This is a genomic window from Streptomyces sp. NPDC043812 (assembly GCF_056436245.1).
Genome location: NZ_JBWKCY010000014.1, coordinates 1 through 115,343, shown reverse-complemented (window position 1 = coordinate 115,343; position 115,343 = coordinate 1). Strand labels below are relative to the sequence as shown.

The following is a 115,343-nucleotide window of genomic DNA, read 5'->3' as shown; positions in this document are numbered from 1 at the left end:
TGTGCACCACGAAGGTCCAGTACGCGCCGCGTTCGCCTTCCACCAACCGCCGGAAGAAGGTCAGGGCGGCGGTCGGCGACCAGCCGGTGATGTCCGCGGTGAAGGACCGGCGGATGACGAAGTTGGCGCCCTCGCCGGTGCCGATCTCCTCGGTGAGGACCTCCCGCACGGTCTGCGCGTACGCGGAGTCCTCCACGTCGAACCGGCCGCCGGACACCTCGATCGGCCGGTCCGGCAGCCGGTCGAGGACCTCCCGCAGCGGCACCGACGCCTGGTCGCGCACGGCCAGGGTGATCAGCGGGGCGTCGTCGTCGGCCACCGCGTAACCGCGCTCGGCGATCTGCCGGTACGGCACGACCACCAGCACCTCGTGCTCGGCCCGGCCGGTGGCGGCCATCCTGGCACCACCGCTGGACGGCACGTCCGCGAGCACCCGGGGCGCCGACAGCTCTCCGACGAGCACGTCGACGCGGTCGGCCCCGCCCGCCTCGGGGCGGTGCAGCAGCGCGAACGGCGGCGGGTCGGCGGCGAGGATCAGGTCCAGGGTTCCGTCGTCGGTCATGAGGACCCTCCGGTCTCCGGATCACCGAGCTGGTCCAGCACGGTTTTGGTGGTCACGGTCATGGCGCAGCGCTGCGCCGCGTACTCCAGGGCCATCCGGTGGTACTCGTGCGAGAAGTCCGCGATGGCGTCCCCGACCAGGAACGGCTGGATGTCGTGGGTGAAGGCGTCCGTGGTCGTCATGAGGACGCCGACGTGCGCGTAGACACCGCAGACGATGAGCTGGTCCCGGCCGGAGCTGCGGAGCAGGTCGAGCAGTTCGGTGCGGAAGAAGGCGCTGTAGCGCCACTTGGTGAAGACGGTGTCGCCGTCGGCCGGCACGAGTCCGTCGACGACCTTCCTGTGCTCGGGGTCCACCGTCATGCCCGGGCCCCAGAAGTCCTTGAGCAGGCCGCGCTGTTCGTCGGTCATGCCGCCCGGCTGGGCGGTGTACGTCACCGGGATGCCGAGGGCCGCGCAGCGCTCACGCAGGGCGGTCGCGTTGCGGACCAGGTCGGTCACCGGTGACTCCCCGGCCGGGAACGGCCGCAGGAAGTACTTCTGCATGTCGTGGATCAGCAGGACCGCACGACGGGGGTCCACGGTCCACTGCGCGATGTTCTCCGGCATGTCCCCCTGACCGGGCATCGGATAGGGGCTGATCGTGGGCAGAGCCATCCGGGATCTTCCTCTCGGCTGTTGGACGGCGGGCGCTCAGTGGCCGAGCGCCGCACCGCCGTCCACGGTGAGGTCGTGCATGGTGATGTGTGCGGCGCGGTCGGACAGGAGGAACAGGACCGCGTCGGCGATGTGCGAGGGCTGCGCGAGCCGGCCCATCGGGATGCCGACGCGGAAGGCGCCGGGCACACCGTCGATCGAGGAGCGCGCCGAGCTGCCGTCGTCCCACAGGGACGTCAGCATCGGGGTGTCGGTGGAGCCGGGGGCCACCACGTTGCAGCGGATCCCGTACCGCGCGACCTCGAGGCCGAGCACCTTGGTGAACATGGTCGATGCGGCCTTCGAGGCGGAGTACGCGGACATGTCCACGCGCGCCGTGCCCGCCGCGTTGGAGGCGATGGTGACGATGGAGCCGGTGCCGCGCTCGACCATGCGGTTGACCACGGCGCGGGACATGAAGAAGACCCCGCTCGTGTTCACCGCGAACGTCGTAGCCCAGTCCTGGTCGCTGAGCTGCTTCGCCTTGCCGAGGCGGAGCACGCCGGCGCCGTTCACCAGGTACTGGATGCCGCCGAGCTGCTGCTCGACCGCGTCCACCACGGCGTCGACCTCCGCGCTGTCCGTGACATCCGCGGGGTACGCCTCGGCGACCTGCCCCACCGCGCGCAGTTCCTTGGCCAGTTCCTCCAGTGGCTCCAGATTCCGGTCGACCATGGCGACCGCGGCACCATCGGCCGCCAGAGCGCGCACCACCGCTTCGCCGATGCCACCGGCGGCACCGGTGACGAGGGCTACCTTCTTTTCCGTCTTGTCGACATTCATCGTGGTCCCAAAGCTCGGGGATGTCGGCGGCCGGGCCGGCCGGGATTTCAGGGCCGTATTACGGTCCTGAAATCCCGGTGGCCCGCCGCCATTTCCTGCTGCGGATGTACGGGTGTGCTCGCCGCACGACGTTTCTGCCGTGCGGTTTCCTTGCTGTGCGGGTCGCGCTGTGCCGTCGATGCGGATGTGGCTTCTTACGGCCGCGCCGTTCTTCGGTGCCGAGTGGTCAGCTGTGCCAGGCCGAGGCGACTTCCAGGGCCTGCCCGGGGTTGAGCCTCGGGTCGCACAGACTCGTGTACTTGTCGCCGACCCGGTCCAGCAGTTCGGCGTCGTGGACGCATTCGGAGACCGCGTCGGGCGTGGTCTCCAGATGCAGCCCGCCCGGTGTCCCGCCGGCCTCGGTGACGGCCTTCTGGAATTCCTCGACCTCACGGATCACCGTGGTGACGAGCCGGGTCTTGAATCCGCTGGGCGCCCCGAAGGTGTTGCCGTGCATCGGGTCGCACAGCCAGATGGCCGGGTGACCGGCCTCCCGCACCGCTCGGACGAACCCGGGCAGGCGTTCCGCGACCCGGTCCGCACCCATCCGTGAGATCAGCGTGAGCCGGCCGGGCGTCCGGTCCGGGTCGAGCCGCTCGCACAGGGCGAGCAGCCCGTCGCGGTCCATGGTCGGACCGACCTTGCAGGCCACCGGGTTGGCGACCGAGGCCAGCAGATCGACATGGGCGCCGTCCAACTGCCTGGTCCGGTCGCCGATCCAGGGCCAGTGGGTCGAGGTGAGGACCAGGCGGCCCTCCTCGTCCCGGCGCAGCTGCGGCAGTTCGTAATCGAGCACCAGCGCTTCATGGCTCGTCCACACCGGTGCGTCGACCGGGGAGAGCGAGCGGAAGGAGCGAGCCCGCAGGGCGTCCATCGCCGTGGCCGCCGCGTCATGTCCGGACAGCAGCCGGCCCGGGTCGGGCCTGCGCAGTTCCGGGTCGGCCTCCGGGCTGTTGACCAGGTGGCCTCGGTAGACGGGCAGTTCGACGCCACCGACGACTTCGGTGGAGCTGGAACGCGGCTTGCCGAACTGGCCCGCCATGCGCCCGACCCGGAGCACCGGCCGCAGCGAGTTCAGTGACATGACTCCGGCGAGCGCGTCGAGCAGGGCGGTCTTGCGTACGACATGTTCGGGCTGGCATTCGAGCGGGTCCTCGGCGCAGTCGCCCGCCTGGACCACGTGGAGCAGACCCTCGGCCACCTCTGCCAGGAGATAGCCGAGGGTGCGTATCTCCTCCATGGCGACGAGAGGTGGTCGCCGCGCGAGCTCGCGCACCGATTCGGCGACGGCACCCGCGTCCTCCCATTCGGGCTGCTGCAGGGCCGGCAGCCGCCGCCAACGTCGCATTTCATTCTCAGGAAGTGTTTCTCCGAATACGGCCGGCCTCGCCGAGATTGTTTGGCTCGTCACCCAGGACCTCCATCGTGAGAATTCCCCATCGGTTCCTTCGGATCCGGTGCATCGATTCCCGTTCCATCCCGTCCTGGATTTCCGGGAATCGAACCCCAAGTCGAGTCTGGGCTCCGGGATTTCATGGGTCAAAACCGACCTCTGAACTTCGTCACGTGACGGAGCCGCCTAATTTTTGCGACAAAGTGGGGCTGTTTTTATGTCACCTCGCGCTGAATCCGGAAAGTATCCCCGCGATATAGTCATGTCGGCCGGACACAAAAAATCCGCCCGTCCGTTTTCCCGAGGGAAAAGGGACGGGCGGTATTTTTCGTGTCCCGCGCGGGGATCAGCCCACCGGCAGGGTGCTCCCGCGTCGGCGCAGCGCGCCCTGGCCGAGGACGACCCGGTCCGCCGGCAGCACCAGCAGCATCTGGTCGGTGATCTGACCTGTGAGCGTCACTCCGGTGCGCTCCAGCTCCAGCACGGGCACGGCGTCTCCGGCACGGATCCCGAACCGCGCCCGCTCCTGGGCGTACGGCATCCGGCACCGCAGATCGTCGACCAGCTGGAGCGGCTGGTCCCAGCGACGCAGCGGCCACAGGGCGGGGTTCTGCGGCACCGACACCGCCTGCGGCAGCCAGATCCTCGCCGCGCACAACAGGGTGCTGCCGAGCCGGTATCCGAGGCCCAGCCGCAGCCCGAGTCTCTGCTCGCGCCCTTCCTCGCCGTCGTCGAGCGCCCAGTCGGGTGCCACGCCGACCTCGCCGTCCAGCGCTTCGACTCTCACGTCGTAGCCGGCCGACTCCAGTGCCTCGGCGACCGGGTCGGTCCGTACGCCGCGGAGCCACGCCGCCTCGTTGAGCGGCAGCCGGACCGTGTTCTCTTCCATCCGCATCATGCTCTTCTTCCCCGTGGGCGTCCGGCGGCCGCCGGACGCACCGGAGCCCGGCCACCCGGGCGGGCGGCCGGACCCCGAGACCACAATCGGTGACGAGTTCTCAACTCATGGTGGACAAAAGCGTATGCGCAAGGGCGGCCCGGCTGCTCGGACACATCGGACCCGCCCCGGGCGGCCCGCCCAGGGAATCGGCGGTACTCCATGCGCACCGACTCTGACGACGCCGACGGGGTCCGGCAACGGCCGCCGGCCGACCTTGTCATTTGCCCCGGGGGCGTGCGGCCTGATCAGCCGGACGCCCCCGTCCGTGCGCCGGGTCACCCCAGGGCGCGCCACTTCTCGTCGAGCGCGATCTCCTTGATCTGCCGCATCGTCAGCGGGGGCAGCGGGCGGCTTGCGTCCTGCCCCTGTCCGGGCGCGTTGAACGCGGTGACCACCACACGGAGACCGTCGGGCCGCAGCGTGTCGACGGTCCAGCCGACGGCTCCCGCACCGCCCTTCTGGTCGGGGTCGGCCTCCTGCTGCTCCATGACCTTCGTACCGTCGGGCAGGGTCGTGGCGCCGTTGAAGTACGAGGCCATGTCCTTGCCCATGTCCTGCTGCACATTGATCTGGACGAAGCTGCGGCCCTTGCCGTCGTCGGCGACGACGAAGCCGTACTCCCCCTCGCCGCCCTTCTCGCTCACCCGCAGAGCCTCGGGCAGCAACTCCGCCAGGGTCCGGGCCACGACGTCCCCGGACGGCGAACCGGGCTGCGGCTGCGCCGGCGGCGCATCGCCTGCCTCCGCACGGAACTCCGCCATGAGCGGCCGCCACGAGGCGTCCGTGACAAGGGACTTCATGCGGTCCGCCGACAGCGGCGGCTCCGGACGGGTGGTCGCGGCGTCCTTCTCCGCAGGGGCGTTGTACTCGCTCGCGTCGACGAGAACGCCGTCGGGCGTGACCAGGCCGGCCCGCCACTGCTTCGCCCCCTTGTCCCTGTCGTACACGAAGCCCTGCAGCAGCATGTACCGCGAGCCGTCGGCGAGCGTCTCGGCCTTGCAGGAGTCGTGGTCGACAAGGGCCTTCGACGGGCAGGTGACGAACCCGTTCCCGCCCTCCCCCTCCGGTTCGACCCTGTTCAGGCTGAGCGAGATCTGCGCCGCGCCCTTCCCGTCGTCGAGGACGACGGAGGCGTACGGCATCGACCCCTTGCCGTCCTTGGTGCTGCCGCGGCCGCCCTCCTTGACGACGTCACCGGCGGGCAGCAGCGCCTTGAGCGTGCTGATCATCCGCTCCGCGGTGACCGCGCCGTCGGTCATCTCGAGGCCTCGATCGGCGGGCTCGTCCACGGAGGCCACGGATCCCTTCCCGCCGTCGTCGCCGGAACGGAACACATCGGTCGCGAACGTGCCGGCAAGGCCCACCGCCGCCAGGGCCAGCACGCTTCCGGCCACGGTGGCCCGGCGCCGGGCCACCGTGCGGCGGCCACGGGTCAGGCCGCCCTCGACCAGCGCGGGGCGGTCCGCCGGGCGGATGGTGTCGCCGGTGCGATGCAGCGCATCGCCGAGCTCGTCCTCGAAAGGCATGGGGAACCACACTCTCTGATCGACTGGTACGAAATAGTCCTCGGGGCGGGCGCGCGCCGGTGCCCGGCGTGCCCCCGTGCGCTCAGCGGGCAGCGAACTCCACCAGGCTGCCGCCCAGTTGCTCACGGAGCCTGGCGAGCGCCCGCACCGCTCTGGTGCGTACGGCTGCCGAGCTCACGTTCATCACGTCCGCCGTCTCCTCGATGCTGCGGTCCTCCCAGTACCGCAGCACCACCACCGCACGGTCCTTCGGCGAGAGCCGTCCGAGCGCGCCGAGCAGGGCGATGCGCAGCTCGGGGTCGTCGCCGGAGAGCAGTGCGGAGTCGGGCAGTTCACCGATGGGACGCTCGGTGGCGGACCGCCGGCGCCTGTGGGTGAGGAAGGAGCGGACGAGCACGGTGTGGGCGTAGCCCGCCGGGTTGTCGATGCGGGAGACGCGCCCCCACAGCACATACATCCGGCCGAGCGTCTCCTGCACCAGATCCTCGGCGAGATGGGTGTCGCCACTGGTGAGCAGGCATGCGGAGCGGTAGAGATGCGCGGCCCGGACGGCCGCGAACTCTCTGTACTCCTCCGCTCTGGAGGCCTTCATTCCGTTCCCACTCCCCCTCGTCGCCTTGCCCTTCACCTCATTGACGCGGCGGCACGGGGGAAATGTTTCAGATGCCGTCCGCGAACCGGTGGTCGTCCTGCGGCTGCCGTTGCCGGGGCATTGCGCCGACCGGCGACGCGGCCGGCGAGGAACAGGCCGCGGGCGGGTCGTCCGCGGACGGCTGCTGCGTGGCGCTCAGCAGTTCGCGCAGTTCGGCGAGCGTCTTCTCATGGGCTCCGCCGAACGCCTCGAGGGTCGCCACCGCCGCCCGCCACTCCTCCCGCGCCCCTTCCGGGCAGCCCGCGGCGTGCAGCAGCAGCCCCCGCTGGTGCCTGGCCAGTCCCACCATCTGCCCGTCGGCGCGCGCCTCCGCCCGCTCCAGCAACCGGGCGCACTCCGCCTCCGCCTCCTGGTTGCGCCCCAGGCTGCGCAGAGCCCTGACGAGGCCAACGCGTCCCTGGGACTCGCCGTGCCAGGGGCCGTCGTCGCCCAGGATGCGCAGGCACTGCTCGAAGTGGTTCATGGCGGCGGCCGGTTCGCCGAGGGTGAGATGGGCGTAGCCGATGTTGCAGTGCGAGGTCTGTACGAGCACCTCGGCGCCGAGCCGGCCACCGATCTCCAGCGCCCGTTCGTGACAGCCGATGGCGGCCCGGGCGTCCGTGTGCTCGTAGAGATTGCCCAGCGCGATGAGGATGACGCCCTCGGAGTAGGCGTCGTCGAAACGGTGGACGAGCGCCAGACTCTCCTCCAGCACCTGTGCCGCCTCCTCGTAGCGGCCCATCGCCTCCAGGAGCAGGCCCTGATTGCCGAGGCTGCGCTGCACGCGGCGGTCCTGTCCGAGCGCGCGCCAGGCCCTGAGGGCCTCCTCGTTGAACGGCAGGGCCTGTTCGGGTCGGCCGCTGAGGAAGTGCAGGCCCGCCAGATCGCCCAGTGCGTTCGCCTCGGACTCGGCGTCGGCGTGGGCACGGGCGGCCTCCAGCGCCAGCTTGCTGACGACGGAGAGCTCCTGGAGCCTGCCCCGGTGGCGCAGCACGGTGGACCAGGCGCGGACGAGCAACGGGACGGTCCGGAAGTGGGACGCGTAGCGCTCGGTCAGCGCGACGACGTTCGCCACTTCCAGATCGCTCCAGGCGAGGGCCTCGTCCCCACTGGAGAAAGGTTCCGCCTTGCCGATGGGCTCCGGCAGCCGCAGCTCCGTGTCCGAGCCGATCGGGGACAGCGCCAGCGCCGCCTGCCGCGCCCGCTCGCCGTACCAGCTCAGTACGCGCTCCACGGCCCTGTCCGTATTACCCTCCCGGTCCGCCAGTTCGCGCGCGAAGTCCCGTACGAGGTCGTGCGGCACGAAGCGGCCGTACGACACCTCCTGGAGCAGCGCCACATCGGCCAGCCGGTCCAGGGCGTCCGCCGCCCTGCCCTCGTCGGCGTCCATCATGCGGGCCACGGCCGGAGCACCGTACTCGGGCAGATCCACCGCGCCGAGACGGCGCAGCGCGAGCGCCGCGTCCGGGTCCAGCCCGTCGTGGGCGACGGCGAGCGAACCACGCACGCTCAGATCGTCGTAGTCGAGATGGTCGAGCCGGCCGGCCTCGGCGTCCAGCAGCCCGGCGAGCACCTCCGGCGTCAGCGCCCTGCGTGCGGCAAGACGAGCACCGACGACGCGCAGGGCGAGCGGCAGCCGTCCGCACAACTCGACGAGCCGGTCCAGCGGTTCGTCCGGCCCCCGGCCCGACACGGCGCGCACGAGCTGCTCGCTGGCCCCCGCACTCAGCGGCTCGAGCGGGAAACGCGCGGCCCCGTCCAGTGCGGTCAGCGGGGAACGGCTCGTGACGATCACCGCACAGCCGCTGCCCGCCGGCAGCAGCGGGCGCACCTGGGCCGCGGAGGCGGCGTCGTCGAGGACCAACAGTGTCCGTGTCGGGGCCAGGACGGAACGCAGCAGCGTGGTCGCGGCATCCGGCGCCTGCGGCACCTGCCGCGGATCGACGCCGAGGTCCCTCAGCAGGGCGGCGAGCGCCTGGGGCGCGTCCAGGGGGGTCATGCCGGGCGTCGCCCCGTGCAGATTGAGGTAGAGCTGCCCGTCGGGGAAGTCGTCACGCAGCGCATGCGCGACATGGGCGGCGAGCGCGGACTTGCCGACCCCCGCCATCCCGGAGACGACGGCCATCGCGCCGCCTTCCGTCTTGATCAACGCCCCGCACAGACCGAGGACCGTGTCGTCGCGGCCCGTGAAGTGCACCGGTGCGGGCGGAAGTTGGGCGGGGAGCGGCTCCCGGGACGCGGACACGCCGGTACCCCCGGCCTGACCACCCCGGACGGGCCGGGCTGCCGCGGCCTCCGTCACCGGCCCGCGCAGCACCTCCTCGTGCGCCTCACGGACGGACGGGCCCGGGTCGACCCCCAGCTCCTCCACCAGGGTGCGGCGCAGCGAGCGGAACACGTCGAGTGCCTCCGCCTGCCGCCCCGTACGGTGCAGCACCAGCATGAGCTGCCGGTGGAACGCCTCGCGCAGCGGGAACTCCGCCACCAGCGCCGCCAGTTCCGGCGCCAGACCGTCATGCCGCCCCAGCCCGAGCTCGGCGTCGTAACGCCACTCCAGGAGCAGCAGCCGTGACTCCCGCAAGCGCCGGACGAGCGCCGGCTCGGCCTCGTCGTGGCCGTACACCCCGGCCAGCGGGCTGCCGCGCCACAGCACCAGCGCCTCCTGCGCGGCGGCCACGACCGCGTGCCAGTCGCCCCGGCCGTACGCGGCACGGGCCGTGCGGACACCTTCGTCGAACACATCGGCGTCCAGCTCGCCGGGCGCCACCCGCAGCACGTACCCGGGCGCCACCGCTCGCAGGCGCCCCTCCTCGGCGAGGATGCGGCGCAGCCGTGTCACGTGATTGTGCAGCGAGGCGTGTGCGGAGGCGGGCGGCTCGTCACCCCACAGTGCGGCCTTCAGCTCGTCGACGGGGACGACCTTGTTCGGCCGCAGCAACAGCGTGGCCAGCAGCGCCCGGAGCTTGGCGCTGCCCAGGTGGTGCGCCTCTCCCGCGGCGTCGTGGACGGTGGGCGCACCGAGGAGGCCGAACCGCATCCTGTGCCTCCCCTGCGTGAGCTTCGGCCTCATGTTAGCGATCTGTTGGAGGCGGCTGTTTGGATGAGGTCATCGGATCCGGCCCGCTGGTGCTCGGCGTGGGGAAGCCACACTCGGGGGAGTGTCGCCGCCGCGGCCGGATTCGCGGACAGAGAGAGCCCCGGTCCCTCGGGTGCCGGGGCTCTCGTCCGTTCGCTTCTCCTCGGCTCCGGACCGGTGCCGTGCGCGGCCGTCCGTCCGTCCGGAGCCGCCGTGCTCAGCCGCCCACGTACTCCCGCAGATGCCGCGCGGTCAGCGTGTCCCCCTTCGCGACCAGTTCCGCCGGGGAGCCTGTGAAGACGACCTGGCCGCCGTCGTGACCGGCGCCCGGACCGAGGTCGATCAGCCAGTCGGCGTGGGCCATCACCGCCTGGTGGTGCTCGATGACGATCACGGTGTTGCCCGCGTCGACGAGCCGGTCGAGCAGCCCGAGCAGCTGGTCCACATCCGCCAGGTGCAGTCCGGTGGTCGGCTCGTCCAGCACATAGGTCGCCGCCTTCTCCGCCATGTGGATCGCCAGCTTGATCCGCTGCCGCTCGCCGCCGGACAGGGTGTTCAGCGGCTGGCCGAGACGCAGATAGCCGAGGCCCACGTCGCGCAGCCGGCCGAGGATGGTCCGCGACTGACCGGTGGTGAAGAAGTCGTACGCCTCCGCCACCGACATGCCCAGCACGTCGCTGATGTTCTTGCCGCGCAGCGTGTATCCCAGCACCTCGGGCGTGAACCGCTTGCCCTCGCACTCCTCGCACACGGAAGCCACCCCCGCCATCATCGCGAGGTCGGTGTAGACGAGGCCGAGCCCGTTGCACTTCGGGCAGGCGCCCTCCGAATTGGCGCTGAACAGCGCCGCCTTGACGCCGTTCTCCTTGGCGAAGGCGGTGCGGATCGGGCTCAGCAGGCCCGTGTACGTCGCCGGGTTGGACCGCCGCGAGCCGCGGATCGGCGACTGGTCGGCGACCACGACACCGTCGCGGCCGGGCAGGCTGCCGTGGATCAGCGAACTCTTGCCGGAACCGGCGACACCTGTGACGACGGTCAGCACCCCGAGCGGGATGTCGACGCTCACATCCCGCAGATTGTGCCGATCCGCGCCCTTGATGGAGAGCTGTCCGCGCGGCTCGCGCACCGTGTCGCGCAGTCGCGCCCGGTGCCCCAGATGCCGGCCGGTCAGCGTCCCCGAGGCCCGCAGCCCCGGCAGGTCGCCGCTGAAGCAGATCCGTCCGCCGTCGGTGCCCGCGCCGGGGCCGAGGTCGACGACATGGTCGGCGATCGCGATCACCTCGGGCTTGTGCTCCACGACGAGCACGGTGTTGCCCTTGTCGCGCAACCGCAGCAGCAGGTCGTTCATCCGCTGGATGTCGTGCGGATGCAGCCCGATGGTCGGCTCGTCGAAGACATAGGTGACATCGGTCAGGCTGGAGCCGAGATGCCGCACCATCTTCACGCGCTGCGCCTCACCCCCGGACAGCGTGCCGGCCGGGCGGTCCAGGCTCAGATAACCGAGACCGATCTCGACGAGCGAGTCCAGCAGATCACGCAGACCGGCCAGCAGCGGCGCGACGCCCGGATCGCCGATCCGCCGCACGAACTCGGCGAGGTCGCTGATCTGCATCGCCGAACACTCGGCGATGTTCACCCCGTCGATCCTCGAGGACAGGGCGGCGGCCGTCAGCCGCGTCCCTTCGCACTCGGGGCACTCGCCGAAGACGACGGCGCGGTCGACGAAGGCCCGGATATGGGACTGCATCGCGTCCCTGTCCTTGGTCAGCATGGTCCGCTGGACCTTCAGGACCAGGCCCTCGTAGGTGAAGTTGTTGCTGCCCACCTTCACCTTGACCTGGGGCTTGTGGAGGAAGTCCGCCCACTCCTGCTCGGTGAAGTCCCTGAGCTTCTTGTCGGGATCGTAGAAGCCGGAGTTGGCCATGATCTGCCAGTACCAGGAGTCCACGGCGAAGTTGGGCACGGTTATCGCGCCCTCGTTCAGCGATTTGTCCCGGTCCACCAGCTGGTCGATGTCGATGTCCGAGAGCTGGCCGACGCCCTCGCAGCGCGGGCACATGCCCTCGGGCAGGTTGAAACTGAAGGCGCCGGACGTGCCGACGTGCGGGACGCCGAGCCGCGAGAAGACGATGCGCAGCATCGTGTACGCATCGGTGGCGGTACCCACGGTGGAACGGGAGTTGGCGCCCATCCGCTCCTGGTCGACCACGATCGCTGCGCTCAGATTGTGCAGGGCGTCGACGTCGGGCCGGCCGAGGCTCGGCATGAACGACTGGATGAAGGCGGTGTACGTTTCGTTGATCAGCCGCTGGGACTCGGCGGCGATCGTCCCGAAGACGAGAGAGGACTTCCCCGAGCCGGACACACCGGTGAAGACGGTGAGCCGCCGCTTGGGGATGTCGAGCGAAACGTCGTCCAGGTTGTTCTCGCGCGCACCGCGCACTTGGATCACATGATGGCTGTCGGCCGGCGTCGTCATGGGCCCGACGGTAACCAATCCCACTGACAGCCGGGCGCTCGATGCGACGCTGCCGCCCTCACCAGGTGCGCGACGAACAGCAGGTCCCGCGAGCGGAAGTACCTGGCCCCGTCGTCCTGCCACGCGGGCGGCCGCATGCGCAGTTCCAACCTTTCGACGCACGAGGCGAGTTCCTCGCCCCCGCCCGCCTCCGGCCCCGATACAGGTCGCGGCCAGCCGGTCCATGACGGCTGCCTCCACGTCGGCCGCCCAGTCCCCATCGAGAGCTTGCGCCGCCAGTACGCCAGGGCGGGCAGCGCGGCCTCCCGCCGGGCGCCGTACCAGTACGCGGGACCCTGCGGATTCGGATCCCCGGGCCGCGGCGTCCGCATGCCCTGCCGCTTGGCGTGCGCCCGTGCCGTCCCGTAGGCCCGCACGTCCGCCTGCCACAGCGCCCGACTGGCCTCGATGACCTCCAGGGCACGCAGCAGCGCCGCCTCTTTCTTGCGGAACGGCCCGGCCTTCGCCTCCAGACAGCCGACAGTCGCCTGGAAGCCGATCGGCCGGTACAGCTGCACGCACGAGCGCAGGGACACGTACCGGTGCCCGTACGGCAGCGAGGTGTCACGCACCTTGCGCGCGAAGTTGTTGAATCCCACCCGGCCCCCTCCTCCCCAGCAGCGGCTCAGGGCAGCAGTTCCAGCGGCTCGTACTGGTGCGGCCTGCCGCCCGACCACTCCACCCACGTCGGGTCCTCCAGCACCACGTCCCCCGCCTCCCCCGCGCGGCGCACCAGCTCCAGGACCTCGCGGTCCGAGTGGGCGAGGCCCATGATCCTTCCGCGCACGGTGACGCGCCGGCCGCCCGAGGGCGAGATCCGGTGGACGACGATCGGCGGGTTCCCGGCCATACCTCCAGCGTGCAGCGCATGCCGCGCCCATGCCAAGCCGTTTCCCACAGCCCATGGAGCGATCCCGGTGCCTCCGCGGGGGCGGCGGTCGGCAGGAGCCCGTTGTCCCGGGCCGGGCCGGACCGGCCTCCGCGTACCGTTGACACACCTGATCCCCGTTGCTTTGATGTGCGGAAAGCGCTTTCCAGCCGTCGGTCGACCTTGGAGCGTCAGGTGCATCTCTCGCGTCGCACCCTGCTGGCCCTGCTCCCCGCGGCGACCGTGCTGCCGCTCGCGGCACCGTCGGCGCAGGCCGCACCACCACCTGGCCCGTCCGCCGCCGATCCCGAGGTGCTGCTCCGCAACACCGTCGCGCTTTTCGCCGGGACCGACGCGTCCAACGCACGGCCGGAGGTCCGGTCCAAACTGGCCTCCATCGAGTCCACCGCCCGCTCCCGGCTGGCGGCGATGGACAGCGCCGGACAGGGCGAACTCTTCGCGGACGTCCCCCTCGGCAGCAGCGATCCCAACCTCAACAGGACCTTCCAGTACCTGTACGAGATCGCCCTCGCCACCCGCACCCCCGGTCCCGCCCCGTCCGACCTCCGCGGCAACCGGGCGGTCCAGCGCCGCGTCATCGACGCCCTGGCCCAACTCCACGACACGTATTACGGCGACCAGTCGAAGGGCTACTACGGCAACTGGTTCACCTGGGAGATCGGCATCTCCTCCCATGTCAGCAGGATCCTCGTCCTCCTCGGCGACGAACTCGCCGCGCACCGCCCGGACCTCGCCGCCACGTACACCGCCTCGATGGACGCCTACCTCCGCAACGGCAAGGACGGCGACGTCGATCTCGACTCCCGCTTCCACACGGGCGCCAACCTCGCCGACATCACGACGAACCGGATCCTCCAGGGCGCCGCCCTCGGCGACGACGCCCGCATCCGCAAGGCGGTCGCGGACCAGCTCACCGTCTTCGCGACGATCGACCCGTACGACCTCCGGCACGGCGTCACCGACGGCTTCTACGCGGACGGTTCCTTCATCCAGCACGCCTCCGTCGCCTACACCGGCTCCTACGGCAAGGGCCTGCTGACCCGCGTGGTCCAGACCGTCAAGATCCTCGACGGCACCGGCTACGCCCCCGGCGGCGACCTCGTCGGCACCGTCCGCCGCTGGGTGACCGAAGGGTTCGCCCCGGTCGTCTTCGAGGGCTGGATGATGGAGATCGTCAAGGGCCGCGGGGTGTCCCGGACCACGAGTGGATACACCGACGTGTCCGCGGTCGTCGAGGCCGTCGTCGACCTCTCCGCCCACACCTCCGGCCCCGACGCCGACGCCCTTGCCGCCTACGTGAAATACGTGCGCGACTCCTCGAAGACCCCCCTGAACCCCTCGGGTTTCGTCTCCCCCGTCAGCATCGCCCGCTACGCGGACATCCTCGCCTCACCCGTCTCCGCGAAGGACCTCGTGCCCGCGGCACACCACGCCTCCTTCAACGCCATGGACAGGACCGTCCACCGGCGCCCGGGTTACGCCTTCGCCCTCTCCCGCAGCTCCGCCCGGATCAGCAAGTACGAGTACATGAGCGGCGAGAACCTGATGCCCTGGTTCCAGGGCGACGGCGCCCACTGTCTCTACCTGTCGGGCGAGGACCAGTCCGAGGCCTTCGGCGTCGACTACTACACCGCCGTCTCCCCCTACCGCCTCGCCGGAGTCACCGCCCCCGCGGAATCCCGCCGTACGGTCCCCGAGCTCTACGGCACGCTCTGGTACGACAACCCCGGGCGCGGCTTCACCGCGTCGTCCGAGTCCCAGAACACGTACGTCTACTTCCCCCGTTCCACCAACACCACGTCCGGCGGCGCCCGCCTCGGCGCCTACGGCGCGGCCGCGATGGTGCTGGCGGACGACGTCCCGTACACGGCGCAGCAGTCCGGCTCCCTCCCCGAGGACTTCGTCGCCTACCGCAGCGCCCGCGCCACGAAGTCGTGGTTCATGCTCGACGACGAGATCGTGGTGCTTGCGGCGGGCGTCGGCGATCCCGCGGGCCGCGGGGTGACGACGACGCTCGACGCCCGGATCGCGGACCCGGCGGACCCCGTCACCCTCACCGGGTCCCTCCGCGACGGCACCCCCGCGCAGGCCACCGGCACCGCCCCGCTGTCCTGGCTGCACTACGCGAACGCCGCCCGGAGCACCGCCGTCGGCTACCTCTTCCTCGCCGGCCCCGCCCCCACCGCCTCCCTCTCCACGGTCACCCGCAGCCTCCGGACCGTCCGCCAGTCCAACCCGGACACCCCGGTGACCAAGCAGGTCTTCACTCTCTGCATCGGCCGGCCGCCGGCCCGCCCGCCGGCCTCGATGGCCTACGCGCTGGTCCCGAACGCCACGACGCGCCGCCTTCGCTCCTACGCTCACGGCCCCCTGGCCGTCCTCACCAATACGACCCGCGTACAAGCCGTGAAACACACCCGTCTCGGCCTCGTCGCGGCGAACACCTTCACCCCGGGCACCCACCACGCCGAACGCCTCTCGATCGAGGGCCCGGCCTCGGTGATCGTGCGCAGGACCCCCGACGACGTCACCTCGATCGCGGTGTCCGACCCCACGATGCTGCGGGACACGATCTCGGTCACCCTCCACGGCCGGCCGCTGCGCGCGGTCTCGACGGACGAAGGCGTCCGTGTGCGCCGGATCCCGGGCGGCACCCGGGTGGAGGTCACGACGCACCAGGCGTACGGACGGAGCCTGGGAGCGCAGCTGCGATAACGCAGTCGGCACCTGGACCACTTGCCTCGCGGCGCGGCAGCACTTAGCCTCACGAGGACGTACCGACCAGTAGGTATGGCTGCGCGCCGCCCCCGGAGCGACGTGCTTCCCGGCTGCCCGCGCCGCGCGCCGGATTCGCCACCCACAGCCAAGGAGCCGCGAGGATGAGCCGCACCAACCATCAGATGCGCCTGGCCGCACGCCCCGTGGGGCAGCCCCGGCCCACCGACTGGGAGCACGTCGAGGAGCCCGTGGCCGAGCCGGCCGACGGCGAGATACTCGTGCAGGTCCGCTACCTGTCGATCGACCCGGCCATGCGCGGCTGGATGAACGCCGCCAAGTCCTACATCCGGCCGGTAGAGATCGGCGAAGTGATGCGCGCCGGCGCGGTGGGCCGGGTCATCGCCTCCCGCCACCCCGACTTCGCGGTCGGGGACCATGTGTCGGGCTCGTTCGGCGTCCAGGAGTACTGCCTGTCGGATGGGCGCGGAGTCACCAAGGTCGACCCGTCCCTGGCGCCGCTGCCCGTGTACCTCGGCACGCTCGGCATGTCGGGCATGACCGCCTACTTCGGCCTCCTCGACATCGGACGTCCGCAGCCGGGTCAGACGGTCGTGGTCTCCGGAGCGGCAGGCGCGGTCGGCAGTGTGGTCGGGCAGATCGCCAAGCTCCAGGGCTGCCGGGTCATCGGCATCGCCGGCGGCGAGAGCAAGTGCCGGACGGTGACGGAGGAGTTCGGGTTCGACGCCGCGATCGACTACCGGACGGAGGACGTGCGCAAGGCCCTTCGCCACCACGCCCCCGACGGCGTGGACGTCTACTTCGACAACGTCGGCGGCGACATCCTGGACGCGGTGCTGACGCGGCTGGCACGCGGCGCACGCATCGTGATCTGCGGCGCGATCTCCCAGTACAACAACACCGAGCCGGTTCAGGGCCCGAGCAACTACCTCTCGCTGCTCGTCAGCCGCGCCACGATGACGGGCATGGTCGTCTTCGACTACGCCGACCGGTATCCCGAGGGCGTCGCGCAGCTCGCCGAGTGGCTCGCCGCGGGCAAGCTGCGGTCGCTCGAGGACGTGGTACCCGGCGGAGTGGCGGCGTTCCCCGAGACTCTGCTGCGGCTGTTCCGCGGCGAGAATCTCGGCAAGCTCGTCCTCGAAATCCCGGACGGGCAGGGCGAGTGACCGCCATGGAGCTCAAGGACGCAGGTGTCGTCGTCACCGGTGCCGGGTCCGGCATCGGCGCGGCACTCGCCCGCCGGTTCGCCGCCGCAGGTGCCCGCGTCGTGGTCAACGACCTGGACGACGCGGCGGCGGCACGAGTGGCCGCCGAAGTCGACGGACTCGCCGTGGCGGGCGACGCCGGCGCGGAGGAGAACGTGGCCGCCCTGGTGACGGCGGCGCGCGCCCACCTCGGCGAGATCGACCTGTTCTGCGCGAACGCGGGCATCGAGCCCGGCGGCGGGGTGCACACCCCGGAGGACGTGTGGGACAACGCCTGGCAGGTGAACGTCATGGGCCATGTGCGGGCGGCCCGCCACCTGATCGGACCGTGGCTGGAACGGGGCCGCGGCCACTTCCTGACGACGGTCTCCGCGGCCGGACTGCTCACCCACCTCGAATCCGCCTCGTACTCGGTCTCCAAGCACGGCGCCCTGGCCTTCGCGGAGTGGCTCTCGGCCACCCACGGCGACAAGGGCATCACCGTGCAGGTCGTGTGCCCGATGGGCGTGCGCACGCAGATGTACGAGAAGACGGGCGCAGCCGCCAAGGAGGTCCTCGCGGGCGCCGTTCTCGAACCCGAGCAGGTCGCCGACGAGGTCATGGCGGGACTCGCGGACGGGCGGTTCCTGATCCTCCCCCACCCGGAAGTACGCGAGCACTACGCGTTCCGCGCGACGGACACCGACCGCTGGCTCCGCGGGATGCGCCACCTGCGCCGCCGCATCGACGAGGCGGCGCACGGCCGGACCTGATCCGCCGGAAGACGACGCCGAAGGGGCCGGGAGGTGTCAACCTCCCGGCCCCTTCCACGCGTGGGCGCCGGTCCGGCGCCCGTGCCGTCTCACGGGCCGTGGTGCCAGGCGTTTTCGCGCCCGCCCTGGGCACGTCATCCGCCCGCGGCGCTCTCGGCCTCCCAGCGCAGCAGGTCGCCCGGCTGGCACTTGAGCACCTCGCAGAGCGCGGCGAGCGTCGCGAAGCGCACCGCCTTGGCGCGGCCGTTCTTGAGTACCGCCAGGTTGGCGGGCGTGATCCCTACGCGGTCCGCGAGCTCGCCCACGGACATCTTCCGCCGGGCCAGCATCACGTCGATGTCGACGGCGATCGGCATCAGATCACCTCGTCCAACTCGGCCTGCATCTGCGCCGCTTCGACGTCGCGCGCGACGGCCTGGGCGAGCAGCATCCGCAGCACGAGCACGATGAGCGCGACCCCCAGGATGGCCAGGCCAACCCCGCCCATGATGACGGTGACGCCCGGGTCGTCCCGCTGGCCCGGCGCATTGATGGCGGTGACCGCGAACCACAACAGGGCAGCCGCCACGATTGCGCCGATCACGAAGTCCACGTACCGGAAGGCGGCGTGGGAGAACACGGTTCCACGTCGCACCATCGTCACCAGCCGCCATACGCAGACCAGGGCGACCTGGGCCGACGCCATACCCAGGATCGTGATCACGCGCAGCGGGGTCAGCGGGAGCGACCCGTCCTCCGGGTCGGTGGCCAACGCCCACACCATCCCTGCCTGTACGAACACGGTGCCGGCGAGCACCACCGCGAGCACGGCGCGCAGCGCCCGCACTGTCAGCTTTCCCACGACCCAACCTTCCATCGAGTTGCGATGGAAATCTATCGAACATCGATAGGTGAAGCAATGGCTGGGGCGGAGGGTGGGCGGCGGTTTCGCACCGTGACGGGACGTCTCCGCCCCCTCCCATGGCATGGCGTTCGCACGAACCGCCTTGATCTTGTCGAAGTCGGCCTCGCTCGAGCATGAATCGGACGCCGCCCGACTACGCCGAAGCCCTGGGCACCGGCTACCGAGAATCACCAACGAAACGCAGGCTTGGGGGTGCTCAGACGACTTCCTGGGTAGCGACCGATCCGGTGCTGAGAAGGCGCCTGGCTGTTGATGGAGTCCGGGCCACCTGACCTGGTTGCCCTGGCTCCATGAGCGTCATGAATCCGGCGCCTCCTCCTCCGCCGCCGCCTGCGGCGATGAGGCGGGGGTCGGTGTCGGTGTCGCCGGTCAGTTCACAATCGGGAGCGGTCGACATGCAGGTGCGGACGTCGCTGGAGCCACCCCCCGCGCCACCTGCCGAGGGAAGCTCTCCGCCGTGTGCTACGCCGCCTGCTCCGCCGCCGGTGTTGACGTTGACGTAAAGGGTGGGGGTGCTTGGCGGGATGGTGACGGTGCCGGTGACGGTGGAACCGATACCGGTCTCACCGCCGTCGGGTCCGTCCTGGCCTGCGGCTCCGGTTGCGGTGACGTCCAGTTGGGTGACGCCGGGCGGGACGTTGAAGGTGTGATCCGCGCCGGGGTCGTCAAAGGTGCACGTGACCGTGGTGCCAACGGTCTCGCAGTCGCCCTGGGCGTGGGCAGTTCCGGGCAGCGCCAACTGGGCGGCACCGGCGGCAATCACCGCGATGGCTGTGGCCAGCGCCCGCCTCCGGCGCCCTGCTGTGTCGGCCGCACGGCAACGATGCAGCAGTGAGCGGGATTGACCGGCTGCGGTAGTCGGCGGCGAGGAACGCACCTCTGCTCCCAAGGGAGTGACGGGGTGGAGAAGGAAGGGGGTGCCTGGTCCGGGCGATGCCCTTGCGGTCTGTCCCGCGCCACCACGGTCGGCACTCCTACCGCGCAGGCAGTCTCACCCGAACAGGCGGCCCGCCTCACCTCGATGGGCCTGGGCGTTACACAGCCGGCCGACGGGGCTCCTGCCTGCGCACTGGTGATGGCGGGCGGGCGCGACCAGTCCGAGGTCGGCGGAACGGCTTTGGCCGGTGTCCTGCCCGGTATGGGGTCGGGCATGATCAGGGGCCGTACGCTGTCCGGCTACTCGGGCAGGCTTGGGACGCGATGCGGCGCATGGGCGAGTTCTTCGTACCCGATCCGCAGCGCCCTACTGAGACCAGAACTGAGACCGCCGACACCCGCGCGGCCCGCTCCGCCGCCGCGTCCGCTGAACGACAAAACCCCAGGTCGGATCAGTATCCGACCTGGGGTTTCAGGTGAGCCGCCTTCGGGATTCGAACCCGAGACCTACGCATTACGAGTGCGTTGCTCTGGCCAACTGAGCTAAGGCGGCAAGCTGCCGAGGAAAGAGTTGTCCTCGCGAGGACACGCTCTCATCAGCAGCGGCGCCAAGTCTACAGGGTTCTTCCGGGTGCCCCGAACCACCTCCCGGGCACCGTCTGAGCAGCGGCCCGGGACCGTCCCCGGGCCGCCCTGCGCCCCTCAGCAGCGCTTGCCGTCCGAGGGGGGCGTGCCCTCCAGGAGGTACGTGTTGATCGCGGTGTCGATGCAGTCGCTGCCCCGGCCGTACGCGGTGTGGCCGTCGCCCTCGTACGTCAGCAGCGTGCCGGAGGACAGCTGCTCCGAGAGGCCCTCGGCCCACTTGTACGGGGTTGCCGGGTCGCGGGTGGTGCCGACCACCACGATCGGGGCCGCGCCCTTCGCCTCGATGCGGTGGGGCTTTCCGGTGGCCTCCTCGGGCCAGAATCCGCAGTTCAGCGAGGCCCAGGCGAAGCCCTTACCGAAGACCGGGGAGGCCTTCTCGAAGGCGGGGACGGCCGGCGCGACGGCCTCGGGCTCGTCGAAGGCAGCCGGCAGGTCGAGGCAGTTCACCGCCGCGTTGGCGAACATCAGATTCGCGTACGAGCCGTCCGACTCACGCTCGTAGTAGGTGTCGGCCATCGCCAGCAGCGGCGCTCCGTCCCCCTCGTCCGCGCTCTTCAGGGCCGAGCGCAGCTGGGGCCAGGCACCCTCGTCGTACATGGCCGCGATCACGCCGGTGGTGGCGAGCGACTCGCCCAGATCACGGCTCTCGCCGGTCGGCACGGGCTTCGCGTCGAGCTTCTTGAAGAAGGCCTTGAGACGGTCGGAGGCGTCATCGACCGAGGTGTTGCCCAAGGGGCAGTCGCTCTGCTTGATGCAGTCCGCCGCGAAGGACTTGAAGGCGGTCTCGAACCCGGCCGTCTGGTCGCGGTTCATGTCCCGGGCAGGCAGGGAGGGGTCCATCGCGCCGTCGAGGACGAGCCGGCCCGTACGGTCGGGGAACAGCTCCGCGTAGGTCGCGCCGAGGAACGTGCCGTACGAGGCGCCGACGTAGTTCAGCTTCTCGTCGCCCAGCACGGCGCGCAGAATGTCCATGTCCCGGGCCGCCTCCACGGTGGAGACATGGGGAAGGATCTCTGCGGAGCGCTTCTCGCAGCCTGCGGCGAAGTCCTTGAAGGCCGCCGTCAGCTTCGACGTCTCGCCGGAGTCGTCGGGGGTCTGGTCGACCTGGGTGTAGGCGTCCATCTCGGGGCCGGTGAGGCATTCGACCGGTTCGCTGCGCGCGACCCCGCGCGGGTCCACGGCGACCATGTCGTACTGCGCGCGGACCGGTGCCGGGTAGCCGATGCCCGCGTATCCCTGGAGATAGCCGATGGCCGAGCCGCCGGGGCCGCCCGGATTGACCAACAGCGAGCCGAGCTTCTTGCCCGGGCCGGTGGCCTTCTTGCGGGCGACGGCGAGCTTGATGGACGCGCCCTTCGGGTCGGCATGGTCCAGCGGAGCCTTCATCGTCGCGCACTGGAACCCCGGGACACCGCACGAGCGCCAGGTCAGCTTCTGCGAGTAGTACGGCTTGAGGTCGGCGGCCGGAGCCGCCCTGCCCGATGTCGACGAACCGGACGTCGAGGAACCGGGCGAACTGCCGCCGCTGCAGCCGGAGACGAGCAGGCCGACCGTGGCCAGCGGGAGGGCAAAGGTGCGGAGCAGGCGCCGGGTGTCCATGCCCGGAGCGTAATGGCAGCAGGCCGGAGATGCCCGTCCGTGCTCGTACGGGTGATCCGGTCAACCCGGATGTGCCCCGTCAACCCGCGCGCAGGGCCACCGCCATGGCCTCCACCGCCAGCAGCGGTGCCACGTTGCTGTCCAGCGCGTCGCGGCATGCCACGACCGCCTCTATGCGGCGCAGCGTGCTCTCGGGCGTCGATCCCTTGACGATGCGGTCGAGCGAGTCCCGTACGTCGTCGTTGGCGAGCGCGATCTGCGAGCCCAGCTGGAGGGCCAGCACATCGCGGTAGAAGGCGGTGAGATCGGAGAGCGCGAGATCGAGGCTGTCACGCTGGGAGCGGGTCTTGCGCCGCTTCTGCTTGTCCTCCAGCTCCTTCATCACACCCGCCGTGCCACGCGGCATACGGCCGCCGGCGGTCGCGCCGAGCGCGGCCTTGAGGGCCTCGGTCTCCTTCACGTCGACCTCCTCCGAGACCTGCTTGGCGTCCTCGGCGGCGGCGTCGACGAGCTCTTGGGCGGCCTTGAGGCAGCCGCCGATGTCACCGACGCGCAGCGGCAACTGGAGGACGGTCGCCCGCCGGGCCCGAGCACGCTCGTCGGTGGCCAGCCGCCTCGCGCGGCCGATGTGTCCCTGTGTGGCGCGCGCGGCTGCCTCGGCGGCGGCGGGCTCGATTCCGTCGCGCCTGATCAGCACGTCGGCGACGGCGGCGACCGGAGGCGTACGAAGGATGAGGTGGCGGCAGCGGGAGCGGATGGTGGGCAGCACGTCCTCGACGGAGGGCGCGCAGAGCAGCCAGACCGTCCGGGGCGCGGGCTCCTCGACCGCCTTGAGAACGGCGTTGGCCGACTTCTCGTTCAGCCGCTCGGCGTCCTCGACGAGGATCACCTGCCAGCGGCCGTTCGCCGGTGACGTGAACGACTTGCGGACGGTGTCCCGCATGTCGTCGACCAGGATCTGCGAGCCCACGGCGGCGATCGAGCTGACGTCCGCGTGTGTGCCGATCAGCGCGGTGTGGCAGCCGTCGCAGAAGCCGCAGCCCGGCGTGCCGCCGAGGGCCCGGTCAGGGCCGGTGCACTGCAGGGCGGCGGCGAAGGCCCGAGCCGCGGTGACCCGCCCCGAGCCGGGCGGCCCGGTGAACAGCCAGGCGTGCGTCATTTTCGACGCGGCGGGCGCGGGGGCACCCTCCGCGTGGGCGGTGACCAGCGCATCGGCGTCCCGTGCGGCGGCGGACAGCTCCGCCTGGACACGCTCCTGGCCGACCATGTCGTCCCAAACGGCCACGCGCCGTCACCGCCTTTCGTCCTGCGGTCTCCCATTGTGGGCCAGCGCACCGACACCGGGGCGCGGCAGGGCGCGGCAAGGGGTCGCGTACGGAGACGCAGCCAGGTGTCGCGTACGGAGGCTCACCGCGACGCGTCTGCGCGTGCGGTCCCCGTCCCCGACGACTAGCGGCGGGGACAGACCGCACGCGCCCGGCGGCTCAGCGGCGGCGTCCGCCGCGCCGGCCCTCGTCGTCGTCCTCGTGCGGCCCGAGCAGTTCGTCCGCCAGCGTCGGCAGGTCGTCCAGCGGGGTCTCCTCCGCCCAGTCCGAGCGACGGCGCGAGCGGCCCGGCGCCGGATCGACCTGGGGGAGCTCCCGGGTGCGCTCGTTCGGGGCCTCGGCAGGCTCCTCCCGTGCATCGCGGAAGAAGTCCGCCGGAACCCGGTCCGCCGGATCGGCGTCCCGTATCCCCTCGCGCACCGGCGGGAGGACCGCCGTCTCGTCGACGGCCGGCAGGACGGAGGTCTCGGCCTCGTCCGGTACCTTCCGCAGCACCGTGGTCTCGTCCTGGGCGGCGTGGGCGGCCTCGGGGGCGCCGGGACGCTGGACCTCCTGGGTGATCTCCTCGGGAGGGGTGTCCGGCTGCACGACCGGCGTCGGCACCGTGACCTCCGTCGCGGACTCCGGAGCGGAAGCACGGGCCGATGCGGCCTGCGCAGCCGCCTGCGCCGCCGCCGCGGCCTCCGCCTCGGCCGCGCGGCGCGCCTCCTCGGCCTTCAGCAGTGCCTCTTCCGCCTTGCGCTGCTTCTCCAGCCGGCGTTCCTCGGCCTCGGCCCGCAGCCGGGCCTCCTCCTCGGCCTGCCGGCGCAGACGCTCCTGCTCCGCCTGACGCGCCTTCTCCTCGGCCTCGCGGCGCCTGCGCTCCTCCTCGGCGCGGACACGCGCCTCCTCGGCACGCTGCCTGGCCTCCTCGGCCTGCCGCTCCGCTTCGACCCGGCGGGCCTCTTCCTCCTCGCGCCGCTTGCGCTCCTCCTCCTCGGCACGGAGCCTGGCGAGCTGTTCCTGGCGCTCACGCTCCAGGCGCTCCTCCTCGGCCCTGCGCGCGGCCTCTTCCTCGGCCTTGCGCCGGGCCTCTTCCTCGGCGGCCTTGCGCGCCTCTTCGCGAGCCTTGATCTCCGCCTCGGAGAGGGGCAGCAGCTGGTCCAGCCGGTGCCGGACAACCGTGGCGACGGCCTCCGGGTCCTGGCCCGCGTCCACGACGAGGTAGCGACCGGGGTCGGCCGCGGCGAGCGTCAGGAACCCGGCACGCACCCGCTGGTGGAACTCCTCCGGCTCCGACTCCAGCCGGTCCGGAGCCTCCGTGAACCGCTCGCGCGCCGCCAGTGGTGAGACGTCGAGCAGCACGGTCAGATGCGGGACGAGCCCGTCCGTCGCCCAGCGCGAGATCCGCGCGATCTCGGTCGGTGACAGGTCCCGGCCCGCTCCCTGGTAGGCGACGGACGAGTCGATGTAACGGTCGGAGATGACGATCGCGCCGCGTTCCAGGGCGGGCCGGACGACCGAATCGACGTGCTCCGCACGGTCGGCGGCGTAGAGCAGGGCCTCGGCACGGTTGGACAGCCCCGCACTGGAGACGTCCAACAGGATGGAGCGCAGCCGCTTGCCGACGGGTGTGGCGCCCGGTTCGCGGGTGACCACCACCTCGTGGCCCTTGGCGCGGATCCACTCCGCGAGCACCTCGACCTGGGTGGACTTCCCGGCGCCGTCACCGCCTTCGACGGCGATGAAGAAACCGGTCGCCGTCGGCGTCTGTGCCGGGTCGGCGCCGCCCCGCAGCGCGTCGCGCAGATCGCGGCGCAGCGGCACACCGGAGCGGTCGTCCGTCTTGGCGAGGACGAGCGCGGCGACGGGCAGCAGCAGCGCACCGACGAGCATGAGCGTGAACGCCGCCCCGCCGTGCGCGAAGACGAAGTCGCCGCTGGCGAGCCGGTGCGGCCCGATCGCGGCGGCGAGCAGCGGGGCGGCGACCGCGGCGAGCCCGATCGCGACGCGGACGACGGCCTGCAGGTGCTCGGTCATCCGGGGCCGGCGGAAGTCCTCGGTCTCCTGGTCGATGAGCGCGTGCCCGGTGCTCGCGGCGATCCCTCCGGCGATGCCCGCGAGCACCGCGATGAACAGCACGGTCGCCGTGTCCGGCACGAGCCCCATGGCGAGCAGCGCGACGCCGGTCAGAGCGAGGGCGAGGGCGAGCAGCCGTCGCCGGGAGAGCGAGGGCAGTACGGCTCCGGCCGCCCGGATGCCGACCCCGGTGCCACCGATCAGCGCGAGGACGAGCAGCGCGAACGCGGCGGGGCCGCCGCCGAGGTCGATCGCGTGCAGGACGGCGACGGCCGCGGCGGAGGCGATGGCTCCGGTGACCGCGGCACAGGCCAGGACGAAGAGCGGGATGCTGCCGGTGCGGCCCTTGTCCACGCCGTTGCCCGTGGACGGACGGCGCAGGCCCTCCAGCGGCGAACGCGGCCGGGGCGTCTGCGCACCGGGCAGTTCCACGAAGAACAGCGTCGAGACGGACGCGGCGAACAGTCCGGCCGCGATGTACGAGCCGAGTGCGGCCTGGTGGAGCGTGAACCACTCGATGCCCGAACCGAGCAGATTCCCGATGAGCGTGGCGACGAGCAGTACGGCGGCTGCAGCGGGGATGACGGCGAAGCTGGTGCGCAGCCACAGCCTGCGCAGCGCGTCCAGATGGTCGGGCAGCGGCCGTACCGCGGCACCTTCCGGCGGCGGGGCGGGCAGCAGCGCGGGCGCCGCGCTCTCACGGGCGACGGTCCAGAAGCGTTCGGCGACACCTGTCACGAAGACGGTGATCAGCAGGATCGCGAGGGCGTTGGACGGCGTCCAGTCGGCCCACAGCGGGGCGATGACCAGCAGCACGACGCGCACGCCGTCCGCGCCGATCATGGTCCAGCGCCGGTCGAGCGGTCCGTTCGGCGCGGTGAGCGAGGTCATCGGGCCGAGCAGGACGGCGCCGAACAGCACCGTGGCCAGCACCCGCGCACCCAGCACGGCGGCGACGGCGAAGGCCGCCCCGCGGTATCCGGTCCCGAAGGAACCCGACTCGACCGCCGCCTGCAACGACAGCAGAAGAAGCACAAGAACGCCGAGTGCGTCCCCGATTCCGCCGACCACCTGCGCGTTCCACAGCCGCCTCAGCGGTGCGTGTCGAAGGAGGGCACGGACGGCGCGCTCCCGCGAGTCCGCGGCAAGTGCGTCGGAATCCGATGCGTCGGAGGCAGTCTCTGCAGCGGTACCCATGACCGCCTGCTGCTCGGGTGGCTGCTCGGCTCGCGTCATCCGTCCAGCCTATCCGGAGCAGGTCACTCCTCGGCGGGGTGTCCGAACACACGGGCGCTTTGTCGCAAGAGTGTGAAGTCCCTCGCGGACAAAGCGCCCGTCCTGCGGCCCTTGCGGGCCGCCTACTCGTCCGTCTTGGCCGACGCCGCCGTCTTCTTGGCGGTGGTCTTCTTGGCGGTGGTCTTCTTGGCCGCCGTCGTCTTCTTCGCGGCGGTCGTCTTCTTCGCCGCCGTCTTCTTGGCGGCGGTCTTCTTCGCGGGCGCCTTCTTCGCCGCCTTCTTGGCGGTCTTCTTGGCCGGACCCTTCGCCCGCTTCTCGGCGAGCAGCTCGTAGCCGCGCTCCGGCGTGATGTCCTCGACGCTGTCGCCGGTGCGCAGCGTCGCATTCGTCTCGCCATCGGTGACGTACGGGCCGAAACGGCCGTCCTTGACGACCACCGGACGCTCGCTGACCGGGTCGGTGCCCAGCTCCTTCAGCGGCGGCTTGGCGGCGGCCCGGCCGCGCTGCTTCGGCTGCGCGTAGATCGCGAGAGCTTCTTCGAGGGTGATGTTGAAGAGCTGCTCCTCGTTCTCCAGCGAGCGCGAGTCGGTGCCCTTCTTCAGATACGGACCGTAGCGGCCGTTCTGCGCGGTGATCTCGACGCCTTCGGCATCGGTGCCGACCACGCGCGGCAGCGACATCAGCTTCAGCGCGTCCTCGAGCGTGACCGTGTCCAGGGACATGTCCTTGAACAGCGATGCCGTGCGCGGCTTGACCGCGTTCTTGCCTGTCTTCGGGGTGCCCTCGGGGAGCACCTCGGTGACGTACGGGCCGTAGCGCCCGTCCTTGGCGACGATCTGGTTCCCACTGACGGGGTCGGCGCCCAGCTCGAAGTCGCCGCTCGGCTTGGCGAGCAGCTCCTCCGCGTACTCGACGGTCAGCTCGTCCGGTGCGAGGTCCTCGGGGACGTCGGCGCGCTGGTGGCCCTCCGCGTCCTTCTCGCCGCGCTCGACGTACGGGCCGTAGCGGCCGACGCGCAGAGTGATGGCGTTGCCGACGGGGAAGCTGGAGATCTCCCGGGCGTCGATCGCGCCCAGGTCGGTCACCAGCTCCTTGAGACCGCCGAGGTGGTCGCCGTCGCCGTTGCCCGCCTCGGAGGCGGCACCGGTGGCCTCGCCCTCACCGAAGTAGAAACGCCTCAGCCACGGCACGGCCTGCGCCTCGCCGCGCGCGATGCGGTCGAGGTCGTCCTCCATCCGCGCGGTGAAGTCGTAGTCGACGAGCCGGCCGAAGTGCTTCTCCAGCAGGTTGACCACGGCGAAGGAGAGGAAGGACGGGACGAGTGCCGTCCCCTTCTTGAAGACGTAGCCGCGGTCGAGGATGGTGCCGATGATCGAGGCGTACGTCGACGGACGGCCGATCTCGCGCTCTTCCAGCTCCTTGACCAGCGAGGCCTCGGTGTAGCGGGCGGGCGGCTTGGTGGCGTGGCCGTCGACCGAGATCTCCTCGGACGACAGTGCGTCGCCCTCGGCGACCTGCGGGAGGCGCCGCTCGCGGTCGTCCAGCTCGGCGTTCGGGTCGTCGGCGCCCTCCACGTAGGCCTTCATGAAGCCGTGGAAGGTGATCGTCTTGCCGGACGCGGTGAACTCGGCGTCCCGGCCGTCGGACGCCCGTCCGCCGATCCGCACGGTGACGCTGTTCCCGACGGCGTCCTTCATCTGGGAGGCGACGGTCCGCTTCCAGATCAGCTCGTAGAGCTTGAACTGGTCGCCGGTGAGCCCCGTCTCCGCGGGGGTGCGGAAACGATCACCCGAAGGCCTGATCGCCTCGTGCGCCTCCTGCGCGTTCTTGACCTTGCCGGCGTAGGTGCGCGGCTTGTCCGGCAGATAGTCGGCGCCGTACAGCTGCGTCACCTGCGCCCGAGCCGCCGAGACGGCGGTGTCGGACAGCGTGGTGGAGTCCGTACGCATATAGGTGATGAAGCCGTTCTCGTACAGCTTCTGCGCGACCTGCATCGTCGCCTTGGCCCCGAAGCCCAGCTTGCGGGAGGCCTCCTGCTGCATCGTCGTCGTACGGAACGGGGCGTACGGCGAGCGGCGGTACGGCTTGGACTCGACCGAGCGGACCGCGAACGACGCGTCGGCGAGCGCGGCGGCCAGGCCACGGGCGTTCGCCTCGTCGAGGTGGAGCACCTGCGCGGACTTGAGCCGGCCGTCGGAACCGAAGTCGCGGCCCTGCGCGACGCGCTGCCCGTCGACGGTGTTCAGACGCGCCGTGAGGGTCGAGGGGTCGGAGGCGTCACCGGCACGGCCGGTGGAGAACGTGCCGGTCAGATCCCAGTACTCGGCGGAGCGGAACGCGATGCGCTCCCGCTCCCGCTCGACGACGAGCCGGGTCGCGACGGACTGCACACGGCCGGCGGACAGCCGCGGCATGACCTTCTTCCACAGGACCGGCGAGACCTCGTAGCCGTAGAGGCGGTCGAGGATGCGGCGGGTCTCCTGGGCGTCGACCATGCGCTTGTTGAGCTCGCGCGGGTTGGCGACGGCGTCGCGGATCGCGTCCTTGGTGATCTCGTGGAAGACCATGCGGTGGACGGGGACCTTCGGCTTGAGCACCTCGAGGAGGTGCCAGGCGATGGCCTCGCCCTCGCGGTCCTCATCGGTGGCGAGGTAGAGCTCGTCGGATTCGGCGAGCTGCTCCTTGAGCTTCCTGACCTGAGCCTTCTTGTCGGCGTTGACGACATAGATCGGCTGGAAGTCGTGCTCGACGTCGACACCGAGGCGGCGCACCTCGCCGGTGTACTTCTCCGGCACCTCGGCGGCGCCGTTCGGCAGGTCGCGGATGTGCCCGACGCTCGCCTCGACGACATAGCCGGGGCCGAGATAGCCCTTGATCGTCTTCGCCTTGGCAGGCGACTCGACGATCACGAGTCGGCGGCCGCCCTGTGCGGTCTCGCTGGTCGGGGACAACTTCGCTCTTCTCTCCGGTCGACATTCGATGGGCGCTCACAGCGGTACGGCACGCGGTACGTGACTGTCGTACCAGCGCTACAACACAGCTGTGACGCTGCCGTCGCTGCGGAGTGTGACGGTACAACCCGCCCCCGTGTCAAACGGCAAAAGCCCGCAACGGCCACTCGAACGGTAACCCGACTCCAGCCGTTTCTGCCGCCCGGACCGGCACGTCGGCGCCCCGGCGCCACCTCACAGACGGCCGAAGCACCACACCCCGAGCGTGAGGAAGACCGCACCGAAGAAGATCCCGAACGCGGTGGCGGTGGCGGGGCTCACGCCGTGCGCCACGGGCGCACGGTGCGCCAGGCGCATCCCCGTCCACAGCAGCAGCCCGGCTCCGAACAGCGCGAACGCCGTCCCGGCGAAGATCGCTGGCCCGCTCTCCATGCCCGCACCCGGCCTTCCCTGGCGTCCTGGTTGTCCCGGAGGCCGAGGCTGGCACCCCCTGGCGTCGTCGGCGCGAATTCCGGGTGAACGGCGCGTGGGTTCACCCGCCCGGTCGCTCCGGCGATTTCCCGGAGCCTTCCTCTCCTTCTTCCCGCCGCAGCCATGGCACGCAGCGGGAACGGCTTCGTCACATCCGCTGCGAGACACCTGGGCAGCCGATCGAATCGGCGCGCCGGGCGACGGCCGGGCCTCGCCCGTGCACCCGGAGCGACTGCCCACCGGGCAGGGGCAACGTGCCAGGCCGTGGCAGAGCGTGGCCGGCCGCGGCGGAATCGGTCGCAAAACCGAACTTTGGCCGGATTGCCCGCATCAGCCGACGCGAAACCGCCCTCGCCGATGGCGGCCGGCCGAGGGCGCCGCGCGGACACGGCCCACCGCCTGTCCTGCGGATCCGGGTCACGGTCTGCGCTGCGGGTCAGGTCGGGTCAGTGTCTGCGCTGCGGGCCAGATCGGGTCAGGGCCGGTCCTGCCGATCAGGAGCGGACGCAGGCCAGGACGCGCCGCCCGATTCGGCCGGTACGAGGAAGCCCTCCTCCACCAGCAGCCGTAGCGCCTGTGGTGTCCGGTCACGCAGAAGCACCGGGTCCTCGTCGATCAGCTGGGCGATGGCATCGAGGATCCGCCCGGCGCTCAGCGTCCCGTCGCACGCCCCCGCAAACCCCGCGCCCACCGTGTCCACCTTCGTCGCCCGGCGCATGCCGCGGTTCTGGCGCAGCACCACATGTTCCGGATCCTCGGCACCCGGCAGGCCGACCTGCTCTTGGACCACCTCGGGCGCGAGCCTGAAGTGGCCCCCGAGCAGCGCCGCATCGTCGTGCCTGCGCAGATACTCCTGCCGGTCGAAGTGCGCGCGCACGGTGTCGCCGAGAGGCTGCTCCACCGGGTGCGGCCACTCCTCGGCCACGATCGACGGGCGGTCCGCACCGGACTTGTGCAGGGTGATCCAGCCGAAGCCGACCGCCTTGGTCTTGCGCGCCTCGAACTCGTCCAGCCAGGCGTCGTACCGAGCCGCGTACTCCGCCGGGTCACTGCGGTGGTCGCCGCTGTCCCGCAGCCACAGCTCGGCGTACTGCGTCACGTCCTGCACCTCGCGCTGCACGATCCAGGCATCGCACCCGCGCGGCACCCAGGAGCGCAGCCGCTCCTGCCAGTCCTCCCCTTCCACGTGCTGCCAGTTGGCGAGGAACTGGGCGAACCCCCCGTCGTTCAGCCTGGCCCCCGCCTGCTGAACGATCGAACGGCACAGGTCGTCCCCGACCATCCCGCCGTCACGGTAGGTCAGCCGGGCACCGGGCGAGATGACGAACGGCGGGTTCGACACGATCAGGTCGTAGGTGTCCGAGCCGACCGGCTCGAACAGCGAGCCCTCCCGCAGGTCGGCCTCCGGCGCCCCGGACAGCGCGAGCGTGAGCCGGGTGAAGTGCAGCGCGCGGGGGTTGAGATCGGTGGCGGTGACCCGCGTCGCGTGCTGCGCGGCATGCAGCGCCTGGATGCCGGAGCCCGTGCCGACGTCGAGCGCGGAGGCGACCGGCGTGCGCACGGTGAGGCCGGCGAGCGTGGTGGAGGCCCCGCCGACACCGAGGACGACCCCTTCGCCCCGACCGCTCGCGCCACCGGCCCCGCCCACGGCGCAGCCCAGGTCGGACACGATGAACCAGTCCTGCCCCTCCTGCCCTCCGTACGGCCGGACGTCCACGGTGGCCCGGACCTCGTCCCCGTCCCGCCGGACCCAGCCGTCGGACAGGCACTCCTCGACGGGGAGCGCGGCGCGCGCCCGCCCGAACGGGACGGGACACTGCAGCAGGAACAGCCGCACCAGCGTCTCCAGCACGCCGTCACCGCGGGTGGCGCGCAGCGCGGGCACGGTCTCGCTGCGGGCGAGCGCCGCGTACGCGGGAGCACCCAGCAGGTCGAGCAGGCCGTCGGCGGTGAAACCGGCGGCGATGAGGGCGTCGCGGAGCGCCGGGGCGTGTTCGGTCGCGGGAAGAGTGGTCGTACTCACGAACCCATTGTGGCCGTCGCCACCGAGAATCGCCGCATGGCACAACGCCCCATGGCCCGGCCCCGTACAGGACCGGGCCATGGGCCGGCGGTGCGTTGCGGCGGGGTGGCGTGCACCCCGCCGGTCAGGCCTTGTCCGGCGAGGTGGACCCGCCCGACGCGGCGCTCGACGCCTTGGCCTTCTGGCAGCCCGGCTGCTCGGCCATCGCCTTGCCCAACTCCCCGGACTGCAGCTTGGCCAGTGCGGCCTGGTCCATGCGCTCGATCTTCTTGAGACCGTCCGCGACTTCCTGCAGACCGTCCGCGAACTTCTGCTGGTCCTTGGGGTCGAGGCCGTCGACCTTCGTCTTCAGCGCCAGGTATTCCTTGGCAGTGGCCTCCAGTTCGGTCACCGCGTCGGTGCGCAGCTTCTCGCCGTTCTCGACCGGCGGCACACCGGCGTTCCTGACGGCCGTGGCAAGTGCCTTGTCCGCCGCGGCGATGTCCGCGAACGCCTTGGAGTCGGCGGCCTGGATGTCGGCCGGCTTGCCGTCGGCGGCAGTGGAGATGATGGTCTGCTGGGCGTCGGCCCTCTTCTGGATCTGCGGCTGCGCCTGGTCACAGACCTTCTTGGCCCAGTCGTTCACCTTCTCCTCGCTGTCGTCGCCGCATCCCGACAGCGTCATCATCAGTACCGCACCGACGGACAGTGCGGCCGCAAGCTTCTTGTTCACCGGATTGGTCCCTTCCAAGGCTCTCGGCCCCGGAACATACACGCCAAGTGGGCGACAACCGCGTGTCGTACGTCCGGTTCATCACCTATTGCAGCCATTTGCACCAAGGGAGACAAGGCTCACCCAGACGCGTCAACGGGCGGCCGCCACATCAATCCGTGGCGCCCGCCCGTCCATTGAGCATGTGTCAGGAAACCGCCGCGGGATCCGGGGACTTCGAGCTGCGCTCAGCAGTGCTTTCGTCGTCGCCCACCGCGATACCGCGCCTCTTGGAGATGTACACGGACCCGACGATGACCAGGATGGCGAAGACGGCCACCAGCGCGCGCACGCCCGCGTTGGAGTCGTCCCCGTAGCTGAACTGGACGACCGCGGGCGCGATCAGCAGCGCCACCAGATTCATCACCTTCAGCAGCGGGTTGATCGCAGGACCGGCCGTGTCCTTGAACGGGTCGCCCACCGTGTCGCCGATCACCGTCGCCGCATGGGCCTCGCTGCCCTTGCCGCCGTGATGCCCGTCCTCGACGAGCTTCTTGGCGTTGTCCCACGCGCCACCGGAGTTGGCGAGGAAGACGGCCATCAGCGTGCCGGTGCCGATGGCGCCCGCCAGGAACGAGCCGAGAGCGCCGACGCCGAGTGAGAACCCGACCGCGATCGGGGTCAGTACCGCGAGCAGACCGGGTGTGGCCAGCTCGCGCAGCGCGTCCTTGGTGCAGATGTCGACGACGCGCCCGTACTCCGGCTTCTCCGTGTAGTCCATGATCCCGGGGTGCTCGCGGAACTGCCGCCGCACCTCGTAGACCACGGCTCCCGCCGACCGCGACACCGCGTTGATCGCCAGCCCCGAGAAGAGGAAGACGACCGCGGCGCCGAGGATCAGGCCCACCAGGTTGTTGGGCTGCGAGATGTCCATCACCAGGTTCATCGGAGCGCCGTCGCCGACCTTCTCCCCGACTTCCCTGGCCGCGGTGGCAATGGCATCGCGGTACGAGCCGAAGAGCGCGGCGGCCGCAAGCACCGCCGTCGCAATGGCGATGCCCTTCGTGATCGCCTTGGTCGTGTTCCCGACCGCGTCCAGGTCGGTCAAGACCTGCGCGCCCGCGCCCGTGACGTCGCCGGACATCTCGGCGATGCCCTGCGCGTTGTCGGAGACCGGACCGAACGTGTCCATCGCGACGATCACGCCGACAGTGGTGAGCAGACCGGTACCGGCCAGCGCCACCGCGAACAGGGCGAGCATGATCGACGTGCCGCCGAGCAGGAACGCGCCGTACACAGCGAGGCCGATCAACAACGCCGTGTAGACCGCGGATTCCAGACCGATCGAGATGCCGGCCAGCACCACCGTGGCAGGTCCGGTCAGCGACGACTTGCCGATGTCCCGGACGGGACGGCGGTTCGTCTCCGTGAAGTAGCCCGTCAACTGCTGGATCAGGGCGGCCAGCACGATGCCGATGGCCACGGCGATGAGAGCGAGCAGGCGCGGGTCCCCCTCGTGCGCCAGGATCGCGGCATCGCTGACTCCGTCCAACTCGGCGTACGAGGAGGGCAGATAGACGAACACCGCCACGGCCACGAGGACGATCGAGATCACCGCGGAGATGAAGAACCCACGGTTGATGGCGGTCATCCCGCTTCGGTCGGCGCGCCGCGGGGCGACCGCGAAGATACCGATCATCGCGGTGACCACGCCGATCGCCGGAACGATCAACGGGAAGGCCAGTCCGGCGTCGCCGAACGCCGCAGAACCGAGAATGAGCGCCGCGACGAGCGTGACGGCGTACGACTCGAAGAGGTCGGCCGCCATGCCGGCACAGTCGCCGACGTTGTCGCCCACGTTGTCGGCGATTGTCGCTGCGTTGCGCGGGTCGTCCTCGGGGATGCCCTGCTCGACCTTGCCGACAAGGTCGGCGCCGACGTCGGCCGCCTTGGTGAAGATTCCGCCGCCGACACGCATGAACATCGCGATCAGCGCGGCTCCCAGGCCGAAGCCCTCAAGGACCTTGGGCGCGTCGGCCGCGTAGACCAGCACCACACACGAGGCGCCGAGCAGTCCGAGGCCCACTGTGAACATGCCGACCACGCCGCCGGTACGAAATGCGATCTTCATGGCCTTGTGCGAGACGGCCGTGAGATCCCTTTCCGGCTCGCCTTCCGCCGGTGTCGCCTCGCGCGCCGCCGCGGCGACGCGCACATTGCTTCGTACGGCAAGACGCATACCGATGTATCCGGTGGCCGCCGAGAAGAGCGCTCCCACCAGGAAGAACACCGAACGCCCTGCCCGCTGCGACCAGTCGTCGGCCGGAAGAAGCAGCAACAGGAAAAACACCACGACGGCGAAGACGCCGAGAGTCCGTAGCTGTCGCGCGAGATAGGCATTTGCGCCTTCCTGCACGGCTGCCGCGATCTTCTTCATGGCATCGGTGCCCTCACCGGCGGCGAGCACCTGACGTACGAGCAGCTGCGCGACGACGAGCGCCGCGATCGCGACGACGGCGATCACCACGACGATCATCCGGTTGTCGTTCGTGAGCACCGCGGCCGCGAGAGAAGTGGGATGATCGGCCAGTTGTGGGTTGAAAAGCCCCGCCATTCGTCCTCCTTGACGTTCAGAGCCCAAGATGTGGACGGATTGTAGGGAGCGGAACCTGATCAAAACAGGGTGCGGCAAATGCAATTGACCTTCGCCTGCTACTCAGCAAAAGATCCCGCTCGAAAATTGACCCCGAAAGCAGTAATGGGGCAAACGCATTGACCGCTTGATCAACGATCTAGAGGCCGGGAAAAGACCCTGCTCAGCGGGCCTTCTTCATATGAGAATCACCGGCGGATCAAAAGATCGATCACCTGGACGGCGGTCAAGGCCGCAGAGCGCCCGGCACGCAGAATCTGTCCGGTCCCTCACCGGCCTGCGGCAGCTCCTGTGGATCCGTCGCCCTCCGTTGCGCCAATCGGGTCACGCACTCAGACGCGGACCCGCCGTCCCGGGCCGCCAGAGGGATCGACCGGCCGGTTCACCTCGACCCTGGACACAGGCAGGCCGCAGGACGCCTGCGGCCCGAGGCCGGACACAGCGGCGAGGGCGACACCGGATCGGGTGGAACGGCTCAGGACACCGGGCGCGGCAGCGGGCGTGGATGACATCTGGCGGCGTGAGCGGGGCCGTACGGGCAGGGCCGGGGCCATGGGCGGGCGCCCGCGGCCGCTGGGCACACGGGAGCTACGGCTGAACGATGTGCCGCGGCCCAGGACAGGGGCTGCGGGAGCGTGGGCATGCCCGGGCAGCGCTCAAGGGCGCCACGGGCCGACGCCCTCAGCGGCACGCAACTGAACGCCGCGGCGAAGCGTGGCCGCCGCTGCACGGCGTGTCGCACCGGATCGTGGCGCACGAATGCGAGGCCGACCGTCCGGTACGGCCAGGCAGGGCCGAACGGGTCAGGCCGTCACCGCGGGCGGCGTCGCGGGCCAGCTCATACGGATCACGCCGCCGTCCTCCGACGAGGAGACCTCCACGTCATCGACGAGACCGCTGATGACTGCGAGGCCCATTTCGTCCTCGCCGTCGGCGTCCCCGTCGTCAGAAGCGCGTCCACCACCAGCCTGCGCTCCGCCGCCCGAGGTCGGGACCTCGTCTCCGACCTCGATGGAGAAGGTCTTCTCCTCCTCGGAGAGCACGACCCGCACGGGCGCCGTGACGCCGTGACTGCGGTGCAGCCCGACGGCTCGGCTGCACGCCTCGCCCACGGCGAGACGTACCTCGTCCAGCACCGCCTCATCGACCCCGGCCCTGCGTGCCACGGCGGCAGCCACCAATCTGGCTGTCCTCACGTGCTCGGGCTGGGCGCTGAAGCGGAGCTCAACGGTGGCCATGCAGATCCCCCTCGGACGTACGAGCGTGCATCTCAGGGGCCCGGGCTGGATGCCCGGTACCCCTCCCTGCTTCCGGCAGTCTCCGGCCGACCGTCAGTCGGTCGCCGCGACGGCTTCGTCGACCGTGGTGTGAATCGGGAACACCTTGGTCAGACCCGTGATCCGGAAGATCTTGAGAATGCGCTCCTGGTTGCAGACCAGGCGCAGCGAGCCCTCGTGTGCGCGCACACGCATGAGGCCGCCGACGAGTACGCCGAGGCCGGTGGAATCGAGGAAATCCACACCTTCCATGTCGACAACCAGGTGGTAGCTGCCGTCGTTCACCAACTCGACCAACTGCTCGCGCAGCTTGGGCGCGGTATACACATCAATCTCGCCACCGACCTCGACGACCGTACGGTCGCCACCAGGGCCGGACACATTGCGAGTCGACAGGGACAGGTCCACGGATCCTCCAGCACCTTGCTATCGAGCGGCCGCCCCTCAGGTCTCCCCGACGGAGCCGGAGGACGGTCGCCAGCCGCGATGGCATTCAATCACTTACCAGCAGCCATGCACGACGCCTTGGGACCATTGTCCGTCACGCCAGTGACACACTCGGTGCCGATGGCCAAGAATTACCGTCCCAGACGACCTCCCGAGGGCGGGGAAACCCGCCCCTCCCCCGGTACGGTCCTCGACCGGCTCACCGCAGGGGCTGACCGGGCTGCGCGCATCACTCATACGGAGCACTTGCCCCCCCGACCGGGCAGGCATGCCGTCTGGCCCGACCGCATCCGCGCGGAAGTGATCAGCGCCGTGCAGGCAGCCGGCATCGACCATCCCTGGGCCCATCAGGCAGCCGCCGCCGAGCACGCTCTGGACGGCGAATCGGTGGTCATCGCTACGGGCACCGCCTCGGGCAAGTCCCTGGCCTATCTCGCCCCTGTCCTCAGTGCCCTCCTCGACGGCTCCGAGGCCGCGAACGGTCGGGGCACCACCGCCCTGTACCTCGCCCCCACCAAGGCCCTCGCCGCCGACCAGCGGCGCGCCGTCAAGGAACTCGCCGCGCCACTCGGCAACCGCATCCGCCCCGCCGTCTACGACGGCGACACGCCCGTCGAGGAGCGGGAGTGGGTGAGGCAGTACGCCAACTACGTCCTCACCAACCCGGACATGCTGCACCGCGGGATACTTCCCTCCCACCCCCGCTGGTCCTCCTTCCTGCGCTCCCTGCGCTACGTCGTGATCGACGAGTGCCACACCTACCGGGGTGTATTCGGCTCCCACGTCGCCCAGGTGCTGCGCCGCCTCCGCCGCCTGTGCGCCCGCTACGGAGCGGATCCCGTCTTCCTTCTCGCCTCTGCCACCGCTGCGGAACCTGCGGTGGCCGCCGGTCGCCTCACCGGACTGTCCGTCACCGAGGTCTCCGATGACGCTTCCCCGCGCGGGGAGCTCGTGTTCGCCCTGTGGGAGCCGCCGCTCACCGAGCTCCTCGGTGAGAAGGGCGCACCGGTCCGCCGCACCGCAACGGCGGAGACCGCCGACCTGCTCACCGATCTGACCGTCCAGGGTGTGCGCAGCGTCGCTTTCGTGCGCTCACGCCGCGGCGCCGAGCTCATCTCGGTGATCGCCAAGGAGCGGCTGGCCGAGGTGGACCGCTCCCTGCCACAGCGGGTGGCCGCCTACCGCGGCGGCTACCTCCCCGAAGAACGCCGCGCCCTGGAGCGGGCCCTGCACTCGGGTGAACTGCTCGGCCTCGCCGCCACCACCGCCCTCGAGCTCGGTGTCGACGTCGCCGGACTGGATGCCGTGGTCATCGCCGGCTACCCGGGGACCCGTGCATCCCTGTGGCAGCAGGCCGGCCGCGCGGGACGGTCGGGCCACGGGGCGCTGGCTGTGCTCGTCGCGCGGGACGACCCGCTGGACACGTTCCTCGTCCACCACCCCGAGGCGCTGTTCCAGCGGCCGGTGGAGTCCACCGTCCTCGATCCCGACAACCCCTACGTCCTCGCTCCTCACATGTGCGCGGCTGCCGCCGAACTCCCGCTCACAGAAGCCGACCTGGATCTCTTCGGACCCGCGTCCGCCGAGCTGATCCCCCAATTGGAGAGCGCCAGGCTGCTGCGGCGGCGAGCCACCGGATGGCACTGGACCCGCCGCGAGCGGGCCGCCGACCTCACCGACATCCGCGGTGGCGGAGGGCGGCCCGTCCAGATCGTCGAGGCCTCCAGCGGCCGGCTGCTCGGCACGGTCGACGAGCCCGCCGCCCACACTGCCGTGCACGACGGTGCCGTCCATCTCCACCAAGGCCGCACCTATCTGGTCAAGCAGTTGGACCTCGAGGACTCGGTTGCCCTCGTCGAGGAAGCCAACCCGCCGTACTCGACCACCGCCCGCGACACCACCTCCATTTCCGTACTCGACACCGACACCGACATCCCCTGGGGCGACGGACGCCTGTGCTACGGCTCCGTCGAGGTCACCAATCAGGTCGTCTCCTTCCTGCGCCGCAGGCTCGTCACCGGCGAAGTGCTCGGCGAGACGAAGCTCGACCTCCCGCCGCGGATCCTGCGCACCCGCGCTGTGTGGTGGACGGTCACGGAGGACCAGCTCGACGCCGCCCGGATCGGCCCGGAGCAACTGGGCGGCGCCCTACACGCCGCCGAGCACGCCTCGATCGGCATGCTGCCGCTGTTCGCCACCTGCGACCGCTGGGACATCGGCGGGGTGTCCGTCCCGCTCCACCCGGACACGCTGCTCCCGACCGTCTTCGTGTACGACGGGCACCCTGGTGGCGCGGGCTTCGCCGAGCGGGCCTTCCACACGGCCCGCGATTGGCTGACCGCCACGCGCGAGGCCATCGCCTCGTGCGAGTGCGAAGCGGGTTGCCCGTCCTGCATCCAGTCGCCCAAATGCGGCAACGGCAATGATCCGTTGCACAAGCGCGGCGCGGTCCGGCTCCTCACGGAACTGCTCCGTGGCGCCCCGGCCGAGGCACCGCCGACGACCTCACCCGAAGCTCCGGCCGATCCGCAGACCCCGGCGATTTCGGACGCCTCGACAGCACCGCCCCCTGCTCGGGAGCCGAGCGGCCCCCCGTCGCAGTCGCGGGGGGAGGATCCCCCGGAGGCGGCCCCGCCCTCGCCCTGACCTCCGGGGCGTACGGTCCGAAGCGGGCTCGGGCGCTCACGTCCGCGATCTCGCCCACCACCGCGCAGCGGGCGATCTCCGCCTCCTGCGCCCGGGCAACGGCGGCAGCCTTCGCACATGCCGGTCCTGTGCCGCTCAGGGCGCTGTCAGCCGCGGCCAGGGCGGCCAGGTCCGCGGCCGCGCCCGCCTTGTGCCGTGCCACGACTGCCTGGCCCATCGCGAGGACGACTGCGAACACCGCACACAACACAGTCGTCGCAGCCGCGACCCAGACGGTGGCCGAGCCCCGGTCCCGCGCGGCCACCGTGCGCCCCGTGCGGGAGCTGCGGATCCGGTTCACCGCCTCACCACCACGCTGTGCCGCACAAGAGCACCGGGGCGGGCCGGAGCGTGCACCACCTGCACCGGGGCGCTGTTCCCGCTCATGGCCGGGCTCGTCGCCGGCTCTCCGGCCGGGTCCTGTCCCACCGTGTCCTCGGCCAGGGCGGCCGCCACCGCGCCCAGGGTGATCCCCAGCCCGCCGGGACCGGGAGCATCGGCCTCGACCCGGACACGCCACAGATCTCCCGCCCTTGCCAGGGTGACCCGCGAGCCGGCCGGTGCCGCGGAGCGTGCGGCGGCCAGCGCCGCCGCACGCGGCTCGGACCTGGACGCCGCCCGTGCCCCGGCACGGGCGGCGTCCACGCACTGGATCTGCGCCGAAGCGGCCGTCAATGCCCAGACGAGCGCCATCGCGAAAACCACCAGCGCCGGTACCGCAACAGCCGCCTCGGCGGTCACCGACCCTCGGTCCCCGCTGCCGGCCCGCGCCCCGCAGCGCGTGTCAGAACTGGGCATCGAGGGCCTTCCCGATGACCGATTCGAGCGCCTTCGAGACGGCACCGCTCGTGACCACCTTGTACAGAACGGCGGCAAAAGCGCAGGCGGCGATCGTCCCCATCGCGTACTCGGAGGTCGTCATCCCCCGGTCCCTGTGCTTCGCCCGCACCGTCCCGCGCAACCGGCGCAGCCGGTTCGTGCCGCACACCCGGCGCCACAATGTCTTCCACATGCTCAACCCCCTGTTGAAGAAGTGTTGTTGCTGAAGTGCTGTTGCTGAGAAGTCGGACCTGTCAGCCTTCGGCGAGCAGCCCGCCGGCCAGCCCGATCACCACGGGCGCCACGCCCACCGCGAGGAACGCGGGAAGGAAGCAGAGCCCCACGGGTGCCGTGATCAGCACCTGCGCCCTTCGCCCGCGTGCCGCCACTTCTCGGGCGCGGTCCGCGCGGAGTCTCGCGGCCAGCCGCGCCACCGGCTCAGCCGCCGGCGCTCCGGTCGAGTCCGCACGTTCGAGACATCGGGCCAGCGGGGCGGCGCCCGGTATCCGCCCGAACCAGCCCCAGGACTGCGTCGGTTCACCTCCGAGCCGGAGCTCCGCAGCTGCCCTCGACAGCCGTTCGCCGATCTGGCCGCCGAGCGACTCCCCCACCGCCTCGGCCGCCTCCCGCGGGCCCGCCCCGGCGGAGATGCATGCAGCCAGAAGGTCCGCGGCAAGCGGTAGTTGGCGAGCTGCCTCCTTGCTGTGGCGGTCGGTGCCCTCGCTCCTCTGGGCTTCCACCGCAGCGGAACGCTCCCGACCGCGGAGGCTGCGCCGCACCCCGTAGGCAGCCGCGGCCCCGACACCGGCGCCCACGACACCGCCGATCAGGCTGTAGCCGACGACGAAAGCGCCGAAGGGCGCCGCCCATCGTTTCGCTCTGCGGGTGAACTGTGCTTTCCTGCGGCGCTGTTCGCGTTCCAGCGAGAGCAGTTCCTCGACCCGCCTGCGCATCGCCCTGCCACGGCGGTGCGCCGCGACCAGGGAGCCGGCCAGTGCGAACGCCGCCAGGCCCGCAAGCACGGCCCCCAGCCTGTGGACGACATCCGGGCTCACGGCTCCTCACCCGCCCGTACGATCCGGGCCGCCCAGAGCAACCCGGCGGTCTCCAGCAGGCCTCCGATCACGAGGCAGGCGATTCCGGCAGGGGTGTGAAACAGCACGCGGAGGGGGTCGGCGCCGAGGGCCCAACCCATCCCCAGCCCCGCAACCGGCAACAGTGCGAGAAGCATGATCGTCGACCAGGCTCCCGCCAACTGCGACTTCAGCTCTTCCCGCTGGTCCTGGTCGGCCCGAAGGGCAGCCTCCAGCCGGTCCAGACCGGCGGCGAGACCCGCGCCGCTGTCCACGGCCACCCGCCAGCAGGCGGCGACCCCGGCAAGCCCTTCCGCCCCTGGCCGGCGCGACGCTTCCTTCAGCGCTCGCGGCACATCACCGCCGAACCGCGCGGCCGCCAGTACGGCAGCCTCCGCCTCACCAAGCGCCTGGGTGGACCTGGCTCCGCACAAGAGCGCCTGCCCCGGCTGCAGACCGGCCCGTAACTCCCCTGCCACCGCGCCGCACAACGCCACGATCTCCTCGGCCGTCCGTCGCTTCGCCGTACTGCGCTCCCGTGCCCGCAATCGCCGCCGCACCAAGGGAACTGCAGCCGCTCCGGCGACGAGCGGCACAACGGAGCTCCCCAACAGCGCCACCACCAGAGCCACCGGCAGGCACAGCCACTCCCTGTGCAGCCGCACCACCGGCAGCACCCGACGCCACGTCCAGCGCGGCGGCACCGGCACGGCGCCCCCGCCGGCGAAGAGCAGCCGCGCCCGCCGCAGCCCCTGTTCCTGGCCGGTGAGCAGCCAGGCAGCCGCCCCGGCACACGCCGCTGCCGCGCACATCGACTCCGTCAGCCTCACAGCGCCTCCCCGAGCAGCATCCGCAGGCGATCCCAGCCCGGCTCCCGCGTGAAGGAGCTTGCGCCCCACCTCAGGGCCGGGACCGTCACCACCAGACCGGCCGAGTCCCGCTCCAGGACATGCACCTCCGCGATCCGCCGTTGCCCCGTCCCGTCGCGCACGACATGGACGACGGCGGACAGAGCCGCGGCCAACTGGCTGTGCAGTGCCGCCCGGTCGAGCCCTGCCGACGTCCCGAGCGCCTCCAGGCGCGCCGGCACGTCGGCGGCCGTATTGGCGTGCACAGTGCCGCAGCCACCTTCGTGACCGGTGTTGAGCGCGGCCAGCAGTTCGGTGACCTCAGCGCCCCGCACCTCGCCGACGACGAGCCGGTCGGGGCGCATCCGCAGCGCCTGACGGACAAGATCGCGGAGCGTGACCCTGCCTGCACCCTCCTGGTTGGCCGTGCGGGACTCGAGCCGCACCACATGGGGATGGTCGGGCCGCAGCTCCGCCGAGTCCTCGGCGAGCACGATCCGCTCGCGCTCCCCCACGAGCCCCAGCAGACTGCTCAGCAGCGTGGTCTTGCCCGAACCGGTTCCTCCGCTGATCAGGAACGACAGCCTGGCTGCGATCAGGGTCCGCAGCAGCCGGTCGCCGCCGGGCGGAACCGTCCCCGCCGCGACGAGCTCCCCCACCGAGAACGCCCGCGGCCTCACCACACGCAGCGACAGGCACGTCGAACCGACCGCCACCGGAGGGATCACCGCGTGCATCCGCGTGCCGTCCGGCAGACGCGCGTCCACCCAGGGCCGCGCGTCGTCCAGTCTCCGCTCGGCGACCGCCGCGAGCCGTTGTGCGAGCCTGCGCACCGATGCCGCGTCCGGGAACGTCACTTCGGTGAGCTCCAGACCTCTGCCCCGGTCGACCCATACCCGGTCGGGCGCGGACACCAATACGTCGGTCACGGACGGGTCGGACAGCAGCGGCTCCAGCGGGCCGGTACCCACCAGCTCGCACCTCAACTTCTCCGTGCCACCGAGCACTTCGGCGTCGCCCAGCAACCGGCCCTGCGCCCGCAGGGCCGCCGCCACCCTGGCCGGCGTGGGATCCGCGCCGCTCTCCGCCAGCCGCTGCCGCACGGCCTCCAGCAGTCCTGTGCTCATGAGACCGGCTCCCCCGTCAGCGCCTTCTCCCAGAAGGCCGTGCAGAACCTGGCCAGTGGCCCGCGTCCGTTCCCGCCCGGTGGCATCCCGGCGTCCTGGGCCGCGAGCAGACCTGCTTCCACAGGCAGCTCTCCCGCGAGCGGGAGTCCGAGGGCGTCCGCCACCCATTGCTCGTCCAGCCCCGAGGCGTACGGGCCGCGCACCACCGCACGCAGGTCCGAGAGGACCATGCCGACCACGGACGCGACCCTGTTGGCCGCGGCGACCGCTCGCAGCTCGCCGGGCACGACCAGCAGTCCCAGGTCCAGTTGGGCCAACGCCTCCGCGACGCCCTCATCGACCCGGCGCGGCAGGTCGACGACGACCACGCCGCCCCGCCTGCGCGCCGCGGCCAGCACCGAGCGCATGGCCTCGGGCGGGATGACGACCGAGTCGCCGCGGTCCCAGCTGAGAACCCTCAGCGCGTGCAGCTCCGGCAGCGATTCCTCCAGCGCTCCGCCGGAAACGCGACCCTTGGAAGCGACGAAATCAGGCCATCTCCTGCCGCCCGTCTGCTCGCCGCCGAGCAGCACGTCCAGCCCGCCGCCGAGGGGGTCGCCATCGACGAGCATGGTCCGGCGGCCGCTTCGCGCAGCGGTTGTCGCGAGCGCGCACGCCAGCGTCGATGCACCCGCACCGCCCCGGCCGCCGATGACCCCGACCGTCAGCGCCTGGCGCCCGGCGCCCTCCGCGACGTCAGCGAGCCGGTCGACGAGCCAGCCCTCCGCGTCCGGCAGACGCAGGACGCTGTCCGCCCCGATCTCCACCGCCCGCCGCCATACGTCCGGGTCGTCCTGGTCGCGGCCCACGAGCAGCACCCCGCGCCTGCGGGTCGCCCCGCGGCAGCGGGCGGCCGCATCGTCGCCGACCAGTACGAGGGGAGCGCCTTCCCAGACACCCCTCCGCTCGGGTACCGAGTGATGGACGCCCGGCTCGGCCCCTGCCGCCGCGCACAGCCGCAGCAGGTCGTCGAGCAGCTCCGCGTCCTCCGTGACGATCAGAGGTCCTGCCCGCTGTTCGTCAGCAGCCTGGGGGCGATCCGATGTGAGGGATCCAGCCACGATCTTCCACCCTTCTCCCCACGATCTCGCATGACGGCGAGATGCGTGATTCCTTCGGCCCGCGAAACTTCGCGGCTGGAATCACGGTGCGGCGCACTGGGAAATCGTGTGGATCTTGCTGAAAAACTGTGGACAACTAGCCACTTGTGAATATCTCCGTAGCCCATACCAGTGAGGAGTGGGCGCCTCCCGGAGCGCAGCTCTTCGGCTACACACGGTGACGAATACGGGGGTACATCTTCCGCCGCGCAGAACGGCGACGAGAGCGGAAGATGGACGGCAGCGGCCGCGGCAGAGGACGGAAAACCCGTCCGGACATGCGACGACCCCCGCCGGGGGGGAGAGCGGGGGTCGTCTCTCCGGCCGACTCGGGGGGGGAGGAGCCGGACCGGGTTAGCACGGTCGCGAACGATCCGTGACTTCCATGGTGTACCCGAGAGCCTTCTCAGGCAAACCCACACGCCCGAGCGTACGCCGAATGGCGGGCACATATGCTCGGCCCCGTGGAAAACCACTCCTTGCCGCGCACAGCCGCCTTCTTTGACCTGGACAAGACGGTCATTGCGAAGTCATCGACGCTGACCTTCAGCAAGTCCTTCTACCAAGGCGGGCTGATCAGTCGGCGCGCCGCACTGCGCACCGCCTATACACAGTTCGTTTTTCTCGCGGGCGGTGCCGACCACGACCAGATGGAGCGGATGCGCGAGTACCTGTCCGCGCTCTGCAAGGGCTGGAACGTGCAACAGGTGAGGGAGATCGTCGCCGAGACGCTCCACGACCTCATCGACCCGATCATCTACGACGAGGCGGCCTCCCTCATCGAGGACCACCACACGGCCGGCCGGGACGTGGTCATCGTGTCCACATCCGGCGCGGAGGTCGTCGAGCCCATCGGCGAGCTGCTGGGTGCCGACCGGGTGGTGGCCACGCGCATGGTCGTCGGTGACGACGGGTGCTTCACGGGCGAGGTGGAGTACTACGCCTACGGCCCCACGAAGGCCGAGGCAGTCCGGGAACTGGCCGCATCGGAGGGGTACGACCTGGACCGCTGCTACGCGTACAGCGACTCGGCCACCGATATCCCGATGCTCTCCGCCGTCGGCAACGCCTACGCCGTCAATCCGGACCGGGCACTGCGCCGCGAGGCTGCTCTGAGGGATTGGCCGATTCTCGTCTTCAACCGACCCGTGAGGCTGAAGCAACGGCTGCCCGCGTTCTCCATGCCGCCACGCCCGGCGCTGGTCGCGGCTGCGGCCGTCGGTGCGGCCGCCGCGACGGCGGGGCTCGTCTGGTACGCCAGCCGCCGACGCGGCGCGGCCGCGCGAGCGGCGAAAGCAGCAGCCATAGCCGCCCCGGCCACGCGATTCGCCCGTATTTGAACCTAAAAGTAAAGAAGTCACGGCAGGGGTTTCGCTTCCCCGCCCGCTGGAGTACAAAGGATTCAACGGCCCGCGAGACCGAGGACATCCGAAAGGATCACCTTTAAACGCATAAAGGCCCCACGGACCGAAGCATGGAAGCCGAGCACCCACGCGACGTCGACCCGTCGATTACGGGCCAGCCGCACCAGGTGACGGGCAAAGCTCCCGACCTGATGGGCAACCATTCGAGGACGCTTGGTACCTGGGTGGACATGCCAGCGGCGGTACCAAAAGGTACCGCCGCAACCCTTTTCCGGACATAGGGACGTTTTGCGGCTCAGGCCGCGCCGCGCTGAAGCGCCTCGCACACGGCGGTCGATTCCCTCACACCGAGCTCGACTGCCCGCCCGCAGTGGGCGATCCACAGCGCCATGCCTTCCGGCGTCCCCGACAGGTATCCCTCGAAGGCCGCGACGTACGCCGCGCGGCCCTGCTCCGCGTGCCCGACCTCCGCGGGGCAGATCGACTTCGGGTCGAGTCCGCTGCCGACGAGCACGATCCTCTCCGCCGTCCGCGCAATGAGACCGTTGCACGAGCCGAAGGGGCGCAGGGCGAGCAGTTCGCCGTGCACCACCGCCGCCGTCACGAGTGCGGAAGCGGAACTGCCCGCGATGATCAGCTCCGCCAGCCCGTCCAGCCTGCCCGCCACCTCCGGCGCGCCGGGCAGCGGCGCCTCGATCAGCGGCTCGTCGACCCGCTCGCCCGCCAGCCGCGGCCGACCCACCGATTCGCCGTCACCCGCGCCACTCGCCGCGACCAGGTGCAGCCGGGCCAGGACCCGCAGCGGCGACTGCCGCCAGATCGAGAGCAGTTGCCCGGCCTCCGCGGTCAGGCGCAGGGCCGCACCGACGGTTCGCGCCTCGGGCTCGCTGCCGAAGTCGGTGCGCCTGCGCACCTCCTCGAGCGCCCAGTCGGCGCCGGACAGCGCGGCGGAGGCGCGCGCTCCGCGGAGGGCCGCCTCCGAGGTGATCTCGTTGCTGCGTCGCCGCATGACCCGGTGGCCGTAGACCCGGTCGACCGCCTTGCGCACGGAGTCCACGGACTCGGCGACGCCCGGCAGGGTGCCGAGGGTGGCCAGGGGGTCGGCCGACGAGGCGTTGGTACTCATAGGTAGCGAGGCTACGCGCCCCGCAGCCGGACCCCACCTTGGAGTGGTCTTCTTCACGCATCTTGACAACCATGTGCATTCACAGGACTACGCTAGGTGAACATGAAGATCGCTTTCGTAGGGAAGGGCGGCAGCGGCAAGACGACGCTGTCCTCGCTCTTCATCCGCCACCTGGCCGCCAATGAAGCCCCTGTCGTCGCGGTGGACGCCGACATCAACCAGCATCTGGGGGCCGCGCTCGGCCTCGACGAGGCGGCGGCTGCCGCGCTGCCCGCGATGGGCGCTCATCTGACACTGATCAAGGACTACCTGCGTGGCACGAATCCGCGGATCCTCTCCACCGACACGATGATCAAGACCACGCCGCCCGGGGAGGGTTCACGGCTGCTGCGTGTGGTCGAGGACAACCCGGTGTACGAGGCATGCGCGCGGACGGTGCGGCTCGACGACGGCGACATCCGGCTGATGGCGACCGGCCCGTTCACGGAGAACGATCTCGGGGTGTCCTGCTACCACTCGAAGGTCGGGGCGGTCGAGCTCTGCCTCAATCACCTGGTGGACGGGCCGCTGGAGTTCGTCGTGGTCGACATGACCGCCGGTTCGGACTCCTTCGCCTCGGGCATGTTCACCCGTTTCGACATGACCTTCCTGGTGGCGGAGCCGACCCGCAAGGGCGTGTCCGTCTATCGCCAGTACAAGGAGTACGCGCGGGACTTCGGGGTGGCCCTGAAGGTCGTGGGCAACAAGGTGCAGGGCCAGGACGATCTGGAATTCCTCCGCGACGAGGTGGGCGACGACCTGCTCGTCACGGTCGGGCACTCGAACTGGGTCCGGGCCATGGAGAAGGGCCGGCCACCGCGTTTCGAACTGCTGGAGGCAGACAACCGCATGGCCCTGCAGGCCCTGCAGGACGCGGCGGAGGACTCGTACGCGCACCGCGACTGGGAGCGCTACACCCGGCAGATGGTCCACTTCCATCTGAGGAACGCCGAGAACTGGGGGAACGCGAAGACGGGCGCGGACCTGGCCGCGCAGGTGGACCCGTCGTTCGTGCTCGGGGAGCACACTCCCGTGCCGCAGCCGGGCTGACGCCCACGCGAGGGCGGCCCGGCCGGAGCCGGACCGCCCTCACCGCTCAGGGCTGCCGGGCTCGGGACCCGGTCGCCCTCACGTCATTGCGCGCCGGGCTCAGGAGCGGCCCTCGCGCTTGGGCGCCGGCGGCGCGGCCGGGGCGACCTGCGCCGCACGGAGGAAGTCCGCCCACCCGCCCTTCGGCTTCTCGCCGACGTCCAACTGCCGCATCCTCTTGAGGACCAGCGGATCCTGGGCGTCCAGCCAGTCGGCCAACTGCCGGAACGACACGCACTTCACGTCGCTCTTCACGCAGACATTCGCGATCGTCTCCTCGACGGCCTTCATGTACGTCCCGCCGTTCCAGGACTCGAAGTGGTTGCCGATCACGAGCGGAGCGCGATTGCCCTTGTAGGCACGGTCGAAGGCCCGCAGCAGGCCGTCGCGCATCTGCATGCCCCAGTACGCGTGCATCGCCTTCGGGCCCCGGGAGGTGACGGACTGGTTGACCATGAAGTTGTAGTCCATGGCCAGCGTCTCGAAGGCGCGGCCCGGAACGGGAACCATCTGCAGGGACAGGTCCCACAGGCCCATCTCCTTCTCGGGCCACACCTGTTCGTTGACCCCGCTCGTGTCGTAGCGGAAGCCGAGTTCGCGCGCGGCGCGCATGAAGTTCTCGCGTCCCTCCAGGCACGGGGTGCGGGCGCCGATGAGTTCTTCGTCGTAGTCGAAGGGCAGCGGCTGCGCCTTGCCGAGGCCGGCGTTCGACTTCCAGTTCTTCACAAAGGACTTGGCCTGGCTGATCTCGCTCTTCCACTCGGCCACGGACCAGGTGCCCACGCCGCCGTCCGCGCCGCAGAAGTGACCGTTGAAGTGGGTGCCCACCTCGTTGCCGTCCTGCCAGGCACCGCGCAGTTCGCGCACGGTGTCCTTGATTCCCTCGATGTCGTTGAAGCCGATGTCCGAACTGCCGACCGCATGCTGGGGCGGGTCGTACAGGTGCCGCTTCTCCTCGGGGAGGAGATAGACGCCGCTGAGGAAGTACGTCATCGTCGCGTCGTACTTCTTGCCGACCTCGCGGAAGTGGGAGAACAGCTTCTGACTGTCCTCGCCCGCGCCGTCCCAGGAGAAGACCACGAACTGCGGTGGTTTCTCACCCGCCTTGAGTTTCCGCGGCGTGAGCAGTCCCGGCTGAGCTCCGGTGAAGGCGGTCGATCCGTCCCCGATGAGGCGCACCGCGCTCTTGGCCGCCGGCCCCTTCCTCACGGCGGGGGCACCGTGCTCGGTGCCGTCCGGCCGGTCCCCTCCCGACCCGGAACAGCCGGCGAGTCCTGCGGTCAGCACGGTGCCGATTGCGCCGATGGCAAGGGTCTTCCTCGTGGCGGCCAGCATGCACCCACCCTCTTTCCTGTGCCGATACGACTGTCGGACTGCAACGTCGCGAGTCGACAAATTCGCATCACACGACGAGAGGGGCGGAGTGGCGGGGCCGCATTGAAATGATTAATCACTCGATCGAGTGATCAAATGCCCTATTTGCCCAGAAAATCATGCCGGAGTCTTTACTCTGCATTACGATCCATTTACTTAACGTTGAGCGCTCGTGCGATTCGAGCATCCCGCCGCTGTACGCCGTGACCCACGGCCGCGTCACCCCATTCGCGACCGCGCTGCCCCGGAGGAGACGGGAATGTCCTGCGCCCCCCACCGCCCCGACGATGTTTCTCACCAGTCCGGCAAGACCGCCACCGACCGCTTCCGGCGACCGCACAGCCCACCGCCGGCCGGCGGTGGCCGCCGTTTCCACATCGCGGGCGCCGACCTGTCCGCGTCCATCTCCGTCTTTCTGATCGCACTCCCTCTCTCGCTCGGCATCGCGCTCGCGACCGGGTCGCCGCTCCAGGCGGGGTTGGTCGCCGCCGCCGTCGGCGGCATCGTGGTGGGCCGGCTCGGCGGAGCGCCATTGCAGGTCAGCGGCCCGGCCGCCGGACTGACTGTCGTCACCGCGGAGTTGATCCAGATCTACGGCTGGCGGACCACCTGCGCCATCACCGTGATGGCCGGCCTGTGCCAGCTCGGCCTGTCCGCCCTGCGTGTGGCCCGCTCCGCCCTCGCCGTGAGTCCGGCGATCGTGCACGGCATGCTGGCCGGCATCGGCGTCACCATCGCGCTCGCGCAACTCCACATCGTTCTCGGCGGCACACCACAGAGCTCCGCGATCTCCAACGTACGGAGCCTGCCCGCCCAGTTGGCCGATCTGCACCCGGCCGCGCTCTCGGTCAGCGTGCTGACCGTGGCCGTCCTGCTGGCATGGCCACGCATCCCGGGCCAGGCCGGGCGGATCGTGCGGGCAGTTCCCGCCGCCCTCGCCGCCGTCGCCGGGGCGACGGTGCTCGCCACACTCGCGCAGCTCCATCAGCCGAGGGTCGACCTGCCGTCCTGGCGTTCGCACGCGCTGCCCGAGCTGCCGGAGGGGCCTGTGCTAGGCCTGCTGGCCGCCGTTCTCACCATCACCCTGGTCGGCAGCGTGGAATCGCTGCTGTCAGCCGTCGCCATCGACAAGCTGACCGCCGCCCGCAAGAAGCCGTACGTCCGCATTCCCCGCGCGGACCTCGACCGCGAGCTGGCCGGTCAGGGCGCGGCCAACGTCCTGTCGGGCGCCCTCGGCGGCCTGCCCGTGACCGGAGTCGCCGTCCGCAGCGCGGCGAACGTCTCCGCAGGAGCGGTCAGCCGCCACTCCACCATGCTCCACGGCTTGTGGATCACGGTCGCCGCACTGCTGCTCGTGCCGGTCCTCGACCTGATTCCGCTGGCCGCGCTCGCCGCGCTGGTCATGGTCGTCGGCGTGCAGATGGTCAACATCACGCATCTGCGCAGTGTGCGGCGCAACCGCGAAATGCTCGTCTACCTCGTGACGTTGGCCGCGGTGGTCGTGACCGGCGTGCTCGAAGGAGTGGTGATCGGGGTCGCCGTGGCGGTCGCGGTCGCATTGCACCGGCTCACCCGGACCCGGATCACCATGGAGGAGTACGACCGCGGCCACCGCGTGCGGGTACGCGGCCAGCTGACGTTCCTGGCCGTCCCCCGGCTGAGCCGGATGCTGGGGCAGGTACCCAACGGGGTGGACTGTGTCGTCGAGTTGGACGGTTCCTTCATGGACCACGCCGCGTTCGAGGCCCTGCACGACTGGCAGACGGCGCATGTCGCCCAGGGCGGCACGGTGGAGTTCACCGGCCGGGCGGGGGCGCGGATCAGCGAGCCCTCGTCCGAGACGCACGGCTGCTGCCGGCCCTGGACCCCCTGGCGCAATCACCATTGCGGTGACCGTCCGCGGCAGACCGAGCCTCATCAACTGGCGAGCGGGCTCAGCTCGTTCCAGCGCAATACGGCTCCGCTGGTGCGGGACGAGCTGGCGAGGCTGGCGCGCGAGGGTCAGCGGCCCTCGCAACTGTTCCTCACCTGCGCCGACTCCCGGCTGGTCACCAGCATGATCACGGCAAGCGGTCCCGGAGACCTGTTCACCGTCCGCAATGTCGGAAACCTCGTGCCACTGCCGGGCGAGGAGAGCGGTGACGACTCGGTCGCCGCCGCCATCGAGTACGCGGTCGACATCCTGGAAGTGGAGTCCATCACGGTCTGCGGCCACTCCGGGTGCGGCGCGATGCAGGCGCTGCTCAGCAGTCCGCCCCGCGGCGCCGCGACCCCGCTGCACCGCTGGCTGCGACACGGCCGCCCCAGCCTGGAGCGGATGCGGAGCCGCCACCGCGCGTGGGCCAGGATCTCGGGGCGGCTGCCCTCCGACGCAGTGGAACAGCTGTGCCTGACGAACATCGTCCAGCAGCTGGAGCATCTGCGGGCCCATGAGTCGGTCGCGCGGCGGCTGTCCGAGGGCACCCTGCAGTTGCACGGCATGTATTTCCACGTCGGCGAGGCCCAGGCGTACCTCCTCACGAGCACCGCCGAGCACGAGATCGACGAGGTCTTCGACCGGGTTGCCCCCGAGCCGTCCGCGCTGCAGAAGGCACGGGTCTGACCACGGCGGGCCCCTCCCGCTCACCGCGTGGCTGAACCGCTGACGCGTGGCGTCCGTGAGAACGTGTGGCCCCTCCTCCCCACCGCCCGGGGGCGAGGGGCCACCCAGAGGTCTAAACCAATACCCGGATGCCCCTTGTCACCTGGGCCTCCGGCTGATGAGCTATGGCCTGGGACACATACGCACAGAAGACGCCCTGGGAAAGGGAGATGTCGTGAGCAACGAAAGCCTGGCCAACCTTCTTAAGGAAGAGCGGCGGTTCGCCCCGCCGGCCGAGCTGGCGGCGAACGCCAACGTGACCGCAGAGGCGTACGAGCAGGCCGCGACGGACAGGCTCGGCTTCTGGGCCGAGCAGGCACGACGGCTGGACTGGGCCACCGAACCGACCGAAACCCTGGACTGGAGCAACCCGCCCTTCGCCAAGTGGTTCGCGGACGGCACGCTCAACGTGGCGTACAACTGCGTCGACCGCCATGTCGAGGCAGGCCACGGCGACCGCGTCGCCATCCACTTCGAGGGCGAGCCCGGCGACAGTCGCGCCATCACCTATGCCGAGCTCAAGGACGAGGTCTCCCGGGCAGCCAATGCGCTGACCGAACTGGGCGTCCGCAAGGGCGACCGGGTCGCCGTCTATCTGCCGATGATCCCCGAGGCCGCGGTCGCCATGCTGGCCTGCGCCCGGATCGGTGCCGCACACTCCGTGGTATTCGGCGGCTTCTCCGCCGACGCCGTCGCCTCCCGTATCCAGGACGCCGACGCCAAGCTCGTCATCACCGCCGACGGCGGCTACCGCCGCGGCAAGCCCAGCGCGCTGAAGCCGGCCATCGACGACGCCGTCTCCCGCTGCCCGCAGGTCGAGCACGTCCTGGTGGTGCGGCGCACCGGCCAGGACACCGCGGTCACCGAGGGCCGCGACGTGTGGTGGCACGACATCGTCGGCCGGCAGTCCGCCGAGCACACTCCCGAGCCGTTCGAGGCGGAGCACCCGCTCTTCATCCTCTACACCTCCGGCACGACGGGTAAGCCGAAGGGCATCCTGCACACCTCCGGCGGCTACCTCACCCAGGCGGCCTACACGCACAACGCCGTCTTCGACCTCAAGCCCGAGTCGGACGTCTACTGGTGCACCGCCGACATCGGGTGGGTCACCGGCCACTCGTACATCGTCTACGGTCCGCTGGCCAACGGCGCGACGCAGGTCATGTACGAGGGCACCCCGGACACGCCGCACCAGGGCCGGTTCTGGGAGATCGTGCAGAAGTACGGCGTCACGATCCTCTACACGGCGCCGACCGCGATCCGCACGTTCATGAAGTGGGGCGACGACATCCCCGCCAAGTTCGACCTGTCGAGCCTGCGCATCCTCGGGTCGGTCGGTGAGCCGATCAACCCCGAGGCCTGGATCTGGTACCGGGAGCACATCGGCGCCGGAAAGACCCCGATCGTCGACACCTGGTGGCAGACCGAGACCGGCGCCATGATGATCTCCCCGCTGCCGGGGGTAACGGAGACCAAGCCCGGCTCCGCCCAGCGCCCGCTGCCCGGCATCTCCGCCACCGTCGTCGACGACGAGGCGAACGAAGTCCCCAACGGAGGCGGCGGATACCTCGTCCTCACCGAGCCGTGGCCGTCGATGCTGCGCACCATCTGGGGCGACGACCAGCGCTTCCTCGACACCTACTGGTCCCGTTTCGAGGGCAAGTACTTCGCGGGTGACGGCGCCAAGAAGGACGACGACGGGGACATCTGGCTGCTCGGCCGGGTGGACGACGTCATGCTCGTCTCCGGCCACAACATCTCGACCACCGAGGTCGAGTCCGCTCTCGTCTCCCACCCGAAGGTCGCCGAGGCGGCGGTCGTCGGCGCAGCGGACGAGACGACCGGCCAGGCCATCGTCGCCTTCGTGATCCTGCGCGGCACCGCCATTGAGGACGACAGCCTCGTAGACGACCTGCGCAACCACGTCAGCGCCACCCTCGGCCCGATCGCCAAGCCCAAGCGGATCCTCCCCGTGGCCGAGCTGCCGAAGACCCGCTCCGGCAAGATCATGCGCCGTCTGCTCCGCGACGTCGCCGAGAACCGCCAGCTGGGCGATGTCACGACGCTCACCGACTCGTCCGTCATGGACCTCATTCAGACCAAGCTGCCCAGCGCGCCCAGCGAGGACTGACCGGCCGCGGACACATGCATGCGGGGGCCTCCGGCACCGTGACGCCGGAGGCCCCCGCATGCATAGGTGCGGCTCCGAACCGGGCGTGGGTAGAGTAAGGAACGCGTCAATGACGCAATGAACATCCAAGGTGCGCCGGGAAGTCTGGTCGGCAAGTGTTTGTCCTGCCCAAGACCGGAGGTTCCAGCCCGTGGCCGCGCCCAAGAACAGCCCCACGTTCCTCGGACGTCTGTCCCTGCCCGAGCGGAATTTCGTCGCGGACGCGCTGCGCACCGAGACGGTCGGCGGTGTGCTGCTCCTCATTGCCGCCGTTGTGGCTTTGATCTGGGCGAACACCCCCATCAGCGACAGTTACACGGCTGTGAGCGACTTCCACATGGGCCCGGCCTCGCTCGGCCTGGACCTGTCGATCCAGCACTGGGCCGCCGACGGCCTGCTGGCGGTGTTCTTCTTCGTCGCAGGTATCGAGCTGAAGCGCGAGCTGGTCGCCGGGGAGCTGCGCGACCCCAAGGCCGCCGCCCTGCCGGTCGTCGCCGCACTCTGCGGCATGATCGCGCCTGCGCTCGTCTACCTGCTGGTCACGACGGTCGGCGGCGGTTCCACCGCCGGCTGGGCCGTGCCCACCGCCACGGACATCGCCTTCGCCCTCGCCGTGCTCGCGGTCATCGGCACCTCGCTGCCGTCCGCGTTGCGCGCATTCCTGCTGACCCTCGCCGTCGTCGACGATCTGTTCGCGATCCTGATCATCGCGATCTTCTTCACCGACCACCTCAATTTCGCCGCGCTCGGCGGCGCCTTCCTGGGCCTCGCGCTCTTCTGGCTGCTGCAGCACAAGGAGGTCCGGGGCTGGTACGTGTACGTGCCGCTCGCCCTGATCATCTGGGGGCTGATGTACAACAGCGGCGTCCACGCCACGATCGCCGGTGTCGCGATGGGGCTGATGCTCCGCTGCTCCCGGCGGGAGGGAGAGGAGCACTCCCCGGGGGAGCACATCGAGCACCTGGTGCGCCCTCTGTCGGCGGGGATCGCCGTGCCGCTGTTCGCACTGTTCTCGGCGGGTGTCTCCGTCACCGGCAAGTCGCTCACGGATGTCTTCACCAAGCCGGAGACGCTCGGCGTGGTCCTGGGCCTGGTGATCGGCAAGGCGTTCGGCATCTTCGGCGGCACCTGGCTGGCGGCCCGTTTCACAAAGGCGGAGCTCAACGAGGATCTGCGCTGGCCGGACGTCTTCGCGCTGGCCTCCCTCGCCGGCATCGGCTTCACCGTCTCCCTGCTCATCGGGGAACTCGCCTTCGCCGGCGACGCCGTGCTCACCGACGAGGTGAAGGCGGCGGTCCTGCTCGGTTCCCTGATCGCCGCGATTCTTGCCGGGATTCTCCTCAAACTGCGGGTGCGCACGTACCAGGCGCTCTGGGCGGAGGAGGAGCGCGATGAGGACATGTCTGGCATCCCGGACATTTATGAACAGGACGATCCCGCCTACCACCTGCGGATGGCCGCGATCTACGAGGAGAAGGCCGCGGAGCACCGTCTCAAGGCGGCACAAGCGGCGGGGGCGTCGCGCGGCGCCGACGACAGTCCGGCATGATCTGACATCGGACCGTAGAACTTGGAGAGGGAGTCAGCGATGAGCGATCCCGGAAACACCGCAGCGAACGCTGTCGGCGCCGACCGCAGTCTCGGTCAACTGGTCGCCTCGGCGACCGCCGAGATGTCCGCACTGGTGCATGACGAGATCGCTCTGGCCAAGGCCCAGTTGCGCCAGGACGTGAAGAAGGCCGGAATCGGAGGCGGCGCGTTCTCCGCGGCCGGGGCGGTGCTGATCTTCTCGCTGCCGATGCTGAGCTTCGCACTCGCCTACGGCATCCGCACGTGGAGCCACTGGAACCTCGCGATCTGCTTCCTGCTCTCGTTCGCCGCGAATGTCCTGCTGGCGCTGCTGCTCGCGCTGATCGGCATGATCTTCGTGAAGAAGGCGAAGAAGGGCAAGGGACCGCAGAAGGCAGTCGCTTCGGCGAAGGAGACCGCGGCCGTGCTGCAGAACGCCAAGCCGCATCCGCGCCCCGAGCCGCTGCCCGAGCTCCTGCCGGGCACCCGTGAGGACAAGGTCGGGGTATGACCGCCCGGCTCGGTTCGGCCGCGCCGGGCCCGGGTGTGGCGAACGAGGTCCTTCGGGTTGTGGCACGCTCAACGGCATGACGGCCCCTGAATCCCTTCCCGGCGGCTTCGGCAACAACGGCAGCCCCGTACGCATCGACGGTCCCTGGACTCACCGCGATGTGGCGGCCAACGGCGCCCGCTTCCACATCGCTGAGATGGGTGACGGCCCGCTGGTGATGCTGCTGCACGGTTTCCCGCAGTTCTGGTGGACCTGGCGGCATCAGCTGCCGGCGCTCGCCGACGCCGGATTCCGGGCGGTGGCGATGGATCTGCGGGGTGTGGGCGGCAGCGACCGGACACCGCGCGGTTACGACCCGGCGAACCTCGCACTCGACATCACCGGGGTCGTGCGGTCCCTGGGCGAACCGGACGCGGCGCTGGTCGGGCACGACCTGGGCGGCTATCTGGCGTGGACGGCCGCCGTGATGCGGCCCAAGCTGGTGCGCCGGCTCGCGGTGTCGTCGATGCCGCATCCGCGACGGTGGCGTTCGGCGATGCTGTCGGACTTCGCACAGACCCGAGCGGGGTCGTACGTGTGGGGCTTCCAGCGCCCGTGGATCCCCGAGCGTCAACTGGTTGCCGACGATGCCGCCTTGGTGGGCAGGCTCGTCGAGGAGTGGTCCGGTCCGCAGCCGCTCGACGAGGAGGCCATCGCGGTCTACCGGCGGGCGATGTGCATCCCTTCCACGGCGCACTGCTCGATCGAGCCGTACCGCTGGATGGTGCGCTCACTGGCCCGCCCCGACGGGATCCAGTTCAACCGCCGGATGAAGCGGCCGGTGCGGGTGCCCACGCTGCATCTGCACGGTTCACTCGATCCGGCGATGCGTACGCGCAGCGCGGCGGGGTCCGGCGAATACGTCGAAGCGCCGTACCGGTGGCGCCTGTTCGACGGTCTCGGCCACTTCCCGCACGAGGAGGACCCGGTGGCCTTCTCGAACGAGTTGATCAACTGGCTGAAGGATCCCGAGCCCGATCGGTGAGCGGTTTGCGGCGTTTTGCGCAACGTCGAGGAACGGTTGTCCTACGAACGGCCAAGTGCCCGGCGCATAGGCCAATTGGCCGCCCCTGACACGGTTACCGACCTTGGGCCACGGGCAGACGTCGGGGTATGGGCTGGACGCACGACTACGGTGACGCAGCACGCAACCGCCGCTCGGCCAATGGGCCGATCACCCACGACAGTGGTGGCTCCCGGGCAGAGGGCCACGAGCATCCCGGGGACGGGATCGGTATTCCGCGCATCCTCCGGCGCCGCGCGCGCTGGGTGTCGGCGCGGCTCCGCCATCCCCGCTCCTGACTCCCACCGCGGCTGCGCGTACGGGCGCCGCTACAGCGCGCATCCCTGGCTGTCGACCTCCTGGTTGGCGGAACGGCCCTGTGCGATGTCCTCGCGGATCTCGTCCACCGTCAGCGCGTAGCCGGTCTCGGCGTCGTCCAGGGACCGGGCGAAGATGACGCCGTAGACCTTGCCGTCGGTGGTGAGGAGCGGTCCGCCGGAGTTGCCCTGGCGGACCGTCGCGAACAGCGAGTAGACATCGCGGCGGACGGTGCCCCGGTGGTAGATGTCGGGTCCGTTGGCGTTGATCCGGCCTCGGACACGTGCGGAGCGGACGTCGTACGAGCCGTTCTCCGGGAAGCCGGCGACGATCGCGCTGTCTCCGCTGCGTGCGTCGTCCTCGGTGAACTGCAGGGGGCGGGCCTTGAGGTCGGGGACGTCGAGCACCGCGATGTCGCGCTGCCAGTCGTAGAGCACGACCTTCGCGTCGTAGAGCTTGCCCTCGCCGCCTATCTGGACGGTGGGCTCGTCCACGCCGCCGACGACATGCGCGTTGGTCATCACCCGGCGCTCGTCGAAGACGAAGCCGGTGCCCTCCAGGACCTTTCCGCAACTGGGTGCCGTGCCGACGACCTTGACGATGGACTGCTTGGCACGGGCGGCGACCGGGCTGCCGACGAGCGCCGGGTCCGGTGCCTGGACCTCGGTGATGGGTTCGTTGGCGAACGGGCTGAAGACCTGCGGGAAGCCGTTCTGCGCGAGCACGGAGGAGAAGTCGGTGAACCAGGTGGATGCCTGATCGGGCATCACCCGGGACACCCCGAGGAGCACCTTGGAGTTGCGGACCTCCTTGCCCAGGGTGGGCAGCGAGGTGCCGGCGAGCGCGGAGCCGATCAGCCACGCCACCAGGAGCATGGCCACGACGTTGACCAGCGCTCCGCCGGTGGCGTCGAGCGCACGGGCGGGCGACCAGACGATGTGCGTGCGCAGCTTGTTGCCCAGGTGGGTGGTGAAGGCCTGGCCCACCGACGCGAAGACGATGACGATGACCACGGCGACGATCGCCGCCGTGGTGGACACCTCGGCGTCATTGGTCAGCGCTGCCCAGACCACGGGGAGGAGATAGATGGCGACGAGTCCTCCACCGAGGAACCCGATCACCGAGAGGATGCCGACGACGAAGCCCTGGCGATAGCCGACGATCGCGAACCAGACGGCGGCGACCAGCAACAGGATGTCCAGCACGTTCACCGTCAGTAGCCTCGCAGTGTCTCGCCGGGTGCTCCTTCCGGCTGGTGGTCCGGGCCCGCGGCGCCGCCGCTTCGTTTCTGCGCCCCGGGTTGCGCTTCTGCCTGTGTCAGCCTGTCATGCGCGCCAGTCCAGTGGGACCTGCTTAGAGCGGTCCCACGGCCGCTCCCAGCCTGCGAAGTGCAGGATCCGGTCGATGACTCCGGCGGTAAAACCCCAGACCAGAGCCCCTTCGACCAGAAATGCGGGTCCGGCGTGACCGCTCGGGTGGACGGCCGTCGCACGGTTGGCCGGGTCCGTGAGATCCACCACGGGCACAGCGAACACCCGCGCGGTCTCGGCGGGATCGACCGCCCCGACCGGGCTGGGGGTGCGCCACCATCCCAGTACGGGCGTCACGACGAAACTGCTCACCGGGATGTAGAGCTTGGGCAGCACGCCGAAGGTCTGGACGCCCGAGGGGTCGAGACCGGTCTCCTCCTGGGCCTCTCGCAGAGCGGCACGCAGCGGACCGGTGGTGGCCGGGTCGCCGTCCTGCGGGTCGAGGGCTCCACCGGGGAAGGAAGGCTGCCCGGCGTGCGAGCGCAAGGTGCCAGCGCGCTCCATCAGCAGCAGCTCGGGCCCCCGGGCGCCCTCGCCGAAGAGGACGAGCACGGCGCTCTGTCGGCCCTTGCCGCTTTCGGGCGGCAGGAAGCGGCTGAGCTGCTGCGGCTGCACGGTGTCCGCGGCCCGCACCACGGGGTCGAGCCATGCGGGCAACCCTTCGGTGCTGACGACCACCTCGCGCTCGCCCTCACCCGGCCGGCCGTACGCCTCGTACGTTTCTTCTCCTGCACGTGTCATGGGCACCCCCTGGTGCACAACGCTCCGGGGCGCCGGGATCGTTCCTCGTGGGGGCGGCGGCTCACCCGATCGCGCCAAGCGCCGGGGCCGGTTTGCCCGGGTAGTCCGCGGGAGGCTTCAGGCGCTGTCCGGGCTGGCCGCCCATCTCGTACTTCAGGAGCTTCCTGGCCTTCTCCGGATCGGTCTCGCCCTCCCCGTACGAAGGGCAGAGGTGCGTGATCGGGCAGGCGCCGCAGGCGGGCTTGCGGGCGTGGCAGATGCGGCGGCCGTGGAAGATCACACGGTGGGAGAGCATCGTCCACTCGGACTTCGGGAAGATCGAGGCGATCTCGGCCTCGATCTTGACCGGGTCGTCCTGGTCGGTCCACTTCCAGCGGCGCACGAGCCTCATGAAGTGCGTGTCGACGGTGATGCCGGGGACACCGAAGGCGTTGCCCAGGACGACGAAGGCCGTCTTGCGGCCCACGCCGGGCAGCGTGACCAGGTCTTTCAGCCGGCCGGGGACCTCACCACCGAAGTCGTCGCGAAGGGCCTTGGACAGGCCCATGATCGATTTCGTCTTGGCCCGGAAGAAGCCGGTCGGCCGGATCAGCTCCTCGACCTCCTCCGGCACCGCGGCGGCCAGATCCTCCGGCGTGGGGTAGCGGGCGAAGAGGGCGGGAGTGGTCTGGTTGACCCGGAGGTCGGTCGTCTGTGCGGAGAGGACGGTCGCGAGCAGGAGCTGGAAGGGATTCTCGAAATCCAGCTCCGGGTGGGCGTAGGGAAAGACCTCGGCGAGCTCGCGGTTGATCCGGCGCGCTCGGCGGACCATGGCCAGCCGCGATTCCGGTTTGACCGATTTTTTCCTTTTGTCCGAACTGGGTGACGACTGTTCGCCCACAGCGGAATTCTGCTTTCCGGACACGCTCCCAGCCCCCTTGGCCTGCGCTCTCACCGGCGAGTTGGACACCCGGCCAGCCTAAGGGCCGCCACCGACATCCGCCCCGGTCCCCGGTAATCACGACCCAATCGGGCCCCTGCCGTACGGCGGGACGCGTCAGTGAGTCAAACTTGTTGTGATTGATCGCACGATTGTTTACTACCGGGGTCCCGATCCCCGACGATGCCAGCCGCGGGGCCCCAGTCCCCGGGACAGCACAGCACGGTCCGGCATCATGGGGACACCGTCCCCTGAGCAGGTCGACAAGGAGAGAACTCGTGGACGACGTTCTGCGGCGCGCCCCGCTCTTCGCGGCGCTCGATGACGAGCAGGCCGCGGAGCTCCGCGCCTCGATGAGTGAAGCGACGCTCGCCCGTGGCGACGCGCTGTTCCACGAGGGCGACCCCGGCGACCGCCTCTACGTGGTCACCGAAGGCAAGGTCAAACTCCACCGCACATCCCCCGACGGCCGCGAGAACATGCTCGCCGTCCTCGGCCCGGGCGAGCTCATCGGCGAGCTGTCCCTCTTCGACCCCGGCCCGCGCACCGCGACTGCCACCGCCCTGACCGAGGTGAAGCTCCTCGGCCTCGGCCACGGCGACCTCCAGCCGTGGCTGAACGTCCGCCCCGAGGTGGCCACCGCGCTGCTGCGCGCGGTCGCCCGCCGGCTGCGCAAGACCAACGACCAGATGTCCGACCTGGTCTTCTCCGACGTCCCGGGCCGTGTCGCCCGAGCGCTCCTCGACCTGTCGCGCCGCTTCGGCGTGCAGTCGGAGGAGGGCATCCACGTCGTCCACGACCTCACCCAGGAAGAGCTGGCCCAGCTGGTCGGTGCCTCCCGCGAGACCGTGAACAAGGCCCTGGCCGACTTCGCGCAGCGCGGCTGGCTGCGACTGGAGGCCCGCGCGGTGATCCTGCTGGACGTGGAGCGTCTGGCCAAGCGCTCGCGCTAGGCCCTGTCCGGACGACAGGACCTGGCCGACCCCAGGCATACGAGGAGGGCCGCCCGCATCGCGCGGGCGGCCCTTTTTCGCGCGCCGGCAGACCGCCGGCGCCCTGCCGTCAGTTCTTGGTGCCGTCGACGATCAGCGGATTGCCGGCGCCCCCGCCGCACGGCACCGCGTACACCGGGTGCTTGGTGGACGCCTCCTTGAAGGCCTCGATGCACTGGTTGGCGAGCACCTTGTCGCTCAGCGACTCGTTGAGGATGCGGTTGGCCTTGGCGATGCCCTCGGCCTCGATACGGCGGCGCTCGGCCTCCGCCTTCGCGGTGCGTGCGGCCTCGGTCGCCCTCTCCGTGGCCTGCTGCTGCTGGATCTTGCGGTCGATCTGGTCCTGCAGCTTCTCGGACGGCCGCACATTGCGCAGATTGACGGTCGTGACGTCGATGCCCCTCGGGGCCAGACGTTCCTTGATGAGATCACCGATCTCGGTGTTGATCTTCTCGCGGGCGGAGGTGTAGCCCTCCTCGCTGGTGTGGCGGGCGAAGACGTTGCGGACGATCTCCCGGCTGTCCGGGAACACCAGCCGCTGCTGGATCGCGTCCTCGCTGCCCGCGAGCCGGTACAGCTCCACGGCCTTCGCGGGGGTGACCGCCCACTTCACGGTCAGCTCCGCGTACATGACACCGCCCTGCGAGGAGCGCACCTCGACCACGTCCTTGTCGGACAGGTTGAGGTCCACCGGGCGGGTGGAGAACGTCGTGACGTTGGTGAACGGTGAGGTGACGTTCATGCCGGACGTCATGGGCGAGCCGACCTTGCCGAACGTGACGGGCACCCCGACCTCGTAGGCACCGACGACGTGCACACAGCTGGCTATGCCGGCGAACAGGCCCGCGAGCAGCGCTCCCACAGCGCCGAACCTGAGGCCCCGGTTGTCGCCGCTGCGGGCGACGAAATACATCACCGCGGCGGCGATGACGAGAATGACGAACAGGACGAACACAGCTGATCCCCCCAGGGACGGATGTCGCAAAGTAAGCGGAGCGTAAAGCACCGTCAGCGACAGGACGTAGGGAGGGGCACCGCCAGTTCCCGCCGGTCAGGCCGACGGGCTCCCGCCGATCAGACCGTGCTCGCGGAGGTACTCCAGCTGCGCCCGCACCGACAGCTCGGCCGCCGGCCACAGGGACCTGTCCACGTCCGCGTACACCTGCGCGACCACCTCGGAGACGGTCGTGAAGCCGCTCTCGACGGCGGTCTCCACCTGCGCCAGCCGGTTCGCACGGTGCGCGAGATAGAACTCGACGGCGCCCTGGGCGTCCTCCAGCACCGGACCGTGTCCGGGCAGCACGGTGTGCACACCGTCGTCGACGGTCAGCGAGCGCAGCCGCCGCAACGAGTCCAGGTAGTCCCCGAGCCGCCCCTCCGGGTGCGCGACGACCGTCGTGCCGCGGCCGAGGATGGTGTCACCGGTCAGCACGGCGCGGTCGGCGGGCAGATGGAAGCTGAGGGAGTCACCGGTGTGGCCGGGTGTGGCGACGACCCGCAGTTCGAGCCCGCCCGTGGTGATCACGTCCCCCGCGGCGAGCCCCTCGTCGCCGAGCCGCAGCGCGGGATCGAGGGCTCGGACGGAGGTACGCGTCAGCTCGGCGAAGCGGGCGGCGCCCTCCGCGTGGTCGGGGTGGCCGTGCGTGAGCAGGGTCAGGCCCACTCGCTTGCCCGCCTGCTCGGCCGTGGCGATCACGGCTTGGAGGTGGGCGTCGTCGAGGGGCCCGGGGTCGATGACGACGGCCAGATCGGAGCCGGGCTCGGAGACGATCCAGGTGTTGGTGCCGTCGAGGGTCATCGCGGACGGGTTCGGCGCGAGCACGTTGACGGCTCGCGCGGTGGCGGGCCCGGAGAGCACACCTCCGCGGGGCTGCCCCGGCAGAACGGCGGCATCGGTCATCGCGGGCCTCCCTGGGGCACGTGCTTGGTGAACTCCTCGTGGCCCGGCCAGCTCAGCACCACGTCGCCGCCCTCCAGCCGCGCCTTCGCGAGCACCGGCGTGAGATCCCGGCCCGTCGCCCCGGCCAGCGCGTCCTCTGCGCTGCCGTACTCCTGCAGGGTGCGCAGCGTCGCGACGGTGGGCGGCATCATCAGCAGCTCGCCCTTGTCGTAGCCGGCGGTCGCTTCCGCGGGGCTGATCCACACCGTGCTCTCCGCCTCGGTGGAGGCGTTGCGGGTGCGCTGGCCCTCGGGCAGGGCGGCGACGAAGAACCAGGTGTCGTAGCGGCGCGGCTCGAACTCGGGAGTGATCCACCGCGCCCAGGCGCCCAGCAGGTCCGAGCGCAGCACAAGTCCGCGGCGGTCTAGGAACTCGGCGAACGACACGTTCCGGTCCACCAGTGCCTGGCGGTCCGCCTCCCAGTCGTCCCCTGTGGTGTCGCCGACGACCGTGCCTGCCGTGGGCCCGGCGAGCAGGACGCCCGCCTCCTCGTACGTCTCCCGGACCGCGGCGCACACGATGGCCTGCGCGGACGCCGTGTCGGTGCCGAGGCGCTCCGCCCAAGTGTCCAGGGAGGGGCCGGCCCAGCCGACGGGCCGGTCGTCGCGGGGATCCACTCCTCCGCCCGGATAGGCGTACGCGCCTCCCGCGAAGGCCATGGAGGTGCGCCTGCGGAGCATGTGGACAGCGGGGCCGGCCGCCGAGTCGCGCAGAAGCATCACCGTCGCGGCCCGCTTGGGGGTCGCGGGGACGAGCTCTCCGGCCGCGAGGGCACGGATGCGGTCGGGCCATTCCGGCGGGTACCACTGACCATTGGACATGGGCGGATGCTATGCGTTCACGCGTAGATGTTCGAGGGGTGGCCGGTGTGCCCGGCCACCCCTCGACCCCGCCCTCCGCGGTCTACGTCCGCGCGTCCGAGGTACCGCGCAGCTTCACGTTCGCCGTGCTCGCGTTCTTGATCGCCGTTTCGATCTGCGCCATCGAGGAGCCCGACGACAGCCCTGGGACGGTCGCCGCGTTCACCGCGTAGAGCGTGAAGGTGTACGGATGGGTGGAGCCGCCGGGGCAGGGGCCGAAGTACTTCTGCGCGTTCGCCCCGCTGCCCATGGCCTTCTGCCGCGCACCGTCCTGGCCCGGGACGGCGAAGCCGGATCCCAGGCCCTCGGGCAGCGCGGTCTTCCCCCCCGGGACGTCCCAGATCGCCCAGTGCAGTTTGTTGCCGCCGTTCGCCGTGTCGGCGAAGACGACCGCATAACTGCGGGCGCTCGTGCTGCCCGCGCCCCAGGCGAGCGGCGGTGACGGGTCCTGGCCCGCCGTGCCGTCGCCGGCGCAGGTGTACTTGGCGGGGATGGTGGTGTTGTCGCCGAAGGCGCTGCTGGTCAGCTTGAAGTCACCCGGCTGGGGATTCCCGCCGCCGGAGTACTGGATGTCGATCAGCAGGACCCGGTCGTTGCCGGATGTGCCGTCCTTGTCGGTGGACGTGGTGAGCCAGATGTCTCCGTCGTGGTCGACCTCCACGGTGCGCAGCCTGTCGTAGGTCCCCTGGAAGTAGGTCTTCTGCTCCACGAGATTGCTGCTGCTGTCGATGCGCAGCCGGTAGACGCGCTCGCCCCTGGTCGTGGCGACGAAGACGTGGTCGTTGATGATCGTCAGTCCGCTGGGCGAGCCGGAGGCGGTGGGCCAGGTCTTCTTCGGCGGGATGTAGCCGGAGCAGCTGCCGCTGGTGCCCTCGCAGTTGGGCCAGCCGTAGTTGCCGCCCTTCTGGACGAGGTTGACCTCGTCCATGACGCTGTTGCCGAACTCGGCCTGCCAGAGCCTGCCCTTGGAGTCGAAGTCGAGCCCCTGGGGGTTGCGGTGGCCGAGTGACCAGACGGCGTTCCCGAACGGGTTGTCCGACGGGATGGAGCCGTCCTGGTTGATGCGCAGGATCTTTCCGTTGAGGGAGTTCTTGTCCTGCGCGCGGCTGGCGCTCTGGGCGTCGCCCATGGAGGCGTACAGCTTGCCGTCGGGGCCGAAGCGCAGTCGGCCGCCGTTGTGGAAGCGGCTCTTCTCCATGCCGTCGAGGAGGACGGTGTAGCCGCTGAGCGCGTTGTTCTCCAGCTTCATGCGCGCGATGCGGTTGCCGTCGCCGGAGGTGTGCAGGAAGTACAGGTAGTGGTCACTGTTGAAGTTCGGGCTGACCTCGACGCCCATCAGGCCGCCTTCGCCGCCCGTGGTCTGGGAGTTGGGCACCTTTCCGAGGAGCGTCCTCTGGCCGGACTTGGTCAGCTTGTGGACGTTGAAGGTGTTCCGTTCGGTGAAGATGCCCGTGCCGTCGGGCAGGAAGCCCAGGCCCCAGGCCACGTCCACACCGCTCGCGAGGGTGGATACGGCGCCGGGGTCCGGGGTGCCGCCGGGCTGGGAGCCCGTTGTGGTGACGGTGAGCTCCGGTCCGAAGCCGGACCTGTTCCCCTTGAGGTCGAAGGCCCTGACCTTGAATTTGTACGCGGTGTTCGCCTTCAGGCCGGCGACGGTGGCCGTGGTGCCGTCGGAGGTCGTGGAGGCGGCGCCGTCGCGGAAGATCTCGTAGCCGGTGACCTTCACGTTGTCCGTGGAGGGGTTCCAGGCGAGGTCGACGCTGGTGGCGGTCCTGCCCGTGGAACGCAGGTTGCCCGGGATGCTGGGTGCCTGGTCGTCGGGCGGAGCGGGCAGGGTGGCGACGGTGACGGCGTTGCTCGCGACGGAGACGTTGGCCGCGGCGTCACGGGCGAAGACGGTCCAGTCGTAGGTGGTCTCCGGGTCGAGGCCGTCCACCGTGGCGGCGAGCGTGGATCCGTCGACCTGCTTCATCAACTGGCCGTGCTGGTAGATGTCGTAGCCGGTGACCGCCGTGTTGTCGGTGGAGGCGTCCCAGGCCAGTGACACCGTGGTCGCCGTGGGCTCCTTGCCCTTGCGCAGATTCCCGGGCGCGGTCGGCTTCTCGGTGTCGGCGGGGCCGGTCGGGGTGACCGTGAGCCGGTCGAGGTTGGGTCCGTCGCTGGCGGCGGTGGTGGCGCGGATGGTGTTGGTGCCCGCCTTGAGCTGGGCGGTCGCGGTGCCGGACTTCCAGGTGCTCCAGGCGCCGGTGCCCGGGAAGGCGAGGTTGTCGGCAACGAGGGTGCCGTTGACGGTGATGTCCAGGGGACGGTTCATGGTGGTGCCGTTGGCGTATCTCAGGTCCAGGTCGGCGGGGCCGGCCTGCGCCGAGTCGACGGTGAACTCGACGTACGCACCGGTGACGGCCTGGAAGTTCACGAAACCGGTGCCGGAGTGGCCCGGGTGGTTGGACTCCACGGCGCCCTGGGAGATCCGGGCGCCTTCGGCTTCGTAGCCGACGGGCTCTGCGGCGGGGACCGCCTGGCTGCTGAGCGGTGGCAGGGCGAGGGATAACGCCGCGGTGGCGGCGGCGACGAGTGCGCCGGCCGCGCTGCGCGGCCGTCGGAGACGGGGTGCCACGGTTTCCTCCCGCTTTCGTGTGGGGGACGAGGAATGGAGGAGGTGCGTGCAGTACGGGTTCCCATGAGGATTCACATGAGGATTCACATGGATAGGAAAGCTTCCTAACCATGAACTGGTGAACAGAGCACACCCATGGACACGTCCACGTCAAGAGCGGTGACGGCGATCGTGCAGGACCGGTCGGGGAACGACGAAGGCCCCGCCCCCTCCGGATCACCGGCGGGCGCGGGGCCTTGAACGTACTGACCAGCGATTCAGTCCTGGACGAGCTCCACCTGGATGTCCACCTCGACCGGGGCGTCCAGCGGCAGCACCGCGACACCCACCGCGCTGCGCGCGTGCACACCCTTGTCGCCGAGCACCTCGCCGAGCAGCTCGCTCGCACCGTTGAGCACGCCCGGCTGGCCGGTGAAGTCCGCGGCCGACGCCACGTAGCCGGTGACCTTCACGACACGCGCGATGCGGTCCAGGTCGCCGACGACCGACTTCACGGCGGCCAGTGCATTCAGCGCACAGGTGCGTGCCAGGTTCTTGGCCTCCTCGGCGGTCACCTCGGCGCCCACCTTGCCGGCGACCGGAAGCTTGCCGTCCACCATCGGGAGCTGCCCCGCGGTGTAGACGTAGGCACCCGAGATCACGGCCGGCTGATAGGCGGCCAGCGGAGGCACCACCGCGGGCAGCGTCAGACCCAGCTCGGCGAGCCTGCGGTCGACGACGCCGCCGCTCACGAGGACTTCTCCCGCTTCAGGTATGCCACCAGCTGCTCGGGGTTGTTCGGCCCGGGCACGACCTGGACGAGCTCCCAGCCGTCCTCGCCCCAGGTGTCCAGAATCTGCTTCGTCGCGTGCACGAGAAGGGGCACGGTCGCGTATTCCCACTTGGTCATGGAGCCGACTGTATCCGCACCTCCGCGGTGACGTGACGCAGCCCGCGGGCAGCCTCGTGCGTAGGCCGCCGTGCGACTGGTTAGGCTCGAATACGTGAGCAGGTTCCAGGTCGTCAGCGGCAAGGGCGGTACCGGTAAGACCACGGTGGCCGCCGCCCTCGCGCTCGCCCTCGCGACGGAGGGGAAACGCACCCTTCTCGTCGAGGTCGAGGGCAGGCAGGGCATCGCCCAGCTCTTCGAGACGGAAGCCCTTCCGTACGAGGAGCGAAAGATCGCGGTCGCGTCGGGCGGCGGCGAGGTGTTCGCGCTGGCCATCGACGCCGAGCGCGCGCTCCTCGACTACCTCCAGATGTTCTACAAGCTCGGCAGCGCGGGCCGCGCTCTCAAGAAGCTCGGCGCGATCGACTTCGCGACGACCGTCGCACCGGGCGTCCGCGACGTGCTGCTGACCGGCAAGGCGTGCGAGGCGGTCCGCCGCCGGGACAAACAGGGGCGGTACGTCTACGACTACATCGTCATGGACGCCCCGCCCACCGGCCGCATCACCCGCTTCCTGAACGTGAACGACGAGGTCGCCGGCCTCGCCAGGATCGGACCGATACACAATCAGGCGCAGGCCGTCATGCGGGTGCTCAAGTCCCCGCAGACCGCTGTTCATCTGGTGACGCTCCTGGAGGAGATGCCCGTCCAGGAGACCGCGGACGGTGTCGCCGAACTGCGTGGCGCCGACCTCCCAGTCGGCAACGTCATCGTGAACATGGTCCGCCCGCACATCCTCGACGAGGACGCCGTGCGCGACGCCTCCGACGGACGCCGCGGCGACATCACCAAGGCGCTCACCGCGGCCGGCATCCCGGGCCCGGCGAAGCTCGTCACGCCCCTGCTGGAGCAGGCGGCCGAGCACGCCCAGCGGGTCGAGCTGGAGCGCGAGCAGCGCAGGGCGTTGCAGGCACTGGACCTCGGTGCGTACGAACTGCCCATGCTCAGCGAGGGAGTCGACCTCGCGGGGCTGTACCAACTGGCGAAGGAACTGCGCAAGCAAGGGACCGGTTCATGACCCTCGACGCTTCGGTCCGCCTGGAGACCGACCCGCTCATCGACGATCCGGCCACGCGCATCATCGTGTGCTGCGGCGCAGGCGGCGTCGGCAAGACCACGACCGCGGCGGCCCTCGGAGTACGGGCGGCGGAGCGGGGCCGCAAGGTCGTCGTGCTGACCATCGACCCGGCGCGGCGGCTCGCGCAGTCCATGGGCATCGACTCGCTCGACAACACCCCGCGCAGGGTCAAGGGCATCGAGGGCGAGGGCGAGTTGCACGCCATGATGCTCGACATGAAGCGCACCTTCGACGAGATCGTCGAGGCGCACGCGGACGCGGACCGTGCCCGCGCAATCCTGGAGAACCCCTTCTACCAGTCCCTGTCCGCCGGTTTCGCCGGCACGCAGGAGTACATGGCGATGGAGAAGCTGGGGCAGCTGCGCGCACGGGAGGAGTGGGACCTGATCGTCGTCGACACCCCACCGTCCCGTTCGGCGCTGGACTTCCTGGACGCGCCCAAGCGTCTCGGCTCGTTCCTCGACGGCAAGTTCATCAAGCTGCTGATGGCTCCGGCGAAGGTGGGCGGCCGGGCAGGGATGAAGTTCCTGAACGTCGGAATGTCGATGATGACCGGGACACTGGGCAAGCTGCTGGGCGGTCAACTGCTGCGCGACGTGCAGACGTTCGTGGCGGCGATGGACACGATGTTCGGCGGTTTCCGGACCCGCGCGGATGCGACGTACCGGCTGCTCCAGGCGCCGGGCACGGCGTTCGTGGTGGTCGCGGCGCCTGAGCGGGACGCGCTGCGGGAGGCCGCGTACTTCGTGGAGCGGCTGGCGGCGGAGGACATGCCGCTGGCGGGACTGGTCCTCAACCGGGTGCACGGGAGCGGGGCGTCGCGGCTGTCCGCGGAGCGTGCGCTTGCCGCTGCCGAAAATCTTGATGAGGGCCGCATTGTGGATCAGGGGCCCGGGAAGACTGGTGTTCGTGACGCCACGGCCGTCTCTCCCGAATCCCCGGCCGTGGATCACACTCCCGACGTGGATGAGGTTCCCCCCGAGCCACTCGGATCGACCGTGACCGAAGTCGAGACACCCGAAGCGCAGACCACGCAGCAGCTGACCGCGGGTCTGTTGCGTCTGCATGCCGAGAGGATGCACGTGCTGTCGCGTGAGCAGCGCACACGCGACCGTTTCACGGCACTGCACCCCGAAGTGGCCGTCGCAGAGGTGGCGGCGCTGCCCGGTGATGTCCACGACCTGGCGGGCCTGCGCACGATCGGTGACCGCCTGGCGGTCGGCGGACCGGCAGGAGCGGCGTAGTCCAGGAGGGCGCGCCGCGATCTGTGCTGCGCTTCCACGTGCCGCCCGCATGCGTCTCGGCGAATTGAGGCTCCCGACGATCTGCGGCAGCGGTTCGTAGCGGCGGGCGCGGTCGCATACGCCTGTCGGACCGCCGCAGCATTCCTGACACAGCCCCGGGCGGCGCACGGCCACGAGTGACCAGGCCGCTCGGCCGGTCACAGCGCCGGTCGGCCGGCACCCCTCCGGCACGTCATGCTGCGGCCCCGCTCTCGCGCCGCTCCACACCAGGGACCGACGGGCCAGGAATCCCCGTGTGTGTCCCCGTGATTTCGCCGTACGGCCGGTCAGCCGGCCGCCGCGTACGCCTCGTAGGTCTCGTCGTCGTCGAGATCCACGGTCAGGATGCCCGCGCTGCGCTCGTATTCCGTGCGCGCGGTCTCGAGCAGTCGGCGCCAGGAGGTGACCGTGGGGCGCCTGCGCAGCAGTGCGCGCCGCTCCCGCTCGGTCATTCCGCCCCACACACCGAACTCGACGCGGTTGTCGAGCGCATCGGCCAGGCACTCGGTCCGCACCGGGCAACCGGTGCACACCGCCTTGGCCCTGTTCTGCGCTGCCCCTTGTACGAACAGTTCATCCGGATCCGTCGTGCGGCAGGCTGCCTGCGCACTCCAGTCGGTTACCCAGCCCATGCCGGTGCCGTCCTCTCCCGAATCGAGGCTCCCCCACGGCGGCAGCGGCATATTCACCGCTGCCAGTTGAGGACGTTACGGAAGGTGGGCACAGCGCAACACCCCCGAGGGGCCCAATCTTGAATGGTCCGAACGGACTATGCGTACGCGGCAGATCACCCAGGGGAGTGACCTGGGGGCATACGTGATGAACCCGGCATAAGCGGGCATTTCCCCTGCACTGCAACGGACTTCAAGGACATATGCGGCGAATTTGGACACAGCTCCGCCGGATTCGGGTACAGCGGAGTCTGTCGGCGACGTGATGCGAAACCGCACTGCTGTGACAGTTGAGAGCAGCTTAGGCCAACGCCTTTGCGCTTGTCCGGCGAATAGAAACGTCGGTGTCCGGCGTTGCCGATCCCTCCAGGTCGGGGCCTTCCCGCCCCGCCGGTCCCATGTCACGGCTTGGTACCCGAGCATCCCGGGAGCACCCGCTCCATCGGAACCGCCTGGATTACGGATTAGGCTGCCCCCATGCCAAACAAGCGCTCGGGCGGAGGTCTGACCGGGACCCAGCAGGCCGCCAAGTTCATCGGTGTCAGCGTGCTCTCCGGAGCGGTGCTGGCGGGCATCGCCCTGCCCGCCGCCGGTGCGCTGGGGCTCGCGGCCAAGGGCACGGTCGAGGGATTCGACGAGATCCCCGCCAACCTCAAGACACCGCCGCTGAGCCAGCGCACCACCATCCTCGACGCCGAGGGCGGGCAGATCGCCACGGTCTACTCCCGCGACCGCACGGTGGTGCCGCTCAAGGACATCTCGCCGCACATGCAGAAGGCGATCGTCGCGATCGAGGACGCCCGCTTCTACGAGCACGGCGCGGTCGACCTGAAGGGCGTGCTGCGCGCACTCAACAAGAACGCGCAGGCGGGCGGCGTCTCCGAAGGCGCCTCCACCCTCACCCAGCAGTACGTGAAGAACGTCTTCGTCGAGGAGGCCGGCGACGACCCGGACAAGGTCGCCCAGGCCACCCAGCAGACCATCGGCCGCAAGATCCGCGAACTGAAGTACGCGATCCAGGTCGAGGAGGAGCTGGGCAAGAAGAAGATCCTCGAGAACTACCTGAACATCACCTTCTTCGGGCAGCAGGCGTACGGCATCGAGGCCGCGTCGCACCGCTACTTCTCCAAGTCCGCCAGGGACCTGAAGCTGGAGGAGGCGGCGCTGCTGGCCGGCATCGTCCAGTCGCCGAGCCGGTACGACCCGGTCAACGACGACGAAGAGGCGACCAAACGCCGCAACATCGTGCTGCAGCGCATGGCCGACGTCCGCGACATCTCCCAGGCGGAGGCGGACGCGGCGATGGCCACGCCCATAAAGCTGAAGGTGAGCAAGCCGAGGAACGGCTGCATCACCGCCGTCGACGGTGCCGGCTTCTTCTGCGACTACGTGCGCAAGACCATCCTCACCGACCCTGCCTTCGGCAAGACGGAGGAGGACCGGTCCAAGCTGTGGAACCTCGGTGGTCTGACCATCAGGACCACACTGAACCCGCGGGCGCAGGCGGCGGCCAACGAGGCAGCCACGGCCAAGGTCAACAAGACCGACAAGGTCGCGGCCTCCGTGGTACAGGTCCAGCCGGGCAGCGGCAAGATCCTCTCGATGGGCCAGTCCCGCCCGTACGGGCTCGACCAGAAGCAGCACGAGACCGTGCTCAACCTCGCCGTAAGCAACAAGATGGGCGGGAGCACGTACGGCTTCCAGGTCGGTTCGACGTTCAAGCCGATCACCGCCGCTGCGGCGCTGGAGAAGGGGATCAGCCCGGCCCAGTCCTTCTCCACCGGCTGGAAGCTCTCGCTGCCGCAGAGCTCGTTCACCGGCTGCTCGGGCACCCCGGTCGGTGGCGGCCAGTGGAACCTGCAGAACGAGATCGAGTCCGAGAAGGGCTCCTGGGACATGACGAGCGCGCTCGGCAAGTCCATCAACACCTACTTTGCGCTTCTCGAGCAGCAGACCGGGCTGTGCGAGACCATCACGATGGCGAAGAAGGTGGGCTACGAGCGCGGTGACGGCAAGGAGATCGAGGAGCACGCCTCGATCACGCTCGGCTCCGAGGTGAGCACACCGCTGTCGATGGCGACCGCCTACGCCACGTTCGCGAACCGCGGCACCTACTGCACGCCCATCGCCATCGAGTCCGTCACGGACGCCGACGACAAGCGCATCAAGGTGCCGAAGTCCACGTGCACGCAGGCGATGAGCGAGCGGACCGCGGACACGGTCAACCAGATGCTCAAGGGCGTCGTCGAGGACGGCACCGGCACCCAGGCCGGTCTCCAGGACCGCGACAACGCGGGCAAGACCGGTACGACGAACGACCGCAAGGACGCCTGGTTCGTCGGCTACACGCCGAACCTGTCCACGGCGGTCTGGGTCGGCGACGACGTCGGTGAGAAGACGTCGATGTACCGGATCACGATCGGCGGTCAGTACTACGACAAGGTCTGCGGCGGCTGCCTGCCCGGACCGATCTGGAAGATCGCGATGACCGGGGCGCTGGACGCCAACGAGACCCCGGCGTTCAACCCCGTCCCCGTGCCTCGCGGCAAGGAGAAGGAGAAGGACAAGGGCCGCGACAGGGATCGGGACCGGGACGAGCAGCGGCCGGGAGACAACGGCCCCCTCCCCGGAATCAGCATCCCGCCGGACCTGATCGGCGGCGCCATCAGCCGCGGCCAGGGCAACGGCGGTCGGGACGGCGGCGGCAACGGGCCGTAGAGCCAAGGAAGATGACGCTCCAGCAAGATCGACAACCCTGCTACCGTTCTCCCTGATAGAGCATTTGTTCCCCTGGGGGGCGAACACAGACCAAGTGTTCCCGTGGGGAAGTGAATACGGGGAGTGGCGTTGGCGTTCAACGGCAAGATCAGCAACAAGCGTTTCTACACGCGACTGGTGGGAGTTCCGGTCGCCGCCATGGCGGCGGCGCTCATCCCGCTCAGCGGTGCGGCGTACGCGGCCGGTTGCAACGGCACCGGCTGCGAGAACAAGGGGCCCGTCGCGATGGGCTGCGATGCGGACGCCCGTACGATCCTGGTCACGGAGGTCTACCGGGGCCCGAGCCAGGGTCGCTCGGACCTCGAACTCCGCTGGAGCAACAAGTGCTGGGCCGGCTGGGTCCGCACCGGCGAGTCGAACTGGGGCACCACCATCTCCATCGAGAAGTGGAACCCGGACAGGACCCAGCTCATCACCCGCCGTACCGTGACCACGGCAAAGGGCGCCCACGACTGGACGAACATGGTCGGCGGCAAGGGCTACATGGTCCGCGGCTGCATCAAGGACACGCAGACCGGCAAGTCCTCGTGCACTCCGTTCCGCGGCACGATCTGATCACGGATCCTGAATGATGAGGGCGCCCCCCGTGCACGGGGGGGCGCCCTCATCCAGTCCGTCGCGGTGGATGCCCGCCCAACAGCCCTGACGGGTCAGTCCTTACGACGTTCCGGCGTCACCGACCCGCGGCCTCGGTCTGCTGCTGCGCCACCTGAAGAGCCTTGTCCGTACGGGACTTGGCGGCCGTCAGCTCCTGGCCGTGCTCCGCGACGAGCGCGTTCTGAATGCGGACTTCCTCGTCGAACCACACCTTGACCAGGTTCGTCTTCACTTTGCATTCGACCTCGGCAACGGCGATGGCCGTCGCGTTCCTGCCCGACGCCTCGCTCTGCGCCTGCGCATCGGCCAGGTCGTCGGTGTCCCACACCGTCTCCACCGTGTACCCGCGCTCCTGCATGCAGGACGCCCAACTCGCCATCACGGTCTTCACGGCCGGGGTGCTCTGGGACTGCTCGAAGCTGTCCACACCGAGTCGTTCGGCGAGCTCGACATCGGGGTTCGGAACCTCTCGCGCCGACTCCCCCGCGCAGCCTCCGGCGGGCAACGCCTTGCCGCCGACGGACTTGACGGCCTTTCCGTCGGACACGCCGCGGAGAGCGACGACTGCCTCGGGGGTCTCCCGCTCGGCAATCGCTTCAGCGCGTTCCACGGCCTGGTCCGGAAGGCTGTACCCGTACTGGCGGGCCTCGGTGATGTCAGTGATGCCGTAGCGACGGACCATGTTTGCGGAGTTGTTGGCCAGCGGAGGGGAGTCTCCGAGAACCTCCGTCCGCCAGTCGGAGAACCCGAGGGAGCGCATGCAGGCGATCTCGGAGTTGTCCCTCCCCCGGACGATCTCCACGTCCTGCGCGTAGGAGACCAGGTACTTCTCCAGAGGAAGTCTCATCCCCTTGGTGAGACCGCTTTCGGGTACCTCGGCAGGCCATCCCTCGCGGAGCACCTGCGCCTGTCTTGGTTCCTGGGACAGACCGTTTGTCCCTGATCCTGTCTGGACCGTCACGCCGCCGGTCTGCGTTCCGCAGCCCACGAGCAGAGACGCTGCAATGACGGCGAAGGCGCCGCTGATACGTCGCATTTTCAAAGCCTCTCGCTGCTGGCGTTCTCGTTCTTGAGTGCGGCTATCAGGTTCTTGCTGTCCCCCGAATAGAACGTCTGCGAGGTGCCGCCGTATCCGGTGTTGTAGTAGACGCGGTGCGACCTGGAGTCCTTGTTGACGGCGCCGGCTGCATTGTTCTTCACACCCTGCCCGGATCCTTCGCTCGGCCGGCAGACGGATCCGATGTTGTCATTCACCGGGAAGTTGCTGCCGTAGTCGAACTGGTACGCCACCACATGCAGACCGCCCGAAGTCACGGCGCTGTACCCCTCGTGGGAGTACTCGTCCTTGTTGGTGTAGAAGCAGGACGTGTAGAAGTACCCGCCGTTCTGCTTGCTGTTGTACATGATGATGAAGCACGCGCTGGACGAGCTGCACTCGTCGGACGTGTACGTCGTGACAGCGTTGGCGGGAGTTCCCGATGCGAGCAGTGCGGCGCAGGCTGCCGATGCAGTCACCGCGGCGCGCCAGAATCCTTTACGTTCCATTCCGTCTCACCTTTCTCAATGATGAGCGAATACAGGGAGGAAGTTCGCCCTGCGCGAAGGGCGCATACTGTGCGGCCGTTTCGAGATCTCAATCAGAAAACGTTTCCGAGAATGCTCAAATAGGCGGCGCGGGTGGAAATTGACATCGAACAGAATGCGCCAAGTGGCGGCATCATACGCTCGCCGCACCGACGTGGATCAAGATACTTTTTCTCTGGGTGGCCGAATAGCACCCATGCCGCCGGGAAGGCACCCCGGAAGCTGGGCTCCTTTTCGTCGCATTTATTTTCACAAAAGATGACACACTCGGGGCCACGGCGTACGGGGGCGGCGGCGCAATCGGAGGCGGAATGGCTTATTCCTCCCCTGTCCTCGACGTACTGCCCGACGGTGGACGCCAACTGGGTGTCCGCTCGCCGGCCAGGAGAGCCATGCACGAGGCACTTTTCGGACAGCTCACACGACAGCCGAGGGCCGGCATCTCGTGTCCGGGCCGAGCGCGGCGGCCGGGGGCACCCGGCCCTCGGCACACCGGGCAGGGAATTCAGCCCCGCCAGGCTCCTGGCACCGCACGTCGCGGGGCAGTGCCCTGACCCTCAACTTCCTTGTGGACCAGACCAATTCACGGTTAGGGTCGCTCGATCATGACAAGGGGAGGACGAGTACGCATGCGCAGACTGACACCCTCACGGGCGGCGTCCACTGGGACTCCATGACCACGCTCGCGCCCTGGCACACGTCAAGCTGACGGGCTGCCGCCGGACAATCGTGCGCCCCTTTTCCCGCGGACGGAACCCGGCGGGAAAAGGGGCGCACGGCTGTTTCTTCCGCCCGGGCCGCCAGGCCAGGGCGCGCGGTTGAAGGTACTCAGCCCGCGAGCAGCTGCTTCACCGTGGCAGCCACCCGGCCGCCCTCGGCGCGGCCCGCGACCTTCGGGTTCACGATCTTCATCACGGCACCCATGGCGCGAGGGCCCTCGGCCCCGGCCGCCCTGGCCTCATCGACGGCCTGCGACACGATCTGCCGGAGCTCGTCGTCCGTCAGCTGCTGCGGCAGGTAGGCGTCCAGGATCACGCCCTCCGCCTTCTCGCGCTCGGCCTGCTCGGCTCGACCGCCCTGCGCGAAGGCTTCGGCCGCCTCGCGGCGTTTCTTCGCCTCCTTGGCGATCACCTTCTGCACCTCGTCGTCGGAAAGCTCCCGGGCGGTCTTGCCCGAGACCTCTTCCTTCGTGATCGCGGAGAGGGTCAGCCGGAGCGTGGAGGAACGCAGTTCGTCGCGCGCCCTGATCGCCTCGGTGAGGTCTTCCTGCAGCTTGGACTTGAGCGTGGTCATGGGGCCAAGTGTCGCAGGTGGCAGCCGGGGCGCGCCCCCGCATTTCACCTGCACGGCGTGCTTCTGCGTACGTTCCCCCGCCCCTGCGCCGGCGCGGACGGAATGCCTCCCCCCGATCCGAGGCGGCTGCCGTAAGGCCGAGGACACACGACAGCCGCCCTACGGCGACCGTCGCGTTCACTCCCGGACACCGCCCGTTGACAGCCTGCGCAGATGCCCTCCCTCCGCCCCTCAGTCGATTTCCGCCACTGCCAACTGCTCGGCCTCACAGGGTCGACGGCGCTGGCGGCGGGGGGAGTGAGCGCCGGTGCCCTGCCGGTACGGGAGGTGCTCGACCCCGATTCGGGCCTCGCCGCACTCGGCCTGGCCGGGGCGTATTTCGGACTCGTCCTGCTGATAGCGGCCTGGGTGCTGGTGGGCCGCGCAGTGCGCGGCCCCCGGCCGCCCGGGCGTCGCGAACTGCTGATGACGCTCGTCCTGTGGGCGGCACCCCTCGTGGTGGCTCCGCCGCTGTTCAGCCGTGACGTCTACAGCTATCTCGCGCAGGGCGCGATGGTCGACGCACAGATCGATGTGTACACCCACGGACCCTCCCGCCTCGGCGGCCCGCTCCCCGCCGAGATCGCCCCGCTGTGGCGGGACACCCCCGCGCCCTACGGTCCGGTCTTCCTCGCCTTCGCCTCGGCGATCGCGCACTCGCCGGACGTCACCGCGCTCACCTCCGACCAGGTGACCGGCGGAGTGCTCGGGATGCGGCTCGGCGCGCTGCTCGGCGTGGCGTTGATGGCGTGCTGCCTGCCGCGGCTGGCACGCCACTGCGGCGCCGACCCGTCCCTCGCCCTCTGGCTCGGCGCACTCAATCCCCTGGTGCTGCTGCACCTCGTCGGCGGCGCGCACAACGACGCGATCATGCTCGGGCTGCTGGGCGCCGGCCTGGTCGCCACCCTCGGCAGCAGGCCCGCCGCAGCGGTCGTGCTGATCACTCTCGGCGCCCTGGTCAAGGCACCCGCGGCGCTGGGGCTGATCGCCGTCGCCGTCCTGTGGGCCCGGCAGGCACCGTGGGCGCGGGCACCCCGGCTGTCCGCCGGCCTCGCCGTGACCGGTGTCTGCGCGGCCACCACCGCGGCGACGACCGCGCTCGTGGGCACCGGCTACGGCTGGCTGACCGCCCTCGACACCCCGGTGTCCCCCGAGAACTGGTCCCTCACGTCCACCCTCGGCCGGATGACCGGCGCCCTGCTGAACCAGGCCGGCGACGGACTCGCGGACCTCGCCCGTTTCGCCACACCCGCCTGGCATCTGCTCGGTCTCGCCGCCACCCTGCTCGTCGTCCTCATCGCGTGGAGGCGACACCATCTGCTGCGCCCGGTGCACGCGTTGGGGCTCAGCCTGATGGCGGTGGCGCTGCTCGGGCCCGCGATACGTCCCTGGTACGTGCTGTGGGGCCTGTTCCTGATCGCCGCCGCCGGCCCTGGCAGACCGCTGACCCGCACGGTCGCCGCGGCCAGCGGAATCCTCGCTCTGGCCGTACTGCCGAGCGGATTCGCCCCGGACGCAACACAGTTGGCCCTCGCCGCTGGCGGCGGGCTGCTCGCACTGACGGCGCTCTGGGGCGCACACCGAATCACGCAACAGCCCGTGGGGAGTACGGCATGACACAGCTGGAGACGACGGAGGCAACCTGGCGGTGGCCTTCGTCCACGCGCGGTCGGCTGCTCCTCGTCGCAGGGCTGGCCGCGGCCGTCCTGCTGTTCCTCGCGACCGTCCCGCTGCACCGCGACTGGTTCGACCTGGGTGTCTACTACGGCGCCGTGCACCACTGGCTCGGTGGTGGAGACATCTACGAATACCTGGTTCCCGGGACCCATTACGGCTTCACCTACCCGCCGTTCGCCGCCCTGTGCATGCTGCCGATGTCACTGGTCGGCTGGCGCAGCGCCGTCGCGTCCAGCGTGCTGCTCAACGCGGCAGCGGCGGCGGCGATCCTGTACTGGACAGCCGGTCCCGTCGTCCGTCGCCAGGGCTGGACGCAGTGGTACGCCCTCGCCCTCGCCGGCTGCGCCTTCGCCCTGCTGGAACCGGTGCGCGACACGATCAGCTTCGGCCAGGTCAATCTGCTCCTGCTCGCGCTCGTCCTGGCCGATGCCCGGCTGTCGGCCGGCGCGCGCACCCGCCGGTATGCGGGCATCGGCATCGGCCTCGCCGCCGCGATCAAGCTCACGCCCGCCGTGTTCATCGCCCATCTCCTCCTGACCGGCCGGCCGCGCGCCGCCGCGACCGCCACGGCCGTGGCGGTCGGCGCCACCGGGCTCGCCGCCTGGATCGCACCGGGCGCCTCCCGCGTCTACTGGACCGAGGCGCTGTGGGACACCGACCGCGTCGGCTCGCTCGCCTACGTCTCCAACCAGTCCTGGCTGGGACTGCTCGCCCGGATCTCGGAACCGTACGAACCGAGCCGCGCCGTATGGGCACTTGGGGTGGTTGGGCTGCTCGGCGTGTGGGCCGTGCGCGTCCGCCGGGCGACGGCGGCGGGCGACGACGCTGCCGCACTCGCGCTGACCGGCGTACTCGCCTGCCTGGTCAGCCCGGTCACCTGGGTGCACCACCTGGTCTGGCTCGTCCCCGCACTCGTGGTCCTCGCCGACGCCGGACTCCGCGCACCCGTGGGCCCGGGCCGCCGCAGACTGCTGGCCTGGGCCGTCACTCTGTCTGTCGTGCTGTCCAGCAGCGTCGTCTGGCTGTGGAGCAAGGACTCGTCGGGCATCGACGGCTTCCTCGGCGGCAATACGTACGTGTGGATTGCCCTGGGACTGCTGGCAGCCTTGCCGCTGCGCCCCGCACCGGCGAACGCCCGCCGCCCACCGCTCCCCGCAGCCTGACCGGTCTGCGACGATGGGCGCATGCGCGCACGCTACGGGACCCCTCTGAAAATCACCGCAGGAATCACGGCAGTCGGCGCCGCCGGCCTCGCCTACGCAGCCGGGTTCGAGGCCCGCTCGTTCCGGCTGCGCCGGATCAACGTGCCCGTGTTGCCCCGCGGAATGCGGCCCCTGCGCGTGCTCCAGGTCTCCGACATCCACATGGTCTCCGGCCAGCGCAAGAAGCGCGCCTGGCTGCAGGCCCTGGCCGGCCTGCGCCCGGACTTCGTCGTCAACACCGGCGACAACCTCTCCGACCCGGAGGGCGTGCCGGAGGTCATGGACGCGCTGGGCCCGCTGCTGGAGTACCCCGGTGTCTACGTCTTCGGCTCCAACGACTACTACGGGCCGAAGCTCCGCAATCCGGCCCGCTACCTCCTGGAGAAGGCCCAGGGCCGCCACGGCCTCAACGGCAACGCCCCCGCGGTCGGCGCCGTCCACAACCCGTGGGAAGAACTGCGCGACGGCTTCGACGCCGCGGGCTGGCTGGACCTGACGAACACCCGCGGCCGTCTGAAGCTCGAGGGCTACGAGATCGCCTTCACCGGCCTCGACGATCCCCACATCAAGCGCGACCGCTACGACATGGTTGCCGGAGGCCCGGAGAAGGATGCCGACCTGTCGCTGGCGGTCGTCCACGCCCCGTACCTGCGCACCCTCGACGCCTTCACGGCCGACGGCTACCCCTTGATCCTCGCGGGGCACACCCATGGCGGCCAGCTGTGCATCCCCTTCTACGGCGCCCTGGTCACCAACTGCGACCTGGACACGGAGCGCGTGAAGGGCCTGTCGACGCACACGGTCGCGGGCAACGTGTCCTACCTCCACGTCTCGGCGGGCTGCGGCACGAACCGCTACACCCCGGTCCGCTTCGCCTGCCCCCCGGAGGCGACGCTGCTCACACTGACCGCCCGCGACTGACGTCCCGGCCGGGGGCCTCGTGGCCCGGCAAAACCGGATTTCGTCTCCGGGCGCCCGTGGGCTAAAGTAAACGACGTCGCCGGGACAGTGGGCGGCATCGGGGTGTAGCGCAGCTTGGCAGCGCGCTTCGTTCGGGACGAAGAGGTCGTGGGTTCAAATCCCGCCACCCCGACAGAGAAACACCAGGTCAGGGCCGGTTTCCTTCACGGGAAACCGGCCCTGACTCGTTGCGCAGGGCTCTCCTGGGAGAAATCTGGGAGAAGATCTTGAAATTCTCTGCCAGACGCGCCTACCGGCGCCCGGTCAGACGCTCCTGGAGCAGACAGTTCAGCACGGTCACACGGGAGATGTGGGACTCATCGCCAGGCGGGCGTCGAGCGCCGCTTCCCACTCCGCGGTAAGGCCCGCTTTCAGGTCCTCGCGCATCTGTCGCGTGATGTGCGAGTAGCGCGCCTGAACTGATCCGTCCATGTGCCCCATGCGCTCGTCCATCAGCTTCGGCGGGATACGCATCTCCTCCATCCGCGTCTTATGCGTGTGACGCAGCCCATGGGGAGTCAGCCCCTTCGCGATCGGCAGCCAGCACGCATCCGCCCGCCCATGGGCACCCCTCCCCCGCGCCGGGACACCGGGCCACGGCTCCGCCAGGAGGGGCACGGGCCGCGCCTCCTGCGGGGCCTTCTTCGGATACCAATCCGAAGCGGCCGGCGTGAAGAGCCACGTAGCGAACCCGTTCCTGCGCCAGTGGGCAGTCTGGTCCATGGCACCCCCGCCGCGTGTGAAGCCGAGAGCGAGGATGGCCTCGCGCACACGAGTCTTGGTCACCTCGCCCACGACGTCCGGCCGGTTGAGGACATTGGACACGGTGCCCGTGGAGACGCTGGCGCGCCGCGCCACGTCCACCACTTTCGCTCCGGTCTCCCCCTTCCGCGAGACTCCCTGGCCACGGAACACGTACGTCCTGCCATGGCACGGGCAGGGGGCCGGGCGGGTGCGAGCAACGTGCCCGGACAGCAGACGCACAAGCCACTTCGGGAGATCGAGCGTGCGATAGCTGTCGTCCTTGGGAGGGCACCGCTCGAACTCTCCCGAGTCGAGCTCGTAGAGCTGCCACTCAATCCGCAGGGCCGAAGGGCGGAGAAACTCAGCTTCCTAACCAACAAGCTCGCCCCAGCGCATGCCGGTATAGCCCTTCGTGACGCCAGCCACGAATTCGTCGTCGCGGCCGGAGAGGAGGGCAGCGCGCTCGGCGACAAGAAGGACGCCGAGCGGATCCGTGACCACCTTGAACCCATCCGCGGCGCCGTCGGCAACGAATCCAAGGTGAGACGTCCGCCGTCGGGAACGCCAGCTATGGCTTCGGAGTCGTACTGCCGTCCCTCGTGAACGAGTAGGTAGGTAGGTGGGTAGGTAGCGCTGCGCGGAAGGGGTGCCCGGTAGACCCGGACACCCCTTCCGTTTCAAACGGGCCTGCCCGTCAATCGCAGGGATCGCCGCTGCAGGTGCCGTTTTGGGTCGCGTTCAGGATGGCCACGCCGGTCGGGGTGCCGGCGATGTCGAAGGTGTCGACCACCTCGTCGGTGTCGGTGTTGATCACCGAGACCGTGTTGGACGCGGAATTGGTCACGTAGGCGCGGGCACGGGACGGATCCGCCGCTGCCCTGGCCGGTTCGTCGCCGACCGTGAGTGTGTCGACGACTGCGTTGGTCTCGGTATTGATCACCGTCACTGTGTCGTCGTCGAAGTTGGCCACATAGAGGCGGGCGCGGGACGGGTCCACCGCGACGCCCGTCGGACCGGCGCCGACGGGGATGGTGGTGAGCACCGCGTTCGTGTCGGTATCGATCACCGACACCGAATTGCCGAACTGGTTGATCACGTAGGCGCGGGCACGGCCCGGGTCCACCGCCACGTCGAACGGGCCGTCGCCGACGGTGATGGTGTCGACCACCGCGTCCGTGTCGGTGTCGATCACCGACACGGTGCTGTCTTCTCTGTTGGCTACATATGCGCGGGCGCGGGACGGGTCCAAGCCCACCCCGATCGGGCTGCCACCGACGGTGATGGTGTCGACTACCGCGTTGGTGTCGGTGTTGATCACTGACACTGAGTCGTCGGCCACGTTGGTCACGTAGGCGCGGGCGCGGCTCGGGTCCACTTCCACGTCGGTCGGGGCGCCGCCGACGGTGATGGTGTCGACTACCGCGTTCGTGTCGGTGTCGATCACCGACACCGTGTCGCTCTCGCGATTGACCACGTAGGCGCGGGCACGGTCCGGGTCCACTTCCACGTCGATCGGGGTCTCGCCGACGATGATGGTGGTGAGCACCGCGTTCGTGTCGGTGTTGATCACCGTCACTGTGTCGGCGTCGAAGTTGGTCACATAGGCACGGCTGACGGTCGTGGGGGGCTTGGGCTCGGCGACTGCGGCCTGCGGCGTAACGGCTGCCAGCAGTACGGCGGACACTGCCGCCAGGCCCACCAGCCACGCTCGGCGGCCGCGCCACGACTGCGCCGGTCTACCCTTCATGCGCCTGACCGGCGGGCACTCATGGCTGTCTGGGGTTATGGACATCACATCTCCTGAACGGACTGTTGCGTAGGGGGCCGGAACGGTCCCCCCGCTAGCAGCCGGCCGCAGCAGCAGCCTCGTGTGATGCGGCTGCCCTCGCCAGGCAGGCGTGGCCAAACGGGTTCTTCGGAGTTCCACCGGATCCGCCCCGTGCCGGGCGCTGGTGGGTCACAGCTCGTGGCCCTGCTGATTCGGCTTCAGAAAAGGGTTCCGAGTTGGGCACCACCCGCCGCCCGTTGGGCACCGGACCTTGCCCCGCCGAGGAGCTGTCGCCAATCGGCGACAGCAGCTCTCGATTGCCAGGGCGGTTCCGGCGGTAGCCGCACACCAGGCCCGTGCAGGCGCCGGGCCCGGCCTCCCGCGTGACACGGAAGTCCGGGCCGGGCGTGTGGGTTTGGTTACCGCTGCCAGAGGCTGTGTTCCCTGACCAGTGAGCCTTCCGCTGTCTCAGATCGATGCCCGAGCCGCTCAGTCTCACGAGCGTGGCTTTTCCTCGTGGCCTGGGCGGTGGCAGCAACGGGAGAACATCCGCCATCGCGGCGAAGAGCGCGAACAGCAGCCGGCGGGGTCCGTTGGGGTCGTACATGCCGGGCAGGGGTACGGCCGGTCTTTACCTACCGGGCAGACGTGACCGGCGTCGGGTTGGTCGTGGGCATGGAGGGCGCCGACGACTGCCCGAAGCCGGGGACCAGCAGGAGAGCGAGGAGTGTCGCGACGGCAGCCCCCGTGAGGATCGACTCCACCAGGTCGCCATGGCCGGCGGCTCCGTGCGTCCGCGCGGTGTACTTGAAGACCCCGATGCCAACGGCGTAGCCCACGACGATGAGCAGGGCTGCCAGCGGCGTGATCTGGATGGTCACGACGTCCTCCTCGCTGTCCGCCCGAACCGGCGGTTCGTTTGTGCCGGGTGGCACGACGCCATGTCACCAACAGGGCTACGGGCGGGGCGGTCCCGGAACTTCGCGAGGTTCTACGCTGAGCCGCATGGCGAGGACCACGAGCACAGCGATGCGCGAGCTGATGGAGCGGTCGGGAGCGTCTCAGGCACAGATCGAGCGGTGGCAGAAGCGGGGCTTCCTACCGAGACTTCCGAGGGCGTACGCCGGGGGCGGAGGTAGCAAGTCGGAGCTCAGCGACGAGATCGTCGAGCGGGCGAAACTGCTGGCAGATCGTGCAACGCAGGGCACCTTGACGATGGGCCCGATCTCGTTGATCGCCACGCTGTCCGAACCGGATGCCGCCCTCCTACGCGAAGCGGTCATCGAGAACCTGACTGCGCTGCGCCGGCGAGTGGGCATGGACGTCCAAGCCGCCTCGCCGCGGGAAGCCGCGCTCGCTCGCCAGGGCGCCGCCGACCGGAAGGCCAAGCGCCAGGGCCGTACCTGGACCCTGAAGGACATCGCAACGGGCCCGGTTAAGGAGGGATCAGCGCTCCAGCTTGCCGAACTGATGACGCTCTTCAACCGGGACACGGATGTGGAGATCGACGATGGTGACCTGGAGGTTGCGATCGACATCGTGGTGGGGCGCGCCAAGGAGAACTTGTCCCGAGCAATCGGTGTCCCGGTCGGTCTCCTGCCGCCCGGTATGGAGGCGGGGCTCAGAGCCGGTGCCCGCCAGCACCTGCTCGGCGCTCCGACGTTCGATAAGGAGTGCGACCTGGTCCGATCCGTGCCGGAAAGCCTGCTGATCCGGGCATGCCGCCTTGTTCCGATGGTCCGGCGGGTCCAGATCGCAGCGGTGGAGTCCGCGAGGCTGGCTCACACACTGCACACCGGATCGCTGACGGCGGAAGGCTCGGCGAGTGGCACGAATTCCCCATGCCGTACGACAACGTGCAGCGGATGGAGGCGCACCCGATGTGGGAGCGCTGGGGGAGCAAGGTGATCGAAGCTGGAGCGGTGCGCGACAGCGGGGACGGTCAACGCATCGTGGTTTGCCTGCTGAACCCGGCCACCTTGGATGAGCTGGAGGACTACGCCGACTTCCTGGTGGCGCTGATGCCGGCGCGGGCCTTTCACCGACTGGCGTTCAATCCACCTGGACCCGAGAGCCTGACGGTCCAGTGAGCGCCTAACTGGTCAGCGCCGGGCACTGGAAGCCGGGCGACCCCGACGATGCCCGCAACGGTGATCGCCGAGCGGATCGGCTGGGAGAGGGGCATGACGATCCTCAAGGACCGCATCCATGAGCTCCGGCCGGCCTACGAGCTGGAGGAAGCATCCGGCGGGGTGGCGTGTTTCCTTGCTGATACGCCGAGGCCGATCCGCCCATGGTCCGGGTCCGGTCCCGGTCGATGCAGCCGCCCAGGCTGGGCGGTGCCCCGACACGCAACAGCTTGGCCGAGGCGCGCGGCCGGGCACCTCGGCCGGCAACTGCGGGTCAGTCCCCGGAGTTGACGCATACTGCCTCGACGACGAAGGTTTTGTTCTCGCTGCTCGGGTTGAAAGCGTCTACGAACCAGCCATCCACATTGGGGTCGGGTCGCATCGCAGTCAGCTGCAGGCCCGTCTCGGCGATGTATCCGCCTCCGGTCGCGACCTTTCCTGCCGGGCACTCGGCGGTAGCGCCCATGGAACTGCTTGGCGGCACCGTGATTCCTTCGGTCCGGACCACCTGTCGTCCTGTCACGCCGCCGCCGTTTCCGTTCGGGGGCGGGGTGACCTCGGCGTTTTGGCTGCAGCTGACGTTCTGCGTGCCGGTGAATGTGTTGCCCTGCCCGACCTGTCCAGAGGGGAAACAGGCGAGGACGATCGAGGGGTTGTCGAGAAGGGAAAGCAGGCCGCCGTCTCCTTGCGCGTGGGCACCGCCGACTCCGAAGAGGAGTGCGGCCGTGGTCGCGGTGGAGATCGTGGCGAGCTTCTTGGCGAGCTTCAACGTGGCCTGCCTTGCGTCTGAGTGCGGGCGGAGCGCGGAATCGCTGCGGACAGCATCCCGGGACTTCCGTGGCGAACGATTGTTGGCGCGCGGGCCCATCGGGGCTTCCCCTGTTCGGCCCTATGCGCCGAACGGCATCCCCGGCCTCACACCTCGCGCTGTCCGCTGTCGTCGTCGCCGCAGTTGTTCCTCTGACGCGGCGGAGCTTCCAGGTGTCGCCGGACTGATCGGCCGGTCGGCGAGTTCCACGGCAATCTCGCCGACCGGCCGCTGAGGCTCGGGACCGTTCTGAGCTGAGCTGTGACCAGGCTGTTCCGGCGGTAGCCGCACACCAGGCCCGTGCAGGCGCCAGGCCCGGCCTCCCGCGTCACGCGGAAGTCCGGGCCCGGCGTGTGGGTTTGGTTCCTGCGGTCAGGGTTGGGCGCTTTCGAGGTCCCCGCCGCTGTCGTCGTTGCCCACCACCTCTGCGTCGATGTCGTCGATGGTGCCGTTGTCCAGGAGGGTCACGTCGTTCGTGACGTTCTTCATGACCAGCGGGAAGTTGGCGGCGACCCCACCGCCCGCCGCGTTACCATCCGGCGCGCTGGAGACGTTGCCGCGAACGACGGTGCTGGTCACCCTCACGTTCTCCGGGGCGGCCGCGGCTGCGGCGAGCGCGGCGCGCGCGAAGCCGCCCGGTGCGGAGGAGCCGTTGTCGCTGACGACACTGTCCTGGATCGTCGCCTGCGCGAAGGCTGCGACTCCTGCGCCGAACGCGAAGCTGCCCGTACCCGGGGTGACGCTGACAGAGTTCCGCGCCAGCCTGCTCTTCTTCACAGTCAGCGGACCCACGTTGAGGATGCCGCCCCCGGCTGTGGAACTCGCCTCCGTACCGTCGTAGACAATCGTGTTGCGGCTGATCTCGGACTGGTTCACCACGGTGGGCCACCAGCGTGGATGCCGCCGCCCTCGGCGAAGAAGTCGGACCTGGCGGTGTTGTCCTTGACCTTGCTGTGGTTCAGGCTCAGTGCGCCGATGGCGGCGATGCCTCCGCCGCACACGCCCACCCCGAAGATCGGGCAGTCGGTCGCGTCGCCGCCGCTGACGGTGGTCTTGTTCAGTGTCAGGGCGCCCGCGGGGTTCACGGCGAGAATACGGAAACGCGGCGCTGACCTCGCCCGGACGATCCCCGCGCCTCGGCCGTCGATCTTGATCTCGCTGGTGATCTCCGGTAGCCCGTTGGCGGGATTTCCGCTGTCCGGCTCCGTCAGCCGGTACGTGCACTTCGAGGCCAGCCGGAGTGTGTCCGCGCCCGCCGACGTGTTGGCTGCGCGGATGGCGGCGACGAGCTCCGCAACCGCACACGACACCTTCACCGCCTCGTCGCCGGCGTGCGCGTATGGACCGGGGAGCCCGGCCATCACGCCAGCCACCAGACCGGTGACCACCAGCCTGCGCGCCGCCCCTGCGCCCGTGAGATGTCATGGGTCCTCCCTCTGCACAGCGATCCGGAGGACAGCCGACCACGTGCCCGCCGCGGCGGCCCCCCTGGCTTGATCCGTCGGTCGTCGGCGTCGCTCAGCCGGCCGTTGCGTCGAACAGCGCTTTCGGCCCGCCCCCGGTCGTCCAGTCATATGAGCTCGTGAAGCCGAGTCGTAGCCCGCCGCCCACTGCGGTCAAACCAGAAGTCAACCGTTGGCCTACGGATTAGATGGCCGTAGGCCCCCCAAGAGCGGAGTCCGCGTCGGGTTCCGTTCCTCGGGTGCGATCGAAGGCCAGACGGCTGGTCCCTGCCTACGGTGTGGTCCATGCCTCAAGGACGTCCGGCCATCCCGCAGCCTATGCAGGTCGTGGGTTCAAATCCCGCCACCCCGCCAGCTGAAACAACAGGTCGAGGCCGGTTCGTCATCATGGCGACCCGGCCTCGGCGCGTTGTGCGTGCCGTTCTGCATCACCACGACGTCACTGCGGCGTCGCTGCGCTCTCCGTGCCGGCGGACATCGCCGCAGCGATCCGCGCCGCACCAGATCCGGACAGGGCTGCCAGGCCCGCAGGGCGGCCGGTCGCCAGGAGGAGCAGGTCGGCCGCGGGCGCCCGGGCCTCGTCGGGGCCATCGCCCGCCGACCAGTCAAGGTCCGTGGCGATCAGCGTGGTGCCCCGGAAGCGTTTGCGGGCGCCGTAGAACGGGCTGGAGCGTACGTGGTCGAGCGCCGCGATCGTCTGCGCGGGCGGAGCCTTCCGTTCACGGCCGAGCGGTCGGGCGATGTCCTGTCCGTGCACCAGCACATCGGCGAGCGGGTCCAGCGGACGGGAGCCGGGAGAGCGGCGGGCCGAGCCCGCCGTCTCCCGGAGTTGCGCCACGAGTTCCCCGGGCGTGAACCGGGCCGCCCGCTCCCGTGCCTGGTCCGCTTCCATCCGGTCGAAGTTGCCGCGAGCCCTGATCGCGCCCTTGACGAATTCGAGGAGCGAGGTGCGGGTGGACAGCGTCAGGTGGGCGGCGACGTCGTGCACCGTCCAGCCGGGACAGAGGGAGGGGACCTGCCACTCGTGGTCGGCGAGTTCGTCGAGGAAGTCCGCAAGGCTGAGGCGTTCGGCCGTCACCCAGGCAAGAATCTCGTCGCGGTCCATGGACAACCCCTCTGCCGGCGGCAGGGGTTTCCTGCCTCTCACCTGTGCGTCGAACGGGAACGGCCCGGATCGACAGCCAGGTACGGGCGTCTTTCAGGCCGCGCCTGGACACGCCATCGACCGATTCAACAGGACATCGCATCTGCTAAGAAAAAATTAGGAAACAGTTGCATATGAGATAAGAAGACTCGTATCTTGACGCGCATGCAGTCCTACACCATTGGGCAGGCGGCACGTCTGCTCGGCGTCAGCCCCGACACCGCGCGCCGCTGGGCGGACGCCGGCCGGGTCGCGACCCATCGCGACGAGGGCGGGCGCCGCCTGATCGACGGCCGGGATCTGGCCGCGTTCTCCATCGAGGTCGCCCAGGGCGGCACCGGCGAGGACGACGCCTCCTACACCTCGGCCCGCAACGCCTTCCCCGGCATCGTCACCGCCGTCAAGCTCGGCGACGTCGCCGCACAGGTGGAGATCCAGGCCGGTCCGCACCGGCTCGTCTCGCTGCTGACCAGGGAGGCCGTCGAAGAGCTGGGGCTCGAGGTCGGCATACGGGCCACCGCCCGCGTGAAGTCGACCAGCGTGCACATCGACCGCACCTGACCCCAGGCAACCCAACGGCGTCCCTCGCGCCGACGCTCGCCGTGTCTCCAGCCCGCCCAATGGGCTCTCGGGCGGGCCGCGTGGGCGGTCCGGCGAGTCATCCGGTGGGTTTTCCTGCGGGACGGGGAACCAGCAGGGGTATCCGCTCGTTGGCTCGATTGGGCAAAGAACTCGTCAAGAGGCGCGGCCCGCGCCGGATTGCGCAGGGGATTTCCATGGGTGTCAGCCTTTCCAAGGGCGGCAATGTTTCGCTCAGCAAGGAGGCCCCGGGCCTGACCGCGGTCATCGTGGGTCTGGGCTGGGACGTACGCACCACCACCGGTACGGACTTCGACCTGGACGCCAGCGCCCTGCTGGTCGATGCGAACGGCAAGGTCCTCAGCGACCAGCACTTCGTCTTCTTCAACAACCTGAAGAGCCCCGACAGCTCCGTCGAGCACACAGGTGACAACCTCACGGGTGAGGGCGAGGGCGACGACGAGCAGATCAAGGTCAACCTCGCGGGCGTCGCCGCCGAGGTCGACAAGATCGTCTTCCCGGTCTCCATCCACGAGGGCGAGAGCCGCAGCCAGTCCTTCGGCCAGGTGCGCAACGCCTTCATCCGCGTGATCAACCAGGCGGGCGGTGCCGAGCTGGCCCGCTACGACCTGAGCGAGGACGCGTCCACGGAGACCGCCATGGTCTTCGGCGAGCTGTACCGCAACGGCGCGGAGTGGAAGTTCCGTGCCGTCGGCCAGGGTTACGCCTCCGGCCTGCGGGGCATCGCGCAGGACTTCGGCGTCAACATCTGATCCACAGCATGGTTTTGGCGGTCCGGCCCGCACCACGGGCCGGATCCGCCTCCTGTGGAGTACGGTCGCAGCCTGCGCACAGAGCCGCCTGTGCCGAGGAGCGACCGACACGGAGGACGTGATGGCGGACGGCATAGCGCGTCAGTTGCCCGGGCTGGAGCTGTTGTGGTCGGGCCGCGTGCCGGAGCACGCCGAAGAGGCCGCGGCGCTCGGGCATGTGCTGGACGCCGAGGAGTCTGCGCGCCTGGCCGCCTTCAGGCGGCAGGAGGACCGGGATGCCTTCGCCGTCGCACATGTGACGCTGCGTCGGCTGTTGGGCCCGCGGCTGGGGCAAGCTCCGGGTGAGGTGTCACTCGTGCGGGAACCCTGCGCTCACTGCGGCGGCGCGCATGGACGACCTTATGTTCCGGGCAGGGATGTCCACTTCTCGCTGTCACACACCACCGGCATGGTGATGATCGCGCTCGCGTCCGCTCCGGTCGGTGTCGACGTCGAGATCCTCCCGGATGTCCGCACTGCCGACGACATCACGTCCCATCTGCACCCGGACGAGCGCGCGGAGCTTGCGGGGATGCCCGACGACGAGCGTCCCGCCGCGTTCGGCCGCTGCTGGACGCGCAAGGAGGCCCTGATGAAGGCGATGGGCGTCGGCCTGAGCGAGGACCTGTCGTTCGCCCATGTCGGCGTGGGAGCCCAACCGGCCTCCCAGGAACTGTGGTTGCTGGCCGATGTGCCGACCGACCCCGGCTACACGGCCGCCGTCGCCGTGCGCCGCCCGGGGACGCTCTAGGACCGGTCCGGGCGCAGGACCTAGAGGTCCTTGGCAGGCCAGTCCAGGAGTCGGGCCCCGATCGTCGCCGTCTGCAGGGTGAAGCGGTGCATCGGGTCCGACGGATCGGACCCGGTCAGTCGGTGGATGCGGTCCAGGCGGTAGGTCAGCGCACGAACGCTCAGGTTCAGGCGGCGTGCCGCCTGCGCCGATACGCACCCGGCGTCGAAGTACGCGTGCAGTGTGTCCAGGAGTGGCTTCGCCCCTCCCCTCGCCTGCTTCAGCGGCCCGAGCGCGCTGCGGACCAGATCGGCCATGGCGTCACGGTCGCGGGCGAGCACGGGAAAGACAAGCAGATCCGCGGCGTACAGCACCGGCTCGTCGAGGCCGATGCGATCGGCGAGATCGAGGGCGTTCAGCGCCTCCTCGTACGAGCGGCCCACTCCGCCCGCACCCGGCTGAGGGCGCCCGATCGCCACCCGCCCGCCCTCGGTCGCCGCGTGAGCCTGTTTGGCGAAGTAGCGCACGACCTCCTCCTGATCCGCCGGCACGACGCAGATCAGCCGCCCGTCCTTCGTGGTGAGGAGGATCCGCCGGTCCCCGAAGCGGGTGAACAGCGCCGTCTCGACCATGCGGGTCACCGGATGTGTGTCGTCGTAGGCCTCTGGACTCTCTGCGACACCCACCGCGTGGGCATGGGCGAGCCGCAGCCCGAAGCGTTCGGCCCGCTGGGCAAGTCGGCCCGGGTCGCTGCGGCCGTGCAGCAGGTCGTCGATGAACTCCCGCCGGGCCGCCTCCTCCTTGCGCACCGCCAGTCGCTGCGCCCGCTCGTAGCCACCGGCGAGCGCGTCCACGGCCTGCTCGACCGCGGCGAGCACCCGCTCGGGCGATGTGGTGTCGGGCCAGGCGAACCTCGTCTCGGCCAAGTACCGGATGACCAGGGGGCGAAGACCGTGGCCGGCCTCGGCGGCCTGTTCGCCGAGCATCCTGCGACCGTCGATCTCGTCACGCGTGAGACGCCGCCCGGTCCTGCCGACCTCCCCCAGGATGTCCGCATACCCCGCGAGATAGGCGTCCGGTATCTCCGTCGTTCCCATGCGTTCCCGTTCCATCCCCTGTGCCGCCGTGCCCGGCCCCATCCGCTCCGCTGCGCACACCGTCCCGTCGGCGTCCGCCGACCCATCCGACCCGGCATCGGCACACGGCCGTCGACGGCAGCGGTCCGCCTCCGTCACGTCAGCCGGACCGGCATAAAGAATGCGTCAAGGTTGCCGGAGCCTGGCAATGCAGGCAAGCCTTCCGGACTGTCACCATGGGGCGGCAACAAGGCAGGTGGACGCACCGGATGCTGTGACTCGGCAATGAGGAATGGGGGCGGGTCGTTGAGCGAGTTCGTTTCCGCCGCGTTCGTCTTTCCCACCACCCTGATCAGCGCCGCCCTCGTCGTGGTCGTCGTCTTCTGGGCGTTGGTACTGCTGGGCGCCGCCGACCACAACATGTTCGACTCGGACATCGAGATTCCGGGTGCCGCTGCCGGTCTCGGCACAGTGCCCGTCTCCGTCGCCGTGTCCCTGCTCATCACCGTCACGTGGTTCACCAGTCTCACGGGCACAGTGCTTTTGCGTCGCTCCGACCTCGCGGGAAGCCCGTACGCCGCCCTCGCCTGCGCGGTGCTGGCCACTGCCGCGCTCGTCGCCTGGACCGTCACCCGCTGGCTGGTGCACATGCTGGCGCGGCTCTTCCCCGACGAACCCGGGCCGTCCCAGGACTTCATCGGTATGACGTGCACGATCCGCACCGGTCGGGTGGACGGGCACTTCGGCCAGGCCGAGGTCGCCACACAGGACGGCTCCACCGCCGTCGTGCAGGTCAGAGCGCTGAGCGGACGACGCAAACCCGAGGAACCGCTCGTCTCCGGAGCGATCGGACTGCTCTACGCGTACGACGCCGACGGGGAGTTCTTCTGGGTCATGCCGTACTCGCCCTTCGGCGAGCTGTCCGGCACCAGTTGCTCCTCCGCCGCCTGAGCCACACACCCCGCCCCCGGACACCGGTACCGGATCCGGGCCCGGGCCACGCCCCTCGCTCATTGCTCATCGCTCATCGCTCGAGGGAACGCCATGGATGCCATCACGCTGACGAAGGCCGTCGCCGCGCTCGGGCTCCTCGCCGACAGGGTCACCGCGGCGGAGTCCGCGATCAACAGGGCCGCCAATCCCTGCCATCTGCTTTCCGGTCCCGGACGTGCGGTGCCGTGCCCGCCGCAGTGAACCAACCTGCGGTCACGGCCCGTTCGGCGGCGGAATGCCACCAGGCGGGCGGGGAGGCGCCGGTCACCCGGGCGGTGGGCTGGTCCGGGTGCAGCCCCAGGCGCCACAGCGCATCGGCGCGGACGTGGACGGAGATCCACCCGCGCCAGCGCCCGTCGGGGCCGGGGCCGCAGGCATGACTCCAGAACACCTCGCCGGCGGCGAAGGGCAGCCAGTCGATCCCGCGATCACGCAGTCAAGCGCGGAGGGCGGCGATCGGGCCGGGGCAGCCGCGCACGTTCTCGTAGGCGGCGACCTGTATCCACTCGGCGGCACCGGCCGGTGGTGCGACGTGCGGTGTGCTCATGGTTCTCCCTCGGCGATGGCCCTGATCCGGCGGCCAGTCCCCTCTGTTCGGCGGGTCGTGCTCCGGCGACCGTGTTGCGGCGGTCGTGTTCCCGGCGGTCCCCTTCTGACGCTCCTGAACGGGGACTTGGCCGCCGTCCGGAGCCGTCAGTACCGCTCCGTCAGATGCTCACGGCCGGTGGGCGGTTCGTACGGCTCCGGCCAGAAATCCGTGATCTCCGTGATTCTGCCCTCGGCGTCCCCGGTGAAGAAGGTGATCGCGTACATCTCTTCCAGCCCCACCCTCGCGCGGACCCAGGTCACGACCCGGTCCCCGTCGGCGATCACTCGCTCGACGTACAGATGCCAGTCGCCCGGATACTCCCGGTAGAACTGGAGGAACGCCGCCTTGCCCCGTATGCGCTCACGGGTCTGGGGAAGGTCGTAGACCACCCCGTCGGCGAGGGTGGACGCGAGAGCCGTCCAGTCCCGCCCTTCGGCGGCCGACCAGTGCTTCGTGACCGTGCTGCGCAGATCCGACGCAGCCGTCGATGAACTGTGTGCAGTCATGCGGTGAGTCTGCACCCCGCCACTGACAACGGGACAGGACGGCGGCCACCGGCGGCACCGCTCTCACCGGCCGGGCGACAGGATTGTCCACAGCCCGGAGGTTATCCACAGGCTGAGGAGAGTGTCGGCGGTTTCCGGTTTGATGGAGGGCATGAACCAGGCACACACCACACCCGACATGCCCGGCATGCCCGACTGGGAGAAGCGGTTCCGGGCACCGCGCGTCTCACTGCCCGACTGGGCCGAGGACGCCCCCGACCGCTCGCTGTTCGTCTCCAACGCGACGGGAACGTACGAGCTGTACGCGTGGGACCGCGCGACGGGCGACCGGCGCCAGGTCACCGACCGGCCGAACGGCACGACGGACGGCACGCTCACGCCGGACGGCGAGGCGATTTGGTGGTTCTCCGACACAGATGGCGACGAGTTCGGCGTCTGGATGCGGCAGCCGTTCGGCGGAGGGGAGGACGTGCCCGCGGCTCCTGGCCTGGATCCGTCGTATCCGGCGGGCCTCGCGATAGGGCGGTGCGGCACATCGGTCGTCGGCCGCTCCACCGATGAGGACGGCACGACGATCCATGTCGTACGGGAAGGTGCCGCGCCGGTCGAGATCTACCGGCACCGTGAGTCGGCCGGCGTCGGCGACCTCTCCCACGACGGGACGCTGTTGGCGATCGAGCACACCGAGCACGGTGACGCGATGCACTCCGCGCTGCGGGTGATACGCCTGGACGGTGCGGTGGTGGCCGAGCTCGACGACACCGAGGACGGCACTGTGGAGCTGGGCCTGGAGGTCCTCGGCTTCGCTCCTGTCGACGGTGACACCCGGCTCCTCGTCGGACATCAGCGCCGGGGCCGCTGGGAGCCGATGATCTGGGACGTGGCGACGGGCGAGCAGACGGACCTCGTGATGGACCTCCCGGGTGATGTGAACGCCGAGTGGTATCCGGACGGCACCGGTCTCCTCGTTGCGCACGCATTCGAGGCGCGGGGCGAGCTGTGGCGCTACGACCTGACGTCGCGCGAGCTGACCCGTGTGGACACGCCGACCGGGTCCGTCTCGGGTGCGACGGCCCGCCCGGACCGGACGGTCGAGTACCTGTGGTCGTCCGCCGAGCAGCCGCCGCAGGTCCGCTCGACGAGCGGACGCGTCGTCCTCGACGCCCCGGGCATGAAGGCCCCGGCGTCGGTGCCGGTCGAGGACGCCTGGGTGGAGGGTCCCGGAGGCAGGATCCACGCCCTGGTCCAGAAGCCGGCCGGGGTGAGCGGCCCGTTGCCGACCGTCTTCGAGATCCACGGCGGCCCCACCTGGCACGACAGCGACACCTTCAGCGCCGGCCCTGCGGCCTGGATCGACCACGGATACGCGGTGGTGCGCGTCAACTACCGCGGCTCGACGGGATACGGGCGGGAGTGGACGGACGCCCTCAAGCACCGCGTCGGACTCATCGAGCTGGAGGACATCGCCGCGGTCCGCGAGTGGGCGGTGTCGTCGGGGCTCTCCGACCCGGCGAAGCTCGTGCTGGCGGGCGGATCGTGGGGCGGGTATCTGACGCTGCTCGGACTGGGCACCCAGCCCGAGGCCTGGGCGCTGGGCCTGGCCGCGGTCCCGGTCGCGGACTACGTCACCGCTTACCACGACGAGATGGAGGCCCTGAAGGCCATGGACCGCACGCTCCTCGGCGGTACGCCCGAGGAGGTCCCCGAGCGCTTCGAGGCGTCGTCCCCGCTGACGTACGTCGACGCGGTCCGGGTCCCGGTCTACATCTCGGCCGGGGTGAACGACCCCCGCTGCCCGATCCGCCAGGTGGAGAACTATGTGGACCGTCTGGCGGCCCGCGGAGCGGTTCACGAGGTGTACCGGTACGACGCCGGTCACGGCTCCCTCGTGGTGGAGGAGCGCATCAAGCAGGTGCGCCTCGAGATCGCCTTCGCGGAGAAGTATCTGAAGGCAGACGGGCTCGGAAGCGGAAACGCCGACGGGGACGGGACCGCGGCGCCGGACGGGCACGGCGAGAGGAGCGTTATCGCGCAGGAGAGGTGAGCCGGGCGCGGGCGGCCACCGTCCGCCTTCGGTGGCCTGCCCCGGGACCGGCCCCGGGGCAGGGGGCCGCGGGCTCGTTCCGTACCGTGGAGGGGTGTACCGCTTCCTGCTGACGCCCCGCTGGTGGGGGATCAACGTCTTCGTCCTGCTGGCGATCCCGTTCTGCATCTTCATGGGGTCGTGGCAGCTGGGCAGGTTCGAGGACCGCGTCGACAGCCACCGTGAGGCCGAGCAGCGCCCTGGGCAGCAGAAGCAGACGGCCGCACCGCTCGACGAGCTGCTGCCCGTGGACAAGGAGACGTCCGGTCGGCAGACGAGGGCGACCGGCCGGTACGGCGAGCAATTCCTCGTCCCGGACCGCGAGCTGGACGGCAGGCGCGGCTCGTACGTGCTGACGCTGCTGCGGACGGACGGTGGCAAGACGTTGCCGGTGGTCCGCGGATGGCTCGCCCCGGGCGAGCGGGCACCGGCGGCTCCCGCCGGTGAGGTGACGGTGACAGGCGCGCTGCAGGCCTCCGAGACGGTGGGCACCGACGGGGTGCACACTGCGGGTGGTCTGCCGAGCGGCCAGCTGGGCATGATCAGCGCGGCTTCCCTGGTGAACCTGGTGTCGGACGACGTCTACGACGCCTGGGTCACGCTGGCTCGGACGGAGGGCGGACTGACGCCCGTGCCCGCAGCCGCTCCGGAGAACAGCGGGCTGGATCTGAAAGCGTTCCAGAACCTGGGCTACACCGGGGAGTGGTTCGTCTTCGCAGGGTTCGTGCTGTTCATGTGGTTCCGCCTGGTACGTCGTGAGGCGGAGGCGGCCCGGGACCGCGCGCTGGGCCTGGATCCGGATCTGGCCTGACCGCTCCCGGTCCGGCTTGCCCCGCCCACCCCGCGCCGGCCTCCTCGTGACCCACGCCCTGGTCCGGCATCCTCATGGCTCGCGCCCAGCGCCGGCCTCCTCGCGGCCCGCGGCCTGGTCCGGCCTCCTCGTGAGCCACGACCGCCGGCTCCCTCGTGGCCGCGCGGCCTGGTCCGTCCGGCCCACGTCATCGCCCCGCGCGCCAGGGATCACGATCCCGCTTGCCGGGACCATCGACCTGCCGTGTCCGCCCTGCGGTGTCCGCCGCGCATGCCGTGCCGTGTCCACCGCGTCCGCCCTGCCGCGCCCGCGCGTCTGCCCTGCGGTGTCCGCCGCGTATGCCGTGCCGTGTCCGCCGCGCCCGCGCGTCTGCCCCCGCCGTCGGCCTGCCTGGCTGTCTCCGGCGCTCGGGCCGACCGCCGACCCCCTGGGGTCCGGGCGTCCGGGGGACGGCCCGCGGCTGACCTTCGGTGACTCTGCCTGCCCCGGCTACTGCGCTGCCAGCATCCCCGTGCGGTAGATCGTGCCCGCGCAGGCGTTGGCGACCGTCGCCTGGGTGCTCGCCACTCCGCCCTCGGGGCTGTGGGTGACCACCACGCTGCCGTCCTGCGTGCCGTCCTCGGTGAGGAGCTGCGGCTCCGCGTTCTCCACCGTGGTGTCCGTGGAACCGCCCGAGCCGGCGGAGCCACCCTCGGTCGGCGACGGGTCCGGCGAGGGGTCGCTCGTGGTGGGGCAGGTGTCGGACGGCACCCAGGCGAACTTGACCTCGTACGCCATGGACGGCTGCAGCACCATCGACGCCTGGTCCGCGGACGGGTCGGGCAGACCGCCCGCCGCGTCGCCCGCGGTGTGCGCGACCACGCTGATACGGGCCGGGTCGGCGGCACCCATGGTCTGGAAGCCGACCGCGCCGCCGCCTGGGACGACGCAGTCGCTCCCGGAGACGTTGGAGATGCGGAAGGTGCCGTACACCTTGCCCTCGGGGTCGGGCGAGTTCGTCTGTGCCGAGACACCGAGCTGTGCGCTGCCGCAGGTCGGTACGGCGCCGCCCGCGGTGCCCGGCGGGACCGGTTCGCCCGAGGCGCCGTCCCCGGCGCCAGTGCCGGGCTGGTCACCCGGTGCCGAGCTCGTCGGGTTCTTGCCCTCGGCGTCCTTGCCGCTGTCCCTCGTCGGATCGAGCGGGTCCTTGTCGCCGCCTGTTGCTCCCGGCTCGTTGCCGGTGCCGCCCTGGGCCTGCTCTCCGTGTCCGGCGTTGACCGGGTTGGCGTTCTCGCTGCCGTTGGAGTTCGCCACATGGACGAAGGCGGGGACGGCGGTGCCGATCAGCAGCACCGCGGCGGCGGCGCCGACCAGTGCCTGCCGTTTGCGCGCCCGTCGCGCCGGGACCGCCCGGCGAAGATGGTCGAGCGCGCCGTCCGACGGCTCGAGTTCGTCGACGATGCCATGCAGCATCCTGCGCAGGGCTTCCTCGTCCCCGCCCAGGCCTGTCCCAAGGCCGCCCAGCTCATTTTCCGGCCCGTTGCTCACTTTTTCGTTCCCAGTCCGGTCGTCAAACGGCCCGTCCGGCCCATACTGCTCAAACCTGTGCTTGTGCCCGCTCATGCCGTGGCCTCCATGGCGACGCGCAGCGCCGCGATGCCGCGCGAGCCGTACGCCTTCACGGACCCGAGGGATATGCCCAGGGTCTCGGCCACCTGGGCCTCGGTCATGTCGGCGAAGTATCGCAGCACCAGCACCTCTCGCTGGCGCCTCTGGAGCCCTCGCATCGCCTTGATGAGCGCGTCCCGCTCCAGCTGGTCGTACGCACCCTCCTCCGCGCTCGCCATGTCGGGCATCGGCTTGGAGAGCAGCTTCAGCCCGAGGATGCGGCGGCGCAGCGCGGAGCGGGAGAGGTTGACGACGGTCTGGCGCAGATACGCGAGGGTCTTCTCCGGCTCCCGCACGCGGCTGCGCGCGGAGTGGACACGGATGAACGCCTCCTGGACCACGTCCTCGCAGGAGGCGGTGTCGTCCAGGAGCAGGGCGGCGAGACCCAGCAGCGACCGGTAGTGGGCGCGGTAGGTCTCGGTGAGGTGATCGACAGTTGTGCCGGTGGCCATGGCGTCGTCAGCACCCGGCCGCGGCGCCGGAAGACGCGTGCTTCGCGGCGCGGGCACCGGTGAGATCACCGGCATGCCGCCGGACGGGCGTGCCCTGCGGATCGGGCGCACCGAAGCGCCACGGACCGGGACCACCCCTGGGATGTCGAGAACCTCTGCCACGCCTGTTGGACACGTTCCCCCCCGTCAGGGTTGTACGCGTACGCCATCGTTTTTGACGATGCACTGAATGCCCTCATGCGCACTCGCTTTTCCCCAATGCCCCATTTTCACGATGCCGTTCCGAGGCGACCGCAAAGACGCTTCCCGCCCAACTGCCGGTTGCAGTAAGGGGGGAAGCGAATAATCGAACACTTAGACACCGCAGTTCAAGTGGTACAGACCTTCAATTACCTCACAGGGTGTCCACAGATCCTACTTACCCGTACGGCCATCAGTTGCCGGACCGTGGCCCGGGAACGCGACGGACGGTCGCCGGGCTCAGGACGAGTGCCGGGGCCGCTCCGCCAAAGTGCCCGGCTCCGGGCCGAGTTCCGCGGCGACCGCCTCCGCGATCTGCGCCGAATTCAGCGCGGATCCCTTGCGCAGATTGTCGCCACAGACGAACAGTTCCAGGGCACAGGGGTCGTCCGGGGCCCTGCGCACCCGCCCGACCCAGATCGGGTCGGTCCCCACCACATCGGCGGGCGTGGGGAAGTCGCCCGCCTCCGGATCGTCGTAGAGCACGACGCCCGGGGACGTTGCCAGGATCTCGTGCGCCCGCTCGACCGTGACCTCGTCCTCGAAGCGCGCATGCACCACGAGGGAGTGCGCCGTCAGCACGGGGACGCGGACGAACGTCGCCGCGACCTTCAGCCCCGGCAGGCCGAGGATCTTCCGCGTCTCGGACCGCAGTCCCAGCTCCTCGGACGACCAGCCACCGTCCGCCGGCTCACCCGTCCACGGCACTACGTTCAGGGCGAGCGGCGCGGGTAGCGGACCGAGGCCGTCGCGCAGCGCCCGGCGTACGTCCCCGGGACCGGTGCCCAGCTCCGTACCGGCGACCAGGGACAGCTGGGTGCGCAGCGTGTCCACCCCGTCGCGGCCGGCGCCGCTGGCCGCCTGGTACGAGGACACCACCAGCTCACGCAGTCCGAATTCGGCGTGCAACGCTCCCACCGCGGGCACCAGCGTCAGCGTGGTGTCGTGCGGGCTCGCGACGATGCCGCGCGGCCGCACCCGCACACAGTGCGGATTGACCTCGGGAACGACCAGCGGGACGTCCGGGTCCGCACGGAATGCCGGGGAGTTGTCCACCACCACCGCGCCCTTGGCGACGGCGATCGGCGCCCAGCGCTCGGCCACCTCGCCCGGCACGAGGAAGAGCGCCACGTCCACGCCCTCGAAGACGTCCTCGTCGAGGGCGACGACCTCGCACTCCTCCCCGCGCACGGCCAGCTTGCGGCCGGCCGAGCGCGGGGAGGCGGCGAGTCGTATGTCTCCCCAGATGTCCGCGTGCTGGGACAGGATCTGGAGCATCACCGCGCCGACGGCCCCGGTCGCTCCGACGACCGCGAGCGTCGGCTTGCGGGTCATCGACGCACGCCTCCGTGCCGGCGGTTCATCGGCCGGTGCCTCCGTAGACGACCGCCTCGTCGGAGTCGGAGTCGAGGCCGAAGGCGGTGTGCACGGCGCGCACCGCTTCGTTGACGTCGTCGGCGCGGGTGACCACGGAGATACGGATCTCGGAGGTCGAGATCAGCTCGATGTTCACACCCGCGTCGGACAGCGCCTCGAAGAAGGACGCGGTGACGCCGGGGTTCGTCTTCATGCCCGCGCCGACCAGGGAAATCTTGCCGATCTGGTCGTCGTAGCGCAGCGAGTCGAAACCGATGGCGGCCTTCTGCTTCCCCAGAGCGGCCATGGCCTTGGCGCCGTCCGTCTTGGGCAGCGTGAAGGAGATGTCCGTCAGGGCGGTGGTGGCGGCAGAGACGTTCTGCACGACCATGTCGATGTTGATCTCGGCATCGGCGATCGTGCGGAAGATGGCCGCGGCCTCGCCCGGCTTGTCCGGCACGCCGACGACCGTGACCTTGGCCTCGGAGACGTCGTGAGCGACTCCGGAGATGATGGCGTGCTCCACCTTCTGATCCCCTCGCGGTTCGTTGCTGACCCACGTCCCCTGCAGCCCCGAGAACGAGGACCGGACGTGGATCGGAATGTTGTAACGGCGTGCGTACTCCACGCACCGGTGCAGCAGCACCTTGGAGCCCGAGGCGGCGAGCTCGAGCATGTCCTCCGAAGAGATCCAGTCGATCTTCTTCGCCTTCTTCACGACCCGCGGGTCGGCGGTGAAGACGCCGTCGACGTCGGTGTAGATCTCGCAGACCTCGGCGTCCAGCGCGGCGGCCAGCGCGACGGCGGTCGTGTCCGACCCGCCCCGGCCGAGCGTGGTGATGTCCTTCTTGTCCTGGGAGACACCCTGGAAACCCGCGACGATGGCGATGTTGCCCTCATCGAGCGCCGTACGGATCCGGCCCGGCGTCACATCGATGATGCGCGCTTTGTTGTGGACCGAGTCGGTGATGACGCCTGCCTGGCTACCGGTGAACGACTGGGCCTCGTGGCCCAGGTTTTTGATCGCCATGGCCAGCAGTGCCATGGAGATCCGCTCTCCAGCGGTCAGCAGCATGTCGAATTCACGCCCGGCAGGGATCGGGGATACCTGCTCGGCGAGATCGATCAGCTCATCCGTCGTGTCGCCCATCGCCGAAACCACGACGACCACTTGGTGGCCGTTCTTCTTGGCATCGACGATCCGCTTGGCAACACGCTTGATGCCCTCGGCATCGGCAACGGAGGAGCCTCCGTACTTCTGCACGACAAGGCCCACGTGCGCTCCTCGCTCGGTCTTCTGCAGTCATTACTGCGGTCGGCTCAGTCTATCGAGCAGCCCGGAATCACCCGCCCGTTGTCACATCGTGAGATGTCCCGCTCACTACGTGATCATGGGCGGCTCCCGGGCTGCCCGTACGGGGCCACTGCCCCGGCCCCGGACGGGTACGCGGAGATGTGTGCCATGTCACGCATTCGCGGGCGACGGAACCGCCTCCGGAACCGGACACGTCAGTGGCGGCCGACCCCGGTCGGGGCCCGCCGCCACTGACGTTGCGTACGGTCGCGCTGCTCGACAGCGCTGTGCGTTCAGTGAGCCCGGCGGAGCTCCGGCGGGCCGAGGATCTCCTCGACCATCACTTTGCCGGCCTCCTCCGCGAGCGCGTCCTCGGTGACGTCCTCGTCGGTGTCCAGACCGTCCAGTTCCTGGAGGGGCTGGTCGAGGCGGACATGGGCGACGAGGGACTGCAGGGCGCGCAGAGTGGCGGACGCGGTGGGTCCCCAGTTGGAGAAGTACGAGAACTGCCACCACCACAGGGCCTCGCTGGTACGGCCCGCGCGGTAGTGCGCGAGGCCGTGCCGGAGGTCGGTGACGATGTCCGCCAGGCTGTCGGAGATCCGCGACGGGACCGGCGCCTTACGGGGCTCGTACGGGTCGAACACCTCGGAGAAGACGTCCACCGGGTCGAGGAGGACGGCGAACCGCATGCGCAGATCGTCGACATCGACGTCCGGGCCGGTGTCCGGTTCGTACCGCTCGTCCGGGACGATGTCCTCGTGCGCGCCCAGGCGCCCGCCGGTCAGCAGCAGCTGGGAGACCTCGAGCAGCAGGAACGGCACCGCGCTGTCCGGCTCGTCGCCCTTCGCGACCTCGGTGGTCGCCACGATGAAGGATTCGATCGAGTCGGCGATCTGGACCGCGAAGTCGTCCGGGTCCTGACCTACCGCGTGCAGCATGGCGTCAGACATCGAGCAGTCGTCTCCCCTCGAAGGCACGGCCGAGCGTGACCTCGTCGGCGTATTCCAAGTCTCCCCCTACCGGGAGACCGCTGGCCAGCCGCGTGACCTTGAGTCCCATCGGCTTCACCATGCGTGCGAGGTACGTGGCCGTCGCCTCGCCCTCCAGATTGGGGTCCGTGGCCAGGATCAGCTCCGTCACGGCGCCGTCCGCGAGACGGGCGAGCAGCTCACGGATCCGCAGATCGTCGGGCCCGACGCCCTCGATGGGGCTGATCGCCCCGCCCAGGACGTGGTACCGGCCGCGGAACTCTCGGGTCCGCTCGATCGCGACGACGTCCTTCGGTTCCTCCACGACACAGATGACGGCCAGGTCGCGGCGGGGGTCACGGCAGATGTTGCACTGCTCCTGCTGGGCGACGTTGCCGCACACCGCGCAGAAGCGGACCTTGTCCTTGACCTCCAGCAGCGCGTGCGCGAGGCGGCGGACGTCCGTCGGCTCGGCCTGCAGGATGTGGAAGGCGATCCGCTGCGCGCTCTTGGGACCGACGCCGGGCAGCCTGCCCAGTTCGTCGATGAGGTCCTGAACCACGCCTTCGTACAACGGAACGCCTCTCCTGAAGTGCTTGCTGCTTACGGTAGTTGGTGAAGGTGGCGCTTTAGAAGACGCCCGGGCAGCGGGTTCAGAAGGGCATGCCCGGCATGCCGCCGAGGCCCTGGGCGAGCGGGCCGAGCTTGTCCTGCTGGAGCTGCTGGGCGTTCTCGTTGGCGGCCTGGACCGCTGCGACGACGAGGTCCGCGAGAGTCTCCGTGTCCTCGGGGTCGACGGCCTTCGGGTCGATGACCAGGGCGCGCAGCTCGCCGGAGCCGGTGACGGTGGCCTTCACCAGGCCGCCGCCCGCCTGACCCTCGACCTCGGTCTGCGCCAGCTCCTCCTGGGCACTGGCCAGGTCCTGCTGCATCTTCTGGGCCTGCTGGAGCAGCTGCTGCATGTTGGGCTGGCCACCACCGGGAATCACGGTCACTCCTGTCCGTACGTTGCTTCGGTACGGCCGAGCCTACGTGGTGGGCGGACGCCGTGCCCCATCCGGCGGTGACCAACTCTTTCGAGTGAGAGCCACCCCCTGCGACCAGGCTCCTCTACCTGATCAAGACGCCCGTGCGGGCGGAAATACGGGGTTCCCGGGCACACAGCCCACCATTCGGCGGTATGAAGGGCGTGCACGTCGGCGGGCGTATCAGAACGCACGCGCGCACCGTACGTCACACGGTGTAACGTCAGCATCTTTTGAGCACCTTTTCAGCAGAGCCGTAGAGGTAGAGGAGCGCACCGGTGAGCCAGCCGGAGATGCAACCCGGGGGGCCGGCCCGGGAGGAGCGCGGCACCGTGCCGCTGGGTGATCTGACCGGGCGGGCGTTCCCGCTCGGCGACTGGGGAGAGCCCGCGGCCCGCCTCGACGAGCTCTACCGCTGGGTGGAGGCGGACGCCCTGCGCACGGCCGACTGGTATCTGACGGACCGGGCCGGCAAGCGGCGCTTCGCCCGGCTGCTGCGCCTGGGCACGGCGCTGGGTGCGGTGGCGGGGGCGGGCCTTCCGCTGCTCGACCTGACGGACGCGGTGGACGGCGGGGCGGGCTGGGGCTATCTCTCCCTGCTGCTGGCCGCGGCCTGCATGGCGTGCGACCGCTACTTCGGCCTCACCGCGGGCTGGATGCGGAACGTGGCCACCGCGCAGGCGGTGCAGCGGCGGCTGCAGGCGCTGCAGTTCGACTGGGCGTCGGAGAGCGTACGGGAGGTGCTGGGCCCGACGGAGGGCACGGCGAGCGAGGCGGCGGAGCGGTGCCTGGGGGTGCTGCGGCGCTTCTCGGAAGACGTCGCGGAGCTGATCCGTACGGAGACGACGGACTGGATGGCCGACCTGCGGTCGGGGCCGGCGCCGCTGCGGATGGCCACGCTGTCCGCGCCCCGCGCGGACGTGGGCGCCTCGTCGCCGCCGGGGGCGGGTGTGGTCCAGGGCCGCTTCCCACTGCCGCCGGGCACCCGCCCGAACATGCCGCGTCAGCGGCCCCCGGAGCCGCCGCGCTGAGGGGGTGGCCCTGCCTGCGAGGGCAGCGGGGTCAATGCCTGCCCGTCGGAACGGCGCACGCCGCGCGGGGCGGGTCCAGCATTCTCGGCCGCTTCCTCGGCCGGGTGGGACTCCGACGCATCCGTTTCCACGGCCTCCGCCACTCCACCGCGACGCTGCTCCCGGAACAGGGTTTCGCCCTCGTCGTGATCAAGGAACTCCTCGGCCACGCCCACGTCCTCGTGTACGGGGATTGCGGTGGTACCAAAATCCCCGTACACGACACCGGGACAATCAGTCGAGGTCGAGCACCTTGGCCGCCTCGTCTGCCATCGCCGCCTCGCCCGCCGCGTTCGGGTGGACCGGGACGATGTTCGTGCCGAAGAGGAGCGGCTCGATCCAGCGGGTGCCGGCCGGGCTGCAGGCGTCGTGGCCCTCGGATGCCGGGGCCATGTCGACGAACGTCACCCCGGTCTCGTCGGCGGCCCGCTCGACGGCCGCATTCAGGTCGGCCTGCATCCCCCGCAGGTAGGGCACATCCCCTTTGGCGATCGGCAGCTTGAGGAAGCAGTCCGGGACGCTCCGCTCGGGCACGATCCACGGGTAGCCGAGGATCGCGACGTCCGCCCTGGGGGACGTGGCCTTGATCCGGTTCAGCGCCGCCTTGATCGCGGGGTACGTCTTCTGCTCGATCTCGTCCGAGAAGCTGCTGCCGTAGGTGTCCTTGCAGGGGCTTCCGTGGCCGGCCGTGAGCACGCCGAGGCCGCCGCAGGCGACGACGGCGTTGATGAAGGTGTTGTTGTCGTTGCCGCCGATGGTCAGCGTGACGAGGTCGGTGTCGCCGGTGAGGGCGTCGAACTGCGGGGGCACGCCCGGGTACTGGGACCGGGTGAAGTGCTCGGTCTTCGCGGCACCGCAGGTGACGTCGGTGAAGTCCGCACCGGTCCGGTCGGCGAGCAGGTTCGGGTAGTTCTTCGTGGTGCGGGCGCACAGCAGCGACGCGGACGGGTCGAGGGGGAGGATGCCCGACCCCGCGCTGAAACTGTCGCCGAGGGCAACGTAGTTGAGCGGGTCGGGGGTGGCCTGGACGGGCGTGGCGGTGCCGAGTCCGACGGCGGTGGTCGCGGCGGATGCGACGAACGCCGACAGGACTCGGTTCGGGACGCGGAACGGCATGGGGCGCTCCTTCAGGCGGATGATGCGGCTCTGGGCATGATTCGGCGCCCAGGCGCCGGTCCACGGAGCCACGACCTGTTCACCAAGGCGCGTTCACCCGATCGGTGCAGGAAGCGTAGGGGCGGGCCCCGGTGGCCGCTCCTGTGACTGCGTCACAACTCCCGTCGCCTTTTTCGTGAGCCGTCACGAACGCGTGGCGGGAAATATGTGCTTGTTCCCTGCCTGGTCACTGCGCGTGCCCAAGGGGCCGTGGGTGCGACGGCGCCGGGAGTGCCCCGGGCCGTCGCACACGTCGCGGACCGTCAGAAGACGTACTCGTAGCCCTGCCAGCCGGAGGCGAACTTCACGCGGCCGGCGAAGGTCGCCGTCCCGCTGCGGCCCGTTGCCGCGTAGCGGTAGACGTCGCCGGCGGCGTTGATGCCGATGAGGTCGGCGATGCCGTCGCCGGTCATCTCGCCCGGCGAAGCCAGCTCGGTGTACGTGTTCCAGCCGCCGCCGATCAGGATGCGCGGCGCGAAGGGCGAGGTCACGGAGCCGGTGCCCTTGTACAGGTACAGCCGGCCCTCGTAGGTACGGGCGATCAGGTCGGGGCGGCCGTCGCCGCTGTGGTCGCCGCCGCTGACGAGCGTGTCGTACACGTGCCAGCCGCCGCCGACGCGCACGCGGGTGTCGAGGGGCTGCTCCGCGGCGACCCGATTGCTCTTGTGCAGGTACAGGGAGCCGTCGAACCCGAGGCCCACCACGTCGCCCTTGCCGTCACCGGTGAGGTCACCGGGGCCGACGATGGTCGCGTAGCTGTTCCACTCCTCGCCCTCGCCGAGCCATCCGATGCCTTCGGTCCAGGCATAGCCCGGACCGATCTCGACGAGGTGGGCCTTGCCGTTCTCGTTGAGCGCGGAGCTCAGGGTGCCGTCGAAGTAGCCCTTCACATTGGTGCCCTTGTGCACCGGAGCGCCGAGCTTCCCGTCCGCGAACGCTGGCCGCAGGTAGATGCCGTCCGCGCCGTCGATGGTCAGCACCTCGTGCTTCCCGTACGCGGGCAGACCGCCGCCTCCGGCGTACAGCAGGACGTTCTGCCCACCGCTGCCGTACGCCTGGCGGGTGGCGAACTTGCCGCCGCCGGCTGCCAGATAGCGGTACACGGTCCCGCCCGGTGTGCGGGCGAGGAAGTCCGCGCGGCCGTCCTTGTTCAGGTCGTCGGCGGCGATCAGCTGATTGAAGATCTGGAAGCCGGAACCGACCTTGACCCGTGCCTTGAACGGCGCGCCCGTCGCAGAGCCCGTGCCCTTGTAGAAGTACAGGTCGCCGGCCACGGTCCTGCCGAGGATGTCGCCGATGCGGTCGCCGTCGACATCACCGGTGCCGACGAGCTGGTCGTAGATCTGCCAGCCGCTCCCCACCTCGACGCGGGAGGCGAAGAGGCCCGACGAGGCAACGCTGCGGTAGAGGTAGAGCTTGCCCTCGGGGGTGCGGCCGAGCAGGTCCGGCCGTCCGTCGCTGGTGACATCGCCCGGCGAGAGGATCTTGTTGTAGATCTGCCAGCCGTTGCCGATGGGCATGCGGTACGTGGTGCCACCGGTGCCGGACGCCTCGTATGCCGCCAGCTCACCGTTGGACCACAGGGCCAGCAGGTCGGGGGCCTTGGTGCCGTAGATGTTCCCGACCGGGACGATGTCCTTGGGGCGCCTCTGGGCGTCGTTGTTCTGGCCGACCGTGAAGCCCGCGGTCGTCCCGCTGCCGCTGAGCGCGATCGCGGTCGTGCCGTCGGCCCGCAGTTCGACCCGGTCGGTGAGACCGTCACCGTCGACGTCGTATCGCGGGGCCGGTGCCGCGGCGGCGGCCGCCGCAGGGTCCGCGGCCGGGCTGCCGACCAGGGTGACGGCGACGATGCCCGCGACGACGCCTGCGGCCGCTATGGCCCGCAGCCGGGACGTACGTGAATGGATCAAGAAACCCTCCCCTTGCATCACCGCGCGCTGCGCGGCCTCCGCGGACGTCGGGCCGACCGTTCAGGTCCCCACCCAGGTCGGGCCCGTGTCCGAAAACGCGCGGATCGTAGCAGCTAGGGGCCGGTCCCGGCGTCACGGGGCGTCAGTTGCCGGTGTCGCGGTTCCCGCACGTGGACTGCGATCGCGCGTGCCGCCACCGCTCCCGTCAGCGCCGCCGGTTCGAGGTCAGCGCACGGGCCACGATCGGGGGCAGGACCTCCCGCGCCACGCGGCGGGCCAGCGACGGGCGGCGGCCCGGTGCCGCCTGCGGCGCGGCAGCGACCGGTTCCGGGGCATGGGGCTCGGGCAGGGCCGTGGTCATCGCCGCCGGAAGCGGCTCGTGGCGGGACGTCGGCGGGGGCGGAGGAGCCGCTTTGGGGCCGCTGATGCGGATCAGCGGGACTCCCGCGACCTCCTCCACGCCGTGCCAGAAGTCCGTCCGCGTGTCCAGGAACTCCCGCAGCGCCTCGCGTACCGGCGCCGGGTCGCCCCAGGTGCCGTACAGCTTGGTGCCCGTGATCACGATCGGCCGCAGGCCCTCCGCCGCCACCGCGCCCCATACCGCCGCCGCGACACCCGGGCAGTGTTCGGCACGGAAGTCGTCGAAGGCCACGATGCCTTCGGGCAGCAGCAGTTCACGGGCCGCCGCGACATCGCCCCGCACATGCTCGTAGAGGTGGGACGCGTCGACATGGACGAATCGGCAGCTGGCGGCGTCGACGCGGGAGGTGATCACGGAGGTGGGGGACTGCACCACCGTGGGGAGTTCGTCGTGGAAGGAAAGGTAGTTCGCCTCGAAGGCCCGGCGGGTCAGGGTGGCGTACGAGCGGTCCATCTCGGCGCTGTTGGGGTCGTCCGGGGCCTTTGAGTCGAACAGGTCGCAGACCGTGAACTTCTCCCCAGCCTGTGGATAACGCCCGAGGAAGATCGCGCTCTTGCCGAGGTACGCACCGAGCTCCAGCAGGTCGCCGCGTACTCCCCGGGCGTGCTGGTCGTCGAGGAACCAGTCGAAGAGAAGCTGATCGACCGGCCGGAACCAGCCTTTGACGTCGCCGAACCGCAGGGGCCTGGGCAGGTCCGGAGACGTCGGGGGCAGTGATGTGGACAGGGGCTGTGACTGTGGCATGCCCGGTCAACTATGCCGAGGTGTCGGGAACCCCACGCGCACGTTACGAGCGCCGGACGATCCGGAACACGTCAGCTGAAGATGATCATCGAGCCCTGGCCCAGGCTCCGCGTCGCCGCTGCGTGCAGGCCCAGCCACACGTGCCGCTCCCGCGCGAACGGGCTCTCGTCGTAGGGAATCGGTCCGGCAGGTTCCTCCAGCGCCGTGGGGCGCTCCGGGGGCTGCGGCGCTGCCGGGGGGTTCGCCGGGTCGATGCCGATGGAAGGGGCGACGTACTCCAGCTCCCGCAGCAGGCCCTGGGTGGAGCCCAAGGGGCCGCCGCCTTCGAGCAGTTCGTCGTTGAACAGGGGTGCCGCGAAGTCCACGGGGACGTACGCGCCCGCGTGGTCGTAGTGCCACACGAGATGCGACTGCTGTGCCGTGGACTCGAACATCTCCAGCAACTGCTCGTAGTCACCGCCCAGTTCGTCCACCGGTGTCACCGCGAGCCCGCACAGTTGCAGCAGATACGCGCGCCGCAGGAAGTGCAGCGCGTCGTAGTCGAACCCCGCGACCGGCGCGACATCGCCCGAGAGGCCCGGCATGTAGGCGAAGACGGGCACGGTCGGGAGACCGGCGCCGGTCAGGGCCTTGTCGTAGGAAGCGATCTCTTCGGCGAAGGGATTGTCGGGGCTGTGGCACAGCACATCGACAAGGGGGACCAGCCACAGGTCACAGGCCAAGGGAAGGCTCGCTCTCAGCGGGTTCGGTTACGGGCGGTGCGGGGCGGTTCCGTGCGGCCGGTTCGGTGCGACCACGGTGGAGGAGGGTGGACGGGACAGCGTAATGCCGCCGCTTCGGACGGCGAAGAGGGCCCTTCACCGCGTACCGCCCTTCGCTCCCACGTCCCATACCCAGACTCCGGCCACACGCTCCCCCGGCCGGCCGAGCAGTTTCGTGACCGTCTCGTACAGCGCGGCCTCGTTGTACTGCGGCCCCAGGACCAGCACACCCGCCTTCCAGGCCGCGAGGTCCGCCCGGGCCTGCGCCTGCCAGTTGGGGCCGATGACAGGGACGCGGCCGCTGTTGCGGACCTCACCGAGGAGGTTGGAGGTGTGGCGCGGGGTGGCCCCGTAGATCCCGATGCGATCGGGTCCCCACGGCCCGTTGAAGTAGCCGCCAGCGACGGAAAAGCCGAGGCCCGTCTCCGACTGCCAGTACAGGGCCTCCGCGCTGCCGGGCGTCGGCAGCGGCACGGTGACCAGGGACTCGCCGTCGCCGAGGTAGGAGCGGTAGGTGCCGTGGGCGATGAAGCCCGGGACCGGCGGCCGCTCCCGTACCGGATACGGCGTCGGCAGCACCGGCACCAGCGCCGCGGCCAGCGCGGTGAAGCCCACGATCCGGTTGACCCGGACCCCGGAGGCCGCGAGCCGGTCGGCGGCGAGCGCGAGCAGCATGCCGAACAGCGGGGCGCAGATCATCGCCACCCGGGACTCGATGACGGACTCGAACAGCGGCTGGTGGGCGAGCGCCCGCCACGGCCCGGTCAGCACGATGTCCGTGTACGGGATGCGGAACTTCGGTCCGAGGGAGAGGAACGCGGCCGCGACAGCGGTGAACGCCAGCGCCCGCACCAGCCCGAGCCGCCACAGCCGCACCACGATCGCCGTCGCCAGCGCGATCAGCGGCCAGCCGAAGAACGCGTTCTGCTCGGTGCGGTTCATGGCGAGCGGATCCGCCCCGGCATCCGTCCCCAGCAGGGCGCGCCCGGAGAACTGGAGGAAGGCGAGAGGGCTGTTGCCCGCGTTGTCGCCGTGCAGCACGCTCTTGTAGCTCTGCGGCCCGAAGAACTGCCACCCGAGCGGGAACACCACCAGCGGCAGACACACCAGCGCGGCGATCCCCAGCCCGCGCAGCAGCGGTCGCCACGCCATCCGCGCGACATCGCGCCGCGCGAGCGCGTACGACAGCGCGAACAGCAGCATGCCGACGGCGGCGAGCAGCAGTGGCTCCTCACCGAGGAAGATCTGGTACGTCGCGAAGAGGCCCAGCAGCACCCCGTCCCGGCGCACGTTGCGGCCCTCGCAGAGCCGGAGCGCGCGGTCCACGATCAACGGGATCATGAACAGGACGAGGAAGTTCGGGTGTGCGTTGCCGTGCGAGATCATCGGCGGCGCGAAGGCCGCGAAGGCGCCGCCGAGCGCGGCCGCCCATCTGTTTCGGACGAGCCGCCGGGCGATCAGCCAGTACCAGGTGGTCGCGGTCGCGGTCAGGCCAAGGGTGAGGACGAGTGCCCAGGTCACGGTGGGGCCGAGGGTCAGCGTGACGGGCGTGAGGGGGACGGACAGGCCGAGCATGACCGTGTTCGCCATCAGGTTCACGCCCTCGGGATGCCCCTGGAGGGTCGTGAAGAGCGGATTGCGCAGATGCACGACGTTGTCGGCGGTGACCGCGAAGAACCACTCCCACTGGTTCTGGTCCTGCCCCGCGTCGCGCAGATAGCCGCGGTCGAGGTCTGTCCACAGCCCCTTGTAGAGCAGCACGGACGCCAGGAGGAACAGCCCGGTGACCGCGAGGTCGACGCGGCGCACGGCACGTGCTCGCAGCCGTACGAGTTCCAGCAGCACCCTGCCGTAGTCCGCGGGGCGCACCTTGGAGCCCGCGACGTGCGACCAGCGCACCGGGACCTCGGTGACCGGCCAGCCCTCACGGCGGAAGAACCGCAGGATCTCGACGTCGATGCCCCAGCCGGTGAGTCGGGAATCGGCGAACGCGGCACGCGCCTTCTCGCCGTCGAAGAGTTTGAAACCGCACTGGGTGTCGCGGATGCCGGGCACCGCGACGGCACGTATCAGCCGGTTGCCCATGCGGCCGAGCCATTCGCGCAGCCGCCGCTGATGCACCTCGATCCGGGCTTCGGGGTGGGCGCGGGAAGCGATGGCGGCCGCGGCGCCGGTGGCGGCGAGCTCGTCGTCGAGGCGGTCCAGTTCGCCGATCGGGGTGGCGAGATCGGCGTCGGTGAACAGCACGCGCCGGCCGTAGGAGGCGAGCACGCCCATGCGCAGCGCAGCTCCCTTGCCGCGGTTGTGGTCGCCGGAGACCAGCTGGATGCGCGGCTCCTCGGCGGCCGCCTCCTGGGCGATCTTCGCTGTGGCGTCGGTGGAGCCGTCGTCGACGACGATGAGCTCCCACTCGCCCCAGCGCTCCGGGTCTTCGCGGAGGTGGGCGCAGATTGCGTCGAGCGTCGGCCGCAGCCGTATCTCCTCGTTGTACGCGGGGACGACGATGCTCAGGTCCACGCTCACCGCTGCTGTCCCGGACGCCGTTGCTCCAGCCGGTCCGCCCAGGCCAGGGAGTGGGAGTTGTAGGACTGGATCTCGACGCGCACGCCCTCCGTGTCGCCGCGGGTCACCGCGTCCACGACAGCCTCGTGGCCGCTCCACAGCCACTCCGCCAGGTCCGGGTCGGAACGCAGATACGGCACGGCGAACACCCACGCCTGCACGCGCAGCCGGTGCAGGAAGTCGGAGATGTAGCGGTTGGCGACGAGGGCGCCGAGCTCGCGCCAGAACCGCAGGTCGTAGCCGATCAGGATGTCCAGGTCCCCTGCGCGAGCCGCCCGGGCGGCCTCCTCGGCGCGGCGGCGCACCGAGACGAGCGACTGGAGGTCGACGGGCGCGGCCCGGCGTTCGACGCGGTGCCGGAAGACGCCGTCCACGATCAGGGATCGCGCCTCGACCATCGTCCGGTAGTCGTCGATCGAGAACTCGTGGACCTTGAACCCGCGGTGCTGGTCGGAGTCGAGCAGCCCCTGCGCGGACAGGTCGACGAGCGCCTCCCGCACCGGTGTCGCGGAGACGCCGTACTGCTCGGCGATCTGTTTGACCGTGAACTCCTGCCCGGGCTGCAGACGCCCGGCGAGCACCTCGTCACGCAGCGCGTCCGCGATCTGCTGTCGCAGGGTGCTGCGTGTGACGGCGGTGCCGTTGCCGTTGCCGGGCATCTCGTGGCCTTCTCCTTCTGCTGCGGTTCCGGACACGATAGGCCAGGGGTCATGGCGGGATCGTGGGGCATACGGTCCGGACCGTGACAGAAGCGAGGCGGACGTGAGCGATGTGTTCGAACCGGCGACCGGTGACGGGGCGCAGGTGGCCGGGGAGGGACGGGCGGCAGAGGTCCGCACGGCGTTCGAGGGCATGCTGCAGATCCGCCGTGTGACGAACGCCGCGGCCGCCGATCCGGCGGCGGTGCCCGCGCCCTGGGAGCGGAACCGGATGGTGCGCGCCGTTGCGCTTGCTCTGGAGGCGGCCGGCTTCGCGCCGTCCGCGATGGACGGGGACGGCGCGAGGACGGCGACGGGCTACCGCGTCCGCCCCGGCGAACGGGAGCACACGGTGTACGTCGAGTGGCTGGGCCCGCCGGGCAGCGGCGCGGCCCACGCGGAGGAGACCGAACTCACGGCGTGCGCGAAGGCGCTGGCCCGCGTGGGCTGGGAGGCGCTGCTGTACCGGGGACCGCGCCGCCGGCGCTTCCTGGAGGTGGAACCGGGGGCATGAGCGTGACGCCGCGGGGGCGCCTTCAGCAGCCGCCCGGACGCGCGTACACCGTGATCCGCGCCCGACCGACCAGTACCTCGCCGCACGCGTCGAAGTGCGTGCGCAGCACCTCGCGGTGGGCTGTCCCGTACGGAGTGGGCGCGATCGCCTGCGCGGAGCCGCGCGGCCAGCCCCTGTCCGGGCGGTCTTCTCCGGCTGCCGCGCTCCCCCAGCCTTCGGCCGGGTGGTGCCCCCACCGCCTTGCGATGCGTCCCCTCGGCCCTGGCGGGCCGGGGAGGCCCCATGCATCTGACGCCGCGGGCCGATCCTCAAAGATCGCCCGGACAGGACCTAGTGACCTGAGTCGGAGATTCGTCGTTGGTCTGGTGTGACTGATGCGAGTCGTCCTGGGCCGAAGATCCCACCGGTGGTGCTGAGTGATGTCGAGCGGGAGATGCTGCAGTCGTGGGTGCGTCGCCGTTCGAGCGCTCAGGCGTTGGCGTTGCGGTCGCGGATCGTGCTGGAGTGCGCGGAGGGTCATGCGATCGCCGAGGTCGCCCGGCGGCTGCGGATCACTGCCGACACGGTCCGCACGTGGCGCCGGCGCTTCCTCGAACGCCGGCTGGACGGGCTGTGCGACGAACCCCGTCCCGGTGTTCCGCGGAAGATCACCGACGCGGATGTCGAGCGGGTGATCGTCAAGACACTCGAGGAGACGCCGAAGAACGCCACGCACTGGTCGACGCGGTCGATGGCCGCGGCGACCGGGATGTCGCAGTCGGCGATCTCCCGGATCTGGCGGGCGTTCGGCCTGCAGCCGCACCGGGCCGAGACGTTCAAGTTGTCCAGGGATCCTCTGTTCGTGGACAAGGTCCGCGACGTGGTCGGCCTGTATCTCGATCCGCCGGAGCGGGCACTGGTGCTCTGCGTGGACGAGAAATCGCAGATCCAGGCCCTGGACCGGTCCCAGCCGGTCCTGCCGATGATGCCCGGGGTGCCCGAACGC

The 115,343-nt window shown here is 70.2% G+C and carries 98 protein-coding genes, 2 tRNA genes and 3 pseudogenes (1 of these 103 running past the window's edge); 34 read left to right on the top strand and 69 right to left on the bottom strand.

Annotation, left to right across the window (positions count from 1 at the left end; translation table 11 throughout):
• The 11 genes from AC067Z_RS21470 to AC067Z_RS21420 all read right to left on the bottom strand — a co-directional run.
• Positions 1 to 562 carry the 5' portion of an anthranilate synthase family protein gene (locus tag AC067Z_RS21470; RefSeq protein WP_478791157.1) on the bottom strand. The gene continues 1,367 nt to the left of window position 1, outside the view, so 562 of the gene's 1,929 nt are visible here — the first part of the coding sequence; the start codon lies at positions 560 to 562; its stop codon lies off the left edge, out of view.
• Positions 559 to 1,218 (bottom strand): isochorismatase family protein, encoded by a 660-nt coding sequence (locus AC067Z_RS21465; RefSeq protein ID WP_478791156.1) that lies wholly within the window; start codon positions 1,216 to 1,218, stop codon positions 559 to 561. Before AC067Z_RS21465 ends, AC067Z_RS21470 begins: the two co-directional genes overlap by 4 nt.
• Before the next feature lie 36 nt (positions 1,219 to 1,254).
• Positions 1,255 to 2,040, bottom strand: coding sequence for a 2,3-dihydro-2,3-dihydroxybenzoate dehydrogenase (locus tag AC067Z_RS21460; RefSeq protein ID WP_478791155.1), 786 nt, complete (start codon positions 2,038 to 2,040; stop codon positions 1,255 to 1,257).
• 226 nt (positions 2,041 to 2,266) lie between these two features.
• Positions 2,267 to 3,427, bottom strand: coding sequence for a 3-deoxy-7-phosphoheptulonate synthase (locus AC067Z_RS21455; RefSeq protein ID WP_478791154.1), 1,161 nt, complete (start codon positions 3,425 to 3,427; stop codon positions 2,267 to 2,269).
• A 391-nt stretch (positions 3,428 to 3,818) separates the two neighbouring features.
• On the bottom strand, positions 3,819 to 4,361 hold the full coding sequence (locus AC067Z_RS21450) for a hypothetical protein (protein ID WP_478791153.1): 543 nt from the start codon (positions 4,359 to 4,361) through the stop codon (positions 3,819 to 3,821).
• A gap of 326 nt (positions 4,362 to 4,687) precedes the next feature.
• Positions 4,688 to 5,938, bottom strand: coding sequence for a hypothetical protein (locus AC067Z_RS21445; RefSeq protein ID WP_478791152.1), 1,251 nt, complete (start codon positions 5,936 to 5,938; stop codon positions 4,688 to 4,690).
• Positions 5,939 to 6,020: 82 nt separating this feature from the next.
• A complete protein-coding gene (locus AC067Z_RS21440; RefSeq protein ID WP_478791151.1) occupies positions 6,021 to 6,530 on the bottom strand; it encodes a SigE family RNA polymerase sigma factor in 510 nt (169 codons plus the stop codon).
• A gap of 67 nt (positions 6,531 to 6,597) precedes the next feature.
• Positions 6,598 to 9,606, bottom strand: a complete 3,009-nt coding sequence (locus AC067Z_RS21435; RefSeq protein ID WP_478791150.1) for an AfsR/SARP family transcriptional regulator — start codon at positions 9,604 to 9,606, stop codon at positions 6,598 to 6,600.
• Positions 9,607 to 9,862: 256 nt separating this feature from the next.
• Positions 9,863 to 12,124 carry an ATP-binding cassette domain-containing protein gene (locus AC067Z_RS21430; protein ID WP_478791149.1) on the bottom strand — a complete coding sequence of 754 codons (2,262 nt, stop codon included), beginning with the start codon at positions 12,122 to 12,124 and terminating at the stop codon, positions 9,863 to 9,865.
• A complete protein-coding gene (locus AC067Z_RS21425) occupies positions 12,121 to 12,762 on the bottom strand; it encodes a hypothetical protein (protein ID WP_478791148.1) in 642 nt (213 codons plus the stop codon). Before AC067Z_RS21425 ends, AC067Z_RS21430 begins: the two co-directional genes overlap by 4 nt.
• A gap of 26 nt (positions 12,763 to 12,788) precedes the next feature.
• Positions 12,789 to 13,013: a hypothetical protein gene (locus AC067Z_RS21420; protein WP_478791147.1), complete on the bottom strand. Its 225-nt coding sequence runs from the start codon at positions 13,011 to 13,013 to the stop codon at positions 12,789 to 12,791.
• Between the two features lie 213 nt (positions 13,014 to 13,226).
• On the opposite strand from AC067Z_RS21420, the gene AC067Z_RS21415 reads away from it, so the two are divergent.
• From AC067Z_RS21415 to AC067Z_RS21405, 3 genes are all read left to right on the top strand, one after another.
• Positions 13,227 to 15,767 carry a polysaccharide lyase family 8 super-sandwich domain-containing protein gene (locus AC067Z_RS21415; RefSeq protein ID WP_478791146.1) on the top strand — a complete coding sequence of 847 codons (2,541 nt, stop codon included), beginning with the start codon at positions 13,227 to 13,229 and terminating at the stop codon, positions 15,765 to 15,767.
• A 164-nt stretch (positions 15,768 to 15,931) separates the two neighbouring features.
• Positions 15,932 to 16,954, top strand: coding sequence for an NADP-dependent oxidoreductase (locus AC067Z_RS21410; protein WP_478791145.1), 1,023 nt, complete (start codon positions 15,932 to 15,934; stop codon positions 16,952 to 16,954).
• Positions 16,951 to 17,745, top strand: coding sequence for an SDR family NAD(P)-dependent oxidoreductase (locus AC067Z_RS21405; protein WP_478791144.1), 795 nt, complete (start codon positions 16,951 to 16,953; stop codon positions 17,743 to 17,745). The genes AC067Z_RS21410 and AC067Z_RS21405 overlap by 4 nt, the downstream gene beginning before the upstream one ends.
• Positions 17,746 to 17,879: 134 nt before the next feature.
• Here AC067Z_RS21405 and AC067Z_RS21400 read toward each other — a convergent pair whose 3' ends face one another.
• The 14 genes from AC067Z_RS21400 to AC067Z_RS21335 form a co-directional block, all read right to left on the bottom strand.
• Positions 17,880 to 18,101 carry a helix-turn-helix domain-containing protein gene (locus AC067Z_RS21400; RefSeq protein WP_478791143.1) on the bottom strand — a complete coding sequence of 74 codons (222 nt, stop codon included), beginning with the start codon at positions 18,099 to 18,101 and terminating at the stop codon, positions 17,880 to 17,882.
• A complete protein-coding gene (locus AC067Z_RS21395) occupies positions 18,101 to 18,586 on the bottom strand; it encodes a DUF2975 domain-containing protein (RefSeq protein WP_478791142.1) in 486 nt (161 codons plus the stop codon). The genes AC067Z_RS21400 and AC067Z_RS21395 overlap by 1 nt, the downstream gene beginning before the upstream one ends.
• Before the next feature lie 259 nt (positions 18,587 to 18,845).
• Positions 18,846 to 19,412, bottom strand: a complete 567-nt coding sequence (locus tag AC067Z_RS21390; protein WP_478791141.1) for a hypothetical protein — start codon at positions 19,410 to 19,412, stop codon at positions 18,846 to 18,848.
• A 592-nt stretch (positions 19,413 to 20,004) separates the two neighbouring features.
• Positions 20,005 to 20,078, bottom strand: a tRNA-Thr gene (locus AC067Z_RS21385).
• Between the two features lie 149 nt (positions 20,079 to 20,227).
• Positions 20,228 to 21,769, bottom strand: a complete 1,542-nt coding sequence (locus AC067Z_RS21380) for an alpha/beta hydrolase (RefSeq protein WP_478791140.1) — start codon at positions 21,767 to 21,769, stop codon at positions 20,228 to 20,230.
• A 79-nt stretch (positions 21,770 to 21,848) separates the two neighbouring features.
• Positions 21,849 to 23,054, bottom strand: coding sequence for a DNA polymerase III subunit delta' (locus AC067Z_RS21375; protein ID WP_478791139.1), 1,206 nt, complete (start codon positions 23,052 to 23,054; stop codon positions 21,849 to 21,851).
• Positions 23,055 to 23,253: 199 nt separating this feature from the next.
• Entirely contained in the window at positions 23,254 to 26,388 is a 3,135-nt protein-coding gene (tmk, locus tag AC067Z_RS21370; protein ID WP_478791138.1) for a dTMP kinase, read from the bottom strand.
• Positions 26,389 to 26,510: 122 nt separating this feature from the next.
• Entirely contained in the window at positions 26,511 to 29,339 is a 2,829-nt protein-coding gene (topA, locus tag AC067Z_RS21365; protein WP_478791137.1) for a type I DNA topoisomerase, read from the bottom strand.
• Positions 29,340 to 29,573: 234 nt separating this feature from the next.
• Complete coding sequence (locus tag AC067Z_RS21360; RefSeq protein ID WP_478791136.1) at positions 29,574 to 29,771, bottom strand: hypothetical protein; 198 nt, start codon at positions 29,769 to 29,771, stop codon at positions 29,574 to 29,576.
• A gap of 514 nt (positions 29,772 to 30,285) precedes the next feature.
• Positions 30,286 to 31,833 carry a DUF7059 domain-containing protein gene (locus AC067Z_RS21355; RefSeq protein WP_478791135.1) on the bottom strand — a complete coding sequence of 516 codons (1,548 nt, stop codon included), beginning with the start codon at positions 31,831 to 31,833 and terminating at the stop codon, positions 30,286 to 30,288.
• A 124-nt stretch (positions 31,834 to 31,957) separates the two neighbouring features.
• The gene (locus AC067Z_RS21350) at positions 31,958 to 32,545 is read right to left on the bottom strand and encodes a small secreted protein (RefSeq protein WP_478791134.1); all 588 of its coding nucleotides are present in this window, start codon (positions 32,543 to 32,545) and stop codon (positions 31,958 to 31,960) included.
• A 187-nt stretch (positions 32,546 to 32,732) separates the two neighbouring features.
• Positions 32,733 to 35,138, bottom strand: a complete 2,406-nt coding sequence (locus AC067Z_RS21345; RefSeq protein ID WP_478791261.1) for a sodium-translocating pyrophosphatase — start codon at positions 35,136 to 35,138, stop codon at positions 32,733 to 32,735.
• Positions 35,139 to 35,980: 842 nt separating this feature from the next.
• Complete coding sequence (locus tag AC067Z_RS21340; RefSeq protein ID WP_478791133.1) at positions 35,981 to 36,415, bottom strand: ATP-binding protein; 435 nt, start codon at positions 36,413 to 36,415, stop codon at positions 35,981 to 35,983.
• 93 nt (positions 36,416 to 36,508) lie between these two features.
• Positions 36,509 to 36,862 carry an STAS domain-containing protein gene (locus AC067Z_RS21335; protein WP_478791132.1) on the bottom strand — a complete coding sequence of 118 codons (354 nt, stop codon included), beginning with the start codon at positions 36,860 to 36,862 and terminating at the stop codon, positions 36,509 to 36,511.
• 78 nt (positions 36,863 to 36,940) lie between these two features.
• Between AC067Z_RS21335 and AC067Z_RS21330 the strand changes: the two genes are divergently transcribed.
• Positions 36,941 to 39,547, top strand: a complete 2,607-nt coding sequence (locus AC067Z_RS21330) for a DEAD/DEAH box helicase (RefSeq protein ID WP_478791131.1) — start codon at positions 36,941 to 36,943, stop codon at positions 39,545 to 39,547.
• Between the two features lie 40 nt (positions 39,548 to 39,587).
• Here the strand turns inward: AC067Z_RS21330 and AC067Z_RS21325 are convergent.
• The 7 genes and pseudogenes from AC067Z_RS21325 to ssd all read right to left on the bottom strand — a co-directional run.
• Positions 39,588 to 39,785 (bottom strand): annotated as a pseudogene (locus AC067Z_RS21325) (Rv3654c family TadE-like protein); the annotation flags it as partial.
• Positions 39,786 to 39,883: 98 nt separating this feature from the next.
• Complete coding sequence (locus tag AC067Z_RS21320; RefSeq protein ID WP_478791130.1) at positions 39,884 to 40,384, bottom strand: TadE family type IV pilus minor pilin; 501 nt, start codon at positions 40,382 to 40,384, stop codon at positions 39,884 to 39,886.
• A complete protein-coding gene (locus tag AC067Z_RS21315) occupies positions 40,371 to 40,598 on the bottom strand; it encodes a DUF4244 domain-containing protein (protein WP_478791129.1) in 228 nt (75 codons plus the stop codon). Before AC067Z_RS21315 ends, AC067Z_RS21320 begins: the two co-directional genes overlap by 14 nt.
• Positions 40,599 to 40,659: 61 nt before the next feature.
• Positions 40,660 to 41,460, bottom strand: a complete 801-nt coding sequence (locus tag AC067Z_RS21310) for a type II secretion system F family protein (protein ID WP_478791128.1) — start codon at positions 41,458 to 41,460, stop codon at positions 40,660 to 40,662.
• A complete protein-coding gene (locus tag AC067Z_RS21305) occupies positions 41,457 to 42,290 on the bottom strand; it encodes a type II secretion system F family protein (RefSeq protein WP_478791260.1) in 834 nt (277 codons plus the stop codon). The genes AC067Z_RS21310 and AC067Z_RS21305 overlap by 4 nt, the downstream gene beginning before the upstream one ends.
• Positions 42,291 to 42,304: 14 nt before the next feature.
• A complete protein-coding gene (locus AC067Z_RS21300) occupies positions 42,305 to 43,453 on the bottom strand; it encodes a TadA family conjugal transfer-associated ATPase (RefSeq protein WP_478791127.1) in 1,149 nt (382 codons plus the stop codon).
• Positions 43,450 to 44,553, bottom strand: a complete 1,104-nt coding sequence (gene ssd / locus AC067Z_RS21295) for a septum site-determining protein Ssd (protein WP_478791126.1) — start codon at positions 44,551 to 44,553, stop codon at positions 43,450 to 43,452. The genes AC067Z_RS21300 and ssd overlap by 4 nt, the downstream gene beginning before the upstream one ends.
• Before the next feature lie 491 nt (positions 44,554 to 45,044).
• Here ssd and AC067Z_RS21290 point away from each other — a divergent pair, with 491 nt between their 5' ends.
• A complete protein-coding gene (locus tag AC067Z_RS21290) occupies positions 45,045 to 45,932 on the top strand; it encodes an HAD family hydrolase (RefSeq protein WP_478791125.1) in 888 nt (295 codons plus the stop codon).
• Between the two features lie 319 nt (positions 45,933 to 46,251).
• Here the strand turns inward: AC067Z_RS21290 and AC067Z_RS21285 are convergent, their stop codons facing one another.
• Positions 46,252 to 47,082: a Fic family protein gene (locus AC067Z_RS21285; RefSeq protein WP_478791124.1), complete on the bottom strand. Its 831-nt coding sequence runs from the start codon at positions 47,080 to 47,082 to the stop codon at positions 46,252 to 46,254.
• Between the two features lie 102 nt (positions 47,083 to 47,184).
• Here AC067Z_RS21285 and AC067Z_RS21280 point away from each other — a divergent pair, with 102 nt between their 5' ends.
• Positions 47,185 to 48,171, top strand: a complete 987-nt coding sequence (locus tag AC067Z_RS21280; protein WP_478791123.1) for an ATP-binding protein — start codon at positions 47,185 to 47,187, stop codon at positions 48,169 to 48,171.
• 99 nt (positions 48,172 to 48,270) lie between these two features.
• Here AC067Z_RS21280 and AC067Z_RS21275 read toward each other — a convergent pair whose 3' ends face one another.
• Positions 48,271 to 49,545, bottom strand: a complete 1,275-nt coding sequence (locus tag AC067Z_RS21275; protein WP_478791122.1) for a polysaccharide deacetylase family protein — start codon at positions 49,543 to 49,545, stop codon at positions 48,271 to 48,273.
• Positions 49,546 to 49,843: 298 nt separating this feature from the next.
• On the opposite strand from AC067Z_RS21275, the gene AC067Z_RS21270 reads away from it, so the two are divergent.
• The 6 genes from AC067Z_RS21270 (at position 49,844) to AC067Z_RS21245 (ending at position 57,816) form a co-directional block, all read left to right on the top strand.
• A complete protein-coding gene (locus AC067Z_RS21270) occupies positions 49,844 to 52,186 on the top strand; it encodes a SulP family inorganic anion transporter (RefSeq protein WP_478791121.1) in 2,343 nt (780 codons plus the stop codon).
• A gap of 214 nt (positions 52,187 to 52,400) precedes the next feature.
• Positions 52,401 to 54,356, top strand: a complete 1,956-nt coding sequence (gene acs / locus AC067Z_RS21265; protein WP_478791120.1) for an acetate--CoA ligase — start codon at positions 52,401 to 52,403, stop codon at positions 54,354 to 54,356.
• A gap of 190 nt (positions 54,357 to 54,546) precedes the next feature.
• Entirely contained in the window at positions 54,547 to 55,944 is a 1,398-nt protein-coding gene (gene nhaA, locus AC067Z_RS21260; protein ID WP_478791119.1) for a Na+/H+ antiporter NhaA, read from the top strand.
• Between the two features lie 39 nt (positions 55,945 to 55,983).
• Positions 55,984 to 56,475 (top strand): phage holin family protein, encoded by a 492-nt coding sequence (locus AC067Z_RS21255; RefSeq protein WP_478791118.1) that lies wholly within the window; start codon positions 55,984 to 55,986, stop codon positions 56,473 to 56,475.
• Positions 56,476 to 56,551: 76 nt separating this feature from the next.
• A complete protein-coding gene (locus tag AC067Z_RS21250; protein ID WP_478791117.1) occupies positions 56,552 to 57,499 on the top strand; it encodes an alpha/beta fold hydrolase in 948 nt (315 codons plus the stop codon).
• Between the two features lie 128 nt (positions 57,500 to 57,627).
• Positions 57,628 to 57,816, top strand: a complete 189-nt coding sequence (locus AC067Z_RS21245; RefSeq protein ID WP_478791116.1) for a hypothetical protein — start codon at positions 57,628 to 57,630, stop codon at positions 57,814 to 57,816.
• 30 nt (positions 57,817 to 57,846) lie between these two features.
• Here AC067Z_RS21245 and AC067Z_RS21240 read toward each other — a convergent pair whose 3' ends face one another.
• From AC067Z_RS21240 to nth, 3 genes are all read right to left on the bottom strand, one after another.
• A complete protein-coding gene (locus AC067Z_RS21240; RefSeq protein ID WP_478791115.1) occupies positions 57,847 to 59,046 on the bottom strand; it encodes a MarP family serine protease in 1,200 nt (399 codons plus the stop codon).
• A gap of 114 nt (positions 59,047 to 59,160) precedes the next feature.
• Positions 59,161 to 59,886 carry an NUDIX hydrolase gene (locus tag AC067Z_RS21235; RefSeq protein WP_478791114.1) on the bottom strand — a complete coding sequence of 242 codons (726 nt, stop codon included), beginning with the start codon at positions 59,884 to 59,886 and terminating at the stop codon, positions 59,161 to 59,163.
• Between the two features lie 61 nt (positions 59,887 to 59,947).
• A complete protein-coding gene (nth, locus tag AC067Z_RS21230) occupies positions 59,948 to 60,790 on the bottom strand; it encodes an endonuclease III (protein WP_478791113.1) in 843 nt (280 codons plus the stop codon).
• A 293-nt stretch (positions 60,791 to 61,083) separates the two neighbouring features.
• Between nth and AC067Z_RS21225 the strand changes: the two genes are divergently transcribed.
• Entirely contained in the window at positions 61,084 to 61,758 is a 675-nt protein-coding gene (locus AC067Z_RS21225) for a Crp/Fnr family transcriptional regulator (RefSeq protein ID WP_018845857.1), read from the top strand.
• 109 nt (positions 61,759 to 61,867) lie between these two features.
• Here the strand turns inward: AC067Z_RS21225 and AC067Z_RS21220 are convergent, their stop codons facing one another.
• The 6 genes from AC067Z_RS21220 to AC067Z_RS21195 all read right to left on the bottom strand — a co-directional run bounded on the left by AC067Z_RS21220 (position 61,868) and on the right by AC067Z_RS21195 (position 68,102).
• Positions 61,868 to 62,752 carry a prohibitin family protein gene (locus AC067Z_RS21220; RefSeq protein ID WP_478791112.1) on the bottom strand — a complete coding sequence of 295 codons (885 nt, stop codon included), beginning with the start codon at positions 62,750 to 62,752 and terminating at the stop codon, positions 61,868 to 61,870.
• A 96-nt stretch (positions 62,753 to 62,848) separates the two neighbouring features.
• A complete protein-coding gene (locus AC067Z_RS21215; RefSeq protein ID WP_478791111.1) occupies positions 62,849 to 63,697 on the bottom strand; it encodes an MBL fold metallo-hydrolase in 849 nt (282 codons plus the stop codon).
• Positions 63,694 to 64,557 (bottom strand): NUDIX hydrolase, encoded by an 864-nt coding sequence (locus AC067Z_RS21210; protein ID WP_478791110.1) that lies wholly within the window; start codon positions 64,555 to 64,557, stop codon positions 63,694 to 63,696. Before AC067Z_RS21210 ends, AC067Z_RS21215 begins: the two co-directional genes overlap by 4 nt.
• Before the next feature lie 82 nt (positions 64,558 to 64,639).
• Positions 64,640 to 67,213 carry a PQQ-dependent sugar dehydrogenase gene (locus AC067Z_RS21205; protein ID WP_478791109.1) on the bottom strand — a complete coding sequence of 858 codons (2,574 nt, stop codon included), beginning with the start codon at positions 67,211 to 67,213 and terminating at the stop codon, positions 64,640 to 64,642.
• A gap of 257 nt (positions 67,214 to 67,470) precedes the next feature.
• Positions 67,471 to 67,944 carry a RidA family protein gene (locus tag AC067Z_RS21200; RefSeq protein WP_478791108.1) on the bottom strand — a complete coding sequence of 158 codons (474 nt, stop codon included), beginning with the start codon at positions 67,942 to 67,944 and terminating at the stop codon, positions 67,471 to 67,473.
• Positions 67,941 to 68,102, bottom strand: coding sequence for a Sp36 family protein (locus AC067Z_RS21195; RefSeq protein WP_005314434.1), 162 nt, complete (start codon positions 68,100 to 68,102; stop codon positions 67,941 to 67,943). Before AC067Z_RS21195 ends, AC067Z_RS21200 begins: the two co-directional genes overlap by 4 nt.
• 94 nt (positions 68,103 to 68,196) lie before the next feature.
• Between AC067Z_RS21195 and bagA the strand changes: the two genes are divergently transcribed.
• Positions 68,197 to 69,159, top strand: coding sequence for an ATPase BagA (gene bagA / locus AC067Z_RS21190; RefSeq protein ID WP_478791107.1), 963 nt, complete (start codon positions 68,197 to 68,199; stop codon positions 69,157 to 69,159).
• Positions 69,156 to 70,463, top strand: coding sequence for an ATPase BagB (gene bagB / locus AC067Z_RS21185; RefSeq protein ID WP_478791106.1), 1,308 nt, complete (start codon positions 69,156 to 69,158; stop codon positions 70,461 to 70,463). The genes bagA and bagB overlap by 4 nt, the downstream gene beginning before the upstream one ends.
• 326 nt (positions 70,464 to 70,789) lie before the next feature.
• Here bagB and AC067Z_RS21180 read toward each other — a convergent pair whose 3' ends face one another.
• On the bottom strand, positions 70,790 to 71,134 hold the full coding sequence (locus AC067Z_RS21180) for a WhiB family transcriptional regulator (protein ID WP_478791105.1): 345 nt from the start codon (positions 71,132 to 71,134) through the stop codon (positions 70,790 to 70,792).
• 516 nt (positions 71,135 to 71,650) lie between these two features.
• Between AC067Z_RS21180 and AC067Z_RS21175 the strand changes: the two genes are divergently transcribed.
• Positions 71,651 to 73,891 carry a transglycosylase domain-containing protein gene (locus AC067Z_RS21175; RefSeq protein WP_478791104.1) on the top strand — a complete coding sequence of 747 codons (2,241 nt, stop codon included), beginning with the start codon at positions 71,651 to 71,653 and terminating at the stop codon, positions 73,889 to 73,891.
• Positions 73,892 to 74,020: 129 nt separating this feature from the next.
• Positions 74,021 to 74,506: a DUF2690 domain-containing protein gene (locus AC067Z_RS21170; RefSeq protein WP_478791103.1), complete on the top strand. Its 486-nt coding sequence runs from the start codon at positions 74,021 to 74,023 to the stop codon at positions 74,504 to 74,506.
• Positions 74,507 to 74,624: 118 nt separating this feature from the next.
• On the opposite strand, the gene AC067Z_RS21165 is transcribed toward AC067Z_RS21170, so the two are convergent.
• The 3 genes from AC067Z_RS21165 to AC067Z_RS21155 all read right to left on the bottom strand — a co-directional run bounded on the left by AC067Z_RS21165 (position 74,625) and on the right by AC067Z_RS21155 (position 77,425).
• Positions 74,625 to 75,395, bottom strand: coding sequence for a hypothetical protein (locus AC067Z_RS21165; protein WP_478791102.1), 771 nt, complete (start codon positions 75,393 to 75,395; stop codon positions 74,625 to 74,627).
• Between the two features lie 191 nt (positions 75,396 to 75,586).
• On the bottom strand, positions 75,587 to 76,093 hold the full coding sequence (locus AC067Z_RS21160; protein WP_478791101.1) for a hypothetical protein: 507 nt from the start codon (positions 76,091 to 76,093) through the stop codon (positions 75,587 to 75,589).
• A gap of 867 nt (positions 76,094 to 76,960) precedes the next feature.
• Positions 76,961 to 77,425, bottom strand: a complete 465-nt coding sequence (locus tag AC067Z_RS21155; RefSeq protein ID WP_478791100.1) for a GatB/YqeY domain-containing protein — start codon at positions 77,423 to 77,425, stop codon at positions 76,961 to 76,963.
• Between the two features lie 213 nt (positions 77,426 to 77,638).
• On the opposite strand from AC067Z_RS21155, the gene mptB reads away from it, so the two are divergent.
• The 4 genes from mptB to AC067Z_RS21135 all read left to right on the top strand — a co-directional run bounded on the left by mptB (position 77,639) and on the right by AC067Z_RS21135 (position 81,436).
• Positions 77,639 to 79,081, top strand: coding sequence for a polyprenol phosphomannose-dependent alpha 1,6 mannosyltransferase MptB (mptB, locus tag AC067Z_RS21150; RefSeq protein WP_478791099.1), 1,443 nt, complete (start codon positions 77,639 to 77,641; stop codon positions 79,079 to 79,081).
• Positions 79,078 to 80,304 carry a glycosyltransferase 87 family protein gene (locus AC067Z_RS21145; protein ID WP_478791098.1) on the top strand — a complete coding sequence of 409 codons (1,227 nt, stop codon included), beginning with the start codon at positions 79,078 to 79,080 and terminating at the stop codon, positions 80,302 to 80,304. Before mptB ends, AC067Z_RS21145 begins: the two co-directional genes overlap by 4 nt.
• A gap of 21 nt (positions 80,305 to 80,325) precedes the next feature.
• Positions 80,326 to 81,264 carry a metallophosphoesterase gene (locus AC067Z_RS21140; protein WP_478791097.1) on the top strand — a complete coding sequence of 313 codons (939 nt, stop codon included), beginning with the start codon at positions 80,326 to 80,328 and terminating at the stop codon, positions 81,262 to 81,264.
• 98 nt (positions 81,265 to 81,362) lie between these two features.
• Positions 81,363 to 81,436: transfer RNA gene (locus AC067Z_RS21135), tRNA-Pro, on the top strand.
• A gap of 164 nt (positions 81,437 to 81,600) precedes the next feature.
• Here the strand turns inward: AC067Z_RS21135 and AC067Z_RS21130 are convergent.
• The 3 genes and pseudogenes from AC067Z_RS21130 to AC067Z_RS21120 form a co-directional block, all read right to left on the bottom strand.
• A pseudogene (locus AC067Z_RS21130) lies at positions 81,601 to 82,611 on the bottom strand (LacI family DNA-binding transcriptional regulator); the annotation flags it as partial.
• A gap of 130 nt (positions 82,612 to 82,741) precedes the next feature.
• A complete protein-coding gene (locus AC067Z_RS21125; protein WP_478791096.1) occupies positions 82,742 to 83,794 on the bottom strand; it encodes a beta-propeller fold lactonase family protein in 1,053 nt (350 codons plus the stop codon).
• A gap of 656 nt (positions 83,795 to 84,450) precedes the next feature.
• On the bottom strand, positions 84,451 to 84,696 hold the full coding sequence (locus AC067Z_RS21120; RefSeq protein ID WP_478791095.1) for a hypothetical protein: 246 nt from the start codon (positions 84,694 to 84,696) through the stop codon (positions 84,451 to 84,453).
• 124 nt (positions 84,697 to 84,820) lie between these two features.
• Here AC067Z_RS21120 and AC067Z_RS21115 point away from each other — a divergent pair, with 124 nt between their 5' ends.
• Positions 84,821 to 85,723, top strand: a complete 903-nt coding sequence (locus tag AC067Z_RS21115; protein ID WP_478791094.1) for a hypothetical protein — start codon at positions 84,821 to 84,823, stop codon at positions 85,721 to 85,723.
• Positions 85,720 to 85,905 carry a hypothetical protein gene (locus AC067Z_RS21110; RefSeq protein ID WP_478791093.1) on the top strand — a complete coding sequence of 62 codons (186 nt, stop codon included), beginning with the start codon at positions 85,720 to 85,722 and terminating at the stop codon, positions 85,903 to 85,905. The genes AC067Z_RS21115 and AC067Z_RS21110 overlap by 4 nt, the downstream gene beginning before the upstream one ends.
• 313 nt (positions 85,906 to 86,218) lie before the next feature.
• Here AC067Z_RS21110 and AC067Z_RS21105 read toward each other — a convergent pair whose 3' ends face one another.
• The 4 genes from AC067Z_RS21105 to AC067Z_RS21090 all read right to left on the bottom strand — a co-directional run bounded on the left by AC067Z_RS21105 (position 86,219) and on the right by AC067Z_RS21090 (position 89,320).
• Positions 86,219 to 86,713: a hypothetical protein gene (locus tag AC067Z_RS21105; protein ID WP_478791092.1), complete on the bottom strand. Its 495-nt coding sequence runs from the start codon at positions 86,711 to 86,713 to the stop codon at positions 86,219 to 86,221.
• Positions 86,714 to 87,124: 411 nt separating this feature from the next.
• A complete protein-coding gene (locus tag AC067Z_RS21100; protein WP_478791091.1) occupies positions 87,125 to 87,631 on the bottom strand; it encodes a hypothetical protein in 507 nt (168 codons plus the stop codon).
• Positions 87,625 to 88,113 carry a hypothetical protein gene (locus AC067Z_RS21095; RefSeq protein WP_478791090.1) on the bottom strand — a complete coding sequence of 163 codons (489 nt, stop codon included), beginning with the start codon at positions 88,111 to 88,113 and terminating at the stop codon, positions 87,625 to 87,627. The genes AC067Z_RS21100 and AC067Z_RS21095 overlap by 7 nt, the downstream gene beginning before the upstream one ends.
• A 541-nt stretch (positions 88,114 to 88,654) precedes the next feature.
• Complete coding sequence (locus AC067Z_RS21090; RefSeq protein WP_478791089.1) at positions 88,655 to 89,320, bottom strand: maleylpyruvate isomerase family mycothiol-dependent enzyme; 666 nt, start codon at positions 89,318 to 89,320, stop codon at positions 88,655 to 88,657.
• 204 nt (positions 89,321 to 89,524) lie between these two features.
• Here AC067Z_RS21090 and AC067Z_RS21085 point away from each other — a divergent pair, with 204 nt between their 5' ends.
• The 3 genes from AC067Z_RS21085 (at position 89,525) to AC067Z_RS21075 (ending at position 91,501) form a co-directional block, all read left to right on the top strand.
• Positions 89,525 to 89,920 (top strand): TOBE domain-containing protein, encoded by a 396-nt coding sequence (locus tag AC067Z_RS21085; protein WP_478788665.1) that lies wholly within the window; start codon positions 89,525 to 89,527, stop codon positions 89,918 to 89,920.
• Positions 89,921 to 90,135: 215 nt separating this feature from the next.
• Entirely contained in the window at positions 90,136 to 90,711 is a 576-nt protein-coding gene (locus AC067Z_RS21080; protein ID WP_478791088.1) for a TerD family protein, read from the top strand.
• 121 nt (positions 90,712 to 90,832) lie between these two features.
• Complete coding sequence (locus AC067Z_RS21075) at positions 90,833 to 91,501, top strand: 4'-phosphopantetheinyl transferase family protein (protein WP_478791087.1); 669 nt, start codon at positions 90,833 to 90,835, stop codon at positions 91,499 to 91,501.
• 20 nt (positions 91,502 to 91,521) lie between these two features.
• Here AC067Z_RS21075 and AC067Z_RS21070 read toward each other — a convergent pair whose 3' ends face one another.
• Positions 91,522 to 92,577, bottom strand: coding sequence for a PucR family transcriptional regulator (locus AC067Z_RS21070; protein WP_478791086.1), 1,056 nt, complete (start codon positions 92,575 to 92,577; stop codon positions 91,522 to 91,524).
• A 285-nt stretch (positions 92,578 to 92,862) separates the two neighbouring features.
• On the opposite strand from AC067Z_RS21070, the gene AC067Z_RS21065 reads away from it, so the two are divergent.
• Together AC067Z_RS21065 and AC067Z_RS21060 are read left to right on the top strand one after the other, a co-directional pair.
• Positions 92,863 to 93,507 (top strand): hypothetical protein, encoded by a 645-nt coding sequence (locus AC067Z_RS21065; protein ID WP_478791085.1) that lies wholly within the window; start codon positions 92,863 to 92,865, stop codon positions 93,505 to 93,507.
• Positions 93,508 to 93,600: 93 nt separating this feature from the next.
• Positions 93,601 to 93,750 (top strand): hypothetical protein, encoded by a 150-nt coding sequence (locus AC067Z_RS21060; protein WP_478791265.1) that lies wholly within the window; start codon positions 93,601 to 93,603, stop codon positions 93,748 to 93,750.
• Between the two features lie 492 nt (positions 93,751 to 94,242).
• On the opposite strand, the gene AC067Z_RS21055 is transcribed toward AC067Z_RS21060, so the two are convergent.
• Entirely contained in the window at positions 94,243 to 94,644 is a 402-nt protein-coding gene (locus tag AC067Z_RS21055) for a nuclear transport factor 2 family protein (protein ID WP_478791084.1), read from the bottom strand.
• 142 nt (positions 94,645 to 94,786) lie between these two features.
• On the opposite strand from AC067Z_RS21055, the gene AC067Z_RS21050 reads away from it, so the two are divergent.
• A complete protein-coding gene (locus AC067Z_RS21050) occupies positions 94,787 to 96,688 on the top strand; it encodes a S9 family peptidase (protein WP_478791259.1) in 1,902 nt (633 codons plus the stop codon).
• Positions 96,689 to 96,782: 94 nt separating this feature from the next.
• Positions 96,783 to 97,538, top strand: a complete 756-nt coding sequence (locus AC067Z_RS21045) for an SURF1 family protein (protein WP_478791083.1) — start codon at positions 96,783 to 96,785, stop codon at positions 97,536 to 97,538.
• Between the two features lie 489 nt (positions 97,539 to 98,027).
• Here AC067Z_RS21045 and AC067Z_RS21040 read toward each other — a convergent pair whose 3' ends face one another.
• The 7 genes from AC067Z_RS21040 to AC067Z_RS21010 all read right to left on the bottom strand — a co-directional run bounded on the left by AC067Z_RS21040 (position 98,028) and on the right by AC067Z_RS21010 (position 104,487).
• Positions 98,028 to 99,065: a hypothetical protein gene (locus tag AC067Z_RS21040; protein WP_478791082.1), complete on the bottom strand. Its 1,038-nt coding sequence runs from the start codon at positions 99,063 to 99,065 to the stop codon at positions 98,028 to 98,030.
• A 71-nt stretch (positions 99,066 to 99,136) separates the two neighbouring features.
• Positions 99,137 to 99,799, bottom strand: coding sequence for a SigE family RNA polymerase sigma factor (locus AC067Z_RS21035; RefSeq protein WP_478791081.1), 663 nt, complete (start codon positions 99,797 to 99,799; stop codon positions 99,137 to 99,139).
• A gap of 318 nt (positions 99,800 to 100,117) precedes the next feature.
• Complete coding sequence (locus tag AC067Z_RS21030; RefSeq protein ID WP_478791080.1) at positions 100,118 to 101,212, bottom strand: aspartate-semialdehyde dehydrogenase; 1,095 nt, start codon at positions 101,210 to 101,212, stop codon at positions 100,118 to 100,120.
• Between the two features lie 25 nt (positions 101,213 to 101,237).
• Entirely contained in the window at positions 101,238 to 102,509 is a 1,272-nt protein-coding gene (locus tag AC067Z_RS21025) for an aspartate kinase (protein ID WP_478791079.1), read from the bottom strand.
• A 311-nt stretch (positions 102,510 to 102,820) separates the two neighbouring features.
• Entirely contained in the window at positions 102,821 to 103,480 is a 660-nt protein-coding gene (locus tag AC067Z_RS21020) for a DUF5063 domain-containing protein (RefSeq protein ID WP_478791078.1), read from the bottom strand.
• Positions 103,473 to 104,072, bottom strand: a complete 600-nt coding sequence (gene recR / locus AC067Z_RS21015; protein WP_215183943.1) for a recombination mediator RecR — start codon at positions 104,070 to 104,072, stop codon at positions 103,473 to 103,475. Before recR ends, AC067Z_RS21020 begins: the two co-directional genes overlap by 8 nt.
• 79 nt (positions 104,073 to 104,151) lie before the next feature.
• Positions 104,152 to 104,487 (bottom strand): YbaB/EbfC family nucleoid-associated protein, encoded by a 336-nt coding sequence (locus tag AC067Z_RS21010; RefSeq protein ID WP_478791258.1) that lies wholly within the window; start codon positions 104,485 to 104,487, stop codon positions 104,152 to 104,154.
• A 314-nt stretch (positions 104,488 to 104,801) separates the two neighbouring features.
• Here AC067Z_RS21010 and AC067Z_RS21005 point away from each other — a divergent pair, with 314 nt between their 5' ends.
• A complete protein-coding gene (locus tag AC067Z_RS21005) occupies positions 104,802 to 105,554 on the top strand; it encodes an SLATT domain-containing protein (protein WP_478791077.1) in 753 nt (250 codons plus the stop codon).
• Positions 105,551 to 105,760 (top strand): annotated as a pseudogene (locus tag AC067Z_RS21000) (hypothetical protein); the annotation flags it as partial. The gene AC067Z_RS21005 and the pseudogene AC067Z_RS21000, both read left to right, overlap by 4 nt.
• 67 nt (positions 105,761 to 105,827) lie before the next feature.
• Here AC067Z_RS21000 and AC067Z_RS20995 read toward each other — a convergent pair.
• From AC067Z_RS20995 to AC067Z_RS20970, 6 genes are all read right to left on the bottom strand, one after another.
• Positions 105,828 to 106,709, bottom strand: coding sequence for an SGNH/GDSL hydrolase family protein (locus tag AC067Z_RS20995; protein WP_478791076.1), 882 nt, complete (start codon positions 106,707 to 106,709; stop codon positions 105,828 to 105,830).
• Positions 106,710 to 107,011: 302 nt separating this feature from the next.
• Positions 107,012 to 108,658 (bottom strand): FG-GAP repeat domain-containing protein, encoded by a 1,647-nt coding sequence (locus AC067Z_RS20990; RefSeq protein WP_478791075.1) that lies wholly within the window; start codon positions 108,656 to 108,658, stop codon positions 107,012 to 107,014.
• Positions 108,659 to 108,863: 205 nt separating this feature from the next.
• A complete protein-coding gene (locus AC067Z_RS20985; protein WP_478791074.1) occupies positions 108,864 to 109,823 on the bottom strand; it encodes a class I SAM-dependent methyltransferase in 960 nt (319 codons plus the stop codon).
• Between the two features lie 71 nt (positions 109,824 to 109,894).
• Entirely contained in the window at positions 109,895 to 110,545 is a 651-nt protein-coding gene (locus AC067Z_RS20980) for a hypothetical protein (RefSeq protein WP_478791073.1), read from the bottom strand.
• A 135-nt stretch (positions 110,546 to 110,680) separates the two neighbouring features.
• The gene (locus AC067Z_RS20975; RefSeq protein ID WP_478791072.1) at positions 110,681 to 113,107 is read right to left on the bottom strand and encodes a dolichyl-phosphate beta-glucosyltransferase; all 2,427 of its coding nucleotides are present in this window, start codon (positions 113,105 to 113,107) and stop codon (positions 110,681 to 110,683) included.
• On the bottom strand, positions 113,104 to 113,805 hold the full coding sequence (locus AC067Z_RS20970) for a GntR family transcriptional regulator (protein ID WP_478791071.1): 702 nt from the start codon (positions 113,803 to 113,805) through the stop codon (positions 113,104 to 113,106). Before AC067Z_RS20970 ends, AC067Z_RS20975 begins: the two co-directional genes overlap by 4 nt.
• Before the next feature lie 103 nt (positions 113,806 to 113,908).
• Here AC067Z_RS20970 and AC067Z_RS20965 point away from each other — a divergent pair, with 103 nt between their 5' ends.
• Both AC067Z_RS20965 and AC067Z_RS20960 read left to right on the top strand, forming a co-directional pair.
• The gene (locus AC067Z_RS20965; RefSeq protein ID WP_478791070.1) at positions 113,909 to 114,358 is read left to right on the top strand and encodes a hypothetical protein; all 450 of its coding nucleotides are present in this window, start codon (positions 113,909 to 113,911) and stop codon (positions 114,356 to 114,358) included.
• A 367-nt stretch (positions 114,359 to 114,725) separates the two neighbouring features.
• Positions 114,726 to 115,343: IS630 family transposase (locus tag AC067Z_RS20960; protein ID WP_478791069.1), on the top strand; the 618-nt coding region annotated here is incomplete at its 3' end.

What these genes read in the sequence shown, in the direction of transcription:
- AC067Z_RS21055 (WP_478791084.1), bottom strand. Translation starts at nt 94,644, where the DNA reads ATGACTGCACACAGTTCATCGACGGCTGCGTCGGATCTGCGCAGCACG.
- AC067Z_RS21235 (WP_478791114.1), bottom strand. Translation starts at nt 59,886, where the DNA reads ATGACACGTGCAGGAGAAGAAACGTACGAGGCGTACGGCCGGCCGGGT.
- AC067Z_RS21020 (WP_478791078.1), bottom strand. Translation starts at nt 103,480, where the DNA reads ATGTCTGACGCCATGCTGCACGCGGTAGGTCAGGACCCGGACGACTTC.
- AC067Z_RS21410 (WP_478791145.1), top strand. Translation starts at nt 15,932, where the DNA reads ATGAGCCGCACCAACCATCAGATGCGCCTGGCCGCACGCCCCGTGGGG.
- AC067Z_RS21115 (WP_478791094.1), top strand. Translation starts at nt 84,821, where the DNA reads ATGGCGAGGACCACGAGCACAGCGATGCGCGAGCTGATGGAGCGGTCG.
- AC067Z_RS21445 (WP_478791152.1), bottom strand. Translation starts at nt 5,938, where the DNA reads ATGCCTTTCGAGGACGAGCTCGGCGATGCGCTGCATCGCACCGGCGAC.
- AC067Z_RS21090 (WP_478791089.1), bottom strand. Translation starts at nt 89,320, where the DNA reads ATGGACCGCGACGAGATTCTTGCCTGGGTGACGGCCGAACGCCTCAGC.
- AC067Z_RS21435 (WP_478791150.1), bottom strand. Translation starts at nt 9,606, where the DNA reads ATGCGGTTCGGCCTCCTCGGTGCGCCCACCGTCCACGACGCCGCGGGA.
- bagB (WP_478791106.1), top strand. Translation starts at nt 69,156, where the DNA reads ATGACCCTCGACGCTTCGGTCCGCCTGGAGACCGACCCGCTCATCGAC.
- AC067Z_RS21340 (WP_478791133.1), bottom strand. Translation starts at nt 36,415, where the DNA reads ATGGCCACCGTTGAGCTCCGCTTCAGCGCCCAGCCCGAGCACGTGAGG.
- AC067Z_RS21155 (WP_478791100.1), bottom strand. Translation starts at nt 77,425, where the DNA reads ATGACCACGCTCAAGTCCAAGCTGCAGGAAGACCTCACCGAGGCGATC.
- AC067Z_RS21250 (WP_478791117.1), top strand. Translation starts at nt 56,552, where the DNA reads ATGACGGCCCCTGAATCCCTTCCCGGCGGCTTCGGCAACAACGGCAGC.
- AC067Z_RS20995 (WP_478791076.1), bottom strand. Translation starts at nt 106,709, where the DNA reads ATGCCGTTCCGCGTCCCGAACCGAGTCCTGTCGGCGTTCGTCGCATCC.
- mptB (WP_478791099.1), top strand. Translation starts at nt 77,639, where the DNA reads ATGCCCTCCCTCCGCCCCTCAGTCGATTTCCGCCACTGCCAACTGCTC.
- AC067Z_RS21280 (WP_478791123.1), top strand. Translation starts at nt 47,185, where the DNA reads ATGAAGATCGCTTTCGTAGGGAAGGGCGGCAGCGGCAAGACGACGCTG.
- AC067Z_RS20985 (WP_478791074.1), bottom strand. Translation starts at nt 109,823, where the DNA reads ATGCCACAGTCACAGCCCCTGTCCACATCACTGCCCCCGACGTCTCCG.
- AC067Z_RS21125 (WP_478791096.1), bottom strand. Translation starts at nt 83,794, where the DNA reads ATGAAGGGTAGACCGGCGCAGTCGTGGCGCGGCCGCCGAGCGTGGCTG.
- AC067Z_RS20970 (WP_478791071.1), bottom strand. Translation starts at nt 113,805, where the DNA reads ATGCCCGGCAACGGCAACGGCACCGCCGTCACACGCAGCACCCTGCGA.
- AC067Z_RS21075 (WP_478791087.1), top strand. Translation starts at nt 90,833, where the DNA reads ATGGCGGACGGCATAGCGCGTCAGTTGCCCGGGCTGGAGCTGTTGTGG.
- AC067Z_RS21095 (WP_478791090.1), bottom strand. Translation starts at nt 88,113, where the DNA reads ATGGCCGGGCTCCCCGGTCCATACGCGCACGCCGGCGACGAGGCGGTG.
- AC067Z_RS21455 (WP_478791154.1), bottom strand. Translation starts at nt 3,427, where the DNA reads ATGCGACGTTGGCGGCGGCTGCCGGCCCTGCAGCAGCCCGAATGGGAG.
- AC067Z_RS21360 (WP_478791136.1), bottom strand. Translation starts at nt 29,771, where the DNA reads ATGGAGAGCGGGCCAGCGATCTTCGCCGGGACGGCGTTCGCGCTGTTC.
- AC067Z_RS21255 (WP_478791118.1), top strand. Translation starts at nt 55,984, where the DNA reads ATGAGCGATCCCGGAAACACCGCAGCGAACGCTGTCGGCGCCGACCGC.
- AC067Z_RS21030 (WP_478791080.1), bottom strand. Translation starts at nt 101,212, where the DNA reads ATGACCCGCAAGCCGACGCTCGCGGTCGTCGGAGCGACCGGGGCCGTC.
- AC067Z_RS21300 (WP_478791127.1), bottom strand. Translation starts at nt 43,453, where the DNA reads ATGAGCACAGGACTGCTGGAGGCCGTGCGGCAGCGGCTGGCGGAGAGC.
- AC067Z_RS21180 (WP_478791105.1), bottom strand. Translation starts at nt 71,134, where the DNA reads ATGGGCTGGGTAACCGACTGGAGTGCGCAGGCAGCCTGCCGCACGACG.
- AC067Z_RS21070 (WP_478791086.1), bottom strand. Translation starts at nt 92,577, where the DNA reads ATGGGAACGACGGAGATACCGGACGCCTATCTCGCGGGGTATGCGGAC.
- AC067Z_RS21420 (WP_478791147.1), bottom strand. Translation starts at nt 13,013, where the DNA reads ATGGCCGGGAACCCGCCGATCGTCGTCCACCGGATCTCGCCCTCGGGC.
- AC067Z_RS21380 (WP_478791140.1), bottom strand. Translation starts at nt 21,769, where the DNA reads ATGGACACCCGGCGCCTGCTCCGCACCTTTGCCCTCCCGCTGGCCACG.
- AC067Z_RS21400 (WP_478791143.1), bottom strand. Translation starts at nt 18,101, where the DNA reads ATGCCGATCGCCGTCGACATCGACGTGATGCTGGCCCGGCGGAAGATG.
- AC067Z_RS21175 (WP_478791104.1), top strand. Translation starts at nt 71,651, where the DNA reads ATGCCAAACAAGCGCTCGGGCGGAGGTCTGACCGGGACCCAGCAGGCC.
- AC067Z_RS21165 (WP_478791102.1), bottom strand. Translation starts at nt 75,395, where the DNA reads ATGAGACTTCCTCTGGAGAAGTACCTGGTCTCCTACGCGCAGGACGTG.
- AC067Z_RS21460 (WP_478791155.1), bottom strand. Translation starts at nt 2,040, where the DNA reads ATGAATGTCGACAAGACGGAAAAGAAGGTAGCCCTCGTCACCGGTGCC.
- AC067Z_RS21320 (WP_478791130.1), bottom strand. Translation starts at nt 40,384, where the DNA reads ATGCCCAGTTCTGACACGCGCTGCGGGGCGCGGGCCGGCAGCGGGGAC.
- AC067Z_RS21085 (WP_478788665.1), top strand. Translation starts at nt 89,525, where the DNA reads ATGCAGTCCTACACCATTGGGCAGGCGGCACGTCTGCTCGGCGTCAGC.
- AC067Z_RS21140 (WP_478791097.1), top strand. Translation starts at nt 80,326, where the DNA reads ATGCGCGCACGCTACGGGACCCCTCTGAAAATCACCGCAGGAATCACG.
- AC067Z_RS21315 (WP_478791129.1), bottom strand. Translation starts at nt 40,598, where the DNA reads ATGTGGAAGACATTGTGGCGCCGGGTGTGCGGCACGAACCGGCTGCGC.
- AC067Z_RS21275 (WP_478791122.1), bottom strand. Translation starts at nt 49,545, where the DNA reads ATGCTGGCCGCCACGAGGAAGACCCTTGCCATCGGCGCAATCGGCACC.
- AC067Z_RS21330 (WP_478791131.1), top strand. Translation starts at nt 36,941, where the DNA reads ATGGCATTCAATCACTTACCAGCAGCCATGCACGACGCCTTGGGACCA.
- AC067Z_RS21215 (WP_478791111.1), bottom strand. Translation starts at nt 63,697, where the DNA reads ATGACCGATGCCGCCGTTCTGCCGGGGCAGCCCCGCGGAGGTGTGCTC.
- AC067Z_RS21290 (WP_478791125.1), top strand. Translation starts at nt 45,045, where the DNA reads ATGCTCGGCCCCGTGGAAAACCACTCCTTGCCGCGCACAGCCGCCTTC.
- AC067Z_RS21145 (WP_478791098.1), top strand. Translation starts at nt 79,078, where the DNA reads ATGACACAGCTGGAGACGACGGAGGCAACCTGGCGGTGGCCTTCGTCC.
- AC067Z_RS21270 (WP_478791121.1), top strand. Translation starts at nt 49,844, where the DNA reads ATGTCCTGCGCCCCCCACCGCCCCGACGATGTTTCTCACCAGTCCGGC.
- AC067Z_RS21060 (WP_478791265.1), top strand. Translation starts at nt 93,601, where the DNA reads ATGGATGCCATCACGCTGACGAAGGCCGTCGCCGCGCTCGGGCTCCTC.
- AC067Z_RS21245 (WP_478791116.1), top strand. Translation starts at nt 57,628, where the DNA reads ATGGGCTGGACGCACGACTACGGTGACGCAGCACGCAACCGCCGCTCG.
- tmk (WP_478791138.1), bottom strand. Translation starts at nt 26,388, where the DNA reads ATGACGCGAGCCGAGCAGCCACCCGAGCAGCAGGCGGTCATGGGTACC.
- AC067Z_RS21345 (WP_478791261.1), bottom strand. Translation starts at nt 35,138, where the DNA reads ATGGCGGGGCTTTTCAACCCACAACTGGCCGATCATCCCACTTCTCTC.
- AC067Z_RS21465 (WP_478791156.1), bottom strand. Translation starts at nt 1,218, where the DNA reads ATGGCTCTGCCCACGATCAGCCCCTATCCGATGCCCGGTCAGGGGGAC.
- AC067Z_RS21080 (WP_478791088.1), top strand. Translation starts at nt 90,136, where the DNA reads ATGGGTGTCAGCCTTTCCAAGGGCGGCAATGTTTCGCTCAGCAAGGAG.
- AC067Z_RS21440 (WP_478791151.1), bottom strand. Translation starts at nt 6,530, where the DNA reads ATGAAGGCCTCCAGAGCGGAGGAGTACAGAGAGTTCGCGGCCGTCCGG.
- AC067Z_RS21305 (WP_478791260.1), bottom strand. Translation starts at nt 42,290, where the DNA reads ATGTGCGCGGCAGCGGCGTGTGCCGGGGCGGCTGCCTGGCTGCTCACC.
- AC067Z_RS21430 (WP_478791149.1), bottom strand. Translation starts at nt 12,124, where the DNA reads ATGACGACGCCGGCCGACAGCCATCATGTGATCCAAGTGCGCGGTGCG.
- AC067Z_RS21160 (WP_478791101.1), bottom strand. Translation starts at nt 76,093, where the DNA reads ATGGAACGTAAAGGATTCTGGCGCGCCGCGGTGACTGCATCGGCAGCC.
- AC067Z_RS21210 (WP_478791110.1), bottom strand. Translation starts at nt 64,557, where the DNA reads ATGTCCAATGGTCAGTGGTACCCGCCGGAATGGCCCGACCGCATCCGT.
- AC067Z_RS21285 (WP_478791124.1), bottom strand. Translation starts at nt 47,082, where the DNA reads ATGAGTACCAACGCCTCGTCGGCCGACCCCCTGGCCACCCTCGGCACC.
- AC067Z_RS21195 (WP_005314434.1), bottom strand. Translation starts at nt 68,102, where the DNA reads ATGACCAAGTGGGAATACGCGACCGTGCCCCTTCTCGTGCACGCGACG.
- AC067Z_RS21450 (WP_478791153.1), bottom strand. Translation starts at nt 4,361, where the DNA reads ATGGAAGAGAACACGGTCCGGCTGCCGCTCAACGAGGCGGCGTGGCTC.
- AC067Z_RS21050 (WP_478791259.1), top strand. Translation starts at nt 94,787, where the DNA reads ATGGAGGGCATGAACCAGGCACACACCACACCCGACATGCCCGGCATG.